This is a genomic window from Prescottella sp. R16 (assembly GCF_030656875.1).
Classification (GTDB): Bacteria; Actinomycetota; Actinomycetes; order Mycobacteriales; family Mycobacteriaceae; genus Prescottella.
Genome location: NZ_CP130943.1, coordinates 4072725 through 4187706 on the forward strand (window position 1 = coordinate 4072725; position 114982 = coordinate 4187706).

At 68.5% G+C, this 114982-nt stretch carries 104 protein-coding genes (2 of these 104 only partly in view); 42 read left to right on the forward strand and 62 right to left on the reverse strand.

What is annotated here, in order from left to right:
- Positions 1-836: the final stretch of a type VII secretion AAA-ATPase EccA gene (gene eccA, locus Q5696_RS19050; RefSeq protein WP_305092809.1), read on the forward strand. 958 nt of this gene lie to the left of the window's left edge; the window shows 836 of its 1794 coding nt (coding positions 959-1794); the start codon falls outside the window, past its left edge; the stop codon is at positions 834-836.
- Between the two features lie 89 nt (positions 837-925).
- Here the strand turns inward: eccA and Q5696_RS19055 are convergent, their stop codons facing one another.
- The 4 genes from Q5696_RS19055 to Q5696_RS19070 form a co-directional block, all read right to left on the reverse strand.
- Complete coding sequence (locus tag Q5696_RS19055) at positions 926-2755, reverse strand: phosphoenolpyruvate carboxykinase (GTP) (RefSeq protein ID WP_305092810.1); 1830 nt, start codon at positions 2753-2755, stop codon at positions 926-928.
- Positions 2756-3051: 296 nt separating this feature from the next.
- Entirely contained in the window at positions 3052-3357 is a 306-nt protein-coding gene (locus Q5696_RS19060; protein WP_305092811.1) for a DUF6802 family protein, read from the reverse strand.
- Positions 3354-4820 carry a hypothetical protein gene (locus tag Q5696_RS19065; RefSeq protein ID WP_305092812.1) on the reverse strand — a complete coding sequence of 489 codons (1467 nt, stop codon included), beginning with the start codon at positions 4818-4820 and terminating at the stop codon, positions 3354-3356. The genes Q5696_RS19060 and Q5696_RS19065 overlap by 4 nt, the downstream gene beginning before the upstream one ends.
- A complete protein-coding gene (locus Q5696_RS19070) occupies positions 4817-5506 on the reverse strand; it encodes a hypothetical protein (RefSeq protein WP_305092813.1) in 690 nt (229 codons plus the stop codon). Before Q5696_RS19070 ends, Q5696_RS19065 begins: the two co-directional genes overlap by 4 nt.
- Positions 5507-5701: 195 nt before the next feature.
- On the opposite strand from Q5696_RS19070, the gene trmB reads away from it, so the two are divergent.
- From trmB to Q5696_RS19085, 3 genes are read left to right on the forward strand one after another with little or no spacing between them, the layout of a single operon-like run.
- Positions 5702-6472 (forward strand): tRNA (guanosine(46)-N7)-methyltransferase TrmB, encoded by a 771-nt coding sequence (gene trmB / locus Q5696_RS19075; RefSeq protein WP_305095375.1) that lies wholly within the window; start codon positions 5702-5704, stop codon positions 6470-6472.
- Positions 6472-7128 (forward strand): NYN domain-containing protein, encoded by a 657-nt coding sequence (locus Q5696_RS19080; protein WP_305092814.1) that lies wholly within the window; start codon positions 6472-6474, stop codon positions 7126-7128. Before trmB ends, Q5696_RS19080 begins: the two co-directional genes overlap by 1 nt.
- An 11-nt stretch (positions 7129-7139) precedes the next feature.
- Positions 7140-9704: an MMPL family transporter gene (locus tag Q5696_RS19085; protein ID WP_305092815.1), complete on the forward strand. Its 2565-nt coding sequence runs from the start codon at positions 7140-7142 to the stop codon at positions 9702-9704.
- Between the two features lie 83 nt (positions 9705-9787).
- Here the strand turns inward: Q5696_RS19085 and Q5696_RS19090 are convergent, their stop codons facing one another.
- Both Q5696_RS19090 and Q5696_RS19095 read right to left on the reverse strand, forming a co-directional pair.
- On the reverse strand, positions 9788-10429 hold the full coding sequence (locus Q5696_RS19090) for a DUF1707 SHOCT-like domain-containing protein (protein WP_305092816.1): 642 nt from the start codon (positions 10427-10429) through the stop codon (positions 9788-9790).
- 15 nt (positions 10430-10444) lie between these two features.
- The gene (locus Q5696_RS19095) at positions 10445-11608 is read right to left on the reverse strand and encodes an AI-2E family transporter (RefSeq protein WP_305092817.1); all 1164 of its coding nucleotides are present in this window, start codon (positions 11606-11608) and stop codon (positions 10445-10447) included.
- A gap of 118 nt (positions 11609-11726) precedes the next feature.
- On the opposite strand from Q5696_RS19095, the gene Q5696_RS19100 reads away from it, so the two are divergent.
- On the forward strand, positions 11727-13190 hold the full coding sequence (locus Q5696_RS19100; RefSeq protein ID WP_305092818.1) for an adenylate/guanylate cyclase domain-containing protein: 1464 nt from the start codon (positions 11727-11729) through the stop codon (positions 13188-13190).
- Between the two features lie 23 nt (positions 13191-13213).
- On the forward strand, positions 13214-14311 hold the full coding sequence (locus Q5696_RS19105) for a lysylphosphatidylglycerol synthase transmembrane domain-containing protein (RefSeq protein ID WP_305092819.1): 1098 nt from the start codon (positions 13214-13216) through the stop codon (positions 14309-14311).
- Here the strand turns inward: Q5696_RS19105 and Q5696_RS19110 are convergent.
- Positions 14268-14951, reverse strand: coding sequence for a FadR/GntR family transcriptional regulator (locus Q5696_RS19110; protein ID WP_305092820.1), 684 nt, complete (start codon positions 14949-14951; stop codon positions 14268-14270). The two genes, Q5696_RS19105 and Q5696_RS19110, sit on opposite strands and share 44 nt — an antisense overlap.
- Positions 14952-15117: 166 nt before the next feature.
- Here Q5696_RS19110 and Q5696_RS19115 point away from each other — a divergent pair, with 166 nt between their 5' ends.
- Together Q5696_RS19115 and Q5696_RS19120 are read left to right on the forward strand one after the other, a co-directional pair.
- Positions 15118-16803 carry a 2-isopropylmalate synthase gene (locus Q5696_RS19115; protein WP_305092821.1) on the forward strand — a complete coding sequence of 562 codons (1686 nt, stop codon included), beginning with the start codon at positions 15118-15120 and terminating at the stop codon, positions 16801-16803.
- An 84-nt stretch (positions 16804-16887) separates the two neighbouring features.
- Positions 16888-17439, forward strand: a complete 552-nt coding sequence (locus Q5696_RS19120) for a YceI family protein (protein WP_305092822.1) — start codon at positions 16888-16890, stop codon at positions 17437-17439.
- 129 nt (positions 17440-17568) lie between these two features.
- On the opposite strand, the gene Q5696_RS19125 is transcribed toward Q5696_RS19120, so the two are convergent.
- The gene (locus Q5696_RS19125) at positions 17569-19734 is read right to left on the reverse strand and encodes a phosphocholine-specific phospholipase C (protein WP_305092823.1); all 2166 of its coding nucleotides are present in this window, start codon (positions 19732-19734) and stop codon (positions 17569-17571) included.
- 176 nt (positions 19735-19910) lie between these two features.
- On the opposite strand from Q5696_RS19125, the gene Q5696_RS19130 reads away from it, so the two are divergent.
- Positions 19911-20342: a DoxX family protein gene (locus tag Q5696_RS19130; RefSeq protein ID WP_305092824.1), complete on the forward strand. Its 432-nt coding sequence runs from the start codon at positions 19911-19913 to the stop codon at positions 20340-20342.
- 82 nt (positions 20343-20424) lie between these two features.
- On the forward strand, positions 20425-20793 hold the full coding sequence (locus Q5696_RS19135) for an Imm51 family immunity protein (protein WP_305092825.1): 369 nt from the start codon (positions 20425-20427) through the stop codon (positions 20791-20793).
- 26 nt (positions 20794-20819) lie between these two features.
- Here Q5696_RS19135 and Q5696_RS19140 read toward each other — a convergent pair whose 3' ends face one another.
- Positions 20820-22061: a glycoside hydrolase family 1 protein gene (locus tag Q5696_RS19140; RefSeq protein ID WP_305092826.1), complete on the reverse strand. Its 1242-nt coding sequence runs from the start codon at positions 22059-22061 to the stop codon at positions 20820-20822.
- Between the two features lie 240 nt (positions 22062-22301).
- Between Q5696_RS19140 and Q5696_RS19145 the strand changes: the two genes are divergently transcribed.
- The 3 genes from Q5696_RS19145 (at position 22302) to Q5696_RS19155 (ending at position 24830) form a co-directional block, all read left to right on the forward strand.
- A complete protein-coding gene (locus Q5696_RS19145) occupies positions 22302-22874 on the forward strand; it encodes a TetR/AcrR family transcriptional regulator (protein ID WP_305092827.1) in 573 nt (190 codons plus the stop codon).
- A gap of 103 nt (positions 22875-22977) precedes the next feature.
- Positions 22978-23361 carry a DUF3054 domain-containing protein gene (locus tag Q5696_RS19150; protein WP_305092828.1) on the forward strand — a complete coding sequence of 128 codons (384 nt, stop codon included), beginning with the start codon at positions 22978-22980 and terminating at the stop codon, positions 23359-23361.
- Complete coding sequence (locus Q5696_RS19155; protein WP_305092829.1) at positions 23358-24830, forward strand: peptide MFS transporter; 1473 nt, start codon at positions 23358-23360, stop codon at positions 24828-24830. The genes Q5696_RS19150 and Q5696_RS19155 overlap by 4 nt, the downstream gene beginning before the upstream one ends.
- A gap of 54 nt (positions 24831-24884) precedes the next feature.
- Here Q5696_RS19155 and Q5696_RS19160 read toward each other — a convergent pair whose 3' ends face one another.
- The 5 genes from Q5696_RS19160 to Q5696_RS19180 all read right to left on the reverse strand — a co-directional run bounded on the left by Q5696_RS19160 (position 24885) and on the right by Q5696_RS19180 (position 29297).
- Positions 24885-25532: a CoA transferase subunit B gene (locus tag Q5696_RS19160; RefSeq protein ID WP_305092830.1), complete on the reverse strand. Its 648-nt coding sequence runs from the start codon at positions 25530-25532 to the stop codon at positions 24885-24887.
- Positions 25529-26293: a CoA transferase subunit A gene (locus Q5696_RS19165; RefSeq protein WP_305092831.1), complete on the reverse strand. Its 765-nt coding sequence runs from the start codon at positions 26291-26293 to the stop codon at positions 25529-25531. Before Q5696_RS19165 ends, Q5696_RS19160 begins: the two co-directional genes overlap by 4 nt.
- A 42-nt stretch (positions 26294-26335) precedes the next feature.
- Positions 26336-27694, reverse strand: a complete 1359-nt coding sequence (locus Q5696_RS19170; RefSeq protein ID WP_305092832.1) for an MFS transporter — start codon at positions 27692-27694, stop codon at positions 26336-26338.
- Between the two features lie 51 nt (positions 27695-27745).
- Entirely contained in the window at positions 27746-28135 is a 390-nt protein-coding gene (locus Q5696_RS19175) for a carboxymuconolactone decarboxylase family protein (RefSeq protein WP_305092833.1), read from the reverse strand.
- Positions 28136-28208: 73 nt separating this feature from the next.
- A complete protein-coding gene (locus Q5696_RS19180) occupies positions 28209-29297 on the reverse strand; it encodes an AraC family transcriptional regulator (RefSeq protein WP_305092834.1) in 1089 nt (362 codons plus the stop codon).
- Between the two features lie 339 nt (positions 29298-29636).
- Between Q5696_RS19180 and Q5696_RS19185 the strand changes: the two genes are divergently transcribed.
- From Q5696_RS19185 to Q5696_RS19205, 5 genes are all read left to right on the forward strand, one after another.
- Positions 29637-30614: a quinone oxidoreductase family protein gene (locus Q5696_RS19185; protein ID WP_305092835.1), complete on the forward strand. Its 978-nt coding sequence runs from the start codon at positions 29637-29639 to the stop codon at positions 30612-30614.
- Between the two features lie 151 nt (positions 30615-30765).
- Positions 30766-31614, forward strand: a complete 849-nt coding sequence (locus tag Q5696_RS19190; protein WP_305095376.1) for a TauD/TfdA dioxygenase family protein — start codon at positions 30766-30768, stop codon at positions 31612-31614.
- 46 nt (positions 31615-31660) lie between these two features.
- The gene (locus tag Q5696_RS19195) at positions 31661-32716 is read left to right on the forward strand and encodes a beta-keto acid cleavage family enzyme (RefSeq protein WP_305092836.1); all 1056 of its coding nucleotides are present in this window, start codon (positions 31661-31663) and stop codon (positions 32714-32716) included.
- A 101-nt stretch (positions 32717-32817) separates the two neighbouring features.
- Positions 32818-33411, forward strand: coding sequence for an RBBP9/YdeN family alpha/beta hydrolase (locus Q5696_RS19200; protein ID WP_305092837.1), 594 nt, complete (start codon positions 32818-32820; stop codon positions 33409-33411).
- Positions 33412-33446: 35 nt separating this feature from the next.
- Positions 33447-34988: a long-chain-fatty-acid--CoA ligase gene (locus Q5696_RS19205; RefSeq protein WP_305092838.1), complete on the forward strand. Its 1542-nt coding sequence runs from the start codon at positions 33447-33449 to the stop codon at positions 34986-34988.
- Positions 34989-35085: 97 nt separating this feature from the next.
- Here the strand turns inward: Q5696_RS19205 and Q5696_RS19210 are convergent, their stop codons facing one another.
- The 3 genes from Q5696_RS19210 to Q5696_RS19220 all read right to left on the reverse strand — a co-directional run bounded on the left by Q5696_RS19210 (position 35086) and on the right by Q5696_RS19220 (position 39091).
- Entirely contained in the window at positions 35086-36117 is a 1032-nt protein-coding gene (locus Q5696_RS19210; protein WP_305092839.1) for a phosphotransferase family protein, read from the reverse strand.
- Positions 36114-37328, reverse strand: a complete 1215-nt coding sequence (locus tag Q5696_RS19215) for an acyl-CoA dehydrogenase family protein (protein ID WP_305092840.1) — start codon at positions 37326-37328, stop codon at positions 36114-36116. The genes Q5696_RS19210 and Q5696_RS19215 overlap by 4 nt, the downstream gene beginning before the upstream one ends.
- Before the next feature lie 68 nt (positions 37329-37396).
- The gene (locus Q5696_RS19220; RefSeq protein ID WP_305092841.1) at positions 37397-39091 is read right to left on the reverse strand and encodes an NTF2-like N-terminal transpeptidase domain-containing protein; all 1695 of its coding nucleotides are present in this window, start codon (positions 39089-39091) and stop codon (positions 37397-37399) included.
- A gap of 366 nt (positions 39092-39457) precedes the next feature.
- Here Q5696_RS19220 and Q5696_RS19225 point away from each other — a divergent pair, with 366 nt between their 5' ends.
- Both Q5696_RS19225 and Q5696_RS19230 read left to right on the forward strand, forming a co-directional pair.
- A complete protein-coding gene (locus Q5696_RS19225) occupies positions 39458-41053 on the forward strand; it encodes an ABC-F family ATP-binding cassette domain-containing protein (protein ID WP_305092842.1) in 1596 nt (531 codons plus the stop codon).
- A 15-nt stretch (positions 41054-41068) separates the two neighbouring features.
- A complete protein-coding gene (locus tag Q5696_RS19230) occupies positions 41069-41854 on the forward strand; it encodes an alpha/beta fold hydrolase (protein WP_305095377.1) in 786 nt (261 codons plus the stop codon).
- Here Q5696_RS19230 and Q5696_RS19235 read toward each other — a convergent pair.
- Positions 41799-42872 (reverse strand): Lrp/AsnC family transcriptional regulator, encoded by a 1074-nt coding sequence (locus Q5696_RS19235; RefSeq protein WP_305092843.1) that lies wholly within the window; start codon positions 42870-42872, stop codon positions 41799-41801. The two genes, Q5696_RS19230 and Q5696_RS19235, sit on opposite strands and share 56 nt — an antisense overlap.
- An 80-nt stretch (positions 42873-42952) precedes the next feature.
- On the opposite strand from Q5696_RS19235, the gene Q5696_RS19240 reads away from it, so the two are divergent.
- Positions 42953-44176, forward strand: a complete 1224-nt coding sequence (locus Q5696_RS19240) for a M20 metallopeptidase family protein (RefSeq protein WP_305092844.1) — start codon at positions 42953-42955, stop codon at positions 44174-44176.
- Here Q5696_RS19240 and Q5696_RS19245 read toward each other — a convergent pair.
- From Q5696_RS19245 to Q5696_RS19265, 5 genes are all read right to left on the reverse strand, one after another.
- On the reverse strand, positions 44173-45543 hold the full coding sequence (locus tag Q5696_RS19245) for an aldehyde dehydrogenase family protein (RefSeq protein ID WP_305092845.1): 1371 nt from the start codon (positions 45541-45543) through the stop codon (positions 44173-44175). The genes Q5696_RS19240 and Q5696_RS19245 overlap by 4 nt on opposite strands.
- Before the next feature lie 31 nt (positions 45544-45574).
- Positions 45575-46324, reverse strand: a complete 750-nt coding sequence (locus tag Q5696_RS19250; RefSeq protein ID WP_305092846.1) for an enoyl-CoA hydratase-related protein — start codon at positions 46322-46324, stop codon at positions 45575-45577.
- 96 nt (positions 46325-46420) lie between these two features.
- The gene (locus Q5696_RS19255; protein ID WP_305092847.1) at positions 46421-47110 is read right to left on the reverse strand and encodes a nitroreductase; all 690 of its coding nucleotides are present in this window, start codon (positions 47108-47110) and stop codon (positions 46421-46423) included.
- Entirely contained in the window at positions 47107-48084 is a 978-nt protein-coding gene (locus Q5696_RS19260; RefSeq protein WP_305092848.1) for a TauD/TfdA dioxygenase family protein, read from the reverse strand. The genes Q5696_RS19255 and Q5696_RS19260 overlap by 4 nt, the downstream gene beginning before the upstream one ends.
- Before the next feature lie 9 nt (positions 48085-48093).
- Positions 48094-48714 carry a TetR family transcriptional regulator gene (locus tag Q5696_RS19265; RefSeq protein ID WP_305092849.1) on the reverse strand — a complete coding sequence of 207 codons (621 nt, stop codon included), beginning with the start codon at positions 48712-48714 and terminating at the stop codon, positions 48094-48096.
- Positions 48715-49116: 402 nt separating this feature from the next.
- Between Q5696_RS19265 and Q5696_RS19270 the strand changes: the two genes are divergently transcribed.
- Complete coding sequence (locus Q5696_RS19270; RefSeq protein ID WP_305092850.1) at positions 49117-50652, forward strand: acyl-CoA synthetase; 1536 nt, start codon at positions 49117-49119, stop codon at positions 50650-50652.
- Here the strand turns inward: Q5696_RS19270 and Q5696_RS19275 are convergent.
- Complete coding sequence (locus Q5696_RS19275) at positions 50626-51408, reverse strand: DUF7159 family protein (RefSeq protein ID WP_305092851.1); 783 nt, start codon at positions 51406-51408, stop codon at positions 50626-50628. The two genes, Q5696_RS19270 and Q5696_RS19275, sit on opposite strands and share 27 nt — an antisense overlap.
- A 5-nt stretch (positions 51409-51413) precedes the next feature.
- Positions 51414-52403 carry a carboxypeptidase-like regulatory domain-containing protein gene (locus tag Q5696_RS19280; protein ID WP_305092852.1) on the reverse strand — a complete coding sequence of 330 codons (990 nt, stop codon included), beginning with the start codon at positions 52401-52403 and terminating at the stop codon, positions 51414-51416.
- 290 nt (positions 52404-52693) lie between these two features.
- On the opposite strand from Q5696_RS19280, the gene Q5696_RS19285 reads away from it, so the two are divergent.
- A complete protein-coding gene (locus Q5696_RS19285; protein WP_305092853.1) occupies positions 52694-55222 on the forward strand; it encodes a helix-turn-helix transcriptional regulator in 2529 nt (842 codons plus the stop codon).
- A 42-nt stretch (positions 55223-55264) separates the two neighbouring features.
- On the opposite strand, the gene Q5696_RS19290 is transcribed toward Q5696_RS19285, so the two are convergent.
- Positions 55265-56509: an acyl-CoA dehydrogenase family protein gene (locus Q5696_RS19290; RefSeq protein ID WP_305092854.1), complete on the reverse strand. Its 1245-nt coding sequence runs from the start codon at positions 56507-56509 to the stop codon at positions 55265-55267.
- Positions 56510-56662: 153 nt separating this feature from the next.
- Between Q5696_RS19290 and Q5696_RS19295 the strand changes: the two genes are divergently transcribed.
- Positions 56663-57187 carry a MarR family winged helix-turn-helix transcriptional regulator gene (locus Q5696_RS19295; RefSeq protein WP_305092855.1) on the forward strand — a complete coding sequence of 175 codons (525 nt, stop codon included), beginning with the start codon at positions 56663-56665 and terminating at the stop codon, positions 57185-57187.
- Entirely contained in the window at positions 57184-57579 is a 396-nt protein-coding gene (locus tag Q5696_RS19300; RefSeq protein WP_305092856.1) for a DUF5313 family protein, read from the forward strand. The genes Q5696_RS19295 and Q5696_RS19300 overlap by 4 nt, the downstream gene beginning before the upstream one ends.
- 23 nt (positions 57580-57602) lie before the next feature.
- On the opposite strand, the gene Q5696_RS19305 is transcribed toward Q5696_RS19300, so the two are convergent.
- The 3 genes from Q5696_RS19305 to Q5696_RS19315 all read right to left on the reverse strand — a co-directional run bounded on the left by Q5696_RS19305 (position 57603) and on the right by Q5696_RS19315 (position 60306).
- Complete coding sequence (locus tag Q5696_RS19305) at positions 57603-58877, reverse strand: RNA polymerase sigma factor (protein ID WP_305092857.1); 1275 nt, start codon at positions 58875-58877, stop codon at positions 57603-57605.
- Between the two features lie 6 nt (positions 58878-58883).
- Positions 58884-59228, reverse strand: a complete 345-nt coding sequence (locus tag Q5696_RS19310; protein ID WP_305092858.1) for a YciI family protein — start codon at positions 59226-59228, stop codon at positions 58884-58886.
- A 100-nt stretch (positions 59229-59328) separates the two neighbouring features.
- Positions 59329-60306, reverse strand: coding sequence for an alpha/beta fold hydrolase (locus Q5696_RS19315; protein ID WP_305092859.1), 978 nt, complete (start codon positions 60304-60306; stop codon positions 59329-59331).
- A gap of 160 nt (positions 60307-60466) precedes the next feature.
- Here Q5696_RS19315 and Q5696_RS19320 point away from each other — a divergent pair, with 160 nt between their 5' ends.
- Positions 60467-61615, forward strand: coding sequence for an esterase-like activity of phytase family protein (locus Q5696_RS19320; RefSeq protein ID WP_305092860.1), 1149 nt, complete (start codon positions 60467-60469; stop codon positions 61613-61615).
- 3 nt (positions 61616-61618) lie between these two features.
- Here the strand turns inward: Q5696_RS19320 and Q5696_RS19325 are convergent, their stop codons facing one another.
- Positions 61619-62455, reverse strand: coding sequence for an alpha/beta hydrolase (locus Q5696_RS19325; protein WP_305092861.1), 837 nt, complete (start codon positions 62453-62455; stop codon positions 61619-61621).
- 97 nt (positions 62456-62552) lie between these two features.
- Here Q5696_RS19325 and Q5696_RS19330 point away from each other — a divergent pair, with 97 nt between their 5' ends.
- Positions 62553-63173, forward strand: a complete 621-nt coding sequence (locus Q5696_RS19330; RefSeq protein ID WP_305092862.1) for an FHA domain-containing protein — start codon at positions 62553-62555, stop codon at positions 63171-63173.
- Between the two features lie 6 nt (positions 63174-63179).
- Here Q5696_RS19330 and shbA read toward each other — a convergent pair whose 3' ends face one another.
- The gene (gene shbA / locus Q5696_RS19335) at positions 63180-63803 is read right to left on the reverse strand and encodes an RNA polymerase sigma factor ShbA (protein WP_305092863.1); all 624 of its coding nucleotides are present in this window, start codon (positions 63801-63803) and stop codon (positions 63180-63182) included.
- 143 nt (positions 63804-63946) lie between these two features.
- Between shbA and Q5696_RS19340 the strand changes: the two genes are divergently transcribed.
- Positions 63947-64936, forward strand: coding sequence for a sigma-70 family RNA polymerase sigma factor (locus Q5696_RS19340; protein WP_305092864.1), 990 nt, complete (start codon positions 63947-63949; stop codon positions 64934-64936).
- A gap of 3 nt (positions 64937-64939) precedes the next feature.
- Here the strand turns inward: Q5696_RS19340 and Q5696_RS19345 are convergent, their stop codons facing one another.
- Positions 64940-65347: a VOC family protein gene (locus tag Q5696_RS19345; RefSeq protein ID WP_305092865.1), complete on the reverse strand. Its 408-nt coding sequence runs from the start codon at positions 65345-65347 to the stop codon at positions 64940-64942.
- 119 nt (positions 65348-65466) lie between these two features.
- Positions 65467-65691 carry a hypothetical protein gene (locus Q5696_RS19350; RefSeq protein ID WP_370654950.1) on the reverse strand — a complete coding sequence of 75 codons (225 nt, stop codon included), beginning with the start codon at positions 65689-65691 and terminating at the stop codon, positions 65467-65469.
- 411 nt (positions 65692-66102) lie between these two features.
- Here Q5696_RS19350 and Q5696_RS19355 point away from each other — a divergent pair, with 411 nt between their 5' ends.
- The 4 genes from Q5696_RS19355 (at position 66103) to Q5696_RS19370 (ending at position 71444) form a co-directional block, all read left to right on the forward strand.
- Positions 66103-68586, forward strand: coding sequence for a LuxR C-terminal-related transcriptional regulator (locus tag Q5696_RS19355; RefSeq protein ID WP_305092867.1), 2484 nt, complete (start codon positions 66103-66105; stop codon positions 68584-68586).
- A 79-nt stretch (positions 68587-68665) separates the two neighbouring features.
- Positions 68666-69631, forward strand: coding sequence for a pirin family protein (locus Q5696_RS19360; protein WP_305092868.1), 966 nt, complete (start codon positions 68666-68668; stop codon positions 69629-69631).
- A gap of 85 nt (positions 69632-69716) precedes the next feature.
- On the forward strand, positions 69717-70490 hold the full coding sequence (locus tag Q5696_RS19365; RefSeq protein ID WP_305092869.1) for a pirin family protein: 774 nt from the start codon (positions 69717-69719) through the stop codon (positions 70488-70490).
- A gap of 33 nt (positions 70491-70523) precedes the next feature.
- Positions 70524-71444 (forward strand): PaaI family thioesterase, encoded by a 921-nt coding sequence (locus tag Q5696_RS19370; protein WP_305092870.1) that lies wholly within the window; start codon positions 70524-70526, stop codon positions 71442-71444.
- Between the two features lie 80 nt (positions 71445-71524).
- On the opposite strand, the gene Q5696_RS19375 is transcribed toward Q5696_RS19370, so the two are convergent.
- Positions 71525-72400, reverse strand: a complete 876-nt coding sequence (locus Q5696_RS19375) for a type IV toxin-antitoxin system AbiEi family antitoxin domain-containing protein (protein WP_305092871.1) — start codon at positions 72398-72400, stop codon at positions 71525-71527.
- A 116-nt stretch (positions 72401-72516) separates the two neighbouring features.
- Here Q5696_RS19375 and Q5696_RS19380 point away from each other — a divergent pair, with 116 nt between their 5' ends.
- On the forward strand, positions 72517-74475 hold the full coding sequence (locus Q5696_RS19380; RefSeq protein WP_305092872.1) for a M13 family metallopeptidase: 1959 nt from the start codon (positions 72517-72519) through the stop codon (positions 74473-74475).
- Positions 74476-74533: 58 nt separating this feature from the next.
- Here Q5696_RS19380 and Q5696_RS19385 read toward each other — a convergent pair whose 3' ends face one another.
- From Q5696_RS19385 to Q5696_RS19430, 10 genes are all read right to left on the reverse strand, one after another.
- Positions 74534-74860 (reverse strand): YnfA family protein, encoded by a 327-nt coding sequence (locus tag Q5696_RS19385; protein WP_305092873.1) that lies wholly within the window; start codon positions 74858-74860, stop codon positions 74534-74536.
- 63 nt (positions 74861-74923) lie between these two features.
- The gene (locus tag Q5696_RS19390) at positions 74924-75934 is read right to left on the reverse strand and encodes a L,D-transpeptidase (protein WP_305092874.1); all 1011 of its coding nucleotides are present in this window, start codon (positions 75932-75934) and stop codon (positions 74924-74926) included.
- A gap of 95 nt (positions 75935-76029) precedes the next feature.
- Positions 76030-77715, reverse strand: a complete 1686-nt coding sequence (locus tag Q5696_RS19395; protein ID WP_305092875.1) for an FAD-dependent oxidoreductase — start codon at positions 77713-77715, stop codon at positions 76030-76032.
- A gap of 117 nt (positions 77716-77832) precedes the next feature.
- On the reverse strand, positions 77833-78036 hold the full coding sequence (locus tag Q5696_RS19400; RefSeq protein ID WP_305092876.1) for a dodecin: 204 nt from the start codon (positions 78034-78036) through the stop codon (positions 77833-77835).
- A 13-nt stretch (positions 78037-78049) separates the two neighbouring features.
- Positions 78050-79282: a serine hydrolase domain-containing protein gene (locus Q5696_RS19405; RefSeq protein ID WP_370654826.1), complete on the reverse strand. Its 1233-nt coding sequence runs from the start codon at positions 79280-79282 to the stop codon at positions 78050-78052.
- A 91-nt stretch (positions 79283-79373) separates the two neighbouring features.
- Positions 79374-80426, reverse strand: coding sequence for a DNA polymerase domain-containing protein (locus Q5696_RS19410; protein WP_305092877.1), 1053 nt, complete (start codon positions 80424-80426; stop codon positions 79374-79376).
- Between the two features lie 3 nt (positions 80427-80429).
- Positions 80430-81503 (reverse strand): ATP-dependent DNA ligase, encoded by a 1074-nt coding sequence (locus tag Q5696_RS19415; RefSeq protein WP_305092878.1) that lies wholly within the window; start codon positions 81501-81503, stop codon positions 80430-80432.
- Between the two features lie 79 nt (positions 81504-81582).
- Positions 81583-82107 (reverse strand): OsmC family protein, encoded by a 525-nt coding sequence (locus tag Q5696_RS19420; RefSeq protein ID WP_305092879.1) that lies wholly within the window; start codon positions 82105-82107, stop codon positions 81583-81585.
- A gap of 198 nt (positions 82108-82305) precedes the next feature.
- Positions 82306-83373, reverse strand: coding sequence for a magnesium and cobalt transport protein CorA (locus Q5696_RS19425; RefSeq protein WP_370654951.1), 1068 nt, complete (start codon positions 83371-83373; stop codon positions 82306-82308).
- 489 nt (positions 83374-83862) lie between these two features.
- The gene (locus Q5696_RS19430; RefSeq protein ID WP_305092881.1) at positions 83863-84570 is read right to left on the reverse strand and encodes a FadR/GntR family transcriptional regulator; all 708 of its coding nucleotides are present in this window, start codon (positions 84568-84570) and stop codon (positions 83863-83865) included.
- Positions 84571-84638: 68 nt separating this feature from the next.
- On the opposite strand from Q5696_RS19430, the gene Q5696_RS19435 reads away from it, so the two are divergent.
- On the forward strand, positions 84639-85913 hold the full coding sequence (locus tag Q5696_RS19435; protein ID WP_305092882.1) for an MFS transporter: 1275 nt from the start codon (positions 84639-84641) through the stop codon (positions 85911-85913).
- Here the strand turns inward: Q5696_RS19435 and Q5696_RS19440 are convergent.
- On the reverse strand, positions 85903-86754 hold the full coding sequence (locus tag Q5696_RS19440; protein ID WP_305092883.1) for a helix-turn-helix transcriptional regulator: 852 nt from the start codon (positions 86752-86754) through the stop codon (positions 85903-85905). The two genes, Q5696_RS19435 and Q5696_RS19440, sit on opposite strands and share 11 nt — an antisense overlap.
- A gap of 192 nt (positions 86755-86946) precedes the next feature.
- Here Q5696_RS19440 and Q5696_RS19445 point away from each other — a divergent pair, with 192 nt between their 5' ends.
- Positions 86947-88563, forward strand: a complete 1617-nt coding sequence (locus Q5696_RS19445) for an AMP-binding protein (protein WP_305092884.1) — start codon at positions 86947-86949, stop codon at positions 88561-88563.
- Positions 88564-88612: 49 nt separating this feature from the next.
- On the opposite strand, the gene Q5696_RS19450 is transcribed toward Q5696_RS19445, so the two are convergent.
- From Q5696_RS19450 to Q5696_RS19470, 5 genes are read right to left on the reverse strand one after another with little or no spacing between them, the layout of a single operon-like run.
- Positions 88613-90814: an acyl-CoA dehydrogenase family protein gene (locus Q5696_RS19450; protein WP_305092885.1), complete on the reverse strand. Its 2202-nt coding sequence runs from the start codon at positions 90812-90814 to the stop codon at positions 88613-88615.
- Positions 90815-90825: 11 nt separating this feature from the next.
- Positions 90826-91695: an SDR family oxidoreductase gene (locus Q5696_RS19455; protein ID WP_305092886.1), complete on the reverse strand. Its 870-nt coding sequence runs from the start codon at positions 91693-91695 to the stop codon at positions 90826-90828.
- A 43-nt stretch (positions 91696-91738) separates the two neighbouring features.
- Complete coding sequence (locus Q5696_RS19460) at positions 91739-92605, reverse strand: MaoC/PaaZ C-terminal domain-containing protein (protein WP_305092887.1); 867 nt, start codon at positions 92603-92605, stop codon at positions 91739-91741.
- A gap of 7 nt (positions 92606-92612) precedes the next feature.
- Positions 92613-93044, reverse strand: coding sequence for a type II toxin-antitoxin system Rv0910 family toxin (locus Q5696_RS19465; protein WP_305092888.1), 432 nt, complete (start codon positions 93042-93044; stop codon positions 92613-92615).
- A 28-nt stretch (positions 93045-93072) separates the two neighbouring features.
- Positions 93073-94263 (reverse strand): lipid-transfer protein, encoded by a 1191-nt coding sequence (locus Q5696_RS19470; protein WP_305092889.1) that lies wholly within the window; start codon positions 94261-94263, stop codon positions 93073-93075.
- Positions 94264-94365: 102 nt separating this feature from the next.
- Between Q5696_RS19470 and Q5696_RS19475 the strand changes: the two genes are divergently transcribed.
- The 5 genes from Q5696_RS19475 (at position 94366) to Q5696_RS19495 (ending at position 98380) form a co-directional block, all read left to right on the forward strand.
- A complete protein-coding gene (locus tag Q5696_RS19475; protein WP_305092890.1) occupies positions 94366-95025 on the forward strand; it encodes a TetR/AcrR family transcriptional regulator in 660 nt (219 codons plus the stop codon).
- 29 nt (positions 95026-95054) lie between these two features.
- The gene (locus Q5696_RS19480) at positions 95055-95747 is read left to right on the forward strand and encodes a TetR/AcrR family transcriptional regulator (protein ID WP_305092891.1); all 693 of its coding nucleotides are present in this window, start codon (positions 95055-95057) and stop codon (positions 95745-95747) included.
- Between the two features lie 180 nt (positions 95748-95927).
- Positions 95928-97085, forward strand: a complete 1158-nt coding sequence (locus Q5696_RS19485; protein WP_305092892.1) for an acyl-CoA dehydrogenase — start codon at positions 95928-95930, stop codon at positions 97083-97085.
- A 183-nt stretch (positions 97086-97268) separates the two neighbouring features.
- The gene (locus Q5696_RS19490) at positions 97269-97409 is read left to right on the forward strand and encodes a hypothetical protein (RefSeq protein WP_305092893.1); all 141 of its coding nucleotides are present in this window, start codon (positions 97269-97271) and stop codon (positions 97407-97409) included.
- 119 nt (positions 97410-97528) lie between these two features.
- On the forward strand, positions 97529-98380 hold the full coding sequence (locus Q5696_RS19495) for a 3-hydroxybutyryl-CoA dehydrogenase (protein WP_305092894.1): 852 nt from the start codon (positions 97529-97531) through the stop codon (positions 98378-98380).
- A gap of 72 nt (positions 98381-98452) precedes the next feature.
- Here Q5696_RS19495 and Q5696_RS19500 read toward each other — a convergent pair whose 3' ends face one another.
- The 4 genes from Q5696_RS19500 to Q5696_RS19515 all read right to left on the reverse strand — a co-directional run bounded on the left by Q5696_RS19500 (position 98453) and on the right by Q5696_RS19515 (position 101766).
- Entirely contained in the window at positions 98453-98590 is a 138-nt protein-coding gene (locus tag Q5696_RS19500) for a hypothetical protein (protein ID WP_305092895.1), read from the reverse strand.
- 220 nt (positions 98591-98810) lie between these two features.
- Positions 98811-99485 (reverse strand): hypothetical protein, encoded by a 675-nt coding sequence (locus Q5696_RS19505; RefSeq protein WP_305092896.1) that lies wholly within the window; start codon positions 99483-99485, stop codon positions 98811-98813.
- A gap of 176 nt (positions 99486-99661) precedes the next feature.
- Positions 99662-100819: a 3-ketosteroid-9-alpha-monooxygenase, oxygenase component gene (locus tag Q5696_RS19510; protein WP_305092897.1), complete on the reverse strand. Its 1158-nt coding sequence runs from the start codon at positions 100817-100819 to the stop codon at positions 99662-99664.
- Positions 100820-100956: 137 nt separating this feature from the next.
- On the reverse strand, positions 100957-101766 hold the full coding sequence (locus Q5696_RS19515; protein ID WP_305092898.1) for an RsiV family protein: 810 nt from the start codon (positions 101764-101766) through the stop codon (positions 100957-100959).
- A 127-nt stretch (positions 101767-101893) separates the two neighbouring features.
- On the opposite strand from Q5696_RS19515, the gene Q5696_RS19520 reads away from it, so the two are divergent.
- Positions 101894-103357, forward strand: a complete 1464-nt coding sequence (locus Q5696_RS19520) for an MFS transporter (protein ID WP_305092899.1) — start codon at positions 101894-101896, stop codon at positions 103355-103357.
- A 7-nt stretch (positions 103358-103364) separates the two neighbouring features.
- Here Q5696_RS19520 and Q5696_RS19525 read toward each other — a convergent pair whose 3' ends face one another.
- The 7 genes from Q5696_RS19525 to Q5696_RS19555 form a co-directional block, all read right to left on the reverse strand.
- On the reverse strand, positions 103365-104783 hold the full coding sequence (locus tag Q5696_RS19525; RefSeq protein ID WP_305092900.1) for an amidase: 1419 nt from the start codon (positions 104781-104783) through the stop codon (positions 103365-103367).
- Positions 104784-104879: 96 nt separating this feature from the next.
- The gene (locus Q5696_RS19530; RefSeq protein WP_305092901.1) at positions 104880-105869 is read right to left on the reverse strand and encodes an ABC transporter ATP-binding protein; all 990 of its coding nucleotides are present in this window, start codon (positions 105867-105869) and stop codon (positions 104880-104882) included.
- On the reverse strand, positions 105869-106933 hold the full coding sequence (locus tag Q5696_RS19535; RefSeq protein ID WP_305092902.1) for an ABC transporter ATP-binding protein: 1065 nt from the start codon (positions 106931-106933) through the stop codon (positions 105869-105871). Before Q5696_RS19535 ends, Q5696_RS19530 begins: the two co-directional genes overlap by 1 nt.
- On the reverse strand, positions 106930-108036 hold the full coding sequence (locus tag Q5696_RS19540; protein ID WP_305092903.1) for an ABC transporter permease: 1107 nt from the start codon (positions 108034-108036) through the stop codon (positions 106930-106932). The genes Q5696_RS19535 and Q5696_RS19540 overlap by 4 nt, the downstream gene beginning before the upstream one ends.
- Complete coding sequence (locus tag Q5696_RS19545) at positions 108029-108982, reverse strand: ABC transporter permease (protein WP_305092904.1); 954 nt, start codon at positions 108980-108982, stop codon at positions 108029-108031. Before Q5696_RS19545 ends, Q5696_RS19540 begins: the two co-directional genes overlap by 8 nt.
- 61 nt (positions 108983-109043) lie before the next feature.
- Positions 109044-110654 carry an ABC transporter substrate-binding protein gene (locus tag Q5696_RS19550; protein WP_305092905.1) on the reverse strand — a complete coding sequence of 537 codons (1611 nt, stop codon included), beginning with the start codon at positions 110652-110654 and terminating at the stop codon, positions 109044-109046.
- Positions 110651-112342, reverse strand: a complete 1692-nt coding sequence (locus Q5696_RS19555; RefSeq protein ID WP_305092906.1) for an amidohydrolase — start codon at positions 112340-112342, stop codon at positions 110651-110653. Before Q5696_RS19555 ends, Q5696_RS19550 begins: the two co-directional genes overlap by 4 nt.
- 790 nt (positions 112343-113132) lie before the next feature.
- On the opposite strand from Q5696_RS19555, the gene Q5696_RS19560 reads away from it, so the two are divergent.
- Positions 113133-114740: an ABC transporter substrate-binding protein gene (locus tag Q5696_RS19560; RefSeq protein ID WP_305092907.1), complete on the forward strand. Its 1608-nt coding sequence runs from the start codon at positions 113133-113135 to the stop codon at positions 114738-114740.
- A 67-nt stretch (positions 114741-114807) separates the two neighbouring features.
- Here the strand turns inward: Q5696_RS19560 and Q5696_RS19565 are convergent, their stop codons facing one another.
- Positions 114808-114982, reverse strand: partial view of an N-acyl-D-amino-acid deacylase family protein gene (locus Q5696_RS19565; RefSeq protein ID WP_305092908.1) — the end only. 1553 nt of this gene lie beyond the right edge of the window; the window shows 175 of its 1728 coding nt (coding positions 1554-1728); its start codon lies beyond the right edge, outside the window — the gene reads right to left on this strand; the stop codon is at positions 114808-114810.

The window sequence follows — 114982 nt, forward strand, 5'->3', positions numbered from 1 at the left end:
AGCTGACGGCGGCGTCCCTGCTGGCCCGGTCCACCGACGCGGCCGGTCCCGGACCGGCCCCGAAGTCCCGGCACCTGGTGTTCACCGGCCCACCCGGTGTCGGCAAGACGGAGGTCGCCCGCATCCTGGCCCGCATGTACTACGGGCTGGGGGTCCTCGCGACCGACACGGTCGTCGAGGCCTCGCCGAGCGATTTCTTCGCACCGGGCTACGGGACACCCGAGGCACGATCGCGGGAGATCTTCGAGAGCGCCCTCGACGGCGTCCTGTTCATCGACGAGGCGTACTCGCTCTACCACGACGGCATCATCGGTGGGGACGCCGCGGGCGGCAAGGTCGTCGACGCACTGCTCGCCACGATGGAGAACCACCGGGACCGGCTCGTGGTGATCGTCGCCGGCTACGAGACCGAGATGGACGGCTTCCTCGAGCGCAACGCCGGACTGAAGAGCCGGTTCACCAAGACGATCCGGTTCCCGTCGTACACCCCCGACGAGCTCGCCCGGATCGCGGCACGGATGGCGTCGTCGACGTACCGGGCGACGCTCGCCGACCCGGCGGTCGACGAGGTGCTGCGGGTCGTGACGCACCTGTGCACCACCACCGAACAGACATCGGACGGACGCACCCGCACCCTGATCGACCGCGAGGGCAACGCCCGCTTCGTGCGGAACCTGCTGGAGACGTCGATCGAGGAACGCGACCTGCGGCTCGTCTCGTCGACACCCGACCTGCAGGCCCTCACCGCAGCCGACCGGGGCCGCATCGAACGCAGCGATGTGGGACTCGCCGTCGCCGAGCGCTTCCCGCACCTCGCCGACGCACGCACCCCCTGACGCCCCTGCACCCCCTGAAACGCCGAATGTCACATCGGTTCAGTTCAACTGAACCGATGTGACATTCGGTCACATCACGAACGGGTGGGTCAGCCCAGGCGCTGCTTCAGTGCCTCGAACTCGTCGCGGACACCCGACGGCACCTTCTCGCCCAGGAATTCGAGCCACTCCTCGATGAGCGGGATCTCGGCCTTCCACTCGTCGACGTTCACTGCGAGGGCCTCGTTCACGTCGGCAGCGGCGACGTCGAGTCCGTCGAGGGTGAGGTCGGCGGCGGTCGGCACGAAACCGATCGGGGTGCTGACGGCGTCGGCCTTGTGCTCGATGCGATCGATGATCCACTTGAGCACGCGGGAGTTCTCACCGAAACCGGGCCACAGGAAGCGGCCGTCGTCGCCACGACGGAACCAGTTCACGTAGAAGATCTTCGGGAGCTTCTCCGCGTCGGCGTTCTTGCCGAGGGTGATCCAGTGGTTGATGTAGTCACCGGCGTTGTAGCCGATGAACGGGAGCATCGCCATCGGGTCGCGGCGGACGGAACCGACCTTGCCCTCGGCGGCGGCGGTCTGCTCGGACGACAGCGTCGCACCGAGGAAGGTGCCGTGCTGCCAGTCGAAGGCCTCGCTGACCAGGGGAACCGTGGTCTTGCGGCGGCCACCGAACAGGATCGCCGAGATCGGCACACCCTGCGGGTCGTCCCACTCGGGGGCGAGGATCGGGCACTGCGACATCGGGGTGCAGTAGCGCGAGTTGGGGTGGGCGGCCTTCTCGCCGGACTCGGGGGTCCAGTCGTTGCCCTTCCAATCGATGAGATGCTGCGGCTGGCCCTCGAGGCCCTCCCACCACACGTCTCCGTCGTCGGTCAGGCCGACGTTGGTGTACAGCGTGTTGCCGGCCTCGACCGTCTTCATGGCGTTCGGGTTGGACTCGTGGTTGGTGCCCGGCGCGACGCCGAAGAAACCGAACTCCGGGTTCACGGCGTACAGACGGCCGTCCTCACCGAAACGCATCCACGCGATGTCGTCGCCGAGGGTTTCGGCACGCCAGCCGGGGATGGTCGGCTGGATCATCGCGAGGTTGGTCTTGCCACACGCCGACGGGAACGCGGCCGCGACGTAGTAGTTCTTGTTCTCCGGCGAGATCAGCTTGAGGATCAGCATGTGCTCGGCCAGCCAGCCCTCGTCGTGGGCCATGGCCGACGCGATGCGCAGCGAGTAGCACTTCTTGCCGAGCAGGGCGTTGCCGCCGTAGCCGGAACCGTAGGACCAGATCTCGCGGTCCTCGGGGAAGTGGGTGATGTACTTCGTGTCGTTGCACGGCCACGGGACGTCCGCCTGGCCGTCGGCCAGCGGGGCACCCACCGAGTGCAGGGCCTTCACGAACGGGCGGTCGGTGCCCATCTTGTCGAGCGCGGCCTGGCCCATGCGGGTCATGATGCGCATCGACACGACGACGTACTCGGAGTCGGTGATCTCGACGCCCAGCTTCGGGTCGTCGGCGCCGAGCGGGCCCATGCAGAACGGCACCACGTACATGGTGCGGCCACGCATCGAGCCCCGGTACAGCTCGGTCATGATGCCGCGCATCTCGGCCGGGTCCATCCAGTTGTTGGTGGGGCCGGCGTCGATCTCGTTGCGCGAGCAGATGTAGGTGCGCGACTCGACACGCGCGACATCCGACGGGTCGGAGTTGCCGACGAACGAGTTCGGTTTCTTCTCGTCGTTGAGGCGGGTGAACGTGCCGGCCTCGACGAGCTTGGTGGTCAGACGGTCCCACTCCTCGTCGGAACCGTCGGCGAAAACGACACGGTCGGGCTGCGTCAGCTCGGCCACCTCGCGAACCCAGGCGAGCAGCTCTGCATGCTCAGTGGGAAGCGTGTCGTCAGTTCCGTTCAGACCGGGGATGGTCGCTGAGGTCATCAAACTCTCCTGGGGTGGGGCCGGGAACCGGATCGACCACGACAGCCCCCGCATGATGATGGGGCCGCTGGCTCGAACCGACTTCCCCCTCTCTGCGGGGAGCAGCCCGCCCACTCCGCATGCCGCCCGCGTATGTCTCCGCGGACAACGAACGAAGGACACGGGTGCCGGGTGTCCTGTCCATAGAGGTTAACGCCGCGCGTCGCCCTAGGGGGAACCGGGTGTCGTCGGATCGGTCACATGAACGATTCAGAGCGTCCCGGCTGGCGATATCGGCAGCTCACCCACCGATTCGGTCAGGCGTCCAGACGGCCGTCATCGACGCGTTCCCACCGGTGGCCGCCGTCGGCGTCCCGATGGAACTCCCAGGCCGTGTATCCGGTGTCGCCGCCGACGATCGTGACGTGGTCGGCGTCCCCGTCGCCGTCGATGTCGGTCGAGACGATCACGGTGTCGTCCGTCTCGAACGTGACGGTGTCGAGGATGCCGTCTCCGTCGATGTCGTGCTGGAGTTCCGTCAGGTGCACCGCGTCCGCATCGACGCCGAAGGTGTCGGGGTCGAGGTGCGGCAGACCGCCCGCCAGTTCGTCCGTCGTGATCATGATGTCTCCCGTTCGGGCCGCACAGCTGTCGTCACGGGGTTGGACGCACCGCAACCCTCCCCGGTTCCGTCGGTCGCGCGGGAACCTCCGAGGGCCTCGAGGATCCCGGTGAGCACTCCACGGTCCCGCTCGCACGAACCGATCCGTCCGCTGCGCTGCGTCGCGAGCCGGCGGAGGTCCGCGTCGACGACGGCGAGTTCCTCGTCGGCGGTGAGAGTGGCGGCCCGTCCGTCGGCGAGAATGCGGGCACCGATCGCCGCCTCCGTCGCCAGGAGACGGCCCAGGACCCGCTGCTCGAGCCGGGCCCGCAGGTGCGCCGTGGTCTCGGACGCCCACTGCCGCACGTGTGCGCGGTCCGCGACCAGCCGGCGTGACCGAGCGATCCACCACGCAGCCGCCCCACCGAGCGCCAGCGTGACCGGCACCGTCGCCATGTCCAGGGCCGGGACCAGCGCTATCGGCGCCACCGCGAGCCGTCCCAGCCCCACTCCGGCCGAGGCCCCGACGATCACCATCACCCGATCCTCGACACCCCGGTACCGCGGCTCGGGGGTGTCCGGGCGCGGTTCGGCGGGCGGCGGCGCGACCGGCGGCAGCTCCGGCACCCCGGCCGCGGCAGCGAGGTCGGCGAGCCGCCGGGACACCGCGGTGTCGACGTCGGCGACCGCGGCCTCCGCCAGCTCCGCCATCCGGTCCGGGAAGTCGTGCAGTTCTCCTCGTCCGGCGCGGTCGATGTCGGCGCGGGCGGCCGCCCCGACCGCCCGCGCCCGCACCCCGGCGTCGTGGAGCAGGTCCACGCGGGCGAGTTGCACCTGCGCCCGCAGCTCCGCGGACCGTTCGACACGGCCGCCGTCGCGGGCGGCGACGATCCGGGCACGCCGGGACCGCAGTGCGGAGGTCGGGGCGTCGTCGCCGGCCCGCAACGCGGCCGCGGTCTCGGTGATGCGTCGGCAGGTCCGCTCGAGCAGGGTCGCGGCGGCGCGGCGACGGTTCCGGTCGGCGGTCGCCCCCGGATCTGCGGACAGGGCCTCGGACACGGCCCGGCGCACCTCCGCCACGTCGTCGAGCACCTGCGCGGACGCGAATCGCGAACTGTGCGCCCGGATCAGGTCCTCGTCGCGACGTCGCACGTCCTGTCGTCCCGGCTCGCCGGTCCCGGTGAGCACGAAGATCACCCGTTCGACGCCGTCCGCGGCCGCATCGAGCGCGGCCAACTCGTCGCGCCCGAGGACGGATGCACCGTCGAGCACCAGCACGACGGCGGCGGCACCGTCCGGGGCGTCGACCACGTCACCTGCACCGGCCAGCGCGCCGTGGACCGGGGCGGCGTCGATGCCGCGTACGGCGACGACGTGCACTCCTCGACTCTCCGACGGCAGACCGCGCCACCGGTGCAGACCGGCCGGATCCCAACGTTCGACGACCCGCTGCGCGTCGGGCGGGAACCACGACGGCGCCGTCACGACCGCACCGGCCGGGCCGCGAGGTCGCGGCGGCGACGGTCGGCGCCGCCGGTGCCGAGCACCGTGGCTGCGTCGGCGCGCAGCCGGGCGGCCTCGTCGCTGCGCAGATAGTTTTCGAGTACGCCCCGGTCCGGGCCGCGGGCCGCGGCCTCCGCGAGCAGGGTCAGCGCGGATCGGCTACGGCGGGCCCGGACCGTCCGGATCGCGGTGTCGACGGCCGCCCGTACCCGTTCCCGGCCGTCCTCGCCGCCGCCCCGCTCGAGCGCGACGAGCGGCAGCGTCGGCACCCCGGTCCCGGTTTCGGTTTCGACGGCGATCCGGGTGGCCTCCGCCCACGACGGTTGCAGGTCCGCTTTGTTCACGACCGCCACCGTGCTCCCGTCGGGTGCGGCCGCCAGCGCCGCGATGTCGGGGGTGCGCGGCGGACCGGACAGCACGTAGACGACCACGTCGCCGTCGAGGACCGGATCGTCGCCGCCGGGCGCGTCCACCGGCGTCGTGTCGACCGGTGACATGTCGACAGTGTCCCACCCCGCCCGTTCGAGCAGTCGCACCACCGAACTGCGGCCGACACCGGCCCGTCCGGCGACCTGGATCCGGATCGGCGCCGCGAGATCCGACACCGCCTGCCACGCCGCACCGCCGACGTCGGAACCGACGCGATGCAGCAGTTCGAATGTCCCCACCACTGTGTTCTCCCCCGCTTTCCCCCCTGGACCGTGACCGGCGACGCCGAACCCCTCGGCGTCCGGCCCCGGGCCCCGGGAATGCCGCCACCAGCAATGATGCCGCGGAACCATGGCACGGAACGGCCGAATCGGACCGAAACGTCCAGATTATCGGCCGTTTTTCACTGCCCGAGTCGGCCCGCACTCGCCGACATACGTGACAATGGTGCGGTGAACCACCCCGACCAGGACACATCGACCGAGCCGAGCACCGAGTCCGGCACCATTTCCCGAGACGAATCCGAAAAGGGGTCGCGGCTGTATCCGCGGGTCACCAGTTTCCGCTCCCGCCGCGGTTCACTCACCGAACCGCAGCAGGCCGCGTGGGATCGGCAGTGGCCGCAGATCGGCCGGGACGTCGGGGACGACCTGATCGATACGACGGCGTGGTTCGGCCGGGAGGCTCCGCTGATCGTCGAGATCGGCTCCGGCACCGGTACCGCGACGGCCGCGATGGCGAAGGCCGAGCCGCACGTGAACCTGATCGCCGTCGAGGTGTACCGGCCGGGTCTGGCGCAGCTGCTGCAACTCGTCGAACGCAACGAACTGTCGAACGTGCGGGTGCTGCGCGGCGACGCCGTCGAGGTGCTCGAGCACATGGTGGCGCCGGAATCCCTGACCGGGGTGCGAGTGTTCTTCCCCGATCCGTGGCCCAAGGCCCGGCACCACAAGCGCCGGCTGCTGCAGGCGCCGACGTTCGCGTTGATCGCGAGCCGGTTGAAGCCGGGCGGCGTGTTGCACGTCGCGACGGATCACGCCGAGTACGCGGAGGCCATCCGCGAGGCCGGTGACGCGGAACCGCTGCTCACCGAACTGGACTGGGAGTCGCCGATGACGCACGAGCGGCCGGTGACGAAGTTCGAGGACAAAGCGCACAAGGTGGGAAGCACCATCACGGAACTCATTTGGGGGAAGATCAAGTAATGAGTCTCAGTGAAGGCGGCAACAACCCGGACACCGCGCGGCACAAGCGAGTGCTGCTGGTGTGGGACGCCCCGAACCTCGACATGGGACTGGGGGCGATCCTCGGCGGCCGTCCCACGGCCGCGTACCGCCCGCGATTCGACGCCCTGGGCCGCTGGCTGCTGTCGCGTACCGCGGAACTGTCGGCGACCGAGTCGGCGACGCTCGAGCCCGAGGCGACGGTGTTCACCAACATCGCCCCCGGCAGCGCCGACGTCGTCCGTCCGTGGGTCGAAGCGCTGCGCAACGTGGGTTTCGCAGTGTTCGCCAAGCCCAAGGTGGAGGAGGACAGCGACGTCGACTCCGACATGCTCCACCACATCGCGTTGCGTCGTGGTGAGGGGCTGGCCGGTGTCATGGTCGCGTCCGCCGACGGTCAGGCGTTCCGGGAGCCGTTGGAGGACATCGCCGCGACCGGTGTGCCCGTGCAGGTGCTCGGGTTCCGAGAGCACGCGAGCTGGGCGGTCTCCTCGGAGGTCCTCGAGTTCGTCGACCTCGAAGACATTCCGGGCGTGTTCCGGGAGCCGCTGCCGCGGGTGAGCCTCGAGTCGCTGCCCGACGAGGGTGCCTGGCTGCAGCCGTTCCGTCCATTGTCCGCGTTGCTCGTCAGTCGCTGAGGAGTCCACACGTGTTCGCTCGCTGGGGAGATCTGGTCTACCGGGCCCGGTTCACCGTCATCGCGGTCATGGTCGCGGGTCTGTTGGCGCTGGGCGCCTACGGGTCCGGTCTGACCGATCACCTCAGTCAGAGCGGATGGGACGATCCCGGCTCGGAATCGGTGACGGCGGCGAAGCTCGCCGACGGCACGTTCGGCCGGGACACCGCCGGTGACGTCGTCGCGATGTACACCGCGCCGGACGGCAAGACCGTCGACGATCCCGCGTTCAGCGCGAAGGTCTCGGACAGTCTGCAGCAGGTGCTGCAAGATCATCCCGATCAGATCGCGAAGATCAACGGCAGCTATTTCCCCATCCCGAGCACGCCGCGGTTGCCGGCCCTGGCCACCCCGGACCGGTCGCACGCGATCGCCAGTATCGCGTTGCAGGGTGACAACGACACCGCGATCACCAACAATTTCCGGGCGGTGCGGGACGCGTTCGCGATCGACGGCGTCGAGGTGCAGCTGGCCGGCATGCAGCCGGTGGCGAGCGCCATCAACGACACGATGGCCAACGACATCAAGCGCATGGAGTTGCTGGCGATCCCGGCGGTCGCGGTGCTGTTGTTCTTCGTGTTCGGTGGGGTGATCGCGGCGGCGCTGCCGCTGCTGACCGGTGGTCTGACGATTATCGGCGCCAACGGCATCGTCCGGGTCATCACCCATTTCACCGAGGTCAACGCGTTCGTGCAGTCGGTGGTGTCGCTGATCGGCCTGGGTCTGGCGATCGACTACGGCCTGTTCATGGTGAGCCGGTTCCGGGAGGAACTGGGCGACGGCTACGACACCCGCACCGCGGTGCGCCGCACGGTCATGACGTCGGGCCGGACGGTGCTGTTCTCGGCGACGATGATCGCGGTGAGCTTGGGCGGGTTGATCCTGTTCCCGCAGGGCTTCCTCAAGTCGGTGGCGTACGGCTCGATCGCGACGGTGCTGCTGGCGGCGTTCACGTCGGTGACGGTGCTGCCGGCGGTCCTGAGCATCCTGGGCCGGCGGATCGACAAGTTCGGCCTGAAACGGTTCGGGCAGATCAAGTCGACCGAGGAGATCGAGGCCAGTTTCTGGGGCCGGCTGACCCGCTGGGTGATGCGGCACCCCCTCAAGGTGACGATCCCGATCGTCGTGGGTCTGCTGCTGCTGATCATCCCGATGACGAACATCAAGTTCGGTGGCATCAACGAGGACTACCTGCCGCCGGACAATCCGACGCGTGTCGCACAGGAACAGTTCGACGAGTTGTTCCCGGGCCAGCGCACCGAACCGGTCAAACTGGTCGTCGAGGGTGCCAGTGGCATGCAGGTCGGTCAGATCCTGCAGACGGCGAGCGCGGCCCCCGGCCTGGTGGAGAAGTTCACGATCACCGGTCCCGCGAAGGACGGCGTCCAGGTCCTCAAGGCGGGTCTGGTGGACCGCAACAACTCTGCCGAGACCATCGATTTCCTGCGGGCGATGCCGACCCCGGACGGTGCGACGGTGCTGGTGGGCGGCACTCCGGCGATCGAGCAGGACAGTATCGCAGCCCTGCTCGACAATCTCCCCCTCATGATCGTCGTGGTCCTGACGATCACGACGCTGTTGATGTTCCTGGCGTTCGGGTCGATCGTGCTGCCGATCAAGGCGGTGCTGATGAGTGCGCTGGGCCTGGGCGCGACGCTCGGCATCCTCACGTGGATCTTCATCGACGGGAACGGGGCGGGGCTGCTGAACTTCACGCCGGGGCCGATCACGTCACCGGTGCTGGTGTTGATCGTCGCGATCATCTACGGCCTGTCGATCGACTACGAGGTGTTCCTGCTCTCCCGTATGGTCGAGGCCCGCTCGCTGGGGGCGAGTACCACGGAGGCCATCCGGGTCGGTACCGCGCACACGGGCCGCATCATCACCGCCGCGGCGCTGATCCTCATCGTGGTCACCGGTGCGTTCGGTTTCTCCGAGCTGGTGATGATGAAGTACATCGCGTACGGCATGATCGCCGCTCTCGTCATCGACGCGACCCTGATCCGCATGTTCCTGGTGCCCGCGGTGATGAAGATGCTCGGCGACGACTGCTGGTGGGCGCCGGCGTGGATGAAGCGGATCCAGCAGAAGATCGGTCTCGGTGAGCCGGTCCTCGAGAGCGAACTCGTCGCCGACGACGTCCCTCAGGTCGCGACGGTCGGCAACGACCCCCTCACGCAGCCGATCCCGCGGATCTCGGCGGCGCCGCGGGCTCGCTCGGCGATCCGGCGGCCCAAGCCGAAACCGGCTCCGGCTCCGAAGCCTGCTCCCGAATCTCGTCCCGAACCGGCCCCGGCGCCCGCACAGCAGCGGATGTCGCGCGACGGTGACGGTGACGACGCGGCGTGGCTGGCCTCGCTGCGGGCACCGAACACGGGTGCGTCCCCGGCACCCGAACCGACACGGGCACCCGAACCCACGCGGGCACCCGATCCCGACGATGCGGCGGGCCGTCATCGGACCGGCACCACGGACGTGTCGCTGAGCGTCGAGGAACTGCTCGCCCGGATCGAGGAGGCGCGCCGGTCCGACGGCTGAGTCCGTCGGACCGGATCGGGTCGAGGAATTCGCGGCGGGCCGATTCCCGGTCGCGGAGCAGGTCGGCGCGCCGGGGGGGACGTTCAGCCGAGCATGCGGCGCAGAGTGGTCCCGTACGAGTAGCGGGCGGTGATCGATCCGAAGCGGATGCGGCCGCGGGCGACGATGTGCAGTGGCCCGTAGGGCGGGCCGGTGCGGACCTTGTTGGACGTGGATCCGGCGACGGTGTCGATGTCGTTGAGGTCGGCGGTGGCCTCGGGCGGCAGGATCAGGGTGATGGAGCCGGCGGAGTCGTCGATGGTCAGGTGCACCACCTGGGTCTGCATGACGGCTTCGGTGAAATCGAGGGTGGTGCTGCCCATCCGGGTGTCGAGGTGCAGGGCGGGTGGCACGTGCCAGCGGCCCTTGCGGGTGATCGTGGACATGCGTCCACGGATGACGAGCGGCTGGCCACCGGGTGGGGCTGGAGTCGGGACGGGGGCGGGGGTCGCACCGGGAGCCGGGGTCGGCCCGGGGGCGGCGGCCAGGTAGCCGGGGGCGATCTGCATGCCCGGCAGGTCCACGACGACGGCGTTGAGTTCGCCGCGGGTCTTGGCGGCGAGGACGGTGTCCATCCGTTCGGTGAATTCGCCGAGGGAGAGCATGCCCTGCCCTACTGCGCGTTGGAGCAGTTCCCCGACGTGCTCCCGTTCGGCATCGGACACTCGCAGATCTCTCGCCTCCATGAGGGCAAGGATAGGTCAGTCGTCGGGCCGGTCGGGGTCGTCGGGCCGGTCGGGGTCGTCGGGGGTGGCGGGGAAGCGTGGGGTGGCCGGATCGGTGGGGATCAGGGATTCGTACGGCTCGGTCGCGTCGTCGGCGCGCAGCGAGCGGACGGCGGTGTTGAGGAACGCGACGATCGGCACGGCGAGGAGGCCGCCGACGATACCGGCGAGGACGATGCCGGTGGTGATCGCGAGTACGACGGCGAGCGGGTGGATCCGCACGGCACGCCCCAGCAGGAGGGGTTGCAGGACGTGCCCCTCGAGTTGCATGACGGCGATGATGAGGCCGAGCACGATCACCGCCGTCAGGACGCCTTTGGTCACGAAGGCGACGAGGACGGCGAGAAATCCGGTGACGAAGGCGCCGACGATGGGCACGAAGGCACCGATGAAGACGAGCGACGCCAGGGGCAGCGCGAGCGGGACCCCGAGGATCGCCAGGCCGGTGCCGATGCCGACGGCGTCGACGGCGGCGACGGCGACGGTGGCCCGGGTGTAGCCGACGAGGGAGCGGAAGCCCTGCCGTCCGGCGGTCCGGACCCGAGCGCGGGTGTCGGCCGGGACGATCCGGGTGACGAAGTCCCAGATCTGGTCGCCGCCGTAGAGGAAGAAGACGAGGGTGAACAGGGTGAGGAAGGCGCCGGTGAAGATTTCGCCGACGACGGTGGCGGTGCTGAGGGCCCCGCTGGTGAGTGCTTCCCGGTTGGCTTGGACGGCCTCGACGATGTTGTCGCCGACACGGTGGATCTGGTCCTCGCTGAAGTGCAGTGGTCCGTCGCTGAGCCATTCCTGGGCCTGGGTGACGCCGGCCGAGAACTGGTCGCCGAGCCCGGGCAGGCCGTCGACGAATTGTTCGACGACGAACGACAGGATCGCCCCGACGACGCCGAACGTGCCGACGACGGCGATGAGTACCGCGGCCGAGCGGGGCATTCCGCGGCGGTGCATCCAGTCGACGGCGGGGACGAGAAAAGCTGCCGTCAGCAGGGCCAGCGCGACGGGGACGACGACGGTCCCGAGCCGGGACACGGTCCAGCCGAGGGCGAGGAGCGCGGCGAACAGGACGAGGAGACGCCACGCCCAAGCGGCGCTCACCCGGATGAGCGGGGGGACGGCATCGTCCGGGTTCGTGTCGCTCACTGCGCGAGCGTAACCGTGTGCACTGCTCGGTCGCGCGGAATGTCCAGCTAAGTTATTGACCGTGTGGGCATCGTATCGAGCAGTCGCGCTGACGATTCGTAGTCGTTGGCCGCTCTACATGCTCTCGATGCTGGCCGCGAACCTGATCGGTGCGGTGCTGGTGTTCGCGTTCATCCGGTACGGGATCCCGATTCCGGAGTCGGCGGACATCATCGCGGACCGGGTCCGCAACGTCGCGATCTTCAGCGCCTACCTGGTGTTCGCCGGGGTGGTGAGCCTGTCGGCGGCCGCGATGATGTTGCGTTCGGTGATCCGGTGGCAGTTGCGTGGCGGTCCGCCGAATCGGACGGAGCAGATGGCGGCGTTGCATGCGCCGTTGCGTCAGGCGATCGTGCATCTCGGGTTGTGGGTGCTCGGCGGCATCCTGTTCGTCATCCTCACTGCGGAGGATATGCCGCAGCTGGCGATCGCGGTGGTCGTGACCGTCGGCATGGCCGCCACCACGACGTTCGGGTTCACGTACATGCTCGGCGAGCGGATTCTGCGGCCCGTCGCGGCGCAGGCGCTGAGCGAGGGCCAGTTCGATCGGACGATGGCGCCGGGGGTCGGTACCCGCATGGCGATGACGTGGGGGCTGGGCACGCTGATGCCGGTCATCGGCATCATCCTGCTGTGTGTCACCCAGCTGACGACGGACCTCGAGTTCGCGCCGGGTGCATTGGCGTGGGCGATCCTGCTGCTGTCGATCATGACGATCGGGCAGGCGTTCGCGTTGTCGATGCTCACGGCCAGCCAGATCTCCGATCCGATCCGGCAGTTGCGGCGGGCGATCGAGCGGGTGCAGCGCGGCGAACGCGACGTGCGGGTGGACGTGTTCGACGGCTCCGAGATCGGCCGGTTGCAGGTGGGCTTCAACCGGATGATGCGCGAATCCGACGAGCGGAAGCTGCTGCGGGAACTGTTCGGTCAGCACGTCGGCGAGGACGTCGCCCGGCGGGCGCTGCAGTTCGGGACCGAACTGGGCGGGGAGACACGGTTCGTGGCGGTGTTGTTCGTCGACATGGTCGGGTCCACCGGGGCCGCGGCGGAACGCCCTCCGGGTGAGGTCGTCGAGCTGCTCAACGAGTTCTTCCGGGTGATCGTCGACGTCGTCGACCGGCATCACGGGTTCGTCAACAAGTTCATGGGTGATGCCGCGCTCGCGATCTTCGGCGCCCCGCTGGATCGTCCGGACGCGCCGACGGCCGCGCTGGCCGCGGCCCGTGAGCTGCGGTTCGCGCTCGACGAGATCACCGGACTCGACATCGGGATCGGTGTGTCGGCGGGGTTGGCGGTCGCCGGCAACATCGGTGCGGCCGAACGGTTCGAGTACACGGTGATCGGTGACCCGGTGAACGAGGCGGCCCGGTTGACGGAGCTCGCGAAGCTGCGGCCGAGCCGCGTGCTGGCGTCGACGAGTGCCCTGTACTTCGCGGACGACGACGAGCAGGCGCACTGGGAGCTCGGCGATCAGGTGCAGCTGCGGGGCCGCCGTCGCAACACGCACCTGGCCTGGCCCGTGCTGTACCCGCACTCGCCGTGACCGATCCTCGTTACCCTGAGCTCGTGGCACAGCCTGAATCGGAGTCCGGCGGCGCGAGCCGTGTCCGTGGCCGGTTCCGGTGGGTGAAGTGGGTCGCGGCGACGCTGCTGGTGGCGCTGCTCGTCGGCGAGGGCATCTATCTGTGGCCGCAGTTGCACGATTCGTGGCAGGCGCTCACGGAGATCCATTGGGGTTGGCTCGCGGGGGCCGTCGTCGCCCAGGCGGTGTCGCTGAGCGGGTACGGCCGCATCCAGAAGCAGCTGCTGCATGCGGGCGGCGTGGTGGTGAGCCAGAGCCGGTCGGTATCGGTGATCTACGGGTCGACGGCGATGGCGTTGACGCTGCCGGCCGGGCAGGTGTTCTCGACGGCGTTCACGTATCGGGAGACCCGACGCTGGGGTGCGACGCCGGTGGTGGCGTCGTGGCAGCTGGCGATCTCCGGAGTGGTGGCGGCGGTCGGGTTGGCGACGATCGGCATGGCGGGCGCGCTGCTGGTGGGTGGTTCGATCAGCCCGTTCACGCTGATCTTCTCGGTGGCCGGGCTGATCGCGCTCGGCTGGGCGGGCCGGTACGTGTCGGCGCATCCGGACGGTGTCGAGCGGGCCGCACGGTGGGTGCTCACCCGGGTGAACCGGCTGTTGCGCAAACCCGCCGACACCGGCATGGATACGGTCCGGGCCACGATCGAGCAGCTCGATTCGGTGCGGCTCGGCAAGCGGGACGCGGCGTGGACGATGGGGTGGGCGGTGTTGCACCGGGTCGCGGACATCGTGTGCCTGGGTGCGGCGTGCCTGGCGATCGGCGCCGATCCGGTGCCCGCGGGTCTGCTCATCGCGTTCGCGGCGGGTAAGGCCGTCGCGACGATTCCCGGCGCGCCCGGCGGCCTCGTGTACGTGGACGCCACCCTGATCGCAACACTTGCGACAGCCGCGGGCATCGGGGCGTCGCAGGCGGTGGCGGCGGCATTCGTGTACCGCATGGTGAGTTTCGTGCTCGTCGCGATCGTCGGCTGGATCGTTTTCGCCTTCCTGTTCCGGGGGCGGCAGCAGGAGGGCGCCGAGTTCGAGGAGGAGACGATCACCCCAACTCGGCGGCCATCCCCTCGAGGTGCGCGCGACTGATCCGGGCGGCGGCCTCCACGTCTCCGGACGCGATGGCGTCCACGAGGTCGGCATGCTCGTCGGAGTTCGGTTCGGTGTCCCGGTCTCGCAGACCGAGCAGACCGATCATCTCGACCATGGTGTCCGCGAGCCTCGGCACGAACGTCGCGAAGAGTTCCGAGAGCACCGGATTGTGTGCGGCGTCGACGATCGCTCGGTGCACGGCGATGTCGGCGTCGACGAATTCACGGTCGGGGGCCGCTGCTGCCGCCGCCCGTAGGTCGAGTGCGCGTCTCATCGCCACGACATCGGCCTCGGTGGCGCGCTGTGCAGCGAGCCGGGCGGCCTCGATTTCGAGCGCGGCGCGCACCTCGACGACGGCGGCGACCGCTCCGCGCCGCAGCACGTCCTCCCAGCCGTCGGTCGCAGGCTCGGTGCGTTCGACGAACACGCCGGCACCCTGCCGCGGTCGCAGCATCCCCTGACCGGCGAGCATGCGCAGCGCTTCGCGGATCGTGGAGCGTCCGACGCCGAGTTGCGCGGCGAGGGTGGTCTCCCCGGGCAGCTTCGCGCCGACCGCCCACTCTCCCGACTGCAGTCGATGTCGCAGCTGGTCGGCGGCCTGATCGGCCAGCAGATTCCGGTTGAGTGCAGCAGACACTCCAACTCCTCAGGTTGTCAGACAAGTTGTTTTGCTCTAGCTTAGCCGACATGACGTATCGCGGACTGCTCCTCGGCAGCCGCGGCGGGGTTTGACCGCACCGGCACCCTGTCGCGGGGTTCCGCCGTGCCGGTCGACCCTCTCGATCCACTCAGGAGCCACCGTCATGCACTGGAATCCGCAACGCCCCTCCCCCATGCCGAGTCACCGTTACCGCCCGTTCAGCGAGCGTGTCCCGGTCCCGCTCACCGACCGCACCTGGCCGTCTGCACGCACCACCGAGGCCCCACTGTGGGTGCCGGTCGACCTGCGCGACGGCAACCAGGCCCTCGCGGAGCCGATGGACCCGGCCCGCAAGCGCCGACTCTTCGAACTGATGCTCGCCATGGGCTACAAGGAGATCGAGGTCGGTTACCCGTCGGCGAGCCGGACGGACTTCGATTTCGTCCGCGATCTCGCCGAGCAGGACCTGGTGCCCGACGACGTCACGATCGTCGTGTTCACCGCTGCACGAACCGATTTGATCGAGCGCACGTACGAGTCGATCCGCGGTCTCGGATCGGTCGTGGTGCACATGTACACCGCGACGGCGCCGACGTGGCGGGACGTCGTCCTGAGGCAGGAACGAGAAGCGTTGCACCGTCTGATCGTCGATGCCGCCCGGGACGTGGCCCGCGGCGGTGATGCCCGGCCCGGCGTGCGGTTCGAGTTCTCTCCCGAGGTGTTCAACCTGACCGAGCCCGACTACGTCCTGCAGGTGTGCGACAGTCTCACCGAGCTGTGGGAGGCGTCACCGGACCGCCCCGTGATCCACAATCTCCCTGCAACGGTGGAGGTTTCGACACCGAACGTGTACGCAGACCAGATCGAGTACATGCACCGCCATCTGGCTCGCCGCGAGTCGGTGATCCTGTCGGTGCACCCGCACAACGATCGCGGGACCGGCGTGGCATGCGCCGAGCTGGCGGTACTGGCCGGGGCGCAACGTGTCGAGGGCTGCCTGTTCGGCAACGGCGAACGGACCGGCAACGTCGACCTGGTGACGCTCGCACTGAATCTGCATGCGCAGGGTGTCGACCCGATGATCGACTTCTCCGACATCGACGACGTGCGCCGAACCGTGGAGTACTGCAACAGGATCGAGGTGCATCCTCGACATCCGTACGGCGGCGATCTGGTGTACACCGCGTTCTCGGGAACACACCAGGACGCGATCAAGAAGGGCTTCGCACATCACTACGCGACCGCGGAAGCGGCCGGGCTCGATCCGGGGAAGGCGCCGTGGGACGTGCCGTATCTGCCGATCGACCCGCAGGACGTCGGACGCGACTACGAGGCCGTGATCCGGGTGAACAGCCAGTCCGGCAAGGGCGGCATCGCATATCTGCTGCAGTCGGAGTACGGCGTCGATCTGCCGCGGCCACTGCAGATCGATTTCGCACGCCGGGTACAGGACGCCGTCGACGACAGCGGCACCGAGATCACCGCCGAACAGCTGTGGGAGTTGCTGCTCACGGAATACGGATTCACAGGCCGGCTGGGCCCGTGGTCGGTCGAGCATCGCGAGGGCGGCGATCATCTGCAGCTGCGGGCGGAGCTCGGCGGCACCGCGCTGGACGGGGCCGCCTTCGCCGGTGGCCCGGTCGAGGCGCTGACGAAGATCCTGGCCGATCACGGACGTCCGGTGGAGGTGCTGTCACTGATCCAGCAATCGGTGGGCGAGGGCAGCACCGGCCGGGCGGCGACGTTCGCGCTGTGTGACAGCGACGGCCACCGCAGGTGGGGTGTCGGCTTCCACCAGTCGGTGACGGCGTCGGCCCTGCGGGCGGTCCTCGCAACGATCGACGTGTGACGTACGACACAAACGGCCTCGGAATGTTCCCCGGTGAGGCATCGTTAAAGAAGTTGAACTCTTAACTACTTACGAGGAGCGCACATGACCACTGCCATCGCCCTGCCCGACCTGTCCGCCGGCACCTGGGCCATCGACCAGACCCACTCGACCGTCGGATTCATGGTCCGCCACCTGGTGGTCAGCAAGGTCCGTGGCACGTTCAACGACTTCAGCGGTTCCATCACGATCGCCGAGGACGGCACCCCGTCCGTGCAGGCCGAGATCCAGGTCGCGTCCATCGACACCAACAACGAGCAGCGCGACGGCCACATCAAGTCGGCCGACTTCTTCGACGTCGAGCAGTTCCCGACCGCCACCTTCGTCTCCACCGGCGTGCGCCCCGCCGGTTCGAACTTCGTGGTCGAGGGCGAGTTCACGCTGCACGGCGTGACCAAGCCGGTCGAGCTGGCGCTCGAGTTCCTCGGCGTCAACCCGGGCATGGGCAACGGCCCGGTCGCCGGCTTCGAGGCGTCCACCACGATCAACCGCAAGGACTTCGGCATCAGCATCGAGATGCCGCTCGAGGGTGGCGGCGCCGTCGTCGGCGACAAGATCGCCATCAACCTCGAGATCGAGGCGGGCCTGCAGGCCTGACCCCTCCCCCAGAACGACGCACCCGCTGCGGCCACGTCCCCCGGCCGCAGCGGGTGCGTTTTCCATATCCCCGCGATCCCCTCTCGTCCGGTCGGCGTCGTCTGGCAGAGTCCGGACCGGCCGCTCCTGCTACGACCCGGGCAACGACATCGGCAGCCCCGCCGAACCGCTCGCCGGCGGCTGCGGTAGCAGCGTCAGGTCTCCGGTCGCGGCCACCTCGACAGGTTCCTGGCCGACGCTCTCCGCACCGTTCTCGATGTGTCCCATCCAGCGGCGACGGTACGCCGGGTCCTCGCCGAGGACGAGCGTCGCGTCGTACCACCCCTGCTGCGACGGAACCGTCCACGTCCGGGTGGCACCCGGCGCCAGTGATGCCGAGTTCCCGGCCGACTCGGCTGTGACAATGACGGTGCCGCGGTTGACCACGGACACCCGCACCGTCCGAGCTGCCGCGTCGATCGTCGTGTCCACCTGGACGTCCGCCCCGGGTCCGGTCGTCGATCCCGCGAACTCGCGACGGAAACCGTTGGGGCCGATCATCGTCAGGTCGTAGCGCTCCCCCGGCACCGGAACCGTATCGAACCGCTCGCCGAGCACGTCGTAGTGCCGGGGCAGCTCGAATTCGTCCGCGTACGGGTACAGCGCCAGATGGGCACTCTCGGTGCCCGTGTTGCGCATCCGGACCGACACCGTCCGCGTTCCGGCGTCGAACACTGCGTCCGCGTCGGGCTGATACGGCAGCGCACGGGCCGGACGGGTTCCCTTCTCCTGCACCGGCATCCTCTGCTGCTGCGGCGGTGCCGGTTTCCAGCGCGGGGTGAGCGACGGCGCCGGCGGCGGTGGGGTGAGCGGCGGCCGGGCTCGTGGGGTGTCGAAGTCGAACGCCGAGGTCAGGTCGCCGGCGACGGTGCGCCGCCACCCGCTGATCTCCGGCTGCGTGAACCCGAACCGCTTCTCGAGGAACTGGGTGATCGACGTGTGGTCGAACACCTGCGAGCACACGTATCCGCCGACGGTCCACGGTGAGATCACCGTCATCGGTACCCGCGGCCCGAGGCCCAGTGGCTCGTCGCCCACCCACTCGTCGGTGACGTCCCACGGCGGGAGCGGCGGGGGCACGTGGTCCCAGTAGCCGTCGTTCTCGTCGAAGTTGAGGAAGATCGCTGTCCGCGACCAGGTTTCGGGGTCGGAGGCGATCGCGTCGAGCACCTTGTAGACCAGCGTGGCGCTCGACGCGGGCGACGACGTCATCGGGTGTTCGCAGTCCACAGCGGACGGCACCAGGTACGACACCTGCGGCAGCGTGCCGGCCTCGACGTCGGCGCGGAACACGTCGGCGAGGGTGCCGGGGCGTGCGCGGTGCAGTGCCCGGTCGTACAGCCGGCGGTCGGCGACGTCGAGCCTGGCGACGCCCTCGTCGAGGCAGCGCAGAATCGTGTCCTGGGCGCCGGCGGGTAGCAGCGGCAGTGCCGCGTACAGCGCTGCGAGCGTGGGGAACTGGTACGGCACCAGCACGGGGTGACCGAGCAGTGCGTGCACGATCTCCTTGAATCGGACGAAGTATTCGAGGTTGTTGTCGGTGAAGTTGTCCCACTCCTGATAGGTCCGCCAGCTCACCCCGGCCGTCTCGAGTCGTTCGGGAACGGTGGTCCAGGTGTAGCCGCCGTGCCACGGCATGTACGAGTCGTTGGTGACCGCGCGGAAACCGTCGGCTTCGAATCCGGTGTATCCGCTGATCCAGTAGTTGCGGTTGGGTGCGGTCGAGGTGGGCACCGAGCAGTGGTAGGCGTCGCACACCGTGAACGATTCGGCGAGCTCGAACTGGAACGGGATGTCGAACCGGTCGTAGTGCGCCATGGTGGCGGCGGTCTTGGCGGGGATCCAGCCGTCGTGCCAGCCACCCGCGACGGCGGCCTGCCCACCGGCCCACTCGTGGTCGAGGGCGTCGACGTTCTGGGTGTCCATCCGCTGCGCGTCCGCGGCGTCCCGGATCGGGTACGGCACCACGACGGAGTCCCGGTCGGGCTGCTCGTACACGGTTCGTCCCGTCCGTAGCGTCAGCGCGTTGGGGTCGCCGAAGCCACGCACGCCCCGCAGGGTGCCGAAGTAGTGGTCGAAGGCGCGGTTCTCCTGCATCAGCAGCACCACGTGGTCGATCGACTCCAGCCCACCCGGCGGCACCGGCGCGGCGAGGGCGGCCTGCAGCGACGGCGGCAGGAGCGATCCCACCGTGGCAGCGCCGACAGCACCGGCCCCCAGTGCCATGAATCGCCTGCGGGACATCTCGAACGTCACGTCTGAACCTCCCGAAGAACCGAAATGCGACACGGTTGGCCGGAGGCTATCGAAGGTGCGGGTGTCCGGAGGCGAATTCGGTCGCCTACCCGCGATGAGATTCGGGAGCGGGCCAGGTCTGTACGGCTGAGACTCCACGCGTCCGGCGAGGAGCAGCCGCAGAACGGGAGCCCACCATGACCGCCGCGATCCCCCACATCCGCACCGCCCCGAGCACGGCAACCGTATCGTTACGGGCCCGCATCGCCGGCCTCGTCGTCACCGGCCTGGTGGTGGCGTTCCTGCTGTTCGACGCCGTCATCCACCTCGCGAACATCCAGCCGGTGAAGGACTCGATGACCGAGTACGGCTTCCCCGACTACGCGCCCTACGTCATGGGCGTGGTCATGCTGGTGTGCCTGGCGCTGTACCTGGTGCCGGTCACGTCGATCCTCGGTGCCGTGCTGCTCACCGGCTATCTGGGCGGCGCGGTCGCGTGCAACATCCTCACCGAGCAGCCGCTGCTGTCGACGATCCTGTCCCCGGTGTACGTCGGCATCCTCGTGTGGGGCGGGCTGTATCTGCGTGACGCGCGGGTCCGCGCGATCGTGCCGCTCGTCCGCGGCTGATCCGGCCGGGCCGGTCGTTCCACAGGCCCGGCCCGCCGCACGCGGACGAGAACTGTCGGTCGGACTCGATACGGTCGCCGCCATGACGACTCCCGACGACTTCGCCGGCCTCGACCCCGTTCACCTCGTGCACGGCAGCAGCAGCTCGAGCATCATCTACTCGCCGGGCGGTCCGGAGTACCACCGGCACCGCCCGGCGCTCGACGCCCACGGCATCGAGGGATCCGGGTACGAGTTCACCGGGGCGCTGCGTGCGGTCCTGGCCGACGAGGCACCGGACACGCTCGCCGCGGTCGGTTTCGATCCCGAGGCCGGCATGGTCAGCGTCTACGGCGACGATCTCGCCGCCCTGCTCGTCGCCGCGATGTCCCTGCAACGCATCGTGCTGGACGCCGACGCGTTGAACGCCGCGCTCACGCGGGCAACGGAACTCGGTATCGCCGAGGACTAGGGAACGCCCGCTCCGACGCGTGCCGCTCAGATCGCGTTGGCGCGGGCGATCTCACCGAAGACGGCGGCACTCGGACGCGGAATGCGTTCCTGTGTAGCACGATCCACCTCATGGAGACCGAAGTGGCTGGTGTATCCCTTGAACCATTCCCAGTTGTCGGTGAGGCACCAATGGATGTAGCCGCGGACGTCGACACCGTCGGCGATGGCGTCGACGAGCCCGTCGAGTGAGTTGCGCAGGAACCAGATTCGCAGTTCGTCGCGGTCGGTGGTCAGATCCGCTCCGTGTTCGGTGACGAGGATCGGTTTGCCGGTGATCTCCGCTGCCTCTCGCACCGTCGCTCCCAGGGTGCTCGGCACCATCGGCAGCATGTTGTCCATGACGTGTTCCCCGCCGTGCAGGCGGCCGGTCTCGTCGTAGCTGATCCGCCCGTAGTTCTGGACGCCGACGAAGTCACCGATGCTGCCGGCGTCACGCAACCATCGACGGTTCACGATCTCGTCGACGTGCGCGGCCTGCTCTTCACCGCCGGGGAGTCCGAAGTGCTCCTGCATCGACAGAGTGACGCCTACCATCGCGTTCGAATTCGCCGCGTGGACCGCGTCGACTCCCCGCCTGTGAGCGTCGAGGACGACCTTGATCGCTTCTTCGCTGTCGGCGTACGGGAAGAAGGGGACGAAATCGTCCTCGGCGACGCCGAAGTACTCGGCGGCGCGGCGCCGTGCGGGGTTGAGCAATTCCGCCATCGCCGGGGAGAGCAGTCCGTTGCCGACCATCTGCATCGGCGTGTTGACCTCGTTGAAGGTGCAGTACCACGCCACCCGGTCGCCGAGTCTCGTGCCGACGCGGTGGGCATGGTCGGCGTACCGTTCGGCCAGTTCCGGGTTCTTCCACCCGTGGCGGGGGATGATCCATTTCGGACTGGAGAAGTGGTGGAGCGTGACGACCGGTTCGACTTTCCGTTCGAGGCACCTGTCGACGACGCGCTCGTAGTGGTCCAGTTGCGCGTTGGAGATCTGGCCGGGTTCGGGCTCGATCCGGGCCCATTCGACGCCCAGGCGCAGTGTGTTCAAACCCAGGTCCGCCAGCAGGGCGATGTCCTGCGGGTAGCGGCTGTAGAAGTCCACGGTGTCACCGCTCGGCTCCGAGAACATCGACTCGGGCATGTGCTCCATCGCCCACAGATCGCTGGCGAGATTGTTTCCCTCCACTTGATACGGCGCGGTCGCGGCGCCCCAGAGGAATTTTTCGGGAAAGGTCTTGGTCATGACGAAACCCCTTCGGACGGTTGGGAAAACCATCTATCTAACGGGTGTCAGATATTTCGATGGTAGCTGAATCTCGAAGCAGACGGACCGGATTCCACCCGGTCACGGTTCCGCGTTCCGACGGCCGGGAAATCAGCGCTCGCGGGTGGGTTATCGTCGACGGTGCGCGGCCTGCCGGCGAACGGCAGCTGTGCGGTGTGCAGTTGAACGAATTCGGCCCGAGCGCCGGGGCGGAGGCGTGTGACTCGTCGACTGGAACCCGAAACCCGTCGGGCCGAGATCATCGCGCACACCCGTGCGATGATCGCCGAGGGTCGAGCGCACGGGATCAGCCTTCGGGCGGTGGCCCGGCAATGCGGAATGTCCACCCCTGGACTCATGCACCACTTCCCCGATCTTTCGGAATTGTTGGATGTGGTGCTCCGCGAACGCGAAGATGAGCACGCCGCCGAGATCGCCGCCGCCCTGCGGAAGGCGCATCCGAATCCGTCCCTTCTCGATCTCGCCGACGTCTCGGTCCGCTTCTACGCCGATCGACCGCAGGAGACGCGCAACTACGACGCGTTCGAGGCCGAGGCCTACTCGCCGCACCATCCGGCACACCGATACTTCACGGGCAGTGCGGTGCGGCCGTGGGAGCTGACGGTGAGTCTGGCCGCACAGGACTACCCGAACCCCGAGGCCGTCGTCCGGGTCCTCGCCCTCGTCGTGGACGGGTTGCGCTCGCGCTGGCTGCGCGAGGAGGACCCCGATTATTGGGGCGATTGGGTCGAGGTCCGCGACGCGGTCTTCGCGACGTTCCGTCATCTCTGATCTGCCCCTGATCTGCCGCAGTATCGGGCCACACCTCTGAACCGACTTCTCGGTTCTCCGCTGCCTCCCCGGCCGATCTACCACTGCCTTTAGGCTGGTCGTCGTGAAGAAGTACGTACCTGCCGCTGTCGTCGACGTTCTGCTGGTGCTCGCGTTCGCTACCGCGGGTCGCCGGAGCCACGAGGAAGGTCTCGACGTCGTCGGCATCCTGACGACCGCGTGGCCGTTCCTGACCGGCGCCGCCGTCGGCTGGCTCGGCACGTTCCTGCTCTACCGCGACAAGTTCGACGCCCGCCTCGTGGTTCCCACCGGTGTCCTCGTGTGGGCGTCGGCCCTCGTCGTCGGCATGGTGCTGCGGGTGGTCAGCGGGCAGGGCACCGCGTTCTCGTTCATCCTGGTGGCGGCGTCGGTTCTCGCCCTGTTCCTCGTGGGATGGCGTGCGCTGTACCGGCTCGTGTCCCGGCAGAGCGCGCGGAGCAGCCGGTGAGTTCCACCGTCGACCGGCATTCCGAGCCCGCCGAGACCGGTCGGCGTTTCCTCGGGCAACCGGTCGCGCTCGCGAACCTGTTCGGCGTCGAGATGTGGGAACGCTTCTCGTTCTACGGCATGCAGGGCATCCTGCTGTACTACCTGTACTACCAGACCACCGACGGCGGTCTCGGCCTCGACAAAGCGGCCGCCACCAGCATCGTCGGCGCGTACGGCGGCACCGTCTACCTGTCGACGATTCTCGGGGCGTGGATCGCGGACCGGGTCCTCGGCTCCGAACGCACCCTCTTCTACAGCGCCTGCCTGATCATGCTCGGCCACATCGCACTGTCGGTGCTGCCCGGGCTCGCGGGCGTCGGTGTGGGTCTGATCCTGATCGCGTTCGGTAGCGGTGGTCTCAAAGCCAACGCCACCTCCCTCGTCGGCGACCTGTACGCCCCCGACGACGACCGCCGCGACGCCGGTTTCTCGATCTTCTACATGGGCATCAACATCGGTGGTCTGATCGGGCCGCTGGTCACCGGCTGGGCGATGGACGACTTCGGTTTCCACGTCGGCTTCGCGGCCGCCGCCATCGGTATGGCACTCGGCCTGATCCAGTACACGATCGGGCGACGCAACCTGAACGGCATCGGCTCGCACGTGCCGAACCCGCTGCCCGCGTCGGCCCGCCCGAAGGCGATCGGCCTGGCGGCCGTCGCCGTCGTCGCGGTCGCGGCACTCGCCCTGACCGGGGTGGTCCGCGCCGACAATCTGTCCGACATCGTGGTCGCGCTCACGGTCGTCGCGGCCGTCACCTATTTCGCGGTGATCCTCACCAGCCGCCGGATCACGTCGGTCGAACGCAGTCGGGTGATCGCGTTCATCCCGATGTTCATCGCGAGCGCCGCCTTCTGGTCGCTGTTCCAGCAGCAGTTCACGACCGTCGCGATCCTCGCCGACACCTGGCTGGACCGGAACCTGTTCGGGTGGGAGTTCCCGGCGACGTGGGTGCAGTCGATCAACCCGGTGTTCATCATCGTCTTCGCGGGCGTGTTCGCCGCAATGTGGACCAAGCTGGGGCCGCGGCAGCCGTCGTCGCCGATCAAGTTCGCGCTCGGCACCGGCATCATGGGTGTCGCGTTCCTGTGCTTCATCCCGATGTCCGGTGGCGGCCCCAACAGCGCGCCGTTGCTCGGCCTGGCCGGCATTCTGCTGCTGTTCACGTTCGCGGAACTGATGCTGTCACCGGTGGGTCTGTCGCTGTCGACGAAACTTGCGCCGCAGGCGTTCCACACCCAGATGGTGGCGTTGTTCTTCCTGTCGGTGGCGCTCGGCTCGAGCCTCGCCGGCACCCTGTCCGGGTACTACGACGAGAACAATGCGGTGCCGTTCTTCACGACGGTCGGTCTCTCGTCCATCGCGATCGGCGTCCTGCTGGCCGTCCTGTCACCGTGGATCCGACGCCTCATGCACGGCGTGCACTGACCGTCGATTCCCCGGCCGGTCGGCGGCCCGAAGAGGGGCCGCCGACCGGTCACGTCAGGCCAGAGGTGCGTCCGTCGCAGCCCGCACCTGGGCCTCGGTCACCCCGGGCGCGCATTCGCGCAGCACCAGCCCGGTCGTCGTCACGTCGATGACGGCAAGGTCGGTGACGATGCGGTGGACCACCGCCCGCCCGGTCAGCGGGAGGGTGCAGTGTTCGACGATCTTGGCGGCCCCGGTCTTGTCGGTGTGTTCCATGAGCACGACGACCCGCCGGGCACCGTGCACCAGATCCATGGCACCGCCCATGCCCTTGACCATCTTGCCCGGCACCATCCAGTTGGCCAGGTCCCCGGCCGCGGAGACCTGCATGCCACCGAGGACCGCGGTGTCGATGTGGCCACCACGGATCATGCCGAACGACAACGCCGAATCGAAGAACGCCGCCCCCGGGTTCACCGTCACCGTTTCCTTGCCGGCGTTGATCAGGTCCGGATCGACCGCATCCTCGCTCGGGTAGGGGCCGGTGCCCAGGATGCCGTTCTCACTGTGCAGCGTGACCTCGACGCCTTCGGGGAGGTGGTTCGGAATCAGGGTGGGCAGGCCGATTCCGAGGTTGACGTATTCACCGGACGCGAGTTCCTGTGCGGCGCGCGCCGCCATCTGCTCGCGCGTCCACCCGGTCGTCTCGATCAGTGCGGTCATCGCGCTGCCTCCTTCGCGGCCGACACCGTCCGCTTCTCGATCTTCTTGTCCTGGGGGCCGGTGTGCACGACCCGGTCGACGAAGATGCCGGGCAGGTGGACGTGCGCGGGATCCAGTTCACCGGCCGGGACGATCCGCTCGGCCTGGGCGATGCACACCCGCCCCGCCATCGCGGCGAGCGGGTTGAAGTTCATTGCGGCCTTGTCGAAGACAAGGTTTCCCTCGGTGTCCGCGACGAGAGCGTGGACCAGTGCGTAGTCCGCGGTGATGGACTCCTCGAGGACGTACCGTCGGCCGCCGAACTCGCGAATCTCCTTGGCCGGCGAACCGAGTGCCACCGAACCGTCCGGGCGGTAGCGCCACGGCAGGCCGCCCTCGGAGATCGGGGTCCCGACTCCGGCCGGAGTGAAGAAGGCCGGGATTCCGGCGCCGCCGGCCCGCATCTTCTCGGCCAACGTGCCCTGCGGCGTCAACTCCACCTCGAGTTCGCCGGACAGATACTGGCGGGCGAACTCCTTGTTCTCCCCGACGTAGGAGACCGTGACCCGGCGAATACGCTTGTCGTCGAGAAGGATTCCCAATCCGTAACCGTCGGTTCCGCAGTTGTTCGAGAAGACCTCGAAATCCGTCGCGGTTCCGGCGGCCAGGGCGGCGATCAAGACGTCCGGGATGCCGCACAGTCCGAATCCCCCGACGGACAGGGATGCCCCGGACGGGACGTCGGCGACAGCCTCGGCGGCCGATGTGTAGACCTTGCTCATGAATACCTTTCCATCGCAGAATATTTCGGCGATCACTGAACGTCAGGCGGATACGGTGCTCTGCGCCGCGAGCTTGCGCATCCCTGCCGGGTACATGCGCTTGCCGACGAGCAGCGCGACAATGGCCGCGATGTAGAAGAGCGGGGCGAGCTGCAGGGACTCGATCAACCCCAGTCGATCTGCGAGGATGCCGATAACGAAGGGGCCCAACGCCAAACCGAGAACGTTGTTGGCGATGGTGAGTGTGCCCAGTGCAGACGAGCGGACCGATTCGTGAGTGAGACCGGCGACCATGGCGGCCGTCGGACCCGAGCAGCCGGCGGAGAAGAACGCGCCGATGCCGAGCAGGATCAGCTGGGGCGCACCGGCGTCCAGCTGGAAGCCGATACCGAGCGACAGCAGGGCGATCACACAGAACACGACACCGGTCATCCACTTGCGCGCCGGATCGGTACGGCTCACCCGGTCGGTGACCATGCCGCACACGACCATGCCCGCGCCGACCAGCAGGACGAACAACGCGGCGGCACCGGCCGCCTTGTCCAGCGGCATGTCGTAGTACCGGTTGAAGAAGCTGGGCGTCCACGCCAGCAGGACGGCCGCGGTGAACATCTGGAATCCGCCGGCGAGGTAGACGCACCACACGGCAGGGTTGGTGAACAGGGTCGACACCGGGACACGGATCACCGGGGCCGACCGGACACCCCCGCCCGACACGGTGATGGGGGCGTCGTGCACGGCGTAGCGTGCGAGGCGGGACTCGGTGACCACGGCCCGGAACAGGGCGACGAGGATGAGACCCAGTACAGCCATCGCGGTGAACGACCAGCGCCACCCGACGTTGACGGCGATCACGCCTCCGAGTGAGACGCCGACCACGGAACCGAAGGATCCGCCGGCCATGAACGCGCCGCTCAACGACGAATGCAGACGCGAGGAGAACACGCTCAGGACGACGGCGATCCCGACGCTGCCGTAGGCGGCCTCACCGACCCCCACGAAGAACCGGGCGGCCAGCATCTGCTCGTAGTTGGACGCGACAGCACAGCACAGGGTTGCGATGCTCCAGATCACCGCCATCAGGACGATGCTCTTGACTCGACCCCACCGGTCGGCGAGCAGTGACAGCGGGAACGTCAGAAGGCCGACCATGAGGGCGACGACGCTGGTCAACGAGGCGAGTTGCGAATCGGACAGCGCCCATTCGCTCTTCAGCATCGGGAACACGGCGCTGAGCACCTGCCGGGACATGTAGTCCGACAGCAGCAGCGCGAAGGCCAGGGCGGCGACGACCCACGGATAGATTCGCGATCGTCCGGCGGTCGGCGCGGGATCCGGCGTCGCGGGGCGGGGTTCGATGGTTCCGAACGACTGTTCAGGGGAGGTCGTGGGCAGTCCCATGTGTGCTCCTGCAGACGGATGAGCTGGGGAAAGTGGGAACGCGGAGAACGATCAGTCCGCTTGTCGGGCTTGGAACTCGGCCAGTTCCTCCTCGAGGATCGGCACCCCGAGGTTGCAGGCGTGAATACCGAGGACGCTGACCATCTGCAGGACCGTGAGAATCTGCTCTCGGGTGACACCGAGTTCGAGTGCGGCGCGGATGTGGCGCCGGACGCCCGGCGCGTACAGATGGGTGGCAGCGGCATCGATAGCGATGCTGAGCAATTCGACGAACTCGGGCGGGAACACGCCACGTCGGATCGGGATCGCGTTCATCGCCATGAACTGCTCGGTCCACTCCGGATCCCAGCGGGAAAGATTATCCCACAATGGATTCCAGTTTCCCTCCAGTTGCATTCGATCGATCGTCGGAGTGTGGACCGGCTCGGAGTGGACAGTCATGGCAGCGCTCATTTCACGAGAGTCGACCGGGTGAGTTGAATCACGACCCAATCGGGAAGTGATACAGATCACGCTAGCTCGACTCTGTTCGCAATAGTTTCCCTTCCGGGACACCATTCTGTGCATCTCGGGACACCACCGACCGGTAGGCGTCGACCTGCAGGGTCGCCCGCTTGCGCCACTCTCGCGGACTGACGCCGAATTGCCGGTTGAACCAGCGCGAGAAGCTGCTCGGCGTCGAGAACGACAGCATCTCCGAGATCTCCGTCAACGAGTACCGGTCACCGCTGACCATGTGGTTCGCCAGTTCGGCGCGGGCGGTATCGAGGACGGTGGTGAACGTCTGTCCGGACCTGGCGAGATGGCGATGGACCGTGCGGCGGTCGACCCCGAGGCTGCGGGCGACCTGCTCGACGGAGCATCGCCCGGTCGGCAGCAGCAGCTCGACGAGCTCGCGGACCCGGTTGGCGATCGTCGGCTCCTCCGGGCTCGACAGGGTGTCGAGGAACTGTTGCGCATAGGAGCGCAGCAGCGGGTCCGACAGGCGATTCGGCTGGTTCAGGTCGCTCGTGCAAGTGACGATCGCGTTGTACTCCGCGTCGAAGGTCATCGGCGCCCCGAACATCTGCCGGTGGGTCGTGTCGTCCCGCGGTCGGCTGCGTTCGAAGAGTGCCGCGACCGGACGCCAGTGATCTCCCAGCAAACTCTTCAGCAGCTGCTGGACAACCGCGGCGGCGAGTTCGACCCCCTGCTGGACGGCCACCGGCTCCCCTGGCTCGAGGGTGATCTTGATCGTGGTCAGCTCCGCCCGTTCGGATATCCGGATGCGCAGGGCTTCGTTGTACATGTGCTGATAGCGGATCAGCGTTCGCAGCGCGCTCCGGGCATCGGGTTCCTCGCGAATACTCACACTCAGCGGTCCGAGTGCGGACAACCGCCGGCGTTCGGCGAGCTTCAGCGCGAAGTCCGGGCGGCCGGACGCGGCGGCCGATATTTCGAGCAGGCGGAGCACCGATGCCGCCGGCACCCAACGATCTTGCAGGTCGAGGCCGGACGGATCAAGTCCGACGGATCGCAGTAAGGCGATCGGATCGATCCCCAGCTCGTGGCCGAGCTCGATGTATCCGGTCAGCGAGGCGTATCGCGCAAGTGGCCTCGACACCTGTACCACCTTCCTGGGGGACTACGACTGCGCCGCAAGGGCGGGCGTGTGGCAAGACACAGTGCCACTCGGATATGGGTCACGCAACCCTGCGAGAGGCACACCCCTGTCCCCGAATGGATAGAAATATGTCCCGCAGAGGTATGTGTGATCCCTACCTCGTGGATACGGTCGTGTCAGTTGGATCACATTCATGGAGGCGGGCGTCGACTGTCGCCCTCTCGGGTTCCGGGAACCCCGACTGTATCCGTGTCCGGACAGGACCGGCTGCCGTGAACGTTCGGCAACCGAACACATCGAGCGGCCGGTCGGGTCCGGCCGTGAGCTGAGGAGATTTCGATGGCAAAGGCGATTCGCTTCTACGAGACCGGTGGCCCGGAGGTTCTGAAGTGGGAATCCGTGGAGGTCGGTGAGCCCGGCCCGGGCGAGGTGCGGATCCGGCACGAGGCGGTCGGGCTGAACTTTGCGGACACCTACTTCCGTACCGGCCTGTACCCGGCTCCCCTGCCGGCGGGGATGGGCGTCGAAGCCGCAGGCGTCGTCGAGGCGGTCGGCGCCGGAGTGGAGGGCTTCCGCGAAGGAGACCGGGTGACCTACACGGGCAGCCCGTTGGGTGCATACAGCACCGAGCGCGTGATGCCTGCCGAGCACCTGATCGCGTTGCCGGACGGTATCGGGTCCGAGACCGCGGCCGCGATGACGATGCGTGGTCTCACCACGTCCTACCTGCTGCGCCGGATCCACCCCTCGCTGAAGGCGGGCGACACGGTGCTGCTGCACGCCGCGGCCGGCGGTGTCGGCCTGATCTTCTGCCAGTGGGCGAAGCTGCTGGGCGTCAACGTCATCGGCACGGTATCGAGTGACGAAAAGGCCGAGGTGGCCCGCGCTCACGGATGTGGCGAGGTGATCGTCTACAAACGGGAGAACGTCGCCGAGCGGGTCCGTGAACTCACCGACGGGGTGGGTGTCCCCGTGGTGTACGACAGCATCGGGGAGACGACCTTCCAGTCGTCGATCGATTCGCTGGCGCGCCGGGGCCTGCTCGTGGCGTTCGGTACGGCGTCCGGCCCGATCCCGCCGATCAACGCGATGGAGCTCGCGGTCAAGGGCTCGCTGTTCGTGACCCGCCCGGCACTCGCCGACTACATCGCCGATCCCGCCGAGCGGGCCGAGCTCGCGGGTGAGCTGTTCGGGCACGTCGCGGCCGGCCGCATCGAGATCGAGATCAACCAGCACTATGCACTCGAAGAGGCCGAGCAGGCCCACCGGGACCTGGAGTCCGGGAAGAGTATCGGCTCCTCGGTGTTCTCGTTCTGATACCGAATCACCCGCCCATGCAACGTCGTTCGGTTCTCCGGGGCGACCCGTGACGAAACCTCGACCCACCACTTCCAGCTCGAAGGAGAGTGCCATGACCACTGTGGAACTTGCGCACAGCCGTCCGGCGACCGGCACGACCGTGCCCCCGATGGATGCCCGCCCACTGACCTGCAGTATCGGCGCCGAACTCCACGGTGTCGACCTCGCCGACGTCTCTGGAGACGACGACCTCTTCACCGAGCTGAGGGGGTTGCTGCTGAAGCACAAGGTGTTGTTCTTCCGCGACCAGAACATGAGCCGGGCCGAACACGTCGCGCTGGCCGAGCGTTTCGGTTCACTCGAGGACCATCCGGTGGTGGGCAGCGATCCCGACCATCCCGGACTCGTCCGGATCTACAAGGATCTCGACAGCCCACGGGAGGCATTCGAGAACTCCTACCACTGTGACGCGACGTGGCGCGCGAACCCGCCGATGGGATGTGTGCTGCGGTGCGTGGAAGGTCCCGCCGTCGGTGGCGACACGATCTGGGTGAACATGGCGTCGGCGTACGAGCAACTGCCCGAGCACGTCAAGGAGCAGATCGACGGTCTGCGTGCCCGGCACAGCATCGAGGCATCCTTCGGTGCGCGCCTGCCGATGGAGAAGCGCCTCGAACTCAAGGAGCGCTTCCCGGACGCGGAGCACCCGGTGGTCCGCACACACCCCGAGACCGGGGAGAAGATCCTGTTCGTCAACAGCTTCACGACGCATTTCACGAACTACCACACCGAGAAGACCGTGCGGTGCGGTATCGACTACGCCCCGGGTGCCGGTGAGCTACTGCGGTATCTGCAGAGCCAGGCGACGATCCCGGAGTACCAGGTGCGCTGGCAGTGGACGAAGAACAGCATCGCGATCTGGGACAACCGGTCGACCCAGCACTACGCGGTCCAGGACTACTGGCCCGCCGTCCGAAAGATGGAGCGCGCCGGGATCATCGGCGACCGCCCCTTCTGATTCCCACTTTCCGAACCTCACGTCTATCCAGAAACGGAGATCTGCAATGCATTTCCACGATGATGCGTTCTTCCCGGAGAACCAGGACAAGCTGGTCGTCACCGTCGCCCCGTACGGGCCGGAGTGGGCGGTGGAGGACTTTCCCGAAGACCTGCCGCTGACGATGGACGAGCACGTCCAGCAGGCCGTCGACTGCTTCGAGGCCGGCGCCACCGTACTCCACATCCACGTCCGCGAGGAGGACGGCAAGGGTTCCAAGCGCCTGTCGAAGTTCAACGAACTCCTCGGCCGCCTCCGCGAGGCCGTGCCGGAAATGATCCTGCAGGTCGGTGGATCGATCTCGTTCGCCCCCGAAGGCGACGGCGCCGACGCGAAGTGGCTGCCGGACAACGTCCGTCACATGCTCGCCGAACTGGACCCGAAACCGGACCAGGTCACCATCGCGATCAACACCAGCCAGATGAACATCATGGAACTGATGACCCCGGCAGACATCGCGGGCACCTCACTGGAGAACGCGGACCTGGCGCACACCTACCGGGAGATGACCGTCCCCGCCGGTCCCGAGTGGGTCGAGGAGCACCTGTGCCGACTGCAGGCCGCCGGGATCCAGCCGCACTTCCAGCTCTCCTCGATCCCGCAGCTCGAGACCGTCGAACGCCTGATCCGCCGCGGCGTCTACACCGGCCCGCTGAACCTGACCTGGGTCGGGATCGGCGGCGGCTTCGACGGCCCGAACCCGTACAACATCATGAACTTCGTCCAGCGGGTCCCCGACGGCGCCTGCCTGACCCTCGAAACCCTCATGCGGTCGGTGCTGCCGGTGAACACGATGGCCATCGCGATGGGCCTGCACACCCGCTGCGGCAACGAGGACAACCTGTGGGCCCCGAGCGGCGACGTCAAGATCACCTCCGCCGACCAGGTCCGCCAGCTGGTGCGCGTCGCCGAGGAACTCGGCCGCGAGGTCGCCACCGCCAAGGAAGCCCGCGACATCTACAAGATCGGCACCACCTACAAGGACGCGGACGAAACCCTCGCCGCGCTCGGCTACGCCCCGAACCGTCACCCCGGCCAGGTCGGCTTCACTCAGCACGCCTGACCCGCTGTCACCTTCTGCGACAGCACCTTTCGGTGGAGCGGGGACACTCACCGGTGTCCCCGCTCCGTCGGTTCTCATCGAAACTTCTTGAAGGACACACCATGAGCAGCAGCGCATCGCCGACCGTCGTGATCGTTCCCGGCCTGCGTGACCACGCCCCGGACCACTGGCAGACGCTGCTGGCAGCCGGGCTCGACAAGGTTCGCACGGTGCCGCCGCTCGAGCACGACAAGATCAGCCTCGACGCCCGCGTGGCCGCGCTCGACACCGTCCTGGCCGACATCGACGGTCCGGTCGTGCTCGTCGCGCACAGCGCCGGCGTGATGATCACCGTGCACTGGGCGGCCCGCCACGACCGTCCGGTCGCCGGCGCGATCCTGGCCACCCCACCGGACTTCTCCACACCGCTGCCCGCCGGCTACCCGACGCGTCCGGACCTCGACGCGAACGGCTGGAACCCGGTCCCGCGCAGCCCGCTGCCGTTCCCGAGCATCGTCGCGGCCAGCACCGACGACCCGCTGGCCGACTTCGCCGTCGTCGCCGACCTGGCCCGCGGCTGGGGCAGCCGCCTCGTCGACCTCGGCGCGGTCGGCCACCTCAACCCGGCCGCCGGCTACGGCGAATGGCCCCGCGCCACCGAACTTCTCGACGAACTGCTGACCACGATCGACGCCGCGACCACGCCGAGCCACTGACCGCCGACGATCGCTGCCCGAGGGAGAACACTCCGATGCTCAATCTGTCTATGTTCCTGGAGGACTCGGCCCGCAAGTACCCGACCCGCGATGCGCTGGTACTGGGGGACGAGCGGTTCACCTACGCCGAGACCGATGCTCTGGCGAACCGGATCGCCAATCTTCTCGTCGCGTCCGGGATCGAACCCGGTGACCGGGTCGCACTCTCCTGCCCCAACCTGCCGTGGTTCCCGATCGTCTACTACGGGATCCTCAAGGCCGGCGCGGTGGTCGTTCCGCTCAACGTCCTGTTGAAGGGGCGGGAGATCGCCTATCACCTGCAGGACTGCGGGGCGACGGCGTACTTCTGCTTCGAGGGCGGGCCGGACCTGCCGACCGGGGAGTACGGGCGGGAGGGCTTCGGTGAGGCGGACGCCTGCCGGACCATGTTCGTGATCGGCGGCGACGGCGAGTACGGGCAGGGGATCGAGGCGCTGTCGGCGGTGCTCCCCACGCAGCCGGCGACCTTCGAGACGCTGGTGCGCGAGGCCACGGACACCGCCGTCATCCTGTACACGAGTGGGACCACCGGGCAACCGAAGGGCGCCGAACTGAGCCAGGCGAACATGGTGATGAACGCGTTGGCGTCCAACCGGCTGTTCGACAGCACCCCGAGCCGTCCGGACACCCACCTGCTCGCGCTTCCGCTGTTCCATTCGTTCGGGCAGACGATCAACATGAACTCCGGGTTCTCGATGGGCGCGACCCTGGTACTTCTCCCCCGGTTCGAGGCCGCCGCGGCGCTCGAGATCATGGAGCGCGAGGCGATCACGCTGTTCGCGGGTGTCCCGACGATGTACTGGGGTCTGCTCGGGGCGGTGGACGACTCGGTCGATGTCGGTCGGATCGCCGCCGATCTCCGCAAGGCCATCTCCGGGGGCGCCGCGCTGCCCGTCGAGATCCGGGGGCGCTTCGCGAAGCGCTTCGGGGTGCAGATCCTCGAGGGCTACGGGCTCTCGGAGACCTCGCCGGTCGCGCTGTTCAGCGATCCGGAGCAGGACCCTCGCACCGGGTCGATCGGAATTCCGCTGTGGGGTGTGGAGGTTCGACTCGTCGACAAGGACTGGAACACCGTCGAGGGTGCGGATGTGGTGGGGGAGATCGCGATCCGCGGCCACAACGTGATGAAGGGCTACTACGGTCGTCCCGAGGCGACCGCGGAGGCGATGCGGAACGGCTGGTTCCGTACCGGTGATCTCGCACGCCGGGACGCCGACGGCTTCTACTACATCGTCGACCGGGCCAAGGACATGATCGTGCGCGGCGGGTTCAACGTCTACCCCCGCGAGATCGAGGAGGTCCTCATGACGCACGAGGCCGTCTCACTGGCCGCGGTGATCGGCGTTCCGCACGAGAGTCACGGCGAGGAGGTGCGGGCGTACGTCATCGCACAACCGGGCACCGACGTCTCCGACGCCGATCTGATCTCGTGGTCGAAGGAGCGGATGGCGAGCTACAAGTACCCGCGCGAGGTTCGGATCGTCGAGGAACTGCCGATGACCGCGACCGGAAAGATCCTCAAACGCGAGTTGATATGACGGTCCACGCGGACATGCCGGTGTCGACGTAGGCCGGTGCGCTTACGGTTTCGGCTATGCCCGACGCCGCGGGAGGCCCCGGTGATCAGTGCGCTGTTCACTGTTCTCTTTCTCCCAGAGCAGCCAGTCCTGCGGCGACGAGTGGTTCCACGGCCTGGTACGCCTGCGCGAACCCGTCTCCACCGGTCGCGCCGGCACGGTGCCGGTGGGTGATGCCCTCGGCGATGACGGCGAGCTTGAAGTCGGCCAGGCCCAGATAGAACCCCCAGCGATCGAGGTTTCGGCCGGTCACGGTGGCGTACTTCTGTGCCAGCTCGTCCGGCGACGGCAACCTCGAACTCGTCCACGCGGCAGGCTCCCCCAGGATGACGTCCAGTGCGGGATTTCGGTAGACGCACATCTGGGCCAGGTCTGCGAGCGGGTCACCGAGCGTCGACATTTCCCAGTCCACCACGGCGGCAACCTGTCCGGGGTCTCCGGCGGCGAGGATCGTGTTGTCGATCCGGTAGTCGCCGTGCACGATCGCCACCTGCGACGTGGACGGGATCGCCTCCGCGAGCTGGGCGTGCAGCCGCTCGAGGTCGGGCAGTTCGCGGGTCTTGACGCGCTGCCACTGCCGCGCCCACAACGCCACCTGCCGGGTCAGATATCCGTCGGGCCGGCCGAACTCTTCGAGGCCGACCGCACGGTGGTCGACGGTGTGCAGCGCGGCGAGCACTCGCACCAGTTCGTCCACGCACGAACCGAGCTCGCCATCCGTGAGGGTGCCGAGGTCGTCGACGGTGCGGATCACCCGTCCGTCCACGAAGCCGGTGACGGAGAACGGAGCACCCAGCACCGCCTCGTCCTCGCACAATACGACCGTCGACGCGACCGGGACAGCAGAATCCTGCAGCGCCGCACACACCCGGAACTCGCGGGCCACATCGTGCGCGGACGGCGTCAGCCCGGCGGTCGGTGGACGCCGCAGCACCCATCGGGTGGTGTCGTCGTACACCTCGAAGGTGAGGTTGGACCTGCCACCGGAGAGCGGTTCGGCCCGCAACTCCCCCTCGGTGGGGACGCCGATGTCGGAGAAGAAGCGTTGCAGCTGGGCCAGGTCCAGCCCGTCGAGGCGTGCGGTCGTCACGACGTGCCCTCTTCGCGTGCCGCGCGCTTCGCTTTGCCGACGACGCGCTTCGCGAGCGCCCACCGGTGCACCTCGGACGGGCCGTCGTACACCCGGAACGGGCGCACCTCACGGGACAGGCGGGCCAGCGGCAGGTCCCCGGAGACGCCCATGCCGCCGCACATCTGGATGGACCGGTCGACGATCCGGAAGATCGCCTCGGAGCCGAACGTCTTCGCGATGGACGTCGAATCCGATGCCGCGTCGCCCCGGTCCAGTTCCCAGCACGCCCGGGTCAGCAATGCACGGGTGGCGGCGATGTCGATCTCGTTGTCGGCGACCATCTTCTGCACCATGCCCAGGTCGCCGAGCCGAGAGCCGAAGCCGTCCCGGCGGGCGACGTGTTCGACGGCGACGTCGTGGCCGCGGCAGGCGGCGCCGAGCCAGCGCATCACGTGGGTCGTACGGGCCGGACCGAGCCGGACCTGCGCGTAGGCGAAGCCCTCGTCCACCGCGCCCAGGACGGCCTCGTCGGGCACGAACAGGTCCTCGAAGAACACCTCGCAGTGGCCGCCGATCATCGCCCGGTCGAGGGTGTCGATGTGCCGGCCCACCCGGATTCCGGGGGTCGACGCCGGCGCGAGGAACATCGTCGCGCCCCCACGATCGCCCGGCGCGCCGGAGGTGCGGGCCATGACGATGAAGAATCCGGCACCGTCGGCGCCGGTGATGAACCATTTGTGACCGTTGATCTTCCACCCACCCGGCGCCCTCTCGGCACGGGTCGTGAGGGCGGCGGGATCGGAACCGGCGCCGGGTGCGGGCTCGGTCATCGCGAAGGCCGAACGCACCTCACCCCGCGCGAGCGGAGCCAGGAACTGTTCCTTCTGCACCGGGTTCGCGACGTGCGCGAGCAGGTGCATGTTGCCCTCGTCGGGTGCCCCGATGTTCAGCGCGGTCGGGCCGAACAGGGAGTAGCCCGCGGCCTCGAACACGGGTGACCGGTCGCTCATGTTCAGACCCAGACCACCGACTTCGACCGGCGCGTGCGGTGCGGTCAGCCCCCGCGCCCGTGCTTCGGCCTGCAACTCCACCCGCAATCGATCCCCACCCGCAGCGGTGATGTCACCACCGTGCGCGTCCTCGATCGGTAACACAATCTCCCGCACGAACACCCGCGTCCGCTCGACGAGATCCTCCACCACCGGCGAATACGACAGATCCACGGCCACGAATCGGGTCCTCGTTCCTATTTCACTGCGTCTGGTCGGCTGTGCCGGTTTCGCCTATTTCGCTGTACCTATTTCTCGGCAGGCTTGGCGAGTTCCTTCATGAGCATGTCCGTCATCTTCACGGCCCGGTCACCGCCGTCGGCGTCGGCGACGAACACGGCGAAGGCGAGGTCGCCGCGGTAGCCGTAGAACCAGCGGTCGGTGTCGCTGCCGGCCGCCATGCCGACCAGATCGGGGTGCCCTTTCAGCAGGGACGCGTTGCCCTGCTGGACGTCGTCGCGCATCGCGGTGCGCAGTTGGTCGATCACGTTGGGCGGCAACGGCTCCTCGACGTTGTTCGCGGTGGCCTGCTGTCCTTCGACGATCATCGGCATGGGGGCGCTGCCGCGGGCGACGGAGGCGGCGACCATTGCGAGACCGAACGGGCTGACCTGGGCGGTGGTGCCGTTCTTCGATTTCATCACCTGGTCGACGTTGGACTGGGAGGAGGTGAGGATCGCGGTCTCGGGGTCGAGGCCGGGCATCTCGTAGTGCAGTCCGAGGCCGAGCTGACGTCCGGCACGCTCGAGGTCGCTGTCGCTCACCCGGTCCGGTGCGACACCGGCCTGGGCGGCCGCGGCGCGGCGCACGAGGTCGAGCGAGCTTCCCGCCGGGTACAGGCCGGTGAACGTGATGGGTCCCTGCTCGATCGCCTGATTGTTCTGAGCGGCGAAGACGATGGCGCCGGTGGACGGCCGGATCGCGACGATCGTGGACGGGGTTCCGGCGCTGACGACGGCGTTCTCCGCGGCCAGCTGCATGCGCGAGTCGAGGGTGGACTTGATGTCCGGTCCGGGCGGGCCCTGGTAGCCGGCCTGCTGGTGGCGTGTCCCGTCGTGGTCGACGATGTTGACGGCCCAGCCGGCGGTGGCGTCCCGGTTCTCCTGCCACACGGTCCGCAGCGGGTCGAGGAGCGGTGTCGAGATGCGGCGGTCGGTGGTGATGAGCTTGGGCTGCTTGTCGACGACCACTCCGGGGATGCCGGCGAGGTCCTTCTCCAGATACTGGTAGTCCTGGTCGCGGAGCAGGACGGCGGTGACCTTCTCGCCGGGCTTCTCGGCGAGCTGTTGCCGCATCGAGTCGGCGGTCACGAGAGGGGCCACCGGCTCGAGGGCCTTGGCGACCCGGTCGGTCGTGGCGCCCGGGTCCGGCATCGTGGCCGGGTCGAGGACGATCGCGTTGATGGTCTGTTCGGCGAGCAGCGGGGCGCCGGTGCCGTCGAACACCTGGGGTGGGGCGGCGTCGGTGCGTTCGTAGCGGAGGGTGCCGCCGTTGCCGAGGTCGGGGGCCAGGAGCGACGGATCCCACGAGATGCGCCAGCCGACGGACAGTTTCCGGACGCCACCGTCGGTGTAGTAGCTCCAGTCCTTGCCGTCGCCGAAGTTCCAGGCGGCGTCGACGGTGAAGAAGCCGGAGTCCGCGTTCAGTTCCATGAACTGGGCGACGGACCAGCGGGACTCCTCGGGGTCGAGGCCGTCGAACATCTGGGAGATGGCGTCCTCGGCGGCGTTCGGGTACGACGTGAGCGCGGCGGCGGATTCGGCGTCGCGGTCGTTGAGTGCCTGGACGAAGCCGGCGACCACCGACTGTGCGCTCTGCTCGGATTTCGGGCCCACGCACGACACGAGGGCCGCGGTCACGACAGCGACGACGGCGAGCGGCAGGGCGATCGCACTGCTGCGTCGGACACGGCGCGAGGCTCGGAAACCGAGGCGATTACCCATGGTCACAATCCTCCCGTTCGTCACTTGCGTAACAAGCACGGATCACACACGAAGACATCACGATTACGCCTACGACACGGCGTCTCGATACCTCCCCGTTATCCGTTAGCCGCCTGCTCGAAGCCTGCGGTCGGACCACGTTCACCAGCGGATCCATGGCCTCGAGGCTCACCGTACTCCCGGCGTCCGACAGTCGCGGAGTAATTCGATTGCGCCCACGTCGGGAGCGTCGTAACGTCGTCGCCGACCCTGCTCCCGGATGATCGGACGACGCCCTTGCTCCTGTGAGGTGACCACCGCGCCCTGCGCGACGTGTACCACGGGTAGGCGTCTGCGCCCGTTGCCCACACCTCCGGGAGTTTTCTCATGTCTCGATCTCCGTCGTCCGTCGTCCTGTCCGATCTCACGTTCGCCTGGCCCGACGGCACCCCGGTCTTCGACGGCCTCGACGCCGTCGTCGGCGCGGGCCGCACCGGCCTGGTGGGCCTCAACGGCTCGGGGAAGTCCACACTGTTGAAACTCGTCGCCGGGCGCCTGCGTCCCACCCGGGGATCGGTGACGACGCACGGGTCCGTCGCCTACCTGCCGCAGGATCTGACACTCGATCCGTCGGTCCGGGTCGACACCGTCCTCGGCATCGACGGCATCCGGAAGTCGCTGTCGCGCATCGAATCCGGATCCGGAACCGAGGCCGATTTCGACACGGTGGGGTCGGCGTGGGATATCGAGGAGCGCGCGGTGTCGACGCTGCACCGGCTGGGGTTGCGGCACGTCGTCGCCGACGTCGCGGACCTGGATCGCACGGTGGGGCAGCTGTCGGGTGGCGAGACGACACTGCTCGGGTTGACGGCACAACTGCTCGCGGAGCCGGACGTTCTGCTGCTGGACGAGCCGACGAACAACCTCGACACCGGCAGCCGGGCGTTGCTCGCGGCATCGGTGGAACGGTTCCCCGGCAGCGTCCTCGTCGTCAGCCACGATCGGGGCCTGCTCGACACGATGGAGACGATCGCCGAACTGCGGGACGGCCGGCTGCGGCTGTTCGGCGGCAACTACACCCACTACCGGTCGGTGATCGAGGCCGAGCAGGAGGCGGCCCGGGCCGCGGTGCGCGACGCCCGCAGCGACGTCCGCAAACAGAGCCGCGAGCTCGTGGAGGCCCGGATCAAGATCGATCGACGGGAACGCTACGGCCGCAAGATGTACGAGAACAAGCGGGAGCCGAAGATCGTGATGGGACTGCGCAAGCGGGCCGCGCAGGAATCGGCGGGCAAGTTGCGCGGCAACCACATCGAGAAACTCGACGATGCGAAGCAGGTGCTGTCCTCCGCCGAGGAACTGGTGCGCGACGACCGCGAGATCCGGATCGACCTTCCGGACACCGCGGTGTTCCCGGGCCAGCAGGTGATCGTGCTCCCCGAGACACGGCTGCGCAGTGGGCAGACGGTCGAGTTCGAGGTCGTCGGCCCCGAGCGGATCGCTCTCGCCGGCCGCAACGGGGTCGGCAAGACGACGCTGCTCCACGAGATCGCCCGCCACGGGGCCCGGGTGCCGTTCGCGATGCTGCCGCAGCGTCTCGACGTCTTCGACGAGGACGCGTCAGTCGCACAGAACGTCGCGGCCGCGGCCCCGCACGCATCCGCCGAGCAGGTGCGCGGCGGGCTGGCGCGGTTCCTGTTCCGGGGTGCCGACGCCGACGCACCGGTGTCGACGCTGTCCGGTGGGGAGCGGTTGCGGGCCGCGCTGGCGATGTTGCTGGCCGCCGACCCGCCGCCGCGACTGCTTCTGCTGGACGAGCCGACCAACAATCTCGATCTGCCCAGTCTCGAGCATCTCGTCCAGGCGCTGGACGGGTTCCGCGGGGCGCTCGTGGTGGTCAGCCACGACGAGCAGTTCCTGTCGGACATCGGGATCACCCGCACCGTCGTATTGGACGGGTCGGGGTTCGTGGGCGACGCTTAGCCTGGAGGTGTGGTGATGGAACAGGCGATCAATCCGGTCGACGGTGTCGGTGTGGCGTTCCGCGTGATCGGGGACGGGACGCCGCTGATGCTGGTGCACGGGACGGCGCTGTCGAGTGCGATCTGGCGGGCGTTCGGCTACGTGAAGGCACTGCGTCACGAGTACCAGTTGATCCTGCCGGACATGCGCGGTCACGGTCGCAGCGACGGACCGTACGAACCTGCCTCGTACGCAATGGATCTTGTGGTCGGCGACGTCCTGGCGATCCTCGACCGGCTCGGTCACGAGCGTGCCCACTATCTGGGGTACTCGTTCGGTGGGCGTGTCGGGTTGTCCGTGGCTGCGGCGGCGCCGGATCGGCTGCGCACCCTCACCGTCGGCGGCGGGAGCAGCCGCCCCCAGGCCGGATCGTTCGATCGTTTGTTCTTTCCCGGCTGCGTCGACGTACTCGACCGCGACGGCATGACGGCGTTCCTCGACACGTGGAACGCGCACCGCTCCACCCCGTTGGATCCGGCGACGCGGGCGGCGTTCGATGCCAACGACCCGCGTGCTCTCGTCGCCTACATGCGTCGCGCCGAGCAGGAACCGGGTGTGCCGGACTCGGTCCTGGCGTCCATCACCCTCCCGACACTGCTGTTCGTCGGCTCCGAGGACCGCATGCGCCTCGGCGACACCCGGCGGATGGCAGCGCTGATCCCCGGCGCGGAGCTCGCGGTGCTCGACGGCGACCATGCGACGACGGTCATGGCCTCCGGTGACGTCCTGTCCGTGGTCGGGCCGTTCCTCGAGGCGCACTGACCGGGTCGGCCCAGATGTCCATGGGCACGGCTTCGACGCTGCGCCCGTGGTCGTCGAGGATGCGTCCCATGCGTTTGACGGTGTGCAGGGTGATGGTGCGGCCCTGGATGTCGAGGGACGGGACGAGGTGCCGCAGCGTCCTCTCCACACGGTGGACGTCGTCGAGGGACCGCACCCACACCGAGTGGTAGAAGTTGGCGGGCGCCCCGGCGAGCGCGAGGCAGGCCCGGGTTTCGGGCAGCGCGACGAGGCGTCGGCCGACGTCGGTGCAGTCGTCGACGGGGACTCGCGCCCACACCGACACCGATATCGGCCAGCCGGACAGCGGTTGCGCAATATCGCAGCGCAGCAACGCGTTCCGCCCGAGAAGTGCCGTCAGCCGGCGGCGCACGGTGGTGACACTGCAGCCGAGTCGCACCGCGATGTCGGTGAGCGGGGCGCGGCCGTCGTCGAACAGGCAGGCCAGCAGCCGCCGGTCGGTGTCGTCGAGGGGGTGCAGCGGGGCCCGCCCGCGGCGGGCGGGCGGGGTGAGGCGGCCGCGCTGCTCGCCGTCGAGGGCCCGCACCTGCCAGTCACCGCCGAGCGCGTACGGGCGGATCACCGGATGTGTTCGGGTCGAGCGGATTCCAGGGAGTTCCTCGATGTCCAGCAGGAGCCTCGACAGTGCCGCGACGTCGACGACGCTCACGGTGAGCAGGAGGCCGTGGCCGCCGCTGGTGTGCTCGACGGTGAGGACGTGCGGTCGACGCGACAGTGCGTCAGCGGTGGTCCGGGCTGCGCCGGCGACGCATTCGACCTCGATCAGTGCGGCGGTCTGCGGGCCGGCCGGGTGCGCGGTCACCCATGCCGAACCGGAGTCCGCCAACCGCGTCCACCGGCGGGCCGCGGTCACGGGGTCGATGCCGAGTGCGGCGCCGACCGTCGTCCACGAGGCCCGCGGCGCGAACTGCAGGGCGTTGACCAGCCGCAGATCGACCTCGTCCAGTTCGGCACATTCCTGCATTCGGATCTCTGTCACGACAGAATCCTGCACTTCAGCGGCTCTGGGCGCACGTCGTGGACATCATGCAGCGATATCCGAGACGAGAGGGGATCATCGTGTCGCTCACCGACGACGCCCGCACCCTGCAGGACGATCTGGTCCGGCTGCGCCGGCAGCTGCACGCCGAACCGGAAGTGGGCCTGCATCTCCCGCGCACCCAGGACCGTGTCCTGCAGGCTCTGGACGGGCTGCCGCTCGAGGTCACGACGGGGTCGGCGTTGTCGTCGGTCACCGCGGTCCTGCGCGGTGGACGCCCCGGCCCGACGGTGTTGCTGCGCGGCGACATGGATGCGCTACCGGTGGGCGAGAAGGTGAACGTCGACTATGCGTCGAGAGTGCCGGATCGGATGCACGCGTGCGGGCACGATCTGCACACCTCGATGCTGGCCGGGGCCGCCCACCTGCTGGCGGCGCGCCGCGAGCAACTCGCGGGTGACGTCGTGTTCATGTTCCAGCCCGGCGAGGAGGGCTACGACGGGGCCGGGCACATGCTGGTGGAGGGGGTGCTCGAGGCGTCCGGGTCGCGTCCGGTGGCGGCGTACGGGCTGCACGTGAGTGCGTCGGGGGCGCCGGGCGGCGTGTTCGTCACCCGGAAGGGCCCGTTGATGGCCGCGAGCGACGTCGTGACGGTGACAGTGCTCGGTCGCGGCGGGCACGGGTCGGCCCCGTACGCGACGCTCGACCCGATTCCCCCGGCCTGCGAGATGGTGACGGCGCTGCAGACGTTCGCGGCCCGCTCGTTCCCGTCGTTCGATCCGGTGGTGATCACCGCCGGCGCATTCCACGCCGGTACGGCCGCGAACGTGATCCCGGACGACGCCCGGTTCGATCTTTCGGTGCGCAGTTTCTCGCAGGAGAACCGAGAGAAGGTGCGCGACGGCATCATTCGGGTGTGCCGGGGCATCGCCGCCGCGCACGGCATGGACGTGGACGTCGACTACCACGAGCAGTACCCGGTGACCGTCAACGACGACACCGAGGCCGAGTTCGTCGCCGACGTCGTCGCCGAGACGTACGGTCCGGAACGGTTCGCGTGGCAGCCGCAGCCCGCGACGGCGTCGGAGGACTTCTCCCGCGTCCTCGACGAGATCCCGGGCGCCTTCGTGTTCCTCGGCGCCTGCCCCGCCGACCGCGACCCGACCAAGGCCGCCTACAACCATTCACCGCACGCCGAATTCGACGACAGCGTCCTCGCCGACGGGGCCGCGCTCTACAGCGAACTGGCGGTGCGGCGGCTCACCACGAGTGTCCGTGACGAGCCGCACGCACGCGCACGCTAGGAGGTGTGCTTGATGTTGAGCACGCGGGTCTGTAGGTAGTCTCCGATTCCTTCGATCCCGCCCTCGCGGCCGAACCCGCTGGACTTGATCCCGCCGAACGGCAGTTCCACTTCGACGGCGTTGTGCTGGTTCACCCAGACCGATCCGGCGGCAAGGCGTTCGGCCACCTCTGTGGCTGCGGCCTCGTCCGTACCCCATACCGACGCGCCGAGCCCGAACTCCTGACTGTCGACCGTGGCGACGACGTCGTCGAGGGACGTGTACGCGACCACGGGAAAGACCGGTCCGAATTGTTCGAGTGCCACGAGATCGAAGGTGTCGTCGACGTCGCGGACCAGGGTGGGTTCGAGGAAATACCCGGGCAGATCGGTGCCGCGTCCTCCGCCCGTCACGATGGTGGCGCCGCGGGCGACCGCGTCGTCGAGCAATCCGTGTACGAACTCGAGCTGCGCCTTGCTGTGCAGCGGCCCCATCGTGGTGGCGGGGTCGAGTCCGTCACCCACGGACAGTGCCGCCGCGTGTGCCGCGAAGGCCTGGCAGAACTCGTCCACCCTGCCGGCCGGGACGTAGGCACGTTTGGGTGCGACGCACATCTGGCCGGCGTTGAAGAACGCCGATCGGGCCAACGACTGTGCGGTGTAAGCGATGTCGGCGTCGTCGAGAACGATCGCCGGGTCGTTGCCGCCCAACTCCAGTGTCACGGGGGTGATCGATTCGGCGGCCTGCTTCATGATCAGCCTGCCGACCTGTGTGGATCCGGTGAACGACACCTTCCGGATCAAGGGGTGCTCGACGAGGGTGCGGCCGACGTCCGGTCCGCCGTGCACGATCTGCAGCACGCCTTCCGGCAGGATCTCCGCGAGGAGCTGCACCACTGTGTCCACGACCAGTGACACGGACTCTGCGGGTTTGACGACCACGGTGTTGCCGGCGGCGAGTGCCGGCGCGATCTTCGCCACCGTCAGGAAGACGGGGAAGTTCCACGGCACGACAGCGGCCACCGCACCGAGTGGGATCTTCTGAACCCGGGCGGTCCGGCCTGCGGCGTCGGGGCCCGGTTCCTCGTCCGGCCAGTCGGCCTCGGCGGCGTGCGTCAGATGTTCGGCGCTGATCCAGATCTCGCCGCCGGCCTCGGCGGCGGTCTTGCCCTGTTCCCGCACCAGCAGCGGCACGATGTCGGCCGCTCGGAGTGTCAGCGCATCGGCGCAGGCCTGCAACAGTTTCTGCCTCAGGGCACGGTCGGCGCTCCAGCCGGGGAAAACGTCGTTCGCGCGGCGGACGGCCGTGTCCAGCTCGTGCAGTGACGTGACCGGTGTCCGGCCGATTTCGTCGAGAGTGGCCGGGTTGATCGAGACGAGTTCGTCCATGTCGTGCTCTCCTGTCGAAGTGGAGGTTCGGTCAGCGTCCGCACCATCGGGGTGTGCGTCCTTCGAAGAACGCGCTGATGCCCTCTGCCATGTCCTCCGATGCACGGAAGGCATCGACGGCGTGTTCGGTGGACCGCCATCCGAGGGCGTCCTCCGCTGCGGTGAGGGCGCGTAGTGCCCGCAGGGTCTCACGCACCGCCACGGGTGAGGACAGGCAGATGTCTTCGGCGAGTGCGAGCGCCCGGTCCAGGGCGCATCCGGCATCGGTCACTTCGTTGACCAGCCCCAGTCGACAGGCGCGTTCCGAATCCAGGGTGCGTCCGGAGACGAGCAGTTCCCGCGCCACGTTCGGGGGCAGCGCCCGGGCGGCGCGGAAGAGCGCACCGGAGGACGCGACGAGCCCGCGACGGGTTTCGGGGAGGCCGAAAAACGCTGTGCGGGAAGCGATGATCGCGTCACATGCGAGTGCCATCTCGAATCCGCCGCCGAGTGCGGGCCCTTCGACTGCGGCGATCAGTGGGGTGTGGCGTTCACGCCGTGTGATGCCGTACTCGCCGCCCCGTTCGGTCCGCAGGCTCACGCTCACACCGAGATCGGTTCCGGCACTGAACACCCGTGGGGTTCCGGTGAGTACACCGGCCCACAGTTCGGGGTCGTCCTCGAGGCGGTTCAGTGCCGCATCTATGCCCTCGGTGACGGACCGGTCGATCGCATTGCGTTTGGCCTCCCGTTCGATGCGGACGACCAGAATCCTGCCGTGTTGCTCCTCGACGACGTCCATGGGTGGATGACCTCTGTGCCTGTAGTGGGACCGGGGCGGGTGTGCGCGGAGACCGCACGACCGGCAGGTCCCGGAGTGCTGTGGGTGGGATGCTTTTCAGGACACCCAGGTCGCGACCGTGTCGATGTCCGCCCGGGGGGTGCGGAAGCTGTTGGCCGGATGGGTGTCGTCGGCGTAGCCGAACGAGATCGAGCAGACGACCTTCCGGTCGTCGGCGAGGCCGAAGAATCGACGCAGGTAGGGCGCGCTGCCGGCGAGCGCGGCCTGCGGGACGGCGGCAACGCCGAGACTGTGCGCGGCGAGCAGGAAGGTGTTCACGTACAGGCCGCAGTCGACGGCACCGTAGACCCCGAGGGCCTCGTCCGAGGTGACGACGGCGACGTGCGGGGCGTCGAACAGGTCGAAGTTCTTCATCGTCTGTTCCGCCGAGGCGCGGCGGTCCCCCTCGGCGATGCCGACGCTGGAGTACAGCTGCATGGCGCAGTCCTTACGGCGTGTGCCGTAGTCGCCTCGGTATCCGGTGGGGAACGGGAAGTCCGGTTCCTGCGGGGACGAACGCACGTACTCGCGCAGTCCCGCTCGGAACCGCTCGGTGGCGTCCCCCTCGGTGAGCGACACCTGCCAGGGCTGAGTGTTGCACCACGACGGTGTGCGCTGTGCTGTCTCGAGAATCTGTTCCACTACGTCGCGTGGGACGGGGTCCGGCGCGAATGCGCGGCAGCTGCTTCGGGTTTCGAGCAGGAACCTCAGGGGTGTGTGGAGGTCCGCAGTGGGGGCGTCGCTCATGCCGGGCACCCCTGTCCGCCGGCCGCCCGGGAACCGATCCCGACCGGTGCGTCGCCGACGATCGAGATCCGCTCCATGACCCGCCGCGCCGGGTGGTAGTCGCTCGAGGCGTAGTGCTGGCACGTGCGGTTGTCCCAGAAGGCGACGGTGTCCGGCTGCCATCGCAGGCGCACCTGCAGTTCGGGGCGCATGAGGTGTCGGTAGAGCAACTGCAGCAACTCGTTCGACTCGCTCTCCGTCACCCCGAGAATGCGCTGGGTGAAGGCGACATTGACGAACAGCACGCGTCGGCCGGTCTCGGGGACGACCCGCACGACCGGGTGGGTGACGGCCGGGAACTCCGGCCGCAGCCGTTCGATCGCGTCCTGTGGCATTCCGGAGCCGAACGAGCGGACCCAGTCGTGCTCGGCCTCGAGTCCGTCGATCCGCGCCTTGAGGTCCTCGGGCAACAGATCGTAGGCCGCACCGGTGTCGGCCCACAGCGTGTCCCCGCCCACCGCGGGAATCTCGACTGCGCGCAGGACGGCCGCGAACGACGGAAACTTGTGCCAGGTGACATCGTTGTGCCAAATGTTCTCTGCGCCTACGGCATTCGCGTCCTTGGCCAGGGTGGCGACGTCGACTGCGCTCTGTCCGGGTTGGGTGTACTCGTAGAACGGGTGTTGTTCGAGCTCACCCCAGCGCGCGGCGAACGCACGATGGTCCTCCCGGGTGATGTCCTGACCACGGAAGAACAGCACCTTCCATTCGAGCAGTGCCCGGCGGAGTTCGGCGATGACCGTATCGGGCAAGTCGCCGCCGAGCCGGATACCGGAGATCTCCGCACCGATCGTGGGGGTCTGCGGCTCCAGGGAGAACAGCTCGTAGGGCCGGTCGTCCGCGTCCGCGGTGATGCGTGGCGCGACGATCGGGCCGAAGTATGCGAGGGGATCGGTGGGGGTGGGTGCGGCGGTGGTTGGGAGCGCGTAGGTCACGGGAAACTCCTAGAGGTACGGGGCGGGAGGCGATGTGGGGGCCTCGAACATGGCCACGAGTGCGCCCACGATGTCGGCGACGATCGCAGTGGTTTCCGAGGGGCTGTGGCCGGCGCCCTCTCGGGCGGCGAGCGCCGTCATGTTGAGCATGACGGCGTTACCGGTCCGCCAGCCTGCGATGTCCGCCGGTGCCGGGCAGAGGTCGATCAGCAGCTGATGGACCCGTCGATAGCTCTCTGCCATCAGATGCTTCCGGGTCAGATCCGCGAGCGCGGGGTCGGTGACCGCCTGCACGAGGAAGCGCGCGTAGCGACTGCCGGGCCGGCCGAGGGTCTCGGCCGCCAGGGGGTGGACGAGGGCTTCGACGGCGAGCCGGACGGTTTCCGGGGAGCCCGACTGCTCCATCGCGTCGAGCAACCGGGTGCGGCGGGCGTTGACCGGGGCCATGCGCGTCCCGATCAGAGCGTCGAGGAGTCCGTCCCGGGAACCGAAATGATATTTCGCCGCGGAATTGTTGGATTGGTTTGCTGCGAGCTGGACGTCTTTGAGCGTGAGTGCCGGCAGGCCACGCTCCACGATGAGCCGTTCGGCGGCGTCGATCATCGCCGTTCGGGGAGTGGTGCGGGTCACACAAAGGACTTTAAGGCCGCAGACTTAACCTGTCAAGGGGTGAGGGTTTCCGCTGTCCTCAACTCTCTCGGTCGGGATCAGAACCCTCACCGAGCAACGATTGTCAGGGGTTGCGCGCGACAGCACGGCGCGATAGTTTGCCGTCGTCGATGTAGTGCAGAAATCATACGAGCACCGCATCCGTACCGGAATCCTCATTACACGTCATTTTCTGCGCATTCATTCCCTGCATTCGTTGCGCACAATTATCGACGCCCTTCCCGGGAATCTCCCGGTCGGGCGCTTCCGTCGAACAATGGCGGACCTCTGATCTCGGAAAGGGTCGACATGGCACTGTCTGCTCTCATTCGCCCCTGACGACGTCACGAACCACCCGTTCACGGCACCACCATGGAGGTCTCGATGTACCCCGGAACACATGCTCGCACCCACCCCGACAGAATCGCCGTCCGGATGAGCCGCGGCCCCGGCCTGACCTACCGGGAGCTCGACGAGCGTTCGGTACGACTCGCCCGCGAGCTGCGTGCACGGGGCCTGAAGGTGGGTGACGGTATCGCGATCCTGGCCGAGAACCACGTCCGTTTCTTCGAAGTTTATTGGGCGGCAGTACGGTCCGGCCTGTACGTCACCGCGATCAACCGGCACAGCACACCGGACGAGGCCGCGTACATCATGGCGGACTCGGGGGCGCGGGTCCTGATCTGCTCGCACGGCTTGCAGGAGACCGTCGTCGGGTTGCTGCCGCTCCTCGACGCCGACGTGCACCGCCTGATGTTCGACGGTGTCGTCGACGGCGTCGAACACTACGAGGACGTACTGGCACAGCAGTCGCCGGAACCCCTCGACGACGAGCCCCGCGGCCAGCTGATGCTCTACTCCTCCGGCACCACGGGTCGACCGAAGGGGGTCAAGCGGGCGCTGACGGGTCTGCAGGTCGACGACCCTGCCGCACCCCACAACTCGAACCTGCTCTGCAGCATCACCTCGATGGACGGGGACTCGGTGTACCTGGTGCCCGGGCCGCTCTACCATGCCGCAGCATTCAACTGGTCGATCGCGGTGCAGGAGATCGGCGGCACCGTCGTCGTCATGTCGAAGTGGGATCCGGAGGAGTTCCTGGCGTCGGTCGAGCGTCACCGCGTCACACACACCCAGCTCGTACCCACGATGATGGTGCGGCTCCTCAAAATGGACCCGGAGATCCGGGCCCGCCACGATCTGTCCTCACTCGAGGCCCTGCTGCATTCCGCCGCGCCGTGCCCCGTCGGCGTCAAGCTCGAGATGCTGGACTGGCTGGGGCCGATCGTAGACGAGTACTACACCGGCACAGAGGGTCTCGGCGTCACATTCGTCGCGGCACCGGACTGGGAAGCTCGTCCGGGCACAGTGGGCCGGTCGGTCACGGGTCCGATCCACATCTGCGACGACGACGGCAGGGAGTTGGCCGTGGGCGAGGTCGGCACGGTGTACTTCGAACGCACGGGGGCGCCCTTCAGCTACCACAACGACGAGACGAAGACCGCCGACGCGCGGCACCCGGACCATCCGACCTGGTCGACGATCGGGGACGTGGGACGCCTCGACCCGGACGGCTACCTGTACCTGACGGACCGCAAGGCGTTCATGATCATCGCCGGCGGTGTGAACATCTACCCTGCCGAGATCGAGAACCGGCTGATCATGCACCCGGGTGTCGCCGACGTCGCCGTGTTCGGTCTGCCCGACGCCGACATGGGCGAGTACGTGCACGCCGTCGTGCAACCCGCACCGGGTACCGAGGCCACCCCGGAACTCGCGGACGACATTCTCGCGTTCGCCCGGGAACACCTCTCCCGGTTCAAGGTGCCCCGCATCCTCGAGTTCCGGGACGAACTGCCCCGACTGGAGTCCGGCAAGCTCCGCAAGGACCTCCTACGCGCGGAATACCTGCCCTGCTGAACGGTGCCCGCCCGCTCGCCGGAGGAGCGATCCGAGTCCGTTCGGACTCCTGTGGCGGGCCCGCCCGACCCGTGCCGTACCGGGGAGCTCGACGTGGACGACGGCGCGTTCGGCGGCGACGATCGCCGCGCCGATCGGCAGTGTCCACCGGGCATCGAACGGGGTGTGGGTGTCGATCCGTCGTTCGCCGGCCAGGTGTGCGATCCGGGCACGTAGCGCTGCCCCGATCCCCAGTGTGACAACGGATCTGCGTCCCCACGGCAGCCGCCGCAGCAGTTCGTCCAGGATCGATTCGATCGCGTCGCTGCCGATGTAGTTGGCCGGGTAGCGGACGGCGTGGTGCACTCCTCGGGTGGCCAGGTCCACCGTGAGTGCCACGATGTCGTCGGCTTCGGTCGCGAAGACGATCGCGGTCCGGCTGTCCTGCAGTTCCGGCATCGACTGGAGATAGCCGATGCGGGCGTCGGTCACGCTCACGAGTGTGACGATGCCGGTGCCGTGGGGCTGGAACGCGTCACCGAGGGCGGCGGCGATCTTCGCGTCGGACGACACTACACCGGTTACCCTGGGGCCCAATCCGATTCGTTGCGCTCGACGGAGCATGGTCGTGGCGGCCTCGAACACGGGATCGAACCCCGGTTCACGCCACAGGGTGTCGCTGCGACGGTCGATCGGGCCGAGTTCGGGGGCGTCGGTGTCGAGGAGGACCGCGTGGACCGATGCCGCGTCGACCGCGATGCCGAGAGATTCACGCATGCCGGTCACCGTTCCTCGACCACGACGTCGGGCTCTTCCGCGACAGCGGATTCGGCCGGTATCCGAAGGTCGAGGCCGGACACCGTCGTGTTCGCGTCCGACAGCGTGACCGGCACCGTCGCGGACATCGACGGTGCGCCGGGTGCGTCGTCCGGGGCCGACGCGGTGACCGTGTACAGGCCGGCGACGAGCCCGACGAACGCGAACCTTCCACTCTCGCTTGCGGTTGCCCGGCGTTCGATCCGATCACCGCACCGGTCCTCCCCGCGCAGGGTCACCACCGCGCCCGGTACGGGGTCGCCGGCGTCGTCGACGACGACGTCCGCGATCCGGCCGACCGCCTGCACCCGGTTCGCGGTCGGGCGTTCGGCAGGTTCCTGCGCCGCACCGGCGCCCGCCGGATCGCAGCCCTCCGGCCGCGCCACGAAGGTCAGTTGCGTCGTGTTCGAGGTGACGAGGGTCAGCGGTGACGTCCCGGTCAGGGTGACCCCGGTGGTGATCGCCCCGGAGGACGGTCCTGCGGCAGCCGATGCGGTTGCCGTCACCACCCTCGTCGTCTGCTTCCGCGGCGCGAGATCTCCCAGGTCGCAGGTGAGTACCGTCAGGACCCCGGCGGGGAGGAGTGTCGATCCCGGCCCGCAGAAGGCCGGCACCGCGTCCAGCACCAGTCCCTGCCAGATCGGGATCGTCACGACGGCGTCGCGGAGACCGGCGGTGCCGGGGTCGATGTCGACGACGAACGCGACCCGGTCGCCGGAGCGGACGACGCCGTTCGACGGGTCCGCGTCGCCACCGGTGGAGTCCGACGGATCGAACGGCGGTGTGCCGTCCATCTGGGTGAGCGTGACACCGGGGAGCGGACTTGCCAGCGATGCCGCGGCGACGCCTCGACCTGCGGTGTCACCGACCACGACGACAGCTGCGGTCACCGCGGCCGCTCCAACTGCTGCGATGGCGAACGATCCACGGTGGCGTCCGGGGAGGAGAGTTCTCATGACACGTCCTTCGACACGGTCCGAGGATCTCGACCCCCGATGTATCGGATCCCGGCGAGGAATGGGTGATGCTGACTCGTCCATCGAATCGGCCGGCCGACCGACGATCGGCGCTCAGAGGGATGAGGACGCGGGTGAATCTTCGGAAAACGGACGATTGAAGGGTGAAGTTTCCGTGTCGGGGCGGTCGGTACGTGGGACCGCCCCGACGGTGCGGTAGAGGTGATGATGCTCGTATCAGTTCGGCAGTTGTGACCGTCACGGCGCGCGCCCGTTCCCGAAGGACCACGATGATCGACCCGCGCCGCGGTGAGGATTCCTGTGGCTCTCCCCCCGTCCCGCTGCCACCACAACGCTTGCGGTCACTCGTCGGACAGGACGCCCCACTCACGGTGCTCCGCGGTCCGCACGGCCACGACAAAGAACGTTTGATCCGGTGGTGGGCGTCCGCCCGTCCCGACGATGCGATCGGTGTCTGCGTCGTGCCCGGCCACGACTGGGACTCACCCCGGCTGTGGCGGGCCGTCGCTTCGGCGCTGACCGCGTCCGGGGCGGTCGCACAGTCCGGCACGGCCCCCACCGCCGGCACCGCCTTCGCCGAAGTGAGCCGCCTGCTCGAACACCTCCCCCGGCGGGTTCGCCTGGCACTTCCCGGTATCTCCCGGCTGACGGATCGGGAGGTCGACGAACAGATCCGGCGCATCGTCGACACCTGTCATTCGGTGGACGTCGCGGTCGGTGTCACCGGACGGTCGGCGTTCCGGGATCTCTACGAGCCGATCTGTCACACGCTCGACACCGACCTGCTCCGGCACACGGTCGACGATGTGCGGGACGTCTTCACCACGGCCGGTGTCGACGCACGCCCCGGTGAGATCGAAGAGATCCTCCGGGCGACGGCGGGCCTGCCCGCTCTCACCTACACCGCGATGGACGTCGTGGCGGCGTTGCCGGAGATTCCCCTTCGGCACCATGTGCTCTCTCGGCGGATGCGCGACGCGGTGTCCGCACACATCCGAACCACCGTTCTCGGGTCACACGTCGCCGCCGAGCACCGATCGTTCCTGGAACGGGTCGTGGCAGCCCACGCCGTGACGGTGAATACTGCCCGATTCCTTTCCGGGAGTTCGGATCCCGTCCGGCATCTCGTCGCACTCGAAGAGGGGGGCATCCTCGCGTACCGGGACTCCGCGAACGGGCCGGTATGGGTTCCGCCTCAGGCGTTACGTGATGTGCTGCTCGACGATCAGCGGTCGAGTGGACTGCACGTGGACACGCAGTTGTCGCTGCTCGCCTACCACCATCATTCGCTCGGCGAGTATGCGCTCGCCCTGCAGTGCGCCACCGAGTCCCGGCAGTGGGTGCTGGTGTCGGCGATCGTCGACCGGCACCTCTCCGACCTGATCGACGCCGATCTCACCGTTCTCGGTGCAGCATTGCGCGCGCTGCCGGGGGAGCTGCTCGCCACCCGGCCGCGTGCACGGGCGGCCCGCAGCCTGATCGAACACCTCGGCGCCGATCGGCCGCGCACCGCCCCGGTCGGCCGGATGACGAACGTGCGGTCCTTCACCGATCTGGCACATGCGACGTTCGACAGCATCCTGGCTCGGCTCGCCGGCGAGTACGACGAGACCGACGCCGTGACCGCACGGCTCCGCAGGGTGCTCGCCACCCTGGACGATCGTCCCGCCGATCCCGTCGAGATGCTCCCGTTCATCCGGATGCAGTGGGCGTTGACGCACCAGCTGGCGGGCAACTTCCCGGATTCGCTCGCCGAGTTGGGGATCGCGTACCGGCTCGGGGACGCAGCGGGACTGAACTACATCGCCCGGAACGCCGCCGGTAACGCCGCACTCGCTTGGGCTTTCGCCGGCGACCACACGCGTGCGCAGGAATGGCTCGCGCTCGAGCATCCTCATGCCCCGAAGGATCGGTGGACCGACGAACTGACCCGCGTCGGCGGTCTGGTCGCGCGGATGTTCCTCGCTCTGGACGTCGGAGACGCCGCCCGGGCGGCGTCGGCGCTGGCCAGGCTCGAACAACTCCCACCCGTCGTGGAGTTGTGGCCGTATCTGATGTACGCCCGGTGTCGGCACGCACTCTCGAACCAGGACCCGTACCGGGCCTCGGCCCACCTGGCCGAGGTCGACTCCCGGCGGCGACAGGCCTCGGGAACGTTCGTGCGTTCACTCGTCGATGCCGTCGAGATCGACGTGCATCTCGCGCTCGGCGACGGTGTCCGAGCGCTGCGGGTCGCGACGAGTGCGTCCCGCACCCAGCCCTGGGACGTCGTCGCGAGCGCTCGTGCACATCTCCTCACCGGACGCTATTCCGCTGCCCTGGCCGCGTGCGGGCGCTACGACTGGCTGTCCACGCCCTACACCCGGTTCCAGCTCGATGCGCTTCTCGTGCAGGCCGTCGCACTGCACGAGACCGGCCGCGCCGCGGCCGCACGCCGCTTCTGGCGTCACGCCTGCGGCATCGCCGACAGCAGTTCGTACCCCACTGCGCTCTACCGGTTTCCGCACACTGCGGTCGGTGCGCTCGCCGCCGACACCGGCATCCCCTTTCCTCGGGTGCGGGAGGGACTCGCGCATCACCCGGAGATCCGGACCCCGCATCTCACGAGTCGCGAACTCGAGGTGCTCCGGTGTCTCGCGCGCAGGCTGCGGACCGTGGACATCGCCACGCAACTGCACCTGTCGGTTTCCACGGTGAAGTCGCACCTTCGCACCCTCTACCGCAAACTCGACGTCCACACCCGCGGCGACGCGGTGGACGCCGCCCACCGGCTCGGCCTGCTCGACGGAACCGGCTGACCGCCCCGGCCCGCGCCACCTCACGCGGGCCGGGGACCGGAATCACTTGCCCAGGAGTCCCTTTGCGATGTGGGTGACCTGGATTTCGTTGGAGCCGGCGTAGATCATGAGCGACTTGGCGTCGCGGGCGAGCTGTTCGACCTTGTATTCGGCCATGTATCCGTTGCCGCCGAACAGCTGCACGGCCTCCATGGCGACCTCGGTCGCGGCGCGGGACGAGTACAGCTTCATGGCCGACGCCTCGGCGAGCGTGACGGGGTTGCCGGACGCGGTGCGTTCGATGGCGTTGAACACCATGTTCTGCACGTTGAGTCGGGCGACCTCCATTTCGGCGAGCTTGAGCTGGATGAGCTGGAACTGGGCGATCTCCTTGCCCCACAGCTTGCGGTTCTTGGCGTAGTCGATGGACAACCGCTGGCATTCGTTGATGATGCCGAGTGCGAGCGAGGCGATGCCGATGCGTTCGGCCGCGAACGACTCCTTGGCGCTCTCCTTGCCGTCGCCCTTGGCAGGGTTCTCGGTTTCGCCGAGCAGACGATCCTTGGAGATACGGACGTTGTCGAAGAACAGCTCGCCGGTGGGCGAGGAGTTCATGCCCATCTTCTTGAACGGGGCGCTCTGTGTGAAGCCCTCCATGCCCTTGTCGAGGACGAAACCGAGGACCTTGCGGTCGCGGCGGTCGACGGAGGCGTCGCCCTCGTCGAGCTTGGCGTAGACGATGGTGACGTCGGCGTAGGGGCCGTTGGTGATGAACGTCTTCTGCCCGTTGAGGATGTAGTCGTCGCCGTCGCGGCGGACGTACGACTTCATGCCACCGAAGGCGTCGGAGCCGGAGTCGGGTTCGGTGATCGCCCAGGCACCCACCTTCTCCATCGTGACGAGTTCGGGCAGCCAGCGCTTCTTCTGCGCGAGGGTGCCGCGGCTGCGGAGGGTGCCGACGGTGAGGCCGAGGCTGACGCCCATCGAGGCGACCAGGCCGAGGCTCACGCCGGCGAGTTCGCTGTTGAGGATGACGCCCATGCTGCCGGCGCCGCTGAATCCGCCGCCCTTCTCCCCGGAGTCGGGCACGGTCTCGCCGCGTTCCTTGGCCTCCTCCTTCGCGAATGCCTTTTCGAGGGATTCACGGGCCATCTCGTCCATGCCGAACGTGGCGTACATCTTGCGGATGATCTCGAACGGCGGCAGTTCGCCGCTCTCGAGCTTGTCGACGTGCGGCTTGATCTCCTTGTCGATGAAGCCGCGCAGGGCGTCCCGGAACATCAGATCGGTGTCGGACCACTCGTACATCTCGTTACTCCAGTCGAAAGTGCTGTGGGTGTGGCCCGCAGTACAGGCCCGGCCGCCCCGTGGTGACCGTCACAACCACACATATAGAACACGTTCTCATTTGTCCACCCCGAGGCGTTCCCCACATTTAGTTAGTGCACGATCAAATCGTGTATGCTCCATTTTGTGATCGAGGACGAGCAGGACATCGACTGGGGTGACATCGACCCACTGGCCCTCCACCGTCAGGTGTGTTTCGCGCTGGCCGTCGCCAATCGGGCCGTGCTGTCCGTCTATCGCCCGATCCTCGAGCCGATGGGCCTGACCCATCCGCAGTACCTGGTGATGCTCGCGTTGTGGGGGGACGCACCGATGTCGGTCAAGGAGATCGGGCAGGCCCTGCAACTCGATTCGCCGACGCTGTCGCCACTGCTCAAACGACTCGAGGCGAGCGGGCTGATCACCCGCACCCGCAGCGCCGCGGACGAGCGGCAACTCGTCGTCGACCTCACCGACGCCGGTCGGGCACTGCGCGCACCGGCCGAGAAGATCCCCGGCACCGTCGTCCGGCGCCTCGGCTCGAGTCTCGACGAACTCGAGGAACTGCACTCGGTCCTCACCCGCATCAACGCCGCCGCCCTGCGCGCCGGCGCCCTCACCGAACAACCCACGCCAGCCGAGAAGGACGGACAGCCATGACCAGCGAGCACCAGGGCCGACGCCGCCCGAACCCGTTGCAGTGGATCGCCTACTCGTGCGGCCGCAAACTACCCGACTCGATGCAGGACTGGGTTCGCAACGACCTGATCGGCGACTGGGCCGTGCCCCGGCACATGATCCGCAGCATGGTGCCGTTCATCCCGATCTTCGCGGCGTTCCTCCTGTTCCCCGGACCGCTGTGGCTGCGTGGTTCGATGGTGCTGCTGGGCCTCTTCCTCGCCCTGTTCTACTCGGCGGCATACATGGAACAGAACCGGCAGCGCCGCCTCGAGAAGCACGGTCTGCCCCCGAACCTCGAGAACCCGAAGAAGATCGCCCGCTTCAACGCCGAGAAGGCCGCGTACGAGAAGTCGTACCCGAACACCTTCTAGGGCATCAGGATCCGGGAACCGCACTACGCCCGACCGTCCTCCATCTCACCGAGCCGGCGTTCGAGGTAGGCGCGTTCCGGGTCGGTGCCGGCCGATTCGAGTGCACACCGGTATGCGTCGGCGGCCTCCTCCCTCCGTCCGAGGCGGGTCAGGAGTTCCGCCCGCGCCGCCGCGTACGGGTGGTACGCGCGCAGCCGCGGCTCGTCGGACAGCCCGTCGAGAAGTGCGAGCCCGGCCGCCGGACCGTCACGCATCGCTACCGCCACTGCGCGGTTGAGCCTCACGACCGGCGACGGCACCAGCCGGATCAGCACGTCGTACAGGGCCACGATCTGCGGCCAGTCGGTGCTCGCGACGTCGGGGGCCTCGTCGTGCAGCGCGGCGATCGCGGCCTGCACACCGTAGGCGCCGGGCGGGCCGCCGGTGAGAGCCCTCAGCACCAGGTCGCTGCCCTCCTCGATCATCGGGCGGTCCCAGTCGGCGCGGTCCTGGTCGTCGAGCAGCACCGGTTCGCCGCCCGGTCCGGTCCGGGCTCCGCGGCGGGCGTGCACGAGCAGCATCAGCGCCAGGAGACCTGCCACCTCACGTTCGTGAGGCAGCAGGCGGTGCAGGACGCGGGTCAGCCGGATCGCCTCCTCGGCGACCTCGAGGCGCTGCAACCGCGGTCCGGTACTCGCCGCATATCCCTCGGTGAAGATCGAGTACAGCACCTGCAGGACGCCGGGCAGCCGCTGCGGAAGCTCGTCGGCACCCGGAACGCGGAAGGGAATGCGGAGGTCCCGGATCCGCTTCTTGGCCCGGGTGATCCGCTTGGACATCGTCGCGGTCGGGACGAGGAAGGCCCGGGCCACCTCGGGGGTCGTGAGGCCGGCGAGGTAGCGCAGGGTCAGCGCCGTGCGATCCTCGGGCGGCAGCGCCGGGTGTGCGCACGTGAAGAACAATTGCAGCCGCTCGTCGGGCAGTTCCCCGCTCGCGTCGGCGGGCGGAGCGGGATCGGCGCGATCCGCCTCCACCTGCAGCACCGCGATCCGCGCCGCGAGCACCTGGTCCCGGCGCAGGCGGTCGACGGCCCGGCGCCGGGCCGTGGTCTGCAGCCAGGCGCCGGGCTTGGACGGCACCCCGTCGACGGGCCAGTGCCGCAGCGCAGCCTCGATCGCCTCCGACGTGGCCTCCTCGGCCAGATCGAGATCACCGAATCGGCCGACCAGGGCGGCGAGCAGGCGGCCGCGCTCCTCCCGGAACACCGCCTCGACGGCCGTCTCCGCGTCGGCCGCGCAGCCGTTGCCCTCCTCGCTCATCGGTCGTCAGTTGCCGAAGTCGGCGATGGGACGCACCACGATCCGGCCGCCGCCGCGCGAGCCCGGACAGCGCGCCGCCCAGTCGAGCGCGACGTCCAGGTCGGGCACGTCGATGACGTAGAAGCCGCCCAGCACCTCGCGGGTCTCGGCGAACGGTCCGTCGGTGGTGACGGTGCGGGCGCCGTCCTCCCCCACCTGGATGCTGGTGGCGGTGACGAGGTCGGCCAGCGACTCCCCCGAGACGAAGATCCCGGCGTCCTTGACCTCCTTGTCGTAGACCATCCAGTCCTCGGGGGTGCAGTCACTCGAGGCGTCTGCGGACTCGGCGTTGATCAGCAGCAGGTACTTCATGATCGGTTCCTCCTCGGGAGGTGCTCGTTGTTGTCGTACACCATGACGACGAACGAGGAGACTCCGAAAGGACAGTTCCGGCGAACTTTCTTTCGCGTCGTCAGTCCAGCCCGTCCAGGAACTCGATCATCGCGGCGTTGACCTGCTCGGCGGCCTCCATCTGTACGAAGTGCCCGGCGTCCGGGATCACATGGGTCGAGCGCAGGCCGGGCACCATTGCCTCCATCGTCTCGAACGGCCTGTCGCCCATCATCTCGAGCACCGGGTCCTTCGCGCCCGCGATGAACGTGGCGGGGACGGTGATCGGGCGGCCCTGCAGTCCCTCGTTCTGTTCCCACACGTAGTCGTCGGCGCGGTACCAGTTGAGCCCGCCCGTGAACCCGGTGCGCGTGAACTCTTGAACGTAGTAGTCGAATTCGTCCTCGTTCAGCCACGACCACGGCAGCGCGGGCGGCTCGGGCAGCACATCGAGGTAGCCGTTGTCGGCGGACGGGAAATTCCAGCAGTCCAGGTAGCGGTTGGCACCGGAGAGGGCGTGGAAGATCTTGGCGAGGAACTCCCGCGGATGGTCGCCGAGTTCCCGATCGGCCGGACCGTACTCCTGGAAGTAGTGCATGTGCAGGAAGTGCTGGGACGCCATGTGCCGGAACGCGGTCGTCGGCCGCACCGGCGACCGGGGCGTGCGCGGGACGCTGAGTTGTATCAGGCCGCGTACCCGGTCCGGCGCCCACGCCGGCAGATCCCACACCAGCTGGGCGCCGAAGTCGTGCCCCGAGAACACGGCCCGCTCGATGCCGAGTGCGTCGAGCAGACCGACCATGTCGTCGACGGTGTGGCGGCGGTCGTACTCGCGGGGATCCGCCGGCACGTCGGTGCGGCCGTAGCCGCGCATGTCGGGGGCGATCACCCGATACCCGGCCGCGGACAGCGCCGACAACTGATGCCGCCAGCTGTACCAGAGTCCGGGGAATCCGTGACAGAGCACGACGGGATCACCCGTGCCCTGCTCCGCGATGTGCATGTCGATGTCCCCGACACGCACGGTCCGATGAGTGAGTGTGGTTGCAGGATCAGCCATTTACGGACGATACGACAGTTCATTGCCGCGCACCGGGCGAACTCGTATACCCGGTGCCTCGACCGAACGTTCGACAGTTTCACCGACGTCCGTCGGCCCGCCACTCCCCCGTCACCCGAGCATGGCGGACAGTTCACCCGGCCCGCCCACGCTCCTTCGCATGCAACCTTCCCGCCGCTGGGCCCTCCTCGCCGTTCCTGTCGCCCTCACCCTCGGAGCCTGCTCCGATGCCGACGCCGACGCCGACACCCGATCGGTGTCCTCGGTGACGCATCTGGCCACGATGCAGGTGCCCGACGGGCTCACCCCGTTCGACACCCCGCTCGGTGGACTGTCCGGCATCGATTACGACGCCGACACCGGCAGTTACCTCGTCGTGAGCGACGATCGCGCCCAGAACGGCCCGGCCCGCGCCTACACGCTGACGCTGCCCTTGGACGGCGACGGTGAGTTCACCGGTACGGCACCGGAGTTCACGTCGATGATCGAGCTGACCGACATCGGGGGCGTCCCGTACCCGGAAAAGGGTGTCGATCCCGAATCCGTCCGCCGGGTGGCCGGGTCCACCGATTTCGTGTACTCGAGCGAGGGTGACGCATCGAAGTTCCTGGACCCGTTCGTGCGGCTCGCGTCCGCCGACGGCGCGGCGGTGCGGGACTTCGCGGTGCCCGAGCACTACCTGCCCACCGCCGGCCCGGACGGCACGCAGGTCTCCGGCGTCCGCAACAATCTGGCGTTCGAGGGTCTGACGTTCTCGACGGACGGATCGAGACTGCTTGCCCTGACCGAGAACTCACTGATCCAGGACGGCACTGTCGCCACCCCCGAGCAGGGCACGGATTCCCGGGTCCTGATGTTCGACAGCGCAAGCGGTGAGGCGGTCGACGAGTTCGTGTACGCGGTGGACCCGATCAGCGGCGTCTACCCGGACGTCGTCAGCCCCACCGGTTTCACGCTGAAGGCCGACCGCGGCGCCACCGAGATCCTCGCGATCGACGACGACGAATTCCTGGTGATCGAGCGGGGCGCGGTGCCCGGTAGCGGCGTCGAGGCGCAGGTGTTCTGGACGACCACCGCCGGTGCCACCTCGGTGAACGGCAAGGCCACCCTCGACGGCACCGAAACCCCGATGCCGAAGAAGCTGCTGTTCGATTTCGCCGACACCGGCGCCGACCCCGACAACGTCGAGGGCATCACGTGGGGGCCGACGCTCGACGACGGCACCCGCACCGTCGTCATCGTCGCCGACGACAACTTCAATCCGGAGGGTGGTCAGCACACGATGTTCCACGTGCTCGCGGTGCGCTGACGCTCAGCCCAGGCGCGGGGTCAGCCAGTCGACGAGATCCCCGAGTACCGTCTCGCGTTCGGGTTCGTTGAACACCTCGTGGTAGAGGCCGTCGTACGTTTTCAGGGTGAGGTCCTTCGATCCGGCGCGGGCCGAGATCATCCGGCTGCCGGTGATGTCGACGAGGCGGTCGGCGGTGCCGTGCAGGACGAGGGTGGGGACGGTGAGCGACGGCAGCCGGGCCGGGAAACTGTCTGCTGCGGTGAGCAGCCCGCGGGCGATACCGGCGGTGACCTTGCCGTGGTACACCAGCGGATCGGCTTCGTAGGCGGCCACCACGGCGGGGTCGCGGGAGACGTCCTTCGCGTCGAGCGTCTCGACGGGGATGTTGGGGGCGATGCGTCCGACGAGTTTGCCGAGTTCGATCACGATCTTCGGTTTGTCGGTGGACACGACGACGGCCGGCGCGGACAGGATCAGCCCGGTCAGCTCTCCGGGGTGGTCGAGGGCGTAGGTGAGGGCGATCGCGCCACCCATGCTGTGCCCCAGCACGAATCGGGGCAGGTCCGGGTTGTCGGCGGCGGCGATCGTGGCCAGGTGGTGCAGGTCGGCGCCGAAGTCGGACCAGTCGTGCAGTTCGATCCGTTTTCCGCCGGACCGCCCGTGGCCGCGATGGTCCGGCGCGTACACGACGAGTCCGAGACCGACCAGACGTTCGATCACGTGGTCGTAGCGGCGGGCGTGTTCACCGATACCGTGCACGAGCAGCAGGGTGCCGGCGGGAGAGCCGTCCGGCCGCCACACGTCGTAGACGATGCGGGTGCCCCGCACCCCGGTGAAATCCGCTTCTGTGTGCTGCACGAGCGCGAGTCTAGGGCGAAACGACCGAGCGTGTGCCCGCTTGCCCGACCCGGCCGGCGGCGGGACGATGAAGGAGTCCCCTGCCCCGGGAGCCGCGATGAACACGATCGACACCCCGTATCTGCGGTACACCGACCGGACGGGCCGCAGTCACGAGATACCGCTGCCCGAGTCCGGTGCACCGGTCACCGTCGGGCGCGCCCCGGACGCCGTCGTCTCCCTGACATCCGACCCCGAGGTTTCCCGCCTGCACGCGATCCTCGAGCGGGTGGGCAGCGACTGGACGATCGTCGACGACGGTCTGTCCCGCAACGGCACGTTCGTCAACGGGGCGCGCCTCTCCGGCCGGCATCGTCTGCGCAGCGGTGACGGCATCCGGATCGGCAACTCGGCGTTGCTGTTCCGCGACCCGGCACGACCGAGCGGTGATCCGACGAAACTCGCCGACGACCTGCCCGACGTGCGATCGTTGACCGAAACCCAGCGGGCGATCCTGGTGGCACTGTGCCGGCCGTACAAGCACGATGCGGCGTTCGCGACACCGGCGTCCAATCGGGCGATCGCCGACGAGGTGTTCCTCGGCGTCGACGCCGTCAAGACGCACCTGCGTACCCTGTTCGGGAAGTTCGGGGTGGAGGATCTGCCGCAGAACCAGAAGCGGTTGCGGCTCGTCGAACTGGCGCTGCACAGCGGGGCGGTCACCGAACACGATCTGTGACGCCCCTCAGGCCGCGGCCTCGATCCGCGTCCGGTCCCCCAGTCGGTCCCGTAACCGGTTCAGGGCCCGGTGTTGCGCCACCCGAACCGCACCGGCGGTGGTGCCGAGTGCTGCGGCGGTCTCGGCGGCACTCATGCCCCACACGAGTCGCATGACGACGATCTCCCGGTCCCGCGGCGGCAGCGAGTCGACCAGTTGCCGTGCCCGATCACCGCTTTCACCGTTCAGGACGCACTCCTCGGGGCCCGCGTCGGGGCAGACGGGTTCACCGGCCTCGTCGAGCGGCACACAGGACCGGCCGGTGGCACGGTGCGCGTCGGCCACCTTGTGTGCGGCGATCGCGTACACGTACGTGAGGAACGCCGATCCGCGGTCGTCGAAGCGTGGCAGCGCGGTCATCAGGCCCACGCACGTCTCGTGGGCGACGTCCTCGGCGAGGGACTGCAGTGCACCCTGCCCGATCCGCGCGAAGCAGTAGCGTCGCACCAGCGGGTACACGACGGCGACGACCCGCTGCCGGGCCGCACGGTCGCCCGCGACGGCGCGTGGCACCCACTCGTCGAGCACCGTGCGGGCGCGGGCGGCCGATACGTCCCGGTCCGGCGCCTTCACGGCGATCGTCGCGTACATGTCGTTTCTCCTCACCGGACGCCGCGGTCGGCGCTCCCACCCTGTCGATCCTCGGCGCGTGACCCTGTCGGCGACAGGGACCCTCGGGATGGTGTTCACGCACCCTGTTCCCGTTGTCGGAGTCTGCGATTAGGGTTCGGGTCATGACGGTGGAGCGCAGTCTCGACGACGAATTCCTCACGGCCGCAGATCCTTACCGGCGCGAACTATTGGCGCACTGTTACCGGATGAGCGGGTCGATCCACGACGCCGAGGACCTGCTGCAGGAGACGATGGTGCGGGCGTGGCGCGGGTACGGCGCGTTCGACGGGCGGGCGTCGCTGCGGACGTGGCTGCACCGGATCGCCACCAACACGTGCCTCACCGCGCTCGAGAGCCGGGCCCGCCGACCGTTGCCGACCGGGCTCGGGGCACCGAGCTCGGATCCGTCGGACGATCTGGTCGAGCGCCGGGAGGTGCCGTGGCTCGAGCCGGTCCCGGACACCGCGATATGGGACGAGTCCGGGTGGGGGTCGGACGATCCGTCGACGGTGGTGGCGCGGCGCGAGTCGGTGCGGCTGGCGTTCGTCGCGGCCCTGCAGCACCTGTCGGCGCGGCAGCGCGCAGTCCTCGTCCTGCGGGACGTGCTGCAGTGGAAGGCGGCCGAGGTGGCGGCGGCTCTCGGCACGTCCACCGCCGCCGTCAACAGTCTGTTGCAGCGGGCCCGCGGCCGACTGCACGAGGTGATGCCGTCCGAGGAGAGCCTGGAAGAGCCCGAGTCGGACGCCGCCCGCGAGCTGTTGCGCCGGTACGTCGACGGGTTCGAGCGCTACGACATCGACGGGCTGGTCGATCTGTTCACCCGTGACGCGATCTGGGAGATGCCGCCGTTCACCGGCTGGTACGTCGGCGGCCCCGCCATCGCCCGGCTGGTGAAGGACAAGTGCCCGTCGGAGGGCCCCGGCGACATGCGGCTGCTGCCGGCGTCGGCCAACGGGCAGCCCGCGCTCGGCCTGTACATGCGCGGACCGGACGGTGTGCACCGCCCGTTCCAGCTGCACGTCCTCGACGTCACCGAGCGCGGGATCACCCACGTCACCTGCTTCTTCGACACCGGCCTGTTCGGGAGGTTCGGCCTGCCCCAGCGGGTGTGACGGTCACTGCTGCCCGGTGGCAGCCGGGTCCATCCACATGACTTCCCACACGTGGTTGTCGAGGTCGCGGAAGGCACGGCTGTACATCTGGTCCGCGTCGTGCGGGTCCATCCACTTGGTGCCGCCGGCCGCGATCGCGGCGTCGACCAGTGTGTCGACACCCTGACGACTGTCCGCGGAGATGCAGGTGAGAACCTCACGGCTGGTGGTGGTGTCGCAGATGTCGTCCTCGATGAAGGCCCGGAACCGGTCGTGCTCGAGCAGCATCACCCACGCCGAGTCGCTGATCGCCATGCAGGCGGTCTGCTCGTCGCAGAACTGGTCGTTGAACTCGAAGCCGAGCCCGGCGAAGTAGGCGCGGGACGCGGCGACGTTCTCGACCGGCAGATTCACGAAGATCAAACGGGACATGGTCTGTTCCTCCTGGTGAGCGTTGGCAGTGCGGGCACTCCGACGTCCGTGCCGGGCACCCACACCGATACAGACCGGCGGCGGCACGAAAACTCATCGCGCCGCCGTGGCCCGCAGTGTCAACGCCCGTACGGGTACAGCACACCGGCGGCATCGAGACGCCGGACGCGGTTGTGTTCGGCGTGCACGAGGGTTGCACCCGCGACGAGGCTGACGACGCAGATCGTGCCGGCGATGAACGCCCACCCGCGGAATCCGTATCCGGCGGCGACGAGCGTCATGCCGAGCGTGACGATCGCGACGGCGATCAGCCCGTAGCCGGGCCAGCCGCGGGTGTCCGCCATCGCTTCGCCCGGGTGCTCGTGATTGTGGATCGCATGGGCCGGCGGCTCGGCGTGCCGGTTGCTCTCGAAGGTGCTCACAACAGCCTCCCGTGTCGGATTCCGTTCGTGCTCCCGGACGGCCCGCCCCGGACGCTGCCGGGTCCGGCCGTCTCTCGCATTGTTCCCCAACCCGGGACCGCCGCGCAGCGATACGGCCCGATCCGGCCGGCGTGGTCCTGTCACCGAAAACCACACCCGGACCTGGACGTTTGTGCAACACTGTGCTGCCCGTGCTCGTGACGTCGGGGCGTCGCGATACGCGTGGCACGGGGATCGCGGGGGCGGTACCACCTGCGTCGGCACTGCCGGCGGAGAAGGGGAGCGTGGACAGTGAAACCGGTGCAGGCCGCGATATCGGAGCGCGCACGTCGAATGCTGGTGAACCGACCACGATTGTTCACGCGGCTGTCCGATTTTCCCGTACTGATCGTCGTCCGGGGGCCGCGCGGTGCCGGCAAGACGAGCCTGCTGACCACGTGGGCGTCGTCGAGCGCACCACCCGGACCCGTCACCTCGATCGCGTCCCCCGACGCGTCCACCGACCGCGACGCCTACTGGGCTGCCGTGACGCGCCGGATCGACGACGTCGAGCGCGCCGACGGATCCGGTGCCCCCGTCACCGTCCTCCTCGACGACGTCGACCGGTTGGCGGACGCCGGCACCGACGGCCGCATCCTCGCCCTGCTGGACCGGTATCCGCGACTGCGGGTCGTCGTCACGACGCGGAGCACCGCAGTGTTCGACGACGCCACCCCCCTCGACGTCGACCATGTCACGGTCGCCCCCGACGAACTGCTCTTCACCGCGGACGAATCCCGTTCGGCGCTGTGGACGCGGGGAATCGAATTGCCGCGCCCGCTCATGGACATCGTGCACGCGACGACCGGCGGGTATCCGCCGCTCGTGCAGTCCGCGGCCGCCGTCGCCCGCCCGTTCGGTGCAGACCACGACGGCCGGGAGTCGGCGCGCCGCACCCTCGAACGGGCCATCGACCGATACGTCGGACGCACGATCCTCGACGATCCGGAGCTCGCCGAGCTGCGCGATTTCGTTCTCACGATCGCGGCCGCCCGCACCGTGACCGTTCCCGTCGCCGAGGTCCTCGCCGGTCCCGGTGCCGCCGAGCACGTCCGGACACTCGAGACGGCGGGGGTGCTGGTGCGGTCACCGTGGCCGAAGGACGACGAGTGGGCGTTCCCGCCCCCGATCCGGGAATCGTTGATGCGTGGGGTGCGGCTCGAGGCGCCCGCCGGGCCGCTGCGTGCGTCCGGCGAGCTGGCGTCGTGGCTGCTGGACCGAGGTGACGTCGCCGCCGCGATCGAGCACGCGGTGGAGGCGCAGGACTGGGATCTCACGGTCGAGATCCTCGAATCGAACTGGGTGGGGTTGGTCTCGCGACGATTCCATCTGGTCCGGGACGCCCTCGCCGCGCTGCCCGCGGACGTCGCCGTGGACGACGTGCCGATCCGGGCCGGGCGGGAACTGTTCCTCCGGCTGGGTGCGGATGCGACGCATTTTCCCGATCCGCCGGAGCTCGATGTCGACTCGGTGGTGTCGCACGATCCGCAGTCGGCGACGGACACGCTGGCGATCGGCAGTGTGCAGTCGCTGATCCTGCGGGTGGCGGGGCGGTTCACCCAGGCCGCGGAGATGAGCATTCGGCTCTCGGCCCTGGGTGATCGGCTGGCGGCCGCGCCGTCGCCGCAGGTGGCCGCGTTCCTGCCGCTGCTGCGCCTGCAGTGGGGGATCACCCATCAGGTGCACGGCGATGTGGGCCGGTCGTCCGTGGAGTTCCGGCGCGCCTACGCCGGAAACCGGCCCGCCGACACCAATTTCGTGGCCCGGCACGCGGCCGGGAACCTGGCGTTGAACTATGCGCTGACCGGGGAACTCGGTCATGCGGAGGCGTGGCTGGACAAGGAGCACCGCCACGACGACGCGTCGACGTGGAGCACCCCGATGGCCCGGACCGGAGGGCTCGTGGCGTCGGCGCTCGTCTCGATCGGGCGGATGGAGCTCGGCGACGCCGAGAAGACCCTCACGGAGCTGGGCGATCTTCCCGACGACGACGAGTTGTGGGCGTTCGCGGTCTACGCACACTGCCGGCTCGCGCTCGTCGGTGGACACCCCGAGTCGGGTCTCGACCGGTTGCGGCGGGCGATCGCCGTCTACGAACGCTGGCACACTCCCGGGTCGGTGGCGGTGCCGCTGCTGGCATCGGTCCAGGCGGACCTGCATCTGGCCCTCGGGCACGGCAACGAGAGCTGGAAGACGCTCGAGGACACGCACTGCCGCGATCCGTGGACGACGATCTCGCGGGCGCGTCTCGAGCTGGCCAGCGGCCGGTCCACCGACGCTCTCGTCGACTGCACACGGCCGGTGGTCGCGGACTGCCCGTTCCCCCGGGTCCGAATGGAGTCGACACTGATCCAGGCCGCAGCGCAGCTCGACCTCGGCGACGAGTCCCGGGCCCGGACGACGCTGCGCCGGGCCGTCGCCATGTTCGAGCAGACCGGGGGTGTCCGGCCGTTCGCGGTGCTGCCGGCGGAATGGGCGGCTCGTCTGTCGGAACTGGACGTCGACCTGCCTGCGACGTGGCGGTCCGCCGACCCGGATCCGGCCGTGTACCCGGACCGTGTGCAGCTGGTCGGGCTCAGTGAACGGGAGTCGGCCGTCCTGGCGGCGTTGGCGTCGACGCCGTCGGTCGCGGCGATCGCGACGCAGCTGTTCGTCTCGCAGAACACGGTCAAGACCCAGCTGCGCAGTCTCTATCGCAAGCTCGATGTCCATTCCCGGTCGGACGCCCTGCACACCGCGGCCCGGCTCGGGCTGATCGACCCGTCGGCGAGTACCTGACCCGGTCCCGGGAATATCGGGACCCGATGTGCGTTGAGTACGGTAAATTAGTTGAAACATCAATCACTTGGAGGACGCCATGCCCGCCGTGACCGTCGACAACATCCTCACGCTGCCCCGCCTCGGGACCCCCGCACCCGACGCGGTCGACCGCCCGGTGCGCGGCATGATCACCGCCCCCGTCGGCTACGAGGGCGAAGGCTTCCCGGTGCGCCGCGCGTTCGCCGGCATCGACCTCGCCCACCTCGACCCGTTCATCCACATGGACCAGATGGGCGAGGTGAACTACGCGCCCGGCGAACCCAAGGGCACCCCGTGGCATCCGCACCGCGGCTTCGAGACCGTCACCTACATGATCGACGGGATCATGGAACACCAGGATTCCAACGGCGGCGGCGGCACCATCGGCGGCGGTGACACCCAGTGGATGACCGCCGGCGGCGGCATCCTGCACATCGAGACCCCGCCCGAGCACCTCGTCACGAGCGGCGGCCTGTTCCACGGCGTCCAACTGTGGGTCAACCTGCCCAAGAGCAACAAGATGGCAGCACCGCGTTACCAGGACATCACCGGCAGCAAGGTCGCACTGGTGTCGAGCCCCGACGGCGGCGCCCTGGTCCGTGTCATCGCCGGCGAGATCGGCGGCCACCACGGACCCGGATCCACCTACACCCCGATCGCCCTGTCGCACACCACGATCGCGCCCGGAGCGAGCGTCACCCTGCCGTGGAACCCGGACTTCAACGCACTCGTGTACGTCCTCGCCGGGGACGGGTTCGTCGGTGCCGACCGGCGGCCGATCTCGTCGGGCCGGACCGCGGTCCTCGGACGCGGCGACACCATCACGATCGCGGCCGCCGACACGCAGGATTCGCGCACCGAGTCGCTCGAGGTGTTCGTCCTCGGCGGGCAGCCGATCCGCGAACCCGTCGCGATGGCCGGACCGTTCGTGATGAACACCAAGGCCGAGGTTCTGCAGGCGTTCGAGGACTACCAGGCCGGACGGCTCGGATCGATTCCCGCCACCCACGAAACACTCTCCTGACCGCCACGGTGACGGCTGTTCGTACGCTGTGAGTCGACGGCCGTCACCGCCCCGCCCCGCCCGTGCCCGTCACCGAGGAGGAACCGTGCCCACCCTGACCACCCCGCACATCGACGTCCGCCGCGCCGGCGACCGCCTCACCACCCGGATCCCGTGGCTGGACTCGAAGCATTCGTTCTCGTTCGGACACCACTACGACCCGGACAACACCCACCACGGTCTGCTGCTCGTCAACAACGACGACACCGTCTCGCCCGGACAGGGGTTCGACACCCACCCGCACAAGGACATGGAGATCGTCACCTGGGTGCTGCGCGGTTCGCTGGTACACCAGGACTCGATCGGACACTCGGGCGTCATCTACCCGGGCCTCGCCCAGCGGATGAGCGCCGGCACCGGCATCCTGCACTCCGAGAAGAACGACTCGTGGCGGCTGCCCGACAGCGAGCACACCGAGCACGAGGAGCCGGTGCACTTCGTCCAGATGTGGGTGGTGCCCGACGAAGCCGGCATCACCCCCGGCTACGAGCAGCTCGAGATCGACGCCGAACTCCTCGACGGCGGACTGGTCCCGGTCGCATCGGGTATGCCCCGCTACCGCGATCACGCTGCGATCCGCATCAAGAACAAGTACGCGACGCTGCACGTGGCCCGACTGCAGCCCGGCAAGTCGGTGCGACTGCCCGAGGCACCGTTCGTGCACGTGTTCGTCGCGCAGGGCAGCGCCGACATGGACGGCGTCGGGGACCTGTACGAGGGCGACGCCGTCCGTCTCACCGCGTCCGGCGGACAGACCGTCACGTCCGAGACCGGCGCCGAGATCCTCGTCTGGGAGATGCACGCGCGACTCGGCGGCTGACGTCGTCGAGCACTCGGGTGGTACACAGGACCGGTGACGTCGACCGAACTCGATCCCGCCCTGCCCGAGCTGCGTGACCGGCTGAACCTGCTGATGGGTGTGCAGGCCCGGGCGATCCGCCCGGGCCACCTGGTGCTGGCGCAGGAGGTGGGCCCCCGGTTCCACGACCATCGCGGGCAGACGATCCTCGGGTCCGTCGGCATCCTCGCCGACGCCTGCCCCGGCGGATCGTTGGGCAATTCGATCCCCGAGGACGCCGGCATGGTGCTGTCGCAGCTCTCCGCGACGCTGGCCGCGCCGATGCCGACCACCGGTGTCGTCGTCGCCACCGGTGACGCCACCCACCTCGATCTGGACGCCGGGATGGGACTCGCGTCCGGGACGATGCACGACGACGTCGGCACCCCGCTCGCGGTCCTGCAGTCCCGCGGCATCCTCGTCACCCGGCCACGGTCCAGCGCCGACACGGTGCTCGGCGGGGAGCGCCTGCCCGTGCCCGCCTCCGAGCCGAGCGCGAGTGCCGACGAGCTGGCCGGCCGCACCGGCCTCGACACGGTCGACGCGATCGCATCCGAGTCGATCGCCCGCGGCCCCCTCGCAGGCCTGCTCGATCTTCGACTCACCGACATCGAACGCGGTTGCGTCACCGCAGCATTCACCCCGAACGAGTGGATGAGCAACCCGCTCGGCTCCATTCAGGGCGGCATCCTCATCACTGCCGCCGACCTCGTGAACGGCCTTGCCGCACAGACTCTCACGGCAGCCGGGCAGCAGTACCGCATCCTGGATCTACGCATCGACTTCGTCCGCTCCCCCGCCGTCGACGGCCCCGACATCCGTGCCGTCGCCGACGTGGTGCGGGCCGGACGCCGTATCGCGCTGATCGAATCGCAGTTGGTCGATGCGTCCGGGCAGATCCTGGTGCGCGCCGCGGCCTCCGCCCGGCTGTCCTGAGAAAGCCGCCGACGAGCCGTCCGCACGTTCCGGCTTCCGCGGGTTGTGAAGAATTCCTGCCGGTACGCGGGCGGAATCCTTCACAACCCTGCGGTCAGCGCGGTACGGATCTGCGCGAGCACCGCCTCCGGGTCGTTGTGCAGGTGGTGCCACGTGAACCGCAGGACCCGCCACCCCGCGTTCATCAGGGTGTTCTGTCGTTGGGCGTCCCGGTTGAATCGCTCGACGTCACGGTGCCACGCCCACCCGTCGACCTCGATCGCGACCCGATCGGCGACGAACGCGACATCGATCTCGTAGCCACAGCTGACCACGTGCGGCCGCCACCGGGTCAGTCCCGCCGACCGCAGCAACCGGTGCAGCATCCGCTCTGCCTCCGACGCCCCTCCCTCCCCGGCTGCGCGCAGCAACCGGGCCGCGGCGGGAGCGCCGTGCCGTCGGGCGTTGCGTTCGTGCGCTGCGGCAAGCGCCTCCAGCGTCGTGTGCCGTTGGATCGCGCGGTCCATGAGCACGGAACCGGCCCGCACATCGACCGCTGCTTCGAGTACCGACAGCGGAAGGCCGGTCACCCGCAGTGCCCGCCGCGACTCGGTGTCCCTCCAGTCGAGGGTGCGGCGTCGAATCCGAACACTGCTGTGCCGCACGACAGTTCGCGAGACAGGGATCGTGACGGTGTGCCGCGCCGGAGGCCGGTCGAGTAGTCCGTGCCACCATGCGGCACTCGCCCCCGACGCTGCCGCACCCGTCCCGGCCGCGTACACCGCGGCCCGTAGTTCGACGGACGGGGTGTGTGCACGATCGGAACGCAAGTAGACGCCGGTGGCGAGCCGCCGCCACTCCCCGGAGCGGACCCTGCGTCCGATCGCGGACTCGGACATCCCGGCGTCCCGCGCCTGGTCGAGCGTGACCACACCGTCCTGCCGGGCCATCGCGGCATGCACCTGTCGTGGCGTCATACCGAGTTCGACGCAGACGGCGGCGCCACGGTTCCGGCCGCGGGTTGTGAAGAATTCCTGCCGGTACGCGGGCGGAATCCTTCACAACCGCCGCCTCCGGCGCACTCGATGCCAAGATGGAGTGCATGACTCGTTCCGGTATCGACCTCACCCACATCGACGCGGGCGCGCGCCCGCAGGACGACCTCTTCGTGCACGTCAACGGCAAGTGGTTGGACGAGTACGAGATCCCGGCCGACCGCGCGGTGGACGGCGCGTTCCGCACGCTGTACGACAAGGCGGAGGAGGACGTGAAGACCCTCGTCCAGGAGGCGTCCGCGTCCGGCGCGGCGCACGGCACCGACGCGCAGAAGATCGGCGACCTGTACTCGAGCTTCATGGACGCCGACGCCGTCGAGGCTGCCGGCCTGTCCCCGATCGCGGACGAACTCGCGGCGGTCGCGAATGCGGCGAACCCGAGCGAGCTGGCCGGGATCGTCGGACGCCTGCAGCGCACCGGTGTCGGCGGCGCGGTCGGCCAGTACGTCGACACCGACGCCAAGGATTCGTCACGCTACCTGGTGCACTTCACGCAGTCCGGGATCGGATTGCCCGACGAGTCGTACTACCGCGAGGACAACTACGCCCCGATCCGCGACGCGTACGTCGCGCACATCCGGAAGATGTTCGAACTGGCCGGGATCGAGTACGACGCGCAGCGTGTGTTCGATCTCGAGACCGCGATCGCGGCCGGTCACTGGGATGTCGTCAAGCGCCGGGACGCGGAGCTGAGCTACAACCTGCTCACCCTCGACGATCTGCAGTCCCGCCACGGTGGATTCGATTGGTCTGCTTGGATTTCCGGGCTGCAGGCCACCGAGGGGCAGCTCGCCGAGGTCGTGGTGCGTCAGCCCGGCTTCGTCGAGTCGTTCACCGAGCTGTGGACGTCGCAGCCGATCGAGGACTGGAAGGCGTGGGCCACGTGGCGGATCCTGCACTCGCGGGCGCCGTACCTGACGGAGGCGATCGTCGCGGAGGACTTCGCGTTCTACGGCACGACCCTCAGCGGCACGCAGGAGAACCGGGAGCGGTGGAAGCGCGGCGTCTCGCTCGTGCAGGATCTGCTCGGTGAGGCCGTCGGCAAGCTGTACGTCGAACGGCACTTCCCGCCGGAGTCCAAGGCGCGCATGCAGGAACTGGTAGCGAACCTGCAGGAAGCCTACCGCCGCAACATCTCCGACCTCGAGTGGATGAGCCCGACGACTCGGCAGGCCGCGCTGGCGAAGCTCGAGAAGTTCACCCCCAAGATCGGCTACCCGGACAAGTGGCGGGACTACTCGGCCGTCGAGGTCGACCCGGCCGACCTGGTGGGCAACTACCGCAGCGGTTACGCCGCCGACCACGACCGCGACATCGCGAAGCTCGGCGGGCCGGTGGACCGCGACGAGTGGTTCATGACGCCGCAGACCGTGAACGCCTACTACAACCCGGGCATGAACGAAATCGTCTTCCCCGCAGCGATTCTGCAGCCCCCGTTCTTCGACGCCGCCGCCGACGACGCCGCCAACTACGGCGGCATCGGCGCGGTCATCGGCCACGAGATCGGGCACGGTTTCGACGATCAGGGCGCCAAGTACGACGGCGACGGCAACATGGTCGACTGGTGGACCGACGACGACCGCACCGAATTCGGTAAGCGCACCAAGGCGCTCATCGAGCAGTACAACGACTTCGAGCCCATGGACCTGCCGGGCCATCACGTCAACGGCGAGTTCACGATCGGCGAGAACATCGGCGACCTCGGTGGCCTGTCGATCGCGCTCGAGGCGTACCGGATCGCGCTCGACGGCACCGAGGCTCCGGTCCTCGACGACCTGACCGGGCTGCAGCGGGTCTTCTTCGGCTGGGCGCAGGTGTGGCGCACGAAGGCGCGTAAGGAAGAAGCACTGCGGCGATTGGCAGTCGACCCGCACTCGCCGCCGGAGTTCCGCTGCAACGGCGTGATCCGCAACCTCGACAGCTTCCACGAGGCCTTCGACGTCCGTCCCGGCGATGCCCTCTATCTGGAACCGGAACAGCGCGTCAAGATCTGGTGAGCAGCGGAGCTGCCCGTGCACCTTTTCGGTAGCTGCTACCGAAAAGGCGCACGGCGGCTCACCGCGCGTACATGATGACGGCGACGCCGGCGAGGCACAGGAGTGCGCCGGCGATGTCGTAGCGGTCGGGACGGAAGCCGTCCATGACGACGGCCCACAGCAGGGATCCGGCCACGAACACGCCGCCGTAGGCGGCGAGGATGCGGCCGAAGTCGGCGTCGGGTTGCAGGGTGGCGACGAGGCCGTAGACGCCGAGGGCGATCATGCCGGCGCCGATCCACAGCCAACCCCGCTGTTCGCGGACGCCCTGCCATACGAGCCAGGCGCCACCGATTTCGAACAGTGCGGCCAGGGCGAACAGCAGGATCGAACGAGTGACGGTCATGGCATGACTATGGCAACCGTGCACCTTTTCGATAGTTGCAGCTACCGAAAAGGTGCACAGCGGCTACCGGTTCCAGTCGCCCAGGCCGTCGGCGCCGTTGAGGATTCCACCGGCGGTGTTCTGCACGATCACGGGGTCGCCCTTTTTGGCGTTCTCGTAGAACCAGCGGCCGTCCTCGGTGCTGACGTTGAGGCAGCCGTGACTGACGTTACGGTGCCCCTGGTCGTTCACCGACCAGGGTGCGGCGTGGACGAAGATGCCACTGTAGGAGATTCGGGTGGCGTATTCGACGTAGGTTCGGTAGCCCTCGGGGCTGTCGATGGGAACGCCGTAGGTGGACGAGTCCATGTACATGTCGCGGAATTTTTCGCCGACGATGTAGGTGCCGTTGGGGGTTTCGTAGCCGGGTTTACCGAACGACGTGGGCATGGTTTTGACGATGTCGCCGTTGCGGGTGACGGTGATCTGTTTGGTGACGTCGTCGGCGACGGTGACGAGGGCGTCCCCGATCGAGAATGTGGAGCGGGTGTCGCCGGCGTCGACGGTGACGGGGATGTTGGCGGGCCAGAACTGGTGGGGCTTCCACCGGACCTGGCGGTCGTTGATCCAGTAGAAGGAGCCCTCCACTGCCGGACCGTCGCCGGCGGTGACACGGATGGCGCGTTCGGCGACGGCGCGGTCACCGATCGCTTCGTCGAACCGGATGATGATCGGTTGTGCGACACCGACGACCTCGCCGGGCGCAGGGTCGATCGACGGTGCCGAGAAGTTGGCGGGCCCGATCGGCGGGGTTGCCGGGGCGACCGATCCGGTCGGCAGCATGGCCCGCACCTGCGGCGGCAGTTCGACGCCGTCGGGCAGGTGCAGCAGTGGGGTGGGCACGCCCGGTACCTCGGGCAGCGACGGCAACTGCGGCAGCTGGATCTCGGGGATGTCGGGACCGCCGGGGAAGAGTGGTGCGGCTTGGGCCGGTGCGGCCAGTACTGCGCCCGTGGCGGCGACGCTCACCGCGGCGGCAGCGAGCCTGCGACCGGCAGTGCTCCTGCGGAAACTCCGACGTGTAGTGCCGGTCATGACGACCCCCTTGTTCGACACCCGAACGCGAACGAGCGCCCGGCACAACCATTGAGGCATACCGGGCGCTCGTTGCACAACTGTGTCGGGTGGTGTCAGCTTTCGTCGGTGCGGGCGACGTCGAGCATGGCCCGCAGGTCGACGAGTTTGGTGCGGGCGCGCCCGCTCTCGGCGCCGAGTGCACGCTCGTGCTTGTCGATGCGCTGCCAGCCCTGGAAGTCGACGGTGTCGGGTTGACGTTCCCCGACCAGGGCGGTCAGCTTCTCGCGGTCGCCGTCGGGCTGCGCGAGCGCGCCGCCGGCGAAGTCGGCCAGCAGCATGTCGACGGTGGCGGCCGAGCAGTGTTTGTTGGTGCCGATGACACCGGTGGGGCCGCGTTTGATCCAGCCGGCGACGTAGACGCCGGGCACGGGGGCGCCGGTGTCGGGGTCGATGACGCGCCCGTTCTCGTTGGGGACGACGCCGCGACGTTCGTCGAACGGTATACCGGCCACGGGCAGGCCCTTGTAGCCGATGGAGCGCAGCACCAGGCCGGTGTCGACGGTGTCGGTGCGGTCGGTGGCGCGGGCCACGAGTTTCCCGGAGTCGTCGGCGACGAGTTCGTTGTGGACGAGGCGCACGCCTTCGACCCGGTCGGTGCCGATGATCTCCTCGGGCGATGCCAGGTAGCGCAGCACGATGCGCTTACGGCCGTCGGTGGTGGTGCGCTTGGCGAATTCTTCGACCTGGCGGACCTTGAGTTTCTCGGACGGTTCGGAGTCGGGGCCGTCGATCCAGGCGCGGCTGACGGAGTCGAGGACGACCTCGTCGGGGTCGACGACGATGTCGACGTCGGCGAGTTGGCCGAGGGCGATGAGTTCGGGGTTGGTGTAGGCGGCCTGTGCGGGTCCACGGCGTCCGACGAGGACGACCTCGCGGATGTTGCTGTGGCGCAATGCCTCGACGGCGTGCTCTGCCATGTCGGTCTTGGCGAGTTCGTCGGGGTCGAGGACGAGGGCGCGGGCCACGTCGAGGGCGACGTTGCCGTTGCCGATGACGACGGCGCGTTCCCCGGACAGGTCGAAGGTGCGGTCGGCGTAGTCGGGGTGGCCGTTGTACCAGGCGACGAACTCGGTGGCGGCGTGGCTGCCGGGCAGGTCTTCGCCGGGGACACCGAGACGGCGGTCGCTGGCGGCGCCGACGGCGTAGATCACGGCGTGGTGGTGGGCGAGCAGTTCGTCGTGGTCGATGTGCTTGCCGACCTCGACGTTGAAGTGGCACTGCACGGACCGCTTGCTCAGCGCCGACCGGAAGACGTCGGTGACGGCCTTGGTGCCGCCGTGGTCGGGGGCGACGCCGGCACGGACCAGGCCGTACGGGGTGGGCAGCCGGTCGAACATGTCGACCTCGACGCGCGGATGCGATGTCAGCTCGAGCGCCGCGTAGCACGCGGACGGCCCGGAGCCGACGATCGCGACGCGCAGCGTGCCGAGGTCGGCGGGCAGGTGCCGCGGCTCGGGCAGTTCGGGCCAGTCGTCACCGATGGGGTGCTTCTCGAAGTAGGCGGCGTTGATGTCGGCGTAGACGGCGTGCGCCTCGCTGAGTTCGTTGTCGCCGAAAATGGCGTCCACGGGGCACTCGTCGACGCACGCACCGCAGTCGATGCAGGTCTGCGGGTCGATGTAGAGCATCTCCGTGGTGGCGAACTCCGGCTCGTCCGGTGTCGGATGAATGCAGTTGACGGGACACACGTCCACACACGAGGCGTCGTTGCAGCACGCCTGCGTAATCACATAAGCCACAGTTCTTCCCTACCTGTGAGTACCCGACCGAGACTGTCGTTCTCGAACAGACTATAACGTGTTCCAGTTCGGGTCGAGGTTCCGTACGCCACGACCGGCAGTGCGGGACGTTGTGCCCTAGTCCAGTCGGAATCCGACCTCGAGTGTCACCTGCGTATGGGCGACGGTGCCGTTCTCGATGTGTCCGCGGGTCTCGACGACCTCGAACCAGTCGAGGTTGCGCATGGTCTCGCTCGCGCGGCTGATGGCATTGGCGATCGCCGCGTCGACGCCGTCCGTCGACGAGCCGACGACCTTGATCACCCGGTAGACGTTGCTCATCGTCCGACCTCCCTCATTGTTGTTTCTGCACGATCGTCTGTGCCTCCGCGCCGAGCCGGGCCAGCCGCAGGTCACCGAGCGCGGTGACGGCGTTGCCCAGCCGGTTGGTGACGAATGCGAGTGCCAGTCCGGTCTCCGGGTCGGCGTATGCACCGGATCCGCCGACGCCGTAGTGGCCGACGCCGCGGGTGGGCTGGGTGCGGCTGGCCAGCAGCGGCGGGTGGTAGCCGAGACGCCAGCCGAGTTTGACGCCGAGCACGTAGTCGCGGTCCCGGGTCTGCACCGTCCCCAGCTTTTCGAGGGTCTCGGGCTGCAGGAAACGGGTGCCGTCGATGACGCCGCCGTTCGCGATCGCGGCGTACATGCGGGCCAGCGAGCGGGCACTGAACACGCCGTTCCAGCCGGGCATGACGGCGTCGTGGACGGCGGGGTTGCGGACGAGCTCGTCGAATCCGTCGGGCATCGCGGCCTCCGCGAGGCCTCGCAGCGGGCCGGCGTGCGCGAGCACCGTCGACGTCAGCCGCCAGTCGAGCCCGCCCGGGTTGATGTGCGGGAACAGTTTCGCGATCCGCGGCTTGTGTGCGGCGGGCACCCGGTACCAGAACTCGTCTGCGCCGAGCGGTTCAGCGATCTCCTTGCGCACGATGTCGGTGAACGGTTTGCCGGTCGCACGCGACACGATCTCGGCGACGAGCCACCCGAACGTGACGGCGTGGTAGCCGGGTCCGCGGAGCCGGCGACGGTCCGGGGTGGCGGCGGCGAGGGCGTCGATCACGGTGTCGTAGTCGAGCAGGCCGGTGCGGCCGGGAACCAGTCCGCGCACCTTGTGCAGGCCGCTGCGGTGGGTGAGGACGTCACGGATCGTGATCGACTCCTTGCCGGCGGCCGCGAATTCGGGCCAGTAGGCGGCGACGGGGGTGTCGTAGTCGACGATGCCGCGTTCGGCGAGCCGGTGGACGATCGTGCTCGCGACACCCTTGCCGGTGGAGAACGACAGGGCGACCGTGTCGTGGTTCCAGCGCCGGTCCCGGTCGGCGTGACCGGCCCAGATGTCGAGCACCTTCTCGCCGTGCACGTACGCGACGAGCGCACCACCGCCGTTCTGCGGCTGCCGGTACAGCGAGAAGAACCTGTCGGCGAGCGGCAGGAACCGGGGATCGACCAGCATCTCGGTGCGGGGCCGCGGCGGCACCGGTTGCGGCGGCGCGGGGCTCGACGTCTGCCCGCGTTCGACCTGGATCGTCATGGCGCCCTCCGGTTCGGCTCCTCACACCATTGTGATTGGCGCAGCCTACGGGCGGAAGGGCTCGATGCGGGGCGAAACGGACGGATGAGACCTATCGCGCCGATTCGTTACGATCCCGGTCCCGGCTCGGCTGCACACGTTTCGGTTCGCCCGGCATTTTCGGGTAGTTCGGCGGGTACGGCAGGTCGCCGAGTCCGGCGGCCTCGTCCCGATCCGCCATCTCGAGCAGGACGTCGAGGGGGTGTGCGACGTCGTCGAGGTGCGCCATCGGGTCCGGACGGTCGGCGAGCAGGCCGGGGACGGTGGCGATCGTGCAGTCGTCGGGGTCGACGGTCTCGAGTTCCGACCAGGTCACCGGTGTGGACACCGTCCCGATCGGGGTGTTGCGCGCCGAGTAGGCCGACGCGATCGTCTTGTCGCGGGCGTTCTGGTTGAAGTCGAGGAAGATGCGCTGCCCGCGTTCCTCCTTCCACCAGGAGGTGGTGGCGCGGCCGCTGCTGCGACGTTCGATCTCCCGGCACAGCGCGATCCCGGCGCGGCGCACCGCGGTGAAGTCCCAGCGCGGTTCGATCCGGAGGTAGACGTGCAGGCCACGTCCGCCCGACGTCTTCGGGAATCCGATCAGGCCGAGTTCGTCGAGCAGCGGCGCCGTGACGTCGAGGGCGATACGGCGGGCGTCGTCGAAGTCGGTGCCGGGCTGCGGGTCGAAGTCGATGCGCAGTTCGTCGGGATGCTCGACGTCGGGGCAGCGCACCGCCCACGGGTGGAACGTGATCGTGCCGAGGTTCGCGGCCCACACGATGTCGGCGGCACTGCGCACCCGCAGGGCGTCGGCGGTGCGCCCCGACGGGAACGTGATCTCGCACGAGGCGACGTGTTCGGGACGCTTGGCCGGCACCCGCTTCTGGTAGATCTCCTCGCCTTCGACGCCGTCCGGGAAGCGCTGCAGGTGGGTCGGCCGGTCCCGCAGCGCGCGCAGCAGTTCCCCGCCGGTCGCGACCGTGCGGTAGTACTCGACGAGGTGCCGTTTGGTGCCGCCGTCCGCCCCGAGGCGCGGGTAGTAGATCTTGTCCGGGTTGGACAGCCGCACGGGTACACCGTCGACGTCGAGTTCCTCTGCCGGAGATCGATTGGTGGCAGCCATGATTCAGTGTTCTCCCGTCAGGACGTCGGCGAGGTCGTAGCGCAGCGGAACCTCGAGTTGTTCGAACGCGCACGACTCGGGGACGCGGTCGGGGCGCCAGCGCAGGAAACGCGCGGCGTGCCGGAACCGGACCCCGGCCTGGCTGCCGTGTTCACCGAGCCCGCCCTCCATCTGGTCGTACGCCACCTCGAGAACCCGCTCGGGCCGCAGCGGAATCCAGCTGCGGTCGATGCTCGACTGCCACCGGGTGGCCTCCCCTTCGGCGACGACGTCGTCGCCGACACGGAGCGGTTCGAGTTCGGCGAGCAGTTCGATGCGGCGCTTCGCGGTGAACGCCGACGCTCCCCCGACCATGCGCAGTTCGTCGTCGTCGTACAGGCCGAGGAGGATCGATCCGATGCCCGGCAGCGACTTGTGCTGCCGATACCCCATCGCGACGACGTCGGCGGTGCGAGAGTGCTTGACCTTCACCATCTCCCGCTTGTTCGACAGATAGTGGCCGTCGAGGCGTTTGGCGACGACACCGTCGAGTCCGGCACCCTCGAACGTCTCGAACCAGCGCTCGGCCGTCTCGGCGTCGAGTGTCGCGGCGGTGACGTGACAGCGCGGTCCTCCGCCTACGGCTCCGAGCAGCGCCTCCCGCCGTTCGGTGAACGCACGTTTCGTGAAGTCCGCGTCGCCGAGCGCCAACAGATCGAAGCCGATGAACCGGGCCGGGGTCTCGGCGGCCAGCAACCGCACCCGGCTGTCGGCGGGATGGATGCGTTCGGACAGTGACGCCCAGTCCAGCCGGGTCCGTCCGCCGACCTCCCGCGGCACCACCAGTTCACCGTCGACGACGCAGCGCGGCGGCAACTCGGCGCGCACTGCCTCGACCATCTCCGGGAAGTACCGGGCCAGGTCCTTGCCGCCGCGGGAGCCGAACACGACGTCGTCGCCGTCCCGGAACACGATGGCGCGGAAACCGTCCCACTTCGGTTCGTACGACCACACGGGTGCGTCGGCAGGTTGTTCGGGCACTCCGGACGCGGCCTTGGCCAGCATCGGCTGCAGGGGTGGCGCGATCGGCAGATCCACGGGGTCCATAGTGACACCCGATCGCCGCGTTCGCGCGGGTTCGACGCGGCCCGGCGTCGCCGGGCCGCGTCGGGATCGATCAGCCCGCGGACGGGGTCTCGAGCACCGAGACGACCGGCGTCGGGTTACGGGTCAGGTCCAGCACCGGGCAGTGCGTCTCGGCGGCCGCGTGCAGTTCCAGGTAGCGCTCCCGTGATTCCGGGCCGGTGACGGTCACGACGACACGCACCTCCCCGAAGCCGGGACGCACAGCGTCGTCGAACCCGAAGAAGCCACGGACGTCGAGGTCGCCCTCGGCGCGGGCCTTGATGTCGTCGACCCGGATGCCGAGGCGCTCGGCCCAGAACCGGTAGGTCACCACGTGGCAGGACAGCAGCGACGCCAGGTAGTACTCGACGGGGTTGGGGGCGGTGTTGTCACCACCGAGGGCCGGCGGCTCGTCGACCTCGATCGCGTACTTGCCCAGCGAGACGGTGCTGGCGACCGCGTCGTGCGCCCGGGCCGAGGCCCGGAAGACGACGTGCGCCTTGCCGGCGTCCTGCGCCACCGCATCGGCGGTGGCGGAGACGACGGCGGAGAGACGGGAGACGGAAGCTGTGGTCATGAGAGAACCCTGTCGTTCGTGTGGGGATTCCGGGCAGGAGGAACTGCCCGGCGAAATGGTCGTCGGGGCCGATCGGGGTCAGCGACAACCGCAGGTACACACGAGCGCGAAATCGACGTGGCGACGCCGCGTCAGCAGCGCCCCTGAGTCGATCGCGCGAGGTTCGGTCACGCCGAGACTGTAGCCCGTCGCCGCCCCCTACAACCAGCCGCGCCGCTTGAAGACGGTGTGGAGACCGAAGCAGGTGAGGAACATCAGCGTCAGCGCGAACGGGTAGCCACCCGCCCAGTGCAGTTCGGGCATGATGTCGAAGTTCATGCCGTACACGGTGCCGATGAGGGTGGGGGCGAACAGGATTGCGGCCCACGACGAGATCTTCTTGATCTCCTCGTTCTGCGCCAGGCTGGCCTGTGTGAGGTTGCGCATCTCCTCGTTCTGCGCCTGCGATACGAGGGTGGCGTTGACGGTGAGGATGTTGGCGAGCAGTGCCCGGAATCCGTCGACGCGTTCGACGACGGTGGTGGCGTGGTCGGTGACGTCGCGCAGGTATTTCTGCAGCTCCGCGTCGGTCTGGTATTTGTCGAAGCCTGCCGACAGCGCCCGCAGCATCCCCAGCAGCGGCTTGGTGGCGCGCTGGAATTCGATGACCTCACGGGAGAGTTCGTAGATACGTCGCGACACCCTCGGATCGCCGCTGAACACTTCGGTCTCGATCTCGTCGATGTCGTTCTGCAGCCCGGCGACGACGGGTGCGTAGCCGTCGACGACGGCGTCGAGGATCGCGTACAGCACGGCTTCGGGGCCGAGTTGCAGCAGCTCCGGCTCGTGCTCCATGCGCGTGCGCACGTTCGACAGGTCCGGTGACTCGCTGTGCCGGACGGTGAGCACGAACGTGGGGCCGCAGAAGATGTGCAGCTCCCCGAAGTCGACGGATTCGGATTCGTCGAGGTAGCGGGCGGCGCGCAGCACCACGAACAGGGTGTCGCCGTAGCGTTCCAGTTTGGGCCGCTGGTGTGCGACGATCGCGTCCTCGACGGCGAGCTCGTGGAGGTCCAATTGTTTTGCGGCGGCATGTAGTTGAGCGTCGTCGGGGCGGTACAGCCCGATCCACGCCATGGACGACGGATCGGGCAGGCTCGCGAGGGCGTCCGCCAGGGTCGTGGGCGACGAGATACGACGGCCGCCCCGGTAGACGGCACTGTTCACGACGCTCGATTCGACGGCGACGGAGGACGGCGGTACCGGGCCGGGCTGCCGGGGGGCCATCGAATGCTCCGGCGACACGGTGTCGTCGGCGGTGCCGGCGGAACGCCGGGGCAGGATCGAGCGGATCGGACGCTTGTCGAGCATGCGAGTACTGCTTTCGGGAAGGCCCACGGACCGGAACACGCCACACGGTCGCGGACACCAGTCGACGCACCGCCGGGGAAGGCGGCGCAGATTGTCCGGTATTTCAGCTGGTACTCGGAGGTTGGCTACTCATGACTAGCCCCACCTCCTCTTCCTCGGCATCCCGCAGATGCGGCGGGCACGCATTCGACACGAACGACGACACACTACTCCGCGGCCCTCGGCGGCGACAACCGCGGTATCAGCCGATGCGTTCCATCTCCGGCAGGTAGCGTGCCGAGTTCGCGACGTACGTCGCCACGCCCCGCCGGATCCCGTCCGCGAACTCGTCCGGATTCGTATGCAGCACAACGGTTGTCGGCGCGGAGAACACCTTTCGAACACGGAATGCGCTTCTCGAGGTTTCTACCCGGTGTGCGCCGACCCCTCGGCATCGGCCCGGCGTTCGTGTACCCCGGCGACGAACAGGTCCAGATGACCACACGTGCCGCGCAGGGCGAGCGCCTCGTCTCCCGACGCGATCCCGTCGACGACGTTCCGGTGATGCCCGGCCCCGAGTTCGGGTTCGTGTACGCCCTCGGTGAAGTCGTAGGTGGCGCGCAGCGGCTCCGAGATTCCGGCGAACAGTTCGTCGAGGACGGGGTTGTGGGCCGCGGCTACGACCGCGATGTGGAAGGCGAGATCGGCGTCGGCGAACGCAGAGCCGTCCCCGCTGCGGCCGGTCTCGTTCCGCAGATCGAGAGCCTCGCGCAGGCGCCGGATGTCGTCGTCGGTGCGGCGGGCACACGCGAGCCGCACCGCCTCGAGTTCGAGCGCTCGGCGGACCTCGTAGACGTGGAGCATCTCCGAGACCGCGACCCGACGGGTGAGGAGTCCTCCGATGTCGGTGCGCGCGCACACGTACGTCCCGTCCCCTCGACGGATCTCGAGGATCCCGGTGGAGGTGAGGCACTTGATCGCTTCACGGAGGGTGTTGCGCCCCACGCCGAGGAGGTCGGTCAGTTCGGGCTCGGTGGGGATCCGTTCGCCGATCGGCCAGTCGCCCGACGCGATCCGGGCGCGCATCCAGTCCAGCGCCTGCTGGTAAGCCGATTCCCTCTGCACAACCGTCACCGGTTCATCCTCACACGAGTCGCCACCCTCACCCAGAATACATAGGACATCCTACGTAGGATGTATTCGTGCCGACGACCACCGTACGTTCCCGGACCGCCCCGCAGGACTCTCCCGACCGCACGCCCCGCTGGCCGACACGCCATTTCCACGGAATCGGGTACGTCCTGGCGATCCTGCTGGTGGGCGCGAACATGCCCACCGCGCTCTACGGCGTCTACCGTGCGGACTTCGGGTTCAGCCCCGTCACCCAGACAGTGATCTTCGCGGTGTACGCGGCCGCCCTCGTGCCCGCCCTCTTCCTCTTCGGCCCGCTGTCGGACCGGGTGGGGCGACGCCCGGTTCTGGTGACGGCACTCGTCGTGGGTCTCGCAGGGGCCGGTGTGCTCGCGGTGGCCGACGCGACCGCCTGGCTCGTGGTCGGCCGCATTCTCCAGGGCGTGTCGGTGGGAGCCTGCTCGGCGGCCGGGGCGGCGGCCCTACTGGACCATGTACCGGCGCGCGACACCGTGCGCGCCGCCCGCGCGGCGAGTGCGAGCACCGCGGCGGGCGCGGCGCTCGGCCCGCTCCTCGCCGGGGCGGTCGCCGAGTACCTCCCCCACTCCACCGTGCTGCCGTACGTTTTCTTCGCCGCGGCCCTGATCCCGGGTATCGTCGCGCTCGCCGCCCTCCCGAAACCGACGGTGTCGGTGCGCCGCGAGCAGACCGGCCGCACCCGGCGTCGCCTCGTCGAGGTCCCGCGTCTTCCACGTGAGATCCGAGCGGTGTTCGTCCTGGCGACGCTGCCGGCCGCGATCGCCTGGGCCACGGTGGGGTTGTTCCAGTCGGTGGTGCCGTCGTGGATCGCGGAGCTGCTCGGTGTCTCCAACCTGCTGGTGGGCGCTGCGGCCGCCGCGCTCGTGATGGGGTGTTCGGTGCTGTCGCAGCTGAGCATGCGCGGCGTCGATCCGCTTGTCGCGCAACGTATCGGGCTCGGGGTGATGTTCGCCGGGACGGTGGGACTGCTCGTCGTCGACCGCATCCCGAGCCTGCCGTTGCTCTTCGTCGTGACAGTGACGGTGGGCATCGGGCACGGCTGGGCCTTCGCGGGCGGTATGCAACGGGTGAGCGCGGCCGTCGCCGTGCGGGCCCCGGAGTCGAGCGGAGCCGTGCTGGCGGCGTTCTTCACGGTCACGTACATCGGCCTGGGGGTGCCGGCGATCGCGGCCGGACTCCTCGTCACGTATCAGGGAACCGCGGCAGCAGTTGCGGAGTTCGCGGCGGCCGCAGCGGTTCTGTGCCTGATCGCGTTGGTCTCGAACACGGTCCGCCGATCCGAGCCGACCGGATCGGCTACGGAATGAGGCCCTGCCGCCGTGCCTCGACGACCGCCTCGTGCCGGCTCCGGACGCCGAGTTTGGTCATGATGTTGCGCATGTAGCTCTTGACCGTGTCCAGGCGCAGACCGAGCCGCTGCCCGATCTCGGCGTTGCGGCATCCGAGCGCGACGTGGACGAGCACTTCGAACTCGCGGGCCGACAGGGACACCTTCGCCGGTTCGGAACCTCCGGTGGTGAGCACGCGCAGTTTCTTCTCGACCGCTTCGATCTCTGCGGCGAGGCTCAGGTCGTCGAGTCGGTCGGCGATCGAGCGCAATGCCAGATAGCTCTCGATGATTCCCTCCGACACGCGCGGATCGCGGTGGGCCGCCGGTTCGGCGCGCGCGTTCTCGATCATCACGAGCCGGCGGTCCACCTCGTCGCGAACCTCGATCTCGTGGGCGAGGCTGCGAGCGGAACGCATCACCGTCTCCGCGACGACGTCACCGATGGGCAGGTTCGCCCGTAGTCCGCCGTACAGCGTGGCGCGGGTCCTTCCGTGCACCACGACGGGCGCGGCGAAGAGCGACTCGATTCCCTCACTGGCCACCTCGTGGTCGTAGTCGTGCGTGATGTGCGGGGAGTTCGCGTAGTCCTGGACCGCGCCGGGGCGCTGTTCCGCCATCACTCGGCCTCCCAGCCCACACGCACTGTCGATCACGAGGTTCCGCAACATCGTGCCGCGAGTCCCGACGAAGCCGGACAACCGCACACGAGGCCCGTCCGCCACACCTCCGAACATCACCGGCAGCGATGTGCTGGTGCGCAGGCGTCGGAGCTCGGCGCGGATCGCATCCTCGTCGCTGGGTCTCAGAGTGTCGGTCATCTGTTCGTTCGAAAGGGTCCGGTCGGTTCTTCGGAAACGGTTCTCGGGTACCCGCTCGGACACCCACTTCAGAGGGTAGTGGGCCGCTCGCGGCACCCCATAGCGTCGACCCGACGGGTTGTAGCGCCCGTCACAGAAACGCCGGAGACCGGGTGACGCCACAAGTCGCCGAGTCTCGTCACCACCAGCACCATGGAGGTATCCGTGCCCGCCCTGCCCGCCTCGGCGAACCACACGCCGCTCAGTCCGCTGCGCTTCCTCGATCGCTCGGCGACGGTGTTCCCCGACAAGAGGGCGATCGTCCACGGAGACCGGAGCTACACGTATCGGGAGTTCGCCGACGAGGCCGAGCGGCTCGCCCGCGTGCTGCGGTCCCGGATCGAGCCGGGCGACCGGATCGCCTACCTGTGTCCCAACACCCCCGAGATGCTGATCGCGCACTTCGCGGTGCCGCTGGCGGGCGGGGTGCTGGTGGCCCTCAACTCCCGCCTGGCCGGGGCCGAGCTCGAGTACATCCTCGACCATGCGGGCGCGAAGATCCTCTTCGTCGACTCCGAGCTCGTCGGCTCGGTGCGCACCGTGCGGGAGAACGTCGGCAGCGTCACCGAGATCGTCGAGATCCCGGACTCGACGATCCCGTACCCCGAGGTTCCCGCCGGTGTCGTGACGGGCGTGTACGACGAGTTCCTCCACAGCCGGGACGGACTGGCCGACGAGCCGTTGCACTGGGGCGTCGACGACGAGCAGCAGGTCATCTCGATCAACTACACGTCCGGCACGACGGGCAAGCCCAAGGGCGTCATGTACACCCATCGCGGCGCCTACCTGAACTCCCTCGGCGAGACGTTCCACAACGGCTTCGACGGGAACACCCGGTACCTGTGGACGCTGCCGATGTTCCACTGCAACGGCTGGTGCACGCCGTGGGCGGTGACGGCGGCCGCCGGCACCCACGTGTGCCTGCGGGCGGTCCGCGCCGATACCGTCTGGGATGCAATCGACGACCTCGGCATCACGAATCTGTGTGGCGCACCGGCAGTCTGCACCACCATCGCCGGCGCCGAGCGCGCCCACTCCGTCGACGCGCTGCGCATCACCACCGCGGGCGCTCCGCCGTCACCGACCGTCATCGCACAACTCGAGGCGCTCGGCATCACGGTCGTGCACGTGTACGGACTCACCGAGGTGTACGGGCCGTACACGATCTGCGAGTACCAGCAGGAATGGACCGACCGGACCCCCGAGGAACGCGCCGCACTCATCTCGCGCCAGGGTGTCGGCATGCTGCAAGCCGAGAACGCACGCATCGTCGACGAGAACATGGTCGACGTGCCGGCCGACGGCGAGACGATGGGCGAGATCGTCCTGCGCGGCAACAACGTGATGCTCGGCTACTTCCGTGACCCGGAGGCCACCGCGGAGGCGTTCGCGGGTGGCTGGTTCCACACCGGCGATCTGGGCGTGATGCACCCCGACGGCTACATCCAGCTCAAGGACCGCGCCAAGGACATCGTCATCTCGGGTGGCGAGAACATCTCGACCGTCGAGGTCGAGCAGGCGATCCTGTCGCATCCGGCCGTGCTCGACGTTGCGGTCGTCGGTGTGCCGCACGAGAAGTGGGGCGAGCGCCCCAAGGCGTTCGTGATCCTGAAGAAGGATGCGTCGGCCACCGCCGAGGACATCATCGAGCACACCCGCGGGCTCATCGCGCGCTTCAAGGTGCCGGAGGAGATCGTGTTCCCGCTGGAGCTGCCGCGCACGCCCACCGGCAAGGTGCTCAAGTTCGAGCTGCGCGCGATGCACGGCTGATCCGTCACGGGACGGCCTGCCGGGGCGACCGGCAGGCCGTCCGTGCGTCTCAGTCGCGCGGCAGCCCGAGCATCCGTTCGGCGATCACGTTGAGCTGCACCTCCGTGGTGCCGCCGTAGATGGTGGTGGCGCGTCCGGCGATCAGCTGTTCCATCGCCTTGTCGCTGGGCTGTCCGGGGATCGCGACGACCCCGGCCTCCCCCAGTTCGGCGACGACGTACTCCGAAATCGACTGCCCCAGGCTCATTCCCAGAAGTTTCCCGACGGACGCGGTGGTGCTCACGTCCGCTCCCGACAGCTGTTTCAGGACGAGCCGAGCGCCGATGAGGTCGACGGCCTGGCTCTCGACGACGAGTTCCCCGAAGCGGTGCCGCGCGACGGCGCCGAGGTCGCGGCCACGGGCGAACGCGTAGAGATCGTCGTCGGTGGCGTAGGCCTCGAGTTTCTGGCTGAGCGCCACCCGTTCCCCGGCGAGGGTGGTGCGGGCCACGTGCCAGCCGTCGTTCACGGCCCCGACGACGTTCGCGTCGGGCACGAACACGTCGTCGAGGAACACCTCGTTGAACAGGGCGGACCCGGTCATCTCCCGCAGCGGGCGCACCGTGATGCCGGGGGTGGACATGTCGAGGACGAAGTAGGTGATGCCGTCGTGTTTCGGTGCCGCCGGGTCGGTGCGGGCGATGAGCATCGCCCAGTCGGCGAACTGTGCGACGGTGGTCCAGATCTTCTGCCCGGTGACCTTCCAGCCGCCGTCGACCTTCACGGCCTTCGTGGTGAGCGACGCCAGATCGGAACCCGCCCCGGGTTCGGAGAACAGCTGACACCACACGAGGTCGCCGCGCAGGGTCGGCACCGCGAGGTCCTGTTTCTGCTGCTCGGTGCCGTGTGCGACGACGGCCTGTACAGCCCAGCCGCCCATCAGCAGCTGCGGCATCGCGATGCCCGTGGCCGCGATCTCCTGCGCGATCACGATCTGTTCGAGCGGTCCGGCGCCGCGGCCGTACGGCGTCGGCAGGTGTGGTTGCACCCAGCCGCCGTCACCGAGGGCGATCAGCTGGTCGTCCTCGTCGTCGATCGCGGCGACCGGGGCCAGTTCGGTACGGACGGCCGCCCGGATGTCCGACGCCTCCGCCGGCAGTTCGAGTTCGGAGCGGCGGACGACACCGTCGAGCGCGGGGGCGGCGACGCGTTCGATCCGGTCCTCGCGGGTGCCGAGCAGCCCGCGGATCGCGAGGGCCCGTCGGTAGTACAGGTGGGCGTCGTGTTCCCACGTGAATCCGACACCGCCGTGTACCTGGATGCAGTCCTGCGCGACCCGGACGGCGGCATCCGGCACCAGGGCGGCCGCGATGTCGGACGCGAAATCTGCTGTCGCGTCCTGTTTGTCGAGTGCGGACGCGGCGTCCCACACGACGGCTCGGGCCTTTTCGAGCTCGATGCCCATGAGCGCGCACTTGTGTTTGACGGCCTGGAACTGCCCGATCGGCCGGCCGAACTGCACCCGGGTCTTCGCGTACTCGGCTGCGGTCGACACACACCACGACATCACGCCGACGGCCTCGGCGGCGAACACGACGGCCGCGATCGACCGCACCCGCGTTTCCTCGAGTCCGTCGAGGACGCGTCCGGCGTCGACGACGAGGTCCACCGCCCGCACCCGGGCCGCGCCGCGGAGCACGTCGACGCCGTCCTGTGGATCGACGGTGACGTCGGCGCGGTCGACGACGACCCACCGCACTGTCTCCCCGATGCGCGCGGGGAGCAGCAGGACGTCCGCGTGCACCCCGGCGGCCACCGCGTCCACGGTTCCGGCGAGCCGGTAGCCGCCACCGTCCGGGGTCGCGCCCACCGGTGAACCGAGACCTATTGCGGCGGTGCGGGTTCCGTCGAGCAGTCCGGGCAGGACATCGATACCGGCCTTGGTGTCGGCGGCAGCCAGGACCGCGACGACGGCCGCAGTCGGCACGAACGGTCCGGGTGCCGCGGTCCGGCCGAGCGCCTCGAGTGCGACGGCGAGTCCGAGCAGTCCCGCGCCGTGTCCGCCACGATCCTCCGGGACCCCCAGTCGCAGCAGGTCCTGGTCGGCGAGGGCCGTCCAGAACGCCGGCCGCCCGTCCGCCGCCGGAGCGTCGAGTTCGGCCCGCACCTGCTCACGGGTGATCGACCGTTCCGTGAAGCTGCGGACCGCGTCGGCGAGCGCGGCGTGCTCGTCGCTCAGGCCGATACCGAGGTCGTACACATGTCGTGGCACGAGTACACCTTTCAGCCGAGCCGGTCGGCGAGATCGTCGACGGTCCACGGACCGTCGGATTCGATGGTGTCGCTGCCGTGCCAGTTGACGAGTTCGGTGATCGCCCCGCCCTGCACGGCGTACACCTTGCCGGTGAGTTTGCAGTCGGCCGCTGCCAGCCGGGCGACGAGCGGGGAGATGTTCGCCGGCGCGAACGCGTCGAACTCGCCCTCGGGGACCTCGGCCGCGAACAGTGCGCCCATACCGGGGGTGGCGAGAGTGAGCCGGGTGCGGGCGATCGGCGCGATCGCGTTGACGCGGACGCCGTAGCGTTCGAGTTCGTCGGCGGCCACGAGGGTCATCGCGGCGATCCCGGCCTTCGCGGCACCGTAGTTGGACTGTCCGGCGTTCGGCATGAACGTGCCCGAGGCCGACGCCGTGTTGATCACCGCGGCCCGAACGGGCTTGCCCGCCTTCGACTGCGCCTTCCAGTAGGCGGCGGCATGGTGCAGCGTCGCGGCATGCCCCTTGAGGTGGACCGCGATCACCGCGTCCCACTGGCTCTCCTCCATGCCCGCGATGAAGGCGTCCCGCAGGATGCCGGCGTTGTTGACGAGGACGTCGAGTCGGCCGAACTCGCGTACCGCCTGCGCGACGAGTGCCTCCGCGCCCGCCCAGTCGGCGACACTGTCGGTGTTCGCGACGGCCCGCCCGCCGGCGGCGACGATCTCGTCGACCACCTGCTGCGCCGGCCCGGCATCCGCTCCGGTGCCGTCGTTGGCGCCGCCGAGGTCGTTGACCACGACCGCCGCCCCCTCCCGGGCGAACAGCAGTGCGTGCTCGCGGCCGATGCCGCGTCCCGCGCCGGTGATGATCGCGACACGTCCGTCCAAAGTTCCCATCGGGTCTGTTCTCCTCGAAAGTTGTTGCGAGCGAAAGTCGGTGTCAGTGATCGGCGATGACGGCGAGGCCGTCCTTGACGACGAGGTCGTCGCCCACGGTCGACTCGTACACGTAACCGGTGGCGCCGTTCTCGGCCCCCGACTTCCGGAACACGGTCTCGACGTCCTGCCCGGGCAGAACAGGTTTCGCGAACCGGACCGCGAGCCGCCGCAGTCGGTGGACGTCGCCGTCGGCGAGTTCGGTGAGCGCCGCCCACGACGTGAACGCCATGGTGCACAGGCCGTGGTTGATGATGCCGGGCAGCCCGGACATGCGGGCGATCTCGTCGTCGAGGTGGATCGGCATGGGGTCGCCCGACGCGGGCGAGTACCGGAACGTCTGGTCGTCGTCGATGTGCTGGCGCACGACCGCGACCGGATCGGCGGCCCGCAAAGCCTCGTCGAACCGGTGTCCGGGAGCCTGTTCGCCTACTCCGGCACCGGCGTCGACCTTCCGGAAGAACGCGGTCATCCACTGTTCGTTGACGAGTTCCCCGCCGTCGGTGCGGGTCTCGACATAGACGACGACGGTGGAACCGTTGTCCCGGCCGGTGAAGCCGACGGGTTTCGCCCGGACCACGAGGCTGTCACCGGGACGGATGGGCCGATGGAAGTGGAAATCCTGCTCGCCGTGGACGAGTTTCACGAGCAGTTCCACCGGCGCCACCGCGAGCGCGGCCGGCGCCATCGACGTGAACGCCGGCACCACCGCGAACACCGGTGGTGCCACGTCGCCGCGCCGGTGCACGTCGATGGGGTCGTTGGTGGCCGCGGCGTATTCGGCGATCCGCTCGGCAGTGACGTCGAACCGCTGTTCCTCGGTCCACACCCCCAGGCCGGAGGTGTCGAACTCGGCGGTGGACGTGGTCACGGCGCCGCTACCCGACCAGCTCGGCGAACTTGGCGAGCGACGCCTCGAGGTCGACGGCCGCGTTCTTCGCGACGGCCTTCCCGATGGGGCCGACGATCATGGTGCCCTTGAAGGACGCGTCGACGGATGCCTTGCTGCCCGTGCCCTCGGGTTCGACGCGCAGCGTGAACTGCACCGTCACCCCGGCCATGCCGGTGCCGGCGATCGTCACCGATTTCGGGGCCTCCACCTCGGTGACGGTCCACTCGATCTTGTTGGCCATGCCCATCACGGACACGACCTCGGTGAACGTGGCGCCGAGCCGGACCTCGGTGGGCAGTTCGCTCTTCCAGCCCTGGTGGATGGTGAGCCATTCCTCCCATCGGGACAGGTCGGACAGGGCGTCCCACGCCTTGTCGGGCGTGGCGGGCAGGGATGCGGAGACGGAAACGGAAGCCATGACAGAACTCCTTACAGATGAATGTTTTTCAGCGGTTCGCGGGACGGTAGGCGGTGACGACGACGGCGCCGCCGAGACCGATGTTGTGTTGCAGCGCGACGGCCGCACCGTCGACCTGGCGGGCGTCGGCGTCGCCGCGCAGCTGCCAGGTCAGCTCGCTGCACTGCGCGAGGCCGGTGGCGCCGAGAGGGTGTCCCTTGGAGATGAGGCCGCCGGACGGGTTGACCACCCAGCGTCCGCCGTACGTGGTCTCGCCCGCGTCGACGAGCTTGCCGCCCTCACCCTCCGCGCACAGGCCGAGTGCCTCGTACGTGATGAGTTCGTTGGTGGAGAAGCAGTCGTGCAGTTCGATGACGTCGAGGTCGTCGGGTCCGATTCCGGCCTGCTCGTACACCTTTCGGGCCGCGGTGCGGGTCATGTCGGCGCCGACGAGGCTGATGGCACTCTTGTCGGCGAACGTCGATTCGAGGTCGGTGACCATCGCCTGCCCGACGATCTCGACGGCCCGATCGGCCAGACCGTGTTCGTCGACGAACCGTTCGCTCGCCAGCACCACGGCACCGGAACCGTCGGACGTCGGCGAGCACTGCAGCTTGGTGAGCGGCCCGTAGATCGGTTTGGACGCGAGCACCTCGTCGAGCGTGTACGGGTCCTGGAACTGTGCGTACGGGTTGTTCACCGAGTGCCGGTGGTTCTTGACGCCGATCCGCGCGAACTGTTCGGCGGTGGTGCCGTAGCGTTCCATGTGTTCCTTGCCGGCCGCCCCGAACATGTACGGCGCGGGCGGCATCGCGAACTCCTGCAGTTCCGCCAGGGCGAGCAGGTGCCGCATCATCGGCTGCTCACGGTCGTCGTACGTCGTCCCGAGGGAACCGGTCTGCATCTTCTCGAACCCGAGGGCGAGGGTGCAGTCGGCCAGACCGCCCCGAATCGCTTGTGCGGCAAGGTAGAGCGCCGCGGAACCCGTCGAACAGTTGTTGTTGACGTTGACGACCGGGATACCGGTCAGACCCAGTTCGTAGACCGCGCGCTGCCCGGACGTCGACTCGCCGTACACGTAACCGACGTACGCCTCCTGCACCTGCCGGTACTCGATACCGGCGTCGGCGAGCGCCTTGGCCCCCGCTTCCCGCGCCATGTCGGGGTAGTCCCATTCGCGGGCCCCCGGCTTCTCGAACTTCGTCATCCCCACGCCGATGACGAACACCTTGCTGCCCATAGCAACTCCCGATCCGGATCAGATTGCGTGTGACGCGCTGTCCAACCAAAAGTAAGTGAGACACGTTGTCCAGTCAATGACTGCTCGGCTAGTGTTCGGCGAATGACGGACGGGCGCTCGACACGGTGGGACGACCACAAGGTGCGCCGTCGCGATCGCATCCTCGAGGCTGCCCTCGCCGCGGTCGAGGACAGCGGCACCGACATCGGGGTGCAACAGATCGCCGAGCGGGCCCAGGTGCCGCGATCGGTGGTGTACCGCATCTTCACGGACCGCGGTGACCTGGACGAACAGATCCGGCTGCGGATCATCGAGACGATGATGGCCGACCTCGGCCCGGTTCTCACCCCGCACGGCACCGTGCACGAGACCATCACCTCGGCGGTCGACACGTATCTGCACTGGATCGTCGAACACCCGCGCCTGCACGCGTTCCTCGGACGCGGCGCACCCGGCCGCAAGACCGTCGGCTCACGCGCGGTCACCGGCACCAAGACCGCGATCGGCATCCAGCTCGGGGCGCTGCTCACCGACATCCTGGAAAGACGGGGGGCGGCGTCCGATCTCGCCGAACCGATCGCATTCGCCCTGGTCGGCCTGGTCGACGCGACCGTCAACCGCTGGCTGAGCCAACCCGACAACCGGGTCTCCGACACCGCCCTGGCCCGATTCCTCGAGACCTCCATCTGGAGTGTGCTCGACGCCAATCTCCGCGCCCTCGGTGTCGAGATCGATCCGACGGCGGCCGTCGCTGCGCTGTGAGCGCTCGTGCCGTGTGGATACTGACAGCCATGACTGAGCGCCCCGACGGATCCGACGACGCCGACAATTTCCGGGTGGGGGTCGCGGCGCAGGCGATCCGATTGTTCGCCGAGCACGGTTACGAGGCCACCACCGTCGACGAGATCGCGGCGGCGGCGGGAGTGTCGCGGCGGACCTTCTTCCGGCAGTTCCGCTCCAAGGAGGACGTGATCTTCACCGATCACGAGGCGCTGCTGGCCCAGGCGTCGACGCATCTGGCGACGACGGCGGAGGATCCGTGGACGGCGGTGTGCACGGCAGCCCATCTGGTGTTCGACCGGTTCCGGGAGAACCGGGAGCTGTCGGTGCGCCGGTATCGGGTGGTGCAGCGGGTGCCGGCGTTGCGCGACCGCGAGCTGGTCACCGTGCACCGGTACGAGCGTTTGTTCACCGACTATCTGCGGGACGCGGTGCCGTCGGCTCCGGCGGTCGACGTCGTCGGGTTCGCGGCGAGTGTCACCGCCTGCCACAACTATCTGCTGCGCGCGATGATCCGCGGCGACGAGACCGCCACCGCCCACGCACTCGAGCGCACCCTCGCCGACATTCGACGCCGGTACGGTGTCGTGCCCGCCGCCGACGCGCCGGCCGCGGACACCGCAGTGACCGTCGTGACCTACCCGACCGGGACCTCCCCGGACGAGGTCGCTCGACGCGTCCGGGAGCAACTCACCCAACCTTGACCGGCACTCAGTGCCGTGATTCACTGGACCGAACAGTGTTGCGCACGCGCAACCGGCGGAAACATCACCGGTCATCGCGTCGCTACCCTCACCGAAATGTGGCACCGAGTGCCCGCACGGAGTTCGGTCGGCGCTGCCAGACTGGACTCCGACCGTCCCGCACACCCGAGGAGCGTCCCCATGGCCGGCAATCCCGATTTCCCCCTCTTCCAGCTGAACGAGGAGCACGACGAGCTGCGGGCCGCGATCCGCGCCCTCTCCGAGAAGGAAATCGCCCCGTACGCGAAGGACGTCGACGAGCACGCCCGCTTCCCGGAAGAAGCGCTCACCGCGTTGATCAACTCCGGTTTCAACGCCATCCACGTCCCCGAGGCCTACGGCGGCCAGGGTGCGGACTCCGTCGCCACGTGCATCGTGATCGAGGAGGTCGCCCGCGTCTGCGGTTCGTCCTCTCTCATCCCGGCCGTCAACAAGCTCGGCACGATGGGCCTGATCCTCAAGGGTTCCGAGGGCCTCAAGAAGAAGGTGCTGCCGGGGATCGCGGAAGGTGCGATGGCGTCGTACGCACTGTCCGAGCGTGAGGCCGGCTCCGACGCCGCGAGCATGCGCACCCGCGCGAAGGCCGACGGCGACGACTGGATCCTCAACGGCTCCAAGTGCTGGATCACCAACGGCGGCAAGTCGACGTGGTACACGGTGATGGCCGTGACCGACGCCGACAAGGGCGCCAACGGCATCTCCGCGTTCATGGTCCACAAGGACGACGAGGGCTTCGTCGTCGGCCCGCTCGAGCACAAGCTGGGCATCAAGGGCTCCCCCACCGCCGAGCTGTACTTCGAGAACTGCCGCATCCCCGGTGACCGCATCATCGGCGAGCCCGGCACCGGCTTCAAGACCGCCCTCGAGACCCTCGACCACACCCGTCCCACGATCGGCGCGCAGGCGCTCGGCCTGGCGCAGGGTGCGTTCGACGCCGCGGTGGCCTACACCAAGGACCGCAAGCAGTTCGGCAAGGCGATCGCCGACTTCCAGAACACCCAGTTCATGCTCGCCGACATGGCGATGAAGATCGAGTCGGCCCGCCTCATGGTCTACACCGCGGCCGCCCGCGCCGAGCGCGGCGAGAAGAACCTCGGTTTCATCTCCGCCGCCGCGAAGTGCCTGGCGTCGGACGTCGCGATGGAGGTCACCACCAACGCCGTGCAGCTGTTCGGCGGCGCCGGCTACACCACCGACTTCCCCGTGGAGCGCATGATGCGCGACGCCAAGATCACCCAGATCTACGAGGGCACCAACCAGATCCAGCGTCTGGTGATGTCGCGTGCCCTCCTGAAGTGAAGTAACGCGGACTGCTCGAGTGCCGCACGGTTGCGTCACGACGGGTTCCCCGATGTCGGGTACCGAGCGTTCGATGGAACGGACGGCGCTGTCCGGCGCCGTCCGTGGCGCACGGTTCGGGCCGGAACCGGTCGGGGAGTCGGCCTCGATGCCGTGTGATCGACGTGCAAGGAGTTGAGTCACGTGGGATCGATCAGCATTCTCGGTGAACTCGTCGATGTTCTCGGCAAGCTCATGGACATGATGGGCCAGGGCGGCGGAGGCATGGGCGGTATGGGCAGCCTCGGCGGCATGGGTGGCGGCGGCGGGGGCAGCTCCAGTTGACCGCGCTGCGCAACGGATTCGGGCCGGTGGGCGTGTGCGCCCACCGGCCCGAGTAGCAGAATGACCTTCGACAGCACGCCCGTTCGGTGGCGTGAAGAGACGACAGTGGAGATTCGACTGTGGAGCTTGTGGGTGTGATCGGTGGCGGCACGATGGGTGCCGGTATCGCCGAGGTGTGTGCCAAGGCCGGAAGCAACGTTCTGGTGCTCGAGACCAAGCAGGAATTCGCGGATGCCGCGCAGGCGCGCATCGCGTCCTCGATCGGCAAGGGCGTCGCCCGCGGCAAGATCACCCAGGAGGAGGCGGACGCCGCCATCGCCCGGGTCCGGGTGACCCTCGACATCGAGGAGTTCGCGGACCGTGACCTCGTCATCGAGGCCGCCCCGGAGATCGAGGCCCTCAAGTACGAGATCTTCGGCAAGCTCGACAAGATCGTGAAGCCGTCGGGCATCCTGGCAACCAACACGTCGTCGATCCCGGTCATCAAGGTCGCGAACGCGACGCAGCGTCCCGAGCAGGTCGTCGGCGTCCACTTCTTCAACCCGGTGCCGGTGATGCCGCTGGTGGAGATCATCTCGACGCTCGTCACGTCGCCGGAGACCGCGGCCGCCGTCACCGACTACGCGAAGAACACCCTGGGCAAGACCACGGTGCAGGCCGGGGACCGCGCGGGCTTCATCGTCAACGCGCTGCTCATCCCGTACCTGTGCGACGCCGTCCGGATGCTCGAGGCCGGCTACGCGACCGCCGAGGACATCGACGACGCGATGAAGGGCGGCTGCGGCTACCCGATGGGTCCACTGACCCTGCTCGACACGGTCGGCCTCGACATCGCGCTGGCCGCGGCCGAGTCGCTGTACGCCGAGTTCGGTCAGCCGCACTACGCCCCGCCCGCCCTGCTGCGCCGCAAGGTCGATGCCGGCCAGCTCGGCCGCAAGACCGGCCAGGGCTTCTACAGCTACGGCAAGTAGTACCTACGGAAACGACGTCCGGCCCGCACCACCTCGAGGAGGGTGCGGGCCGGACGTGTCTTCGGGCGGGGATCAGCCCTTCGGCATCAGGGCGTTGACGGCGCCGATGAGCGTCAGGATCGCGCCCAGACCGCCGATGACGGTGCCGACACCGCTGACGACCGGCTGGATCTGCTTGATCAGCGCGAGATCAGACTCGGAAGAACCCATGGCAAAACTCCTCACAGTGAAGTGTGTCCGCGCTCGTGCGCGTCCGGTCCGGCTGCCGCGACGCCCACGAGAGTACGTGAGACGTTCGGGCAGAGATTCTGTGAGACAGCGGTTTTCGCGTCCCGCCTCCTCGAATCTCCGTGAGAAATAATCACGTGACCCGGCAACGGTTCGAGTACGACCGGGTGTCGGGCAAGAGAACAGCAGCGGTCGAATCGGGTCAGCCGACCGGCAGAGAGCGGATGATCCGGACAATTCCGGAAAGAGGTGTCTGCCGGTCCGAGTGGTCGTAGTTGGGGACGCGTCCGTTCCCCAGGTTGAAGTAGGTCCCCACCTGACCGAACTCCGGGAGCACCGGCGGGGTCGTGCACACATCCGCGACGAGGCAGGGGTAATCGGCGAACAGCGCCGCGAGACGCTCCCCGTGCGGCGCGGAGATCCGGAACCCGGGATCGAGCAGCGATTCGGTCTCGACCTGGAAGTACTCGACACCGGCAGCCACGAGCCGGTCCAAGTGCGCGCGGCTGCCCAGGAAGGACACGTCGTCCTTCATCACGAAGAAGCCGTTGGCGATCTTCGGCACCGCGAGGCGGCCCAGCAGATCCAGTTGTTCGTCGACCTGCGGCTCCTTGGCCGCATCGACGGCCGTGAACTCGAAGTAGTCGGGCCGCAACGACTCGACCGTGGCGACGACCTCCTCCGAGGAATATCCCATCGAGGCGTCGACGTACAGCGACGTTCGCACACCGGCCATCTCCTGCAGCGCGGTGAACGTGTCCACGTCGACGACTCGACGGCCGGTTGTCACGGGGTCACCCAGGCAGATGCCGACGATGTCTGCGCCGCGCAGTTTGCCCGCTTCCGTACGCGAGACCACCTGGTTCACCTTGATCACAGAAACCTCCCGCACGAAACCCGCCCCCGGACAGTAAACGAGGTCCCCTGCTCTCTCGCGGGGGACCTCGTTCACGAACAACACGAGCGGAACTCAGTCGTCGAGGACACCGATCCGGCCCTCGGCGGCCACCGGCACCCGGCAGCCACAGCGATCGCACTCGACCGGTTCCACGACTACGCCTGTTCCGCGGCGGCGCGGCGGGCCAGGTTGTCGGCGACCTCGGCCTTCCACGCCTCCACGGGCTTGGTGGTGTCGAGTTCGAACTCGAAGCGGTCCACCATGTCCGGGGTGACGTCGGCGACGTCCACGTAGAACTGCTCGTACCAGCGGCGCAGCTGGTAGACCGGGCCGTCCTCGTTGGTCAGCAGCGGGTTCTCGATCCGGGTCTTGTTCTTCCAGATCTCGATGTCCTGCTCGAAGCCGACACCGATGTAGCCGATCATCGCGTCCACCAGCTGGTCGGCGATCTCGGCGGGAACCTGCTCGGTCTTCTTCACCGAGATGCCGTACATCAGCACGAACTTGTCCGGGGAGATCGGGTAGTGGCAGTTGATGAGCACGGACTCGACGTCGTACTTGTCGTAGTGGTAGGTCAGATCGTCGATCATGAAGGACGGGCCGTGGTATGCGGCGACGGACGTGTTGCCCACCAGCTGCGGCACGTCGGGGTCGGTCCACTCGGTGACGTCGTCGCGGCCGACACCCTTCTGCTCCTGGACCGCGACGTGCCCCTCGAAGACGTTCTTGAAGTACGTGGGGAACGAGTAGTGCACGTAGAAGAAGTGCGCCATGTCCACGACGTTGTCGACGATCTCACGGCAGTTCGTGTCGATGACGAGCGACTTCCACTGCCACTCCGTCCACTCGGCGTCGGTCGAGCGCATCGCGGGGATCGTGACCTCCGGCGGCGGCGGGTTGCCCTCCGGGTCGTTCCACACGAACAGCAGCTCGTCCTGCTCCATCGTCGCCCACGCCCGCGTCTTCGCGACCGGGGGAACCCGACGGGCGTAAGGGATGTCGGTGCACCTGCCGTTGCCGCCCCAGCGCCAGTCGTGGAACGGGCACGCCACCGAGTCGCCCTTGATCGTGCCCTGGCTCAGGTCACCACCCATGTGCCGGCAGTAGGCGTCGAGCACCTTCAGGTCGCCCTTGCTGTCGGCGAACACCACCAGCTTGGTGCCGAACGCCTCGACCGAGTGCGGCTTGCCGTCGCGGAAACCGTCGACGAGACCGAGGCAGTGCCAGCCGCGGGCGAACCGCGCCGGCGGCGCGCCCTGGTCGATGATGCGAACCTCGCCGGTATCGACGTCCTCGGCGTGCACGGAGGTCATGGTCAGTCCTTTCGTCCCACGGTGCACGCCGGCGGGCTGTGCCGGTGCCCCGTTCGAACCTCCAATCTCCCGACGCCGCAGCCCCGTTTCCAGAGCTCCTCCCGTTGGCTGGTCATTCGTTCGGTGGCACCGTCGGCTCAGCTCGAGACCACGTCGACGAGGTCCGGCGCCACGACATCGGACAGCCGGTCCCACGGAACCGTGATGTCGATCAGCCCGATCGCGTGCGGGCCCACCTGGTAGTCGGAGAAGTGGATCTCCATCCCGGCCGGGGTGGCCACCCAGTTCGCGAAGTTCTCCTGTTTCGGCTCGATTCCCTCGCGCGGGAAGTCCGGTCCGGCGGCGGTCGCGGGCAGGAGCCGCGCGGATTCCTCGGACAGCCGGTTCAAGCCCGCCTGCAGATCCGGGAACAACCGGTCGAGCGTGATCGGCTGCGCATCGTCGGCGTCGATCACGACCGTCGCGACGATCGGTGTCGGGTGCGCGCCGGGTGGATCCGCGTTCCACGACGTGACGAGCAGCCCGCTGACGACGCGGGACCCGATGTGCACGACGGCCGACCGGTCGGTGGATTCGAGTGTGAACCGGTCCTCCGGCCACCCGTCGATCTGGTCCTGCAACGCGGCGCGCATCGACTCGTCGAACTCGGCTGCGACGGCAGGGTCTCCGCCCTCGATCTGCGGCACCACGACGTCGTACCGGACCCGGCCGGTGTCACCCGCGACCCGCACACTCGTTGCGGTGTAACCACTTTCGTCTGTACTCGTCGACGGCGCGGAGGACTGCACCGACGTCGCGGACAGAGCGGACGGAACCGCCGTCACCGTCACTTGTCGTGTCTCGGCCACGCCGTCGGTGTCGGTGTCGCTCGAACAGGCCACGACGGCGAGGAGCATTCCGGCCGTGGACGCCACAGCCACTGCACGAAGAATCGAGGTGGTCGTCATCGCTCCATCATCACCCGGGTGACGGACGCCGGCACGGCAGCGCTCACCCTCACGCACAGGCTGCCGACCGACCTGCCGGTCGGGCGCCCCCTTCCGGTCGGGTCCACTCGCGAGCACCATCGAGAACATGACTGCTCCGGCGCTGCATCTCACCTCGTCGCGGGGACGCTGGGTCGTGGCCGCGACCGTGCTCGGTTCGTCCCTGGCGATGCTCGACGGCACCGTCGTCAACGTCGCACTGCCCCGGATCGGCGCGGACCTCGGTACCGAGGTGTCGGGCCTGCAGTGGGTGCTCAGCGGCTACACCCTCACACTGGCCGCCCTGATCCTGCTGGGCGGCGCCCTGGGTGATCGCCTGGGTCGTCGCCGCGTGTTCGTCTGGGGCACAGTATGGTTCGCGATCGCATCGGTGCTGTGCGCGATCGCGCCGGGGGTCGACGTACTGGTGGCCGCGCGTCTGTTGCAGGGCATCGGCGCCGCGTTGCTGACTCCGGGCAGCCTCGCGATCATCTCGGCGTCGTTCGACGAGGAGGACCAGGGGGCCGCGATCGGGCTGTGGTCCGGGCTGGGCGGGGTCGCATCCGCGGTCGGCCCGCTTCTCGGCGGGTGGCTCGTCGAGGTCGCGGGGTGGCGTTCGGTGTTCCTGATCAACCTGCCGCTCGCGGTCGCGGTCGTGTGGGTCACGGCGCGACACGTCCCCGAGACCCGGGACCCGCATCCGTCGGAACGTCTCGACCTCGCCGGATCCGTGCTCGCCACACTCGCGTTGGGCGGGCTCACCTACGGCCTGATCGAGAAGACGGTGTGGGCCGTGGTCGCCGGCATCGTCCTGCTGGCGGTGTTCGTCGTGGTCGAGCGCCGCTCGCGGTACGCGCTGGTGCCGGGATCGCTGTTCGCGTCCCGGGTGTTCGTCGCCGCCAACCTGGTGACCCTCGCGGTGTATGCGGCGCTCGGCGGGGTCTTCTTCCTGCTGTTGCTGCAGTTGCAGATCGTCTCCGGGTATTCACCGTTGGCCGCGGGCGTCGCGTCGCTGCCGATCACGATCCTGATGTTGTTGTTGTCGGCGCGGGCCGGACGCTGGGCGCAGGTCCACGGCCCGCGGATCCCGATGACCGTCGGGCCGCTGCTCGGCGCCGGAGGCCTGCTGCTGATGCTGCGGATCGGGCCGGAGGCGTCGTACCCGACCCAGGTCCTGCCGGCGGTCGTGGTGTTCGGCCTCGGGCTCGCCGCACTCGTCGCGCCGCTCACCGCAGCCGTGCTCGGCTCGGTGTCGTCGGACCGGGCGGGTATCGCGTCGGGCGTCAACAACGCCGTCGCCCGCACCAGCCAACTGCTCGCGGTGGCGGCACTCCCCGCGCTCGCCGGGATCGGTGCGGACGCCCTCACGGACCCCGCGGCATTCGCGTCGGGATTCCGGGTCGCGATGCTCGTCTGCGCCGGACTGCTCCTGGTCGGGGCGGCGATCTCCGCGGTGATGATTCCCCGGAAGGCCGCACCGGAAGCGGCGGCAGAAGCAACGGCGGGCGAGTCCGTCGCGTGCCGGCCGCACTGCGACGTCACCGCGCCCGCCGTGCAGCCGCCCACGAACTGACCCGGGATCAGCCCTCCACCACAGGCCACACCGGCGCCGTGTTCCACGGGTAGGCGGCCTCGAGTTGAGACGCGACCCGCAGCAGCAGATCCTCGCGTCCGTGGGCGGCGACCAGTTGGGCGCCGAGCGGCAGCCCGGTGGCATCCGCACCCAAGGGCAGGGAGATCGCAGGCTGGCCACCGGTGTTGAACGGGCTGGTCAGTGCGCCGTAGATACCGCCGTACTTCCACACCGCGTCGAGGTTCATGGCGTCGAGCAGGCCCAGCGGCGGGGTGGGGCTGCCGAGGGTCGGGGTGAGCAGGATGTCGTAGTCCTCGAAGAACCGTCCGATCTCCTGCGCGGCCCGATCCAGTTCGGCGTACGCGAACGCCAGGTCGGTGACGGGTGCCGACGTGCAGCGTTCGTACTGCACGCGGGGCAGCGTCTCGAGGTCGTCGTCGCGCAGGTCGCGGCCGAGTTCGGTGAGCCGCCGGCCGATCTCCACCGACATCGGGGCGGCCATGAGGTACTGCATCGCAGCCATCAGTGCGTCCTGCGGAAACACCACGGACGCGGTCTCGACGCGGTGGCCGAGCTTCTCGAGCAGGACACCGGTCTCCGACGCGACGGCCGCGCAGTCGTCGTGCACCGCTTCACCGTTCGGCATCGTGGCGATCACACCGACCCGGAGGGGGCCGGGGTCGGCACCGACCTCGTCGACGTACGGGCGGGCCGGCGGCGCGATTCCGATCGACGAGCCGACCGTGGGGCCGGCGGTGAGATCGAGCAGCAGTGCAGTGTCGCGGACGCTGCGGGTGACGGCGTGTTCGACGCTCATCGGCGCGGCGATCGGCGTGTGCATCGGCATCCGGCCGCGGGACGGCTTCAAACCGACGAGACCGTTGGCGGACGCCGGGATCCGGATCGAGCCGCCACCGTCGCTGGCGTGCGCAGCCGGCACGATCCCGACCGCGACCGCGGCCGCGGAACCACCCGACGAGCCGCCGACCCCGTGGGTGAGTCGGCGCGGATTACGGGTGGGCCCGAACAGGACCGGCTCGGTGCTGGCGTTCTGCCCGAACTCGGGGGTGTTGGTCTTGCCGACCACGACGAGCCCGGCCCGCCGGTACCGCGACACCAGCTCGCTGTCGCGCTGCGCGATCCGGCCGGCGAACAGCCGCGACCCGTTGGTGGTGGGCAGGCCGGCGACGTCGGCGTGCAGGTCTTTGATCAGGAACGGGATTCCGCGCAGTGGACCGTCGGGCAGACCGGCGTCCACCTCGGCGAGCGCCTCGTCGCCGCGTTCGGCGATCACGGCGTTGACGGCCGGATTACGTTCCGCGAGCCGCTGCAGCGCGAACTCGACGACCTCGCGGGCGGCCACCTCGCCGGTGCGGATCGCGTCCGCGATACCGGTCATGTCACGGCCGTCGAACAGGTCTTCCATCTGTGTTCCCCTCCCGTATCCCCCGCGCGTGCCACGCACGTGCCGCGTCCGGATCGACGGATCCGGCGCGACACGTGCGTGGCACGTGAGCAGGTGTCAGACGTTGTGGCAGGCCACGAAGTGGCCGTCGCCGACCTCCCGCAGCTGCGGTTCCTCCGCCGCGCACCGGTCCGTCGCGAGCGGGCAGCGGGTCCGGAACCGGCAGCCCGACGGCGGGTTGAGCGGCGACGGCAGATCGCCCTCGATGACCGGGGTGGCGTCGGCCTCGCCGCGGTGGATGTCCGGGTCGGGGATCGACGCCAGCAGCAGCCGCGAGTACGGGTGCACCGAGCGCTTCTCCATGTCCTGGCTCGGCGAGATCTCGCACACCTTGCCCAGGTACATGACCATGACGCGGTCGCTGATGTTCTTGACCACCGCCATGTTGTGGGCGATGAAGATCATCGACAGGTCGAACTCGGCCTTCGTGTCCTCGAGCAGGTTGAGGATCTGCGCCTGGACGGACACGTCGAGGCTCGACACCGGCTCGTCACAGATGAGGACCTTCGGGTTCATCATCATGGCGCGGGCGATGCACACGCGCTGGCACTGGCCGCCGGACAGTTCCCCGGGCAGGCGTTCCCACACCATGTCGGGGTCGAGGCCCACCGAACGCAGCAGGTCCCGGGCCAGCGTTTCGAGCCGTTCCTTGTTGGTCTGCCCCCACATTCGGGCGCCCTCGGTGACGAGGTTCTTGACCTTGCGACGCGGGTTCAGCGACGAGATCGGATCCTGCATGATCATCTGCATCTTCGCCCGGATCGAGCGCAGCGCGGACGGGCTCAGGGTCGTCAGCTCGATGCCGTCGATCTCGACGCTGCCCGACTTCGGGGCCGGCAGCTGCAGTACGGCGCGTCCGGCGGTGGACTTGCCACAGCCGGATTCGCCGACGATGCCGAGAGTTTCACCGGGCATCAGGTCGAAACTGATGTCGGACACCGCGTACACCGTCTGCCCGCGACCGGCCGGGAATTCCACGACCAGGTTTTCGACGGTGAGGACGGGTTCGGCATCCCTGCGCAGGTGCGCAACTCCACTACCGGCCATCAGATGTTCTCCACTTCGAGCTCACGAGCGTGCGCACCACCGGTGCGCGGCATACCGAGGTCGGCGGTGCCGTCCAGCGGGAAATGGCACGCCACCTGGTGCGGGTGCCGTTCGGCGGCGGTGGCGGCGGACGCCTCGAGGGTCGGGACGACCTCGCGGCACTTGTCCTGTGCGTACTTGCACCGGGACGCGAACGAGCAACCCGTGGGCGGCTTCGTCATGTCCGGCAGACCGCCGTCGATGGACTCGAGCCGGGTGTGCGGCTCCTGCTCGAGCCGCGGCACGGCCGCGAGCAGCGCCTCGGTGTACGGGTGCCGCGGGTTCTTGAACAGCTCCCGCGTCGGGGCCGTCTCGACGATGCGGCCCGCGTACATCACGGCGACCCGGTCCGTCTGTCCGGCAACGACTCCCAGATCGTGGCTGACGAGGATGCCGGCCATGCCCATCTCGGTACGCAGCGAGTCGAGGAGTTCGAGGATCTGCTTCTGCACCGTGACGTCGAGGGCCGTGGTCGGTTCGTCGGCGATGGTCAGCTTGGGGTCGCACGCGAGTGCCATCGCGATGACGACACGCTGCCGCATGCCGCCGGAGAGTTCGTGCGGGTACTGGTCGATGCGCCGCGTCGGCTCGGGGATCCGGACCTTGCGCAGCAGTTCGATCGCCCGCTCCCGCGCCTGCGCCTTGTCCAGGCCCAGATGCGATCGCAGTGACTCGGTCAGATGCGTGCCGATCCGCTTGAACGGGTTCAGTGCCGACATGGGGTCCTGGAACACCATCGCGATGTCGTTGCCCCACAGCTGCTGCTGTTCCTTGCGGCTCAGCTTCTGCATGTCGCGGCCCATGAAGTCGATCTTGCCGGTGACGGTGGTGCTGCCACCGTGCGAGACGAGCCCCATGATGGTCTGGCCCAGAACCGATTTCCCGGATCCGGATTCGCCGACCAGGCCGAGGGTCTCGCCCGCCTCGAGAGTGAGCGACACCCCCTCGACCGCGCGCAACTGCCCGCGCTTGGTACGGAATCTCGTGGACACGTTGTCCACGGTCAGGAGTGGTTCGTTGCTCACAGCTTCACCTCCCGGGCTCCGCCGGTACGCTTCTGGGCCTTCTCGCCGACCATGTTGAAGGCGAAGACCGTCAGGAACAGGAACAGACCGGGCACCAGCACGATGTACGGGTGCTTCTCGAAGACGTTGCCCTGGCCCTCCGAGATCATGTTGCCCCACGTCGGGGTGGGCGGCTGGATGCCGAGACCGAGGAAGCTCAGGGACGCCTCCGCGACGATCATCACCGACAGCATCACCATGCCGAGCGAGGCGAGCGGCAGGAAGACGTTGGGTGCGATCTCCCGGATCATCACCCGCCACCGGGTGGCGCCCATCGAGCGGGCCGCCAGCACGAATTCTCGTTGCGAGAACACGAGGGTGTTGGCTCGGGCGATGCGGATCATGCTGGGGATCGCGAGGACCGCCAGCGCGAACGAGATGTTCCGCAGGTTCGGTTCGAGGACCGACGCGAGCGCGATCAGCAGGATCAGCGCGGGCACCGCGAGCAGCGAGTTGGTGAACACACCGATGATCTTGTCGACCTTGCCGCCGAAGTAGCCGGCGATGATGCCGATCGCGCCGCCGACGATCAGGCCGATCAGGACCGCGGACACCGCGACGACGAGCGAGCCGCGGGCACCGTAGACGGAGCGCGCCAGCATGTCGAGGCCGAAGTTGTTGGTGCCCAGCGGGTGCTCGGAGAACAGGCTCGGCGGAGAGTAGCTCTTGGCGCCGAGGGTCTTGGTGGTGTCCTCGTGTTCGGCGAGCGGCAGGATCGGGGCGAGTACGGCCGCCGCGACCAGGGCCACGAGCCAGACACAGGACAGGACGAACGTCAGATCGAAGTCGGCTCCGAAGCGTGCCAGTCCCAGTCGGCGCACACCCATGTAGAGGGCGACGAGTCCGACCAGGAAGAGCGCGATCCGGGCACCGGTCACCAGGATCGGTGCCACCCCGAGGCCGGCTGCCACGACACCCACGACGGTGAGGATCGTGCCCACGCGGTACAGGTTCCGGCGCTCGGCGGCGTCGGACGTGTCGATCACGGACGTGGTGGTTCCGTCGTCGAGTTCCCGGCCCACTTCGGCCGGCATCTCGATCTCGTCTGTGGTGGTCTCAGACATGGGCACGTCGGCTCCTTGGGTCCAGGTATCCGTAGGAGATGTCGATGACGCTGTTGGCGACCACATAGATGACCGCGATCACCAGCACCGCACCCTGCACCATCGGCATGTCGCCCTGCTGCGCGGCACGGACGATGAGCGAGCCCATACCCGGCAGCGAGAACAGCGTCTCGACGATGACGGTGCTGCCGATCATCGAGCCGAGGACGATGCCGAGCATCGTGATGAGCGAGAACGACGACGGCCGCAGCGCGTCGCTGAACAGCAGGTGCCGGTTCGACATTCCCTTCGCCTTCGCGACGAGGATGTAGTTCTCCTTGAGCGTCGTCACCAGGTCGCTGCGCAGGATCCGGGTGAACATCGCCATCTCCAGGAGGCTGATGGCGACGGCCGGCAGGATCGCGTGGTACAGGTTTTCGCCCAGTCCTTCGGAGACCCGCACCCACTGGGAACGCGGGAACCAGCCGAGGGAGTTGACGAAGATCATGATGAGCAGCAGGCCGGACAGGAAGCTGGGGATGGACAGCACACCGAAGGTGCACGCGCTGATCGCGCGGTCGATCCAGCCGCCCTGGTGGCGTGCCGAGTACATGGCCAGCGGGACCGATACGACGAGTGCGATGACCAGGCCCATGACGGCCAGCTGCACACTCACCGGCAACGCCGATGCGATGCTGTCGGTCACCGATCCCTGAGGCGGCACCATCGACGTGCCGAGATCACCCTGCAGGGCGCCCGACAGCCAGTTCCAGTACCGCGTCAAGAAGGGATCGTCGAGGCCCATCTCCGCCCGGACCCGTGCGTACTCTTCCGGTGCACGTCCCTCACCGAGCACCGCCACCGACGGATCGCCCGGGATGAACGAGACGAGAGCGAACGTGCCGAGACTGACGATGAAGAGCACGACGACCAGTTCGATCAACTTGTCGATCACTGTTCGCGCCATCGTGTCACCGCCTCCTTCCTGTTTTCGTGAGCGTCCCAATCGAATTGCGACGAGAGTTGATTCAGGACGCGGAACCGGAAGCGAGCCAAGCATTTCCGAAGAGCATGATCCCGTCCGCGCTGGGAGTGATTCCGTGGGCATTGCTGCTCCACGGGATGAAGTACTTGCCGGCACCGACCACGAGCATGGGTGCGGTGTCGTTGACGAGGGTCTGGATGTTCTCCAGGACCCGGCGTCGGTCGTCGTCGGTGGCCGCGGTCTGCAGGTCTGTCAGCAGGGCGTCCATCTCCGAGTTCTGGTAGCCGAGGACGTTGGACGTCGACGCGCTCGACAGGTTGCCGTACATCCGGACGAACGGTGACTCGTCGAGGATGTTGAAGCCGGCGTAGCCGATGTCGTAGTCGTGCTGCGCGTACATCTTCTTGACGAGGTCGTTGATGCTCGACGCGTACACGATGTCGACGGTGAACCCCACGGCCTGCAGCTGCGACTGGAAGGCTAGCGCACTGCGTTGTGTCGCAGGATCGTTCATCCCGACGTAGGTGAGTTTGCCGTCGTAGCCGTCGGCCTTGGCCTCGTCGAGATACTTCTTCGCCGCGTCGGGGTCGTAGCCGGCGCCGGCGACGTCACCGTGCCACTGCGACCAGTCCTGGAACATGTCGCTGCCCGACTTGCCGAATCCCCCCTCGACGCGCTCGTTGAAGGCGTTCGGATCGAATCCGGCGACGATGGCCTTGCGGACCCGTTCGTCGGATGCGGCCCGCCCCTCACGCTGGTTGATGTTGCCGACCCCGCCCATGTTGACGGTGTAGACGTAGCCGACGTCACCGGAATCGAGTGCGTTGTGGACGGTTTCAGCGTTGCGCAGGTACGCGGCCTGGATGTCGCCGGCATGCAGGGCGTCGAGCTTGCCCTGCTCACTGACGATCGCCGGGAACCGCAACCTGTCCAGATGCGGCTTCCCACCCCAGTACGACGGATTCGCCGCGAGGACCAGTTCGTCCTGCGACGCGAACCGCTCCACCGTGAACGGACCCGCCCCGACCGGAGCGAACGTGCCCGACGCCATCGACGACGGCGCCACCACCATCCCCGGCCCCGTGGTGAACATGATCGGGAACTCGTTCCACGGCTGCTTCAACGTGAACACCACCGTCGACGCATCCGGAGAAGTCACATCCGCAACCGACACGTTCCACACCTGCGTGTGCGTGCCCTTCTTCTGCAGATACCGATCGATGCTCCACCGCACCGCATCCGCATCCACCGGGGTGCCGTCACTGAACGTCGCACCGTCCCGCAGTCGCAGCGTCCAGACGGTGTTGTCACCGTTGGCCGTCAGAGACTGCGCCAACTGCGGCACATACTCCTTCGCCTCCGGGTCGTACCGCATCAACAGGTCGTAGATCGCCGCCATCTCCGAGCCGCCCGTGGATCCGCCGTCCTGACGGTCCGCCGGATCCAGGCTGCTCACCGAGCTGTAGGTGGCGTACGACAACGTGCCGCCCGACACGGGATCACCGCCGTCGGCCTGGCCACCGACGAGACCCGTCGACACCTCCGATGCGTCGGTCGAGCCGGTCGAGCTGCCGGCACAACCGGCGATCAGCACCGCTGCAGCGGACAGTGCCGTGACGAACCGCCCCAGACGGGCCAGAGACGAACCGTTCACCGAACTTCCCCTTCGGCCGACGCGAACTCCGGAGCCACCGAGCCGGCGGAGAACACCACACGGCCACCGACCACCGTCGTGAGCACGGCGACGTCCCCGATCGCCGACGGCTCGCACGACAGCGGATCACCGTCGAGGACCACGAAGTCCGCGAACAGGCCCGGCGCGATCGCCCCCTTGACGTCGTCCTCGCCGACGAGCCGCGCGGCCGCGGTCGTGTAGCCGGACACGGCGGTCGCGGCGTCGATGCGCTGCTCGGGGCCGAGGACGTCACCGCTGCGGGTGACGCGGTTGACCGCCGTACCGATCGTGAACAGCGGATGGACCGGGGTGACGGGGCTGTCGCAGTGCAGTGCGAACCGCAGTCCCGCCGCGGTGATCGACGCGAGAGGACTGATCCGGCTGCCGCGGTCGGGGCCGAGGAAACGGTCCCGGTGCCGGTCACCCCAGTAGTAGACGTGGTTGACGAACACCGATGCGGCGACACCGAGTTCGCTCATGCGCCGAATCTGGTCCTCGCGCAACGTCTGTACGTGTTCGAGCCGGTGCTGGAGTCCTCCCGGAAGTCCGGCGCCGGTCGCGGCCACGGCCTTCTCGATCGCATCGAGTGCGAGGTCGATGGCGTGGTCGCCGTTGGTGTGGACGGCGACCTGCAGCCCCGCGGCGTGGCACTGCGCGACCATCTCGTCGAGGTCCCCGGACGGGATCGCCATCTCGCCGCAGTGGCAGCCGTCCAGGTCGTGGTACGGCTCCGACAGTGCGCCGGTGTGCAACTGGATCGACCCGTCCGAGATCAGTTTGACGCCACCGACAGTGAGCGTGTCGTCGGACGATTCACCGGTGGCGGTGGCCGGGTCGAACCCGTCGAGGGCACCGAAGCCGACGTAGAGACGGCCACGCAGGGCCAGTTCACCGGCGGCCTGCAGGCGCCGGTAGGAGTCGATCATCACGGGGGTGACGAACATGTCGTGGAAGCTGGTGACACCGACCGCCGCCATCCGGGCGAGGGATCGGCGCAGTGACGCGTCGAGGTCGTCGGCGCCGGGCATCGCCTCGTCCGGGTCGACGACCAGGCGCATCGCCGGCAGCTCCCGAAACTCTCCGGTGGGGGCACCGTTCGCGTCCCGAACGATCACGCCTCCCTCGGGGTCGGGGGTATCACGGTCGATCCCCTTGGCCCGCAAGACGAACGAGTTGACGTACACCGCGTGTCCGGACAGGTGCCGGACGAAGATCGGCCGCGTCGTGTCGGCGCGGTCCAGGTCGGCGACGGTCAGACCGCGGTCGTCGGCGACGAGGGTGTCGTCGAAACCGGCGGCGAGGACCGCGTGCCCCGGAACGGCCCCGGCCGCGCGAACCGTCAGCGCAGCCACCAGGGCATCGATGTCCGGGCAGGCGGTGACACCCGCGTCCACATCGGCCTCGGCGTTGCCGGACATGTGGGGATGCAGGTGCGTTTCGATGAAGCCAGGAAGAACCGTCCGGCCCGCGAGATCGACCCGGGCGGTGCCCGGTCCGGCGAGCGCGGCGATCTCGGTGTCCGACCCCACGGCGACGAATCGTCCGTCCCGTACCGCGAAGGCCGTGACGGTATCCGCATCCGTCATGGTCTGCACGACGCCACCCAGGCAGATCAGGTCGGGACGCGAAGTGCCCGCATCGGCACCCGCTGCCAAACAATCGACCATTTGATCTCCTTTTGAGACGTGCGTCACAAGACGCTCGAGGGAGGCTAGCGCACAATGAAATTCACTCCGGACACCGGAGCGTTCCTACCTGCGAGTAATTTCCGAAACACCCTGATCCGAGCAAGAAACCGCACGTCGGAGCCGAGTCCCACTCAGCGAGACCTGCGGGATTGCGGGAGCGCTCGTCCGATCACGCCGGGCCGGACACGCGCGCGTCTGCATGCCCCCGAACCGGTGAGTCCCATCGATGTGGCACCGGGTCGCGGCCGGCGCGATACCGCCTCGTTCGGCGCCCGACGCCGCGGTGGCGGCGGCCGACATCGCGCCCAGCCTGCTCGCCGACCCCCATGCCCGAGGCGTGTGCTGCGAACCCATCACGACACCTCCACTTCCGACGGCCGTCGACATCTTCGACGCCCACCCTGAAAGGAGTGCTGAACTGCGAAAACGCCGACGTCGAACACGGTCTACACCAACTGGCGTCCCGATAATCTAGGACATGTTTCTCATTTCCACAAGAGTCGTTCGACCGTCGATGCGTGAACCGCGAATACCCCTGGGAGAGCACGAAACCCCCGATCTGTCCGAATCCTTGTGTGACGCCCATCTCACCCGCTAGAGTCCGTGTCTGCAACGGACCGCGCGGCGTGCCCGCCGTGGCCGTCAGCACTCGGCGACCGGGCGCTCTGCCCTGTCGGATGCCCGAGATTCCAACTCGATCAGGCGGACGGGACCACACGACACCCGTACCGACAGCACGGGCGCCAACCCCCAACCGTGGAGGTTCTTCATGAGCAAGTATTCGAGGAGAGTCAGCCGCATGCTGGCGATGGTCGCCATCGGTGCCGTCGCCCTCACCGGCTGCGCCGGCAACGACGACAACGACGAGAACTCGTCCGGTTCCGGTGGAGCGACGACGACGGCCTTCGGAATCCTGGGCGACCAGGGTGACGGCGGCACCCCGGTGTCGGGTGGCACGCTCAGCTACGCCACCTACGCGCCCGTCACGAGCCTGGATCCGACCGTCACCCAGCCCGCGGGAGCGACCGGCGGTTCCGAGATGGCGGCCGTCTACGACGTGCTGATGCGGTACGACACCGAGACGCAGACCTTCGAGCCGCAGCTCGCGAAGTCGTTCGAGGAGAGCAGCGACCACCTGACGTGGACGCTGAAGCTGCGCGACGGCGTCACCTTCAGCGACGGCACTCCGCTGAACGCGGACGCGGTCGTCGCGAGCATCGATCGCTACAACCAGCGACGCGGCGCCAACTCGCAGGTGTACACGCAGATGGTCAAGAGCACCGAGGCCACGGACGCGTCGACCGTCGTGTTCACGCTGAACCAGCCGTGGCGCACCTTCCCGGCGATGCTCGCCTACGGGCACGGCATGATCGTGGCCCCGTCCTCGCAGCAGGGCGACAAGTTCACCCCGATCGGCGCCGGCCCGTTCACGGTCACCAACCTGGCACCGCAGCAAGAGCTGGATCTGAAGGCCCGTCCGGACTACTGGGGCGGCGCGCCGAACCTCGACGGCCTCAAGTTCGTCGCGATCGCCGCCGAGCAGCCCAAGGTCGACGCACTGAAGACCAACGGCGTCGACATGATCTACCTCCGCAACGCGGAGACCGTGAACGCCGCGAAGGACGAGTTCCCCGGCTACATCGAGACCGTGAGCATGTCGATGGTCGGCCAGCTCAACAACGCGGAGGGCCGCCCCGGCTCCGACCCGCGAGTCCGTCAGGCCATCGCGTACGCCGTCGACCCCGAGGTCCTGAACCAGCGCGCCCGCAACGGGCAGGGCATGCCGGGCACCGACATGTTCCAGCCGTGGTCGATCTGGCACGGTGACACCTCCGGCATCACCCCGGACGCCGCGAAGGCCAAGGAACTCGTCGAGCAGGCCAAGGCCGACGGCTTCGACGGCAGGATCACCTACGTCGGTGTCAACGAGCCCAACGCCCAGCAGATCGCGCTGGCCGTGCAGGCCCAGCTCAACGCCGTCGGCTTCGACGTCGTCCTCGAGACCACCAGCAACATCACCGACATGGTCAAGCGGCTCTACGTCGACCGCAACTACGACATGAGCTTCGGCGCCTACAGCATCTCGGACGTCGCGCCCGAGATCCGGCTGTTCAGCTCGCTGTCGAGCACGTCGACCAACAACATCCTCGGCTACAAGAACCCGGAGATGGACGAACTGCTCGCCAAGGTGCTCTCGGCTCCGGACGAGTCCGCCCAGAAGGCCGCGATCAACGAGATCCAGCAGTTGGTGAACACCGATCAGCCGTTCCTCGCGTGGGGCGCCGGCACCAACTTCGTCGCCTGGGGTGACAACGTGTACCGCGTGAGCCCGACCGTCGACGGAATCATGCTGTTCGACAAGGCGTTCAAGAAGTAACCCGACACCGCATCACCCAGCGGAAGGCCCCGCCACTCCAGTGGCGGGGCCTTCCGCTGTGCGGTCGCTATCCGGTCGACGGCGGCGCCGGCTGCGCGCCCCGGACGAGACGGCCCGGCAGCGCCCCGGTGTGCCCACCGTTCTCGAACACCACCTCCCCCGCGACGACCGTCGCGGTGTACCCCGATGCGGTCTGCATCAGCCGCCGGCCGCCGGTGGGCAGGTCGTAGCAAACCTCCGGG

Excerpts from the sequence above, each read along its gene's own strand:
- Q5696_RS19055 (WP_305092810.1), bottom strand. The coding sequence starts at position 2,755 with ATGACCTCAGCGACCATCCCCGGTCTGAACGGAACTGACGACACGCTT.
- Q5696_RS19060 (WP_305092811.1), bottom strand. The coding sequence starts at position 3,357 with ATGATCACGACGGACGAACTGGCGGGCGGTCTGCCGCACCTCGACCCC.
- Q5696_RS19080 (WP_305092814.1), top strand. The coding sequence starts at position 6,472 with ATGAGTCTCAGTGAAGGCGGCAACAACCCGGACACCGCGCGGCACAAG.
- Q5696_RS19090 (WP_305092816.1), bottom strand. The coding sequence starts at position 10,429 with ATGGAGGCGAGAGATCTGCGAGTGTCCGATGCCGAACGGGAGCACGTC.
- Q5696_RS19100 (WP_305092818.1), top strand. The coding sequence starts at position 11,727 with ATGCTCTCGATGCTGGCCGCGAACCTGATCGGTGCGGTGCTGGTGTTC.
- Q5696_RS19115 (WP_305092821.1), top strand. The coding sequence starts at position 15,118 with ATGCACTGGAATCCGCAACGCCCCTCCCCCATGCCGAGTCACCGTTAC.
- Q5696_RS19120 (WP_305092822.1), top strand. The coding sequence starts at position 16,888 with ATGACCACTGCCATCGCCCTGCCCGACCTGTCCGCCGGCACCTGGGCC.
- Q5696_RS19130 (WP_305092824.1), top strand. The coding sequence starts at position 19,911 with ATGACCGCCGCGATCCCCCACATCCGCACCGCCCCGAGCACGGCAACC.
- Q5696_RS19135 (WP_305092825.1), top strand. The coding sequence starts at position 20,425 with ATGACGACTCCCGACGACTTCGCCGGCCTCGACCCCGTTCACCTCGTG.
- Q5696_RS19140 (WP_305092826.1), bottom strand. The coding sequence starts at position 22,061 with ATGACCAAGACCTTTCCCGAAAAATTCCTCTGGGGCGCCGCGACCGCG.
- Q5696_RS19160 (WP_305092830.1), bottom strand. The coding sequence starts at position 25,532 with ATGACCGCACTGATCGAGACGACCGGGTGGACGCGCGAGCAGATGGCG.
- Q5696_RS19165 (WP_305092831.1), bottom strand. The coding sequence starts at position 26,293 with ATGAGCAAGGTCTACACATCGGCCGCCGAGGCTGTCGCCGACGTCCCG.
- Q5696_RS19170 (WP_305092832.1), bottom strand. The coding sequence starts at position 27,694 with ATGGGACTGCCCACGACCTCCCCTGAACAGTCGTTCGGAACCATCGAA.
- Q5696_RS19175 (WP_305092833.1), bottom strand. The coding sequence starts at position 28,135 with ATGACTGTCCACTCCGAGCCGGTCCACACTCCGACGATCGATCGAATG.
- Q5696_RS19185 (WP_305092835.1), top strand. The coding sequence starts at position 29,637 with ATGGCAAAGGCGATTCGCTTCTACGAGACCGGTGGCCCGGAGGTTCTG.
- Q5696_RS19190 (WP_305095376.1), top strand. The coding sequence starts at position 30,766 with ATGGATGCCCGCCCACTGACCTGCAGTATCGGCGCCGAACTCCACGGT.
- Q5696_RS19195 (WP_305092836.1), top strand. The coding sequence starts at position 31,661 with ATGCATTTCCACGATGATGCGTTCTTCCCGGAGAACCAGGACAAGCTG.
- Q5696_RS19200 (WP_305092837.1), top strand. The coding sequence starts at position 32,818 with ATGAGCAGCAGCGCATCGCCGACCGTCGTGATCGTTCCCGGCCTGCGT.
- Q5696_RS19205 (WP_305092838.1), top strand. The coding sequence starts at position 33,447 with ATGCTCAATCTGTCTATGTTCCTGGAGGACTCGGCCCGCAAGTACCCG.
- Q5696_RS19220 (WP_305092841.1), bottom strand. The coding sequence starts at position 39,091 with ATGGGTAATCGCCTCGGTTTCCGAGCCTCGCGCCGTGTCCGACGCAGC.
- Q5696_RS19225 (WP_305092842.1), top strand. The coding sequence starts at position 39,458 with ATGTCTCGATCTCCGTCGTCCGTCGTCCTGTCCGATCTCACGTTCGCC.
- Q5696_RS19230 (WP_305095377.1), top strand. The coding sequence starts at position 41,069 with ATGGAACAGGCGATCAATCCGGTCGACGGTGTCGGTGTGGCGTTCCGC.
- Q5696_RS19245 (WP_305092845.1), bottom strand. The coding sequence starts at position 45,543 with ATGGACGAACTCGTCTCGATCAACCCGGCCACTCTCGACGAAATCGGC.
- Q5696_RS19250 (WP_305092846.1), bottom strand. The coding sequence starts at position 46,324 with ATGGACGTCGTCGAGGAGCAACACGGCAGGATTCTGGTCGTCCGCATC.
- Q5696_RS19255 (WP_305092847.1), bottom strand. The coding sequence starts at position 47,110 with ATGAGCGACGCCCCCACTGCGGACCTCCACACACCCCTGAGGTTCCTG.
- Q5696_RS19270 (WP_305092850.1), top strand. The coding sequence starts at position 49,117 with ATGTACCCCGGAACACATGCTCGCACCCACCCCGACAGAATCGCCGTC.
- Q5696_RS19275 (WP_305092851.1), bottom strand. The coding sequence starts at position 51,408 with ATGCGTGAATCTCTCGGCATCGCGGTCGACGCGGCATCGGTCCACGCG.
- Q5696_RS19280 (WP_305092852.1), bottom strand. The coding sequence starts at position 52,403 with ATGAGAACTCTCCTCCCCGGACGCCACCGTGGATCGTTCGCCATCGCA.
- Q5696_RS19285 (WP_305092853.1), top strand. The coding sequence starts at position 52,694 with ATGATCGACCCGCGCCGCGGTGAGGATTCCTGTGGCTCTCCCCCCGTC.
- Q5696_RS19290 (WP_305092854.1), bottom strand. The coding sequence starts at position 56,509 with ATGTACGAGTGGTCCGACACCGATCTGATGTTCCGGGACGCCCTGCGC.
- Q5696_RS19295 (WP_305092855.1), top strand. The coding sequence starts at position 56,663 with ATGCTCCATTTTGTGATCGAGGACGAGCAGGACATCGACTGGGGTGAC.
- Q5696_RS19300 (WP_305092856.1), top strand. The coding sequence starts at position 57,184 with ATGACCAGCGAGCACCAGGGCCGACGCCGCCCGAACCCGTTGCAGTGG.
- Q5696_RS19305 (WP_305092857.1), bottom strand. The coding sequence starts at position 58,877 with ATGAGCGAGGAGGGCAACGGCTGCGCGGCCGACGCGGAGACGGCCGTC.
- Q5696_RS19310 (WP_305092858.1), bottom strand. The coding sequence starts at position 59,228 with ATGAAGTACCTGCTGCTGATCAACGCCGAGTCCGCAGACGCCTCGAGT.
- Q5696_RS19315 (WP_305092859.1), bottom strand. The coding sequence starts at position 60,306 with ATGGCTGATCCTGCAACCACACTCACTCATCGGACCGTGCGTGTCGGG.
- Q5696_RS19320 (WP_305092860.1), top strand. The coding sequence starts at position 60,467 with ATGCAACCTTCCCGCCGCTGGGCCCTCCTCGCCGTTCCTGTCGCCCTC.
- Q5696_RS19330 (WP_305092862.1), top strand. The coding sequence starts at position 62,553 with ATGAACACGATCGACACCCCGTATCTGCGGTACACCGACCGGACGGGC.
- shbA (WP_305092863.1), bottom strand. The coding sequence starts at position 63,803 with ATGTACGCGACGATCGCCGTGAAGGCGCCGGACCGGGACGTATCGGCC.
- Q5696_RS19340 (WP_305092864.1), top strand. The coding sequence starts at position 63,947 with ATGACGGTGGAGCGCAGTCTCGACGACGAATTCCTCACGGCCGCAGAT.
- Q5696_RS19345 (WP_305092865.1), bottom strand. The coding sequence starts at position 65,347 with ATGTCCCGTTTGATCTTCGTGAATCTGCCGGTCGAGAACGTCGCCGCG.
- Q5696_RS19350 (WP_370654950.1), bottom strand. The coding sequence starts at position 65,691 with ATGGCGGACACCCGCGGCTGGCCCGGCTACGGGCTGATCGCCGTCGCG.
- Q5696_RS19355 (WP_305092867.1), top strand. The coding sequence starts at position 66,103 with ATGCTGGTGAACCGACCACGATTGTTCACGCGGCTGTCCGATTTTCCC.
- Q5696_RS19360 (WP_305092868.1), top strand. The coding sequence starts at position 68,666 with ATGCCCGCCGTGACCGTCGACAACATCCTCACGCTGCCCCGCCTCGGG.
- Q5696_RS19375 (WP_305092871.1), bottom strand. The coding sequence starts at position 72,400 with ATGACGCCACGACAGGTGCATGCCGCGATGGCCCGGCAGGACGGTGTG.
- Q5696_RS19380 (WP_305092872.1), top strand. The coding sequence starts at position 72,517 with ATGGAGTGCATGACTCGTTCCGGTATCGACCTCACCCACATCGACGCG.
- Q5696_RS19385 (WP_305092873.1), bottom strand. The coding sequence starts at position 74,860 with ATGACCGTCACTCGTTCGATCCTGCTGTTCGCCCTGGCCGCACTGTTC.
- Q5696_RS19390 (WP_305092874.1), bottom strand. The coding sequence starts at position 75,934 with ATGACCGGCACTACACGTCGGAGTTTCCGCAGGAGCACTGCCGGTCGC.
- Q5696_RS19400 (WP_305092876.1), bottom strand. The coding sequence starts at position 78,036 with ATGAGCAACGTCTACCGGGTGATCAAGGTCGTCGGCTCGTCGACGGAC.
- Q5696_RS19405 (WP_370654826.1), bottom strand. The coding sequence starts at position 79,282 with ATGACGATCCAGGTCGAACGCGGGCAGACGTCGAGCCCCGCGCCGCCG.
- Q5696_RS19410 (WP_305092877.1), bottom strand. The coding sequence starts at position 80,426 with ATGGCTGCCACCAATCGATCTCCGGCAGAGGAACTCGACGTCGACGGT.
- Q5696_RS19420 (WP_305092879.1), bottom strand. The coding sequence starts at position 82,107 with ATGACCACAGCTTCCGTCTCCCGTCTCTCCGCCGTCGTCTCCGCCACC.
- Q5696_RS19425 (WP_370654951.1), bottom strand. The coding sequence starts at position 83,373 with ATGGCCCCCCGGCAGCCCGGCCCGGTACCGCCGTCCTCCGTCGCCGTC.
- Q5696_RS19440 (WP_305092883.1), bottom strand. The coding sequence starts at position 86,754 with ATGACCGACACTCTGAGACCCAGCGACGAGGATGCGATCCGCGCCGAG.
- Q5696_RS19445 (WP_305092884.1), top strand. The coding sequence starts at position 86,947 with ATGGAGGTATCCGTGCCCGCCCTGCCCGCCTCGGCGAACCACACGCCG.
- Q5696_RS19455 (WP_305092886.1), bottom strand. The coding sequence starts at position 91,695 with ATGGGAACTTTGGACGGACGTGTCGCGATCATCACCGGCGCGGGACGC.
- Q5696_RS19465 (WP_305092888.1), bottom strand. The coding sequence starts at position 93,044 with ATGGCTTCCGTTTCCGTCTCCGCATCCCTGCCCGCCACGCCCGACAAG.
- Q5696_RS19470 (WP_305092889.1), bottom strand. The coding sequence starts at position 94,263 with ATGGGCAGCAAGGTGTTCGTCATCGGCGTGGGGATGACGAAGTTCGAG.
- Q5696_RS19475 (WP_305092890.1), top strand. The coding sequence starts at position 94,366 with ATGACGGACGGGCGCTCGACACGGTGGGACGACCACAAGGTGCGCCGT.
- Q5696_RS19480 (WP_305092891.1), top strand. The coding sequence starts at position 95,055 with ATGACTGAGCGCCCCGACGGATCCGACGACGCCGACAATTTCCGGGTG.
- Q5696_RS19485 (WP_305092892.1), top strand. The coding sequence starts at position 95,928 with ATGGCCGGCAATCCCGATTTCCCCCTCTTCCAGCTGAACGAGGAGCAC.
- Q5696_RS19500 (WP_305092895.1), bottom strand. The coding sequence starts at position 98,590 with ATGGGTTCTTCCGAGTCTGATCTCGCGCTGATCAAGCAGATCCAGCCG.
- Q5696_RS19510 (WP_305092897.1), bottom strand. The coding sequence starts at position 100,819 with ATGACCTCCGTGCACGCCGAGGACGTCGATACCGGCGAGGTTCGCATC.
- Q5696_RS19515 (WP_305092898.1), bottom strand. The coding sequence starts at position 101,766 with ATGACGACCACCTCGATTCTTCGTGCAGTGGCTGTGGCGTCCACGGCC.
- Q5696_RS19520 (WP_305092899.1), top strand. The coding sequence starts at position 101,894 with ATGACTGCTCCGGCGCTGCATCTCACCTCGTCGCGGGGACGCTGGGTC.
- Q5696_RS19525 (WP_305092900.1), bottom strand. The coding sequence starts at position 104,783 with ATGGAAGACCTGTTCGACGGCCGTGACATGACCGGTATCGCGGACGCG.
- Q5696_RS19530 (WP_305092901.1), bottom strand. The coding sequence starts at position 105,869 with ATGGCCGGTAGTGGAGTTGCGCACCTGCGCAGGGATGCCGAACCCGTC.
- Q5696_RS19540 (WP_305092903.1), bottom strand. The coding sequence starts at position 108,036 with ATGTCTGAGACCACCACAGACGAGATCGAGATGCCGGCCGAAGTGGGC.
- Q5696_RS19545 (WP_305092904.1), bottom strand. The coding sequence starts at position 108,982 with ATGGCGCGAACAGTGATCGACAAGTTGATCGAACTGGTCGTCGTGCTC.
- Q5696_RS19555 (WP_305092906.1), bottom strand. The coding sequence starts at position 112,342 with ATGGTCGATTGTTTGGCAGCGGGTGCCGATGCGGGCACTTCGCGTCCC.
- Q5696_RS19560 (WP_305092907.1), top strand. The coding sequence starts at position 113,133 with ATGAGCAAGTATTCGAGGAGAGTCAGCCGCATGCTGGCGATGGTCGCC.